92 protein-coding genes, 2 tRNA genes and 3 pseudogenes are annotated in these 112026 nt (G+C 46.9%); 29 read left to right on the top strand and 68 right to left on the bottom strand.

Annotated features, from left to right (window positions below):
- Positions 1 to 1157 precede the first annotated feature (1157 nt).
- The 4 genes from HMPREF0670_RS05725 to recF form a co-directional block, all read right to left on the bottom strand.
- Positions 1158 to 1748: a hypothetical protein gene (locus HMPREF0670_RS05725; protein WP_009230212.1), complete on the bottom strand. Its 591-nt coding sequence runs from the start codon at positions 1746 to 1748 to the stop codon at positions 1158 to 1160.
- A gap of 228 nt (positions 1749 to 1976) precedes the next feature.
- Complete coding sequence (locus HMPREF0670_RS05720; RefSeq protein ID WP_009230211.1) at positions 1977 to 3350, bottom strand: patatin-like phospholipase family protein; 1374 nt, start codon at positions 3348 to 3350, stop codon at positions 1977 to 1979.
- Between the two features lie 199 nt (positions 3351 to 3549).
- Positions 3550 to 3840, bottom strand: a complete 291-nt coding sequence (locus HMPREF0670_RS05715) for a DciA family protein (protein ID WP_009230210.1) — start codon at positions 3838 to 3840, stop codon at positions 3550 to 3552.
- Positions 3833 to 4948, bottom strand: coding sequence for a DNA replication/repair protein RecF (recF, locus tag HMPREF0670_RS05710; protein ID WP_009230209.1), 1116 nt, complete (start codon positions 4946 to 4948; stop codon positions 3833 to 3835). Before recF ends, HMPREF0670_RS05715 begins: the two co-directional genes overlap by 8 nt.
- 145 nt (positions 4949 to 5093) lie before the next feature.
- Between recF and HMPREF0670_RS05705 the strand changes: the two genes are divergently transcribed.
- The 4 genes from HMPREF0670_RS05705 to HMPREF0670_RS05690 all read left to right on the top strand — a co-directional run bounded on the left by HMPREF0670_RS05705 (position 5094) and on the right by HMPREF0670_RS05690 (position 7302).
- Positions 5094 to 5798, top strand: coding sequence for a tetratricopeptide repeat protein (locus tag HMPREF0670_RS05705; RefSeq protein ID WP_009230208.1), 705 nt, complete (start codon positions 5094 to 5096; stop codon positions 5796 to 5798).
- Positions 5798 to 6274 carry a 6,7-dimethyl-8-ribityllumazine synthase gene (ribH, locus tag HMPREF0670_RS05700; RefSeq protein ID WP_009230207.1) on the top strand — a complete coding sequence of 159 codons (477 nt, stop codon included), beginning with the start codon at positions 5798 to 5800 and terminating at the stop codon, positions 6272 to 6274. Before HMPREF0670_RS05705 ends, ribH begins: the two co-directional genes overlap by 1 nt.
- A gap of 99 nt (positions 6275 to 6373) precedes the next feature.
- Positions 6374 to 6871 carry a 3'-5' exonuclease gene (locus HMPREF0670_RS05695; protein WP_009230206.1) on the top strand — a complete coding sequence of 166 codons (498 nt, stop codon included), beginning with the start codon at positions 6374 to 6376 and terminating at the stop codon, positions 6869 to 6871.
- A gap of 47 nt (positions 6872 to 6918) precedes the next feature.
- On the top strand, positions 6919 to 7302 hold the full coding sequence (locus HMPREF0670_RS05690; protein ID WP_009230205.1) for a hypothetical protein: 384 nt from the start codon (positions 6919 to 6921) through the stop codon (positions 7300 to 7302).
- A 144-nt stretch (positions 7303 to 7446) separates the two neighbouring features.
- Here HMPREF0670_RS05690 and HMPREF0670_RS05685 read toward each other — a convergent pair whose 3' ends face one another.
- From HMPREF0670_RS05685 to HMPREF0670_RS05655, 7 genes and pseudogenes are all read right to left on the bottom strand, one after another.
- Positions 7447 to 8178 carry an acid phosphatase gene (locus HMPREF0670_RS05685; protein WP_009230204.1) on the bottom strand — a complete coding sequence of 244 codons (732 nt, stop codon included), beginning with the start codon at positions 8176 to 8178 and terminating at the stop codon, positions 7447 to 7449.
- Between the two features lie 23 nt (positions 8179 to 8201).
- Positions 8202 to 8777 (bottom strand): phosphoribosylglycinamide formyltransferase, encoded by a 576-nt coding sequence (gene purN / locus HMPREF0670_RS05680; RefSeq protein WP_009230203.1) that lies wholly within the window; start codon positions 8775 to 8777, stop codon positions 8202 to 8204.
- Between the two features lie 140 nt (positions 8778 to 8917).
- Complete coding sequence (locus HMPREF0670_RS05675) at positions 8918 to 9331, bottom strand: RNA-binding S4 domain-containing protein (RefSeq protein WP_009230202.1); 414 nt, start codon at positions 9329 to 9331, stop codon at positions 8918 to 8920.
- Between the two features lie 9 nt (positions 9332 to 9340).
- On the bottom strand, positions 9341 to 9910 hold the full coding sequence (gene pth / locus HMPREF0670_RS05670; protein WP_009230201.1) for an aminoacyl-tRNA hydrolase: 570 nt from the start codon (positions 9908 to 9910) through the stop codon (positions 9341 to 9343).
- A gap of 31 nt (positions 9911 to 9941) precedes the next feature.
- A complete protein-coding gene (locus tag HMPREF0670_RS05665; protein WP_009230200.1) occupies positions 9942 to 10544 on the bottom strand; it encodes a 50S ribosomal protein L25/general stress protein Ctc in 603 nt (200 codons plus the stop codon).
- A gap of 187 nt (positions 10545 to 10731) precedes the next feature.
- On the bottom strand, positions 10732 to 11382 hold the full coding sequence (locus HMPREF0670_RS05660; RefSeq protein WP_083786791.1) for a lipocalin-like domain-containing protein: 651 nt from the start codon (positions 11380 to 11382) through the stop codon (positions 10732 to 10734).
- A 190-nt stretch (positions 11383 to 11572) separates the two neighbouring features.
- A pseudogene (locus HMPREF0670_RS05655) lies at positions 11573 to 11851 on the bottom strand (four helix bundle suffix domain-containing protein); the annotation flags it as partial.
- Positions 11852 to 13184: 1333 nt separating this feature from the next.
- On the opposite strand from HMPREF0670_RS05655, the gene HMPREF0670_RS16250 reads away from it, so the two are divergent.
- A complete protein-coding gene (locus HMPREF0670_RS16250; protein WP_157579548.1) occupies positions 13185 to 13340 on the top strand; it encodes a hypothetical protein in 156 nt (51 codons plus the stop codon).
- Positions 13341 to 13579: 239 nt separating this feature from the next.
- Here the strand turns inward: HMPREF0670_RS16250 and HMPREF0670_RS05640 are convergent, their stop codons facing one another.
- The 4 genes from HMPREF0670_RS05640 to HMPREF0670_RS05625 all read right to left on the bottom strand — a co-directional run bounded on the left by HMPREF0670_RS05640 (position 13580) and on the right by HMPREF0670_RS05625 (position 19317).
- Positions 13580 to 14785, bottom strand: a complete 1206-nt coding sequence (locus HMPREF0670_RS05640) for a clostripain-related cysteine peptidase (protein ID WP_009230197.1) — start codon at positions 14783 to 14785, stop codon at positions 13580 to 13582.
- A 192-nt stretch (positions 14786 to 14977) separates the two neighbouring features.
- Positions 14978 to 17659 carry a valine--tRNA ligase gene (locus HMPREF0670_RS05635; RefSeq protein ID WP_009230196.1) on the bottom strand — a complete coding sequence of 894 codons (2682 nt, stop codon included), beginning with the start codon at positions 17657 to 17659 and terminating at the stop codon, positions 14978 to 14980.
- Between the two features lie 97 nt (positions 17660 to 17756).
- Positions 17757 to 18350 (bottom strand): aminotransferase class IV, encoded by a 594-nt coding sequence (locus tag HMPREF0670_RS05630; protein WP_009230195.1) that lies wholly within the window; start codon positions 18348 to 18350, stop codon positions 17757 to 17759.
- Entirely contained in the window at positions 18325 to 19317 is a 993-nt protein-coding gene (locus HMPREF0670_RS05625; RefSeq protein WP_009230194.1) for an aminodeoxychorismate synthase component I, read from the bottom strand. The genes HMPREF0670_RS05630 and HMPREF0670_RS05625 overlap by 26 nt, the downstream gene beginning before the upstream one ends.
- 174 nt (positions 19318 to 19491) lie before the next feature.
- On the opposite strand from HMPREF0670_RS05625, the gene mazG reads away from it, so the two are divergent.
- The 10 genes and pseudogenes from mazG (at position 19492) to HMPREF0670_RS05580 (ending at position 29126) form a co-directional block, all read left to right on the top strand.
- Complete coding sequence (mazG, locus tag HMPREF0670_RS05620) at positions 19492 to 20289, top strand: nucleoside triphosphate pyrophosphohydrolase (RefSeq protein WP_009230193.1); 798 nt, start codon at positions 19492 to 19494, stop codon at positions 20287 to 20289.
- Between the two features lie 185 nt (positions 20290 to 20474).
- Positions 20475 to 21035: a hypothetical protein gene (locus HMPREF0670_RS05615; protein WP_009230192.1), complete on the top strand. Its 561-nt coding sequence runs from the start codon at positions 20475 to 20477 to the stop codon at positions 21033 to 21035.
- Between the two features lie 7 nt (positions 21036 to 21042).
- Positions 21043 to 21957: a ribonuclease Z gene (locus HMPREF0670_RS05610; protein WP_009230191.1), complete on the top strand. Its 915-nt coding sequence runs from the start codon at positions 21043 to 21045 to the stop codon at positions 21955 to 21957.
- Between the two features lie 340 nt (positions 21958 to 22297).
- Positions 22298 to 22606, top strand: coding sequence for a T9SS type A sorting domain-containing protein (locus HMPREF0670_RS05605; RefSeq protein WP_009230190.1), 309 nt, complete (start codon positions 22298 to 22300; stop codon positions 22604 to 22606).
- Between the two features lie 126 nt (positions 22607 to 22732).
- Positions 22733 to 24385, top strand: a complete 1653-nt coding sequence (locus HMPREF0670_RS05600; RefSeq protein ID WP_044077745.1) for a L,D-transpeptidase family protein — start codon at positions 22733 to 22735, stop codon at positions 24383 to 24385.
- 79 nt (positions 24386 to 24464) lie between these two features.
- Positions 24465 to 25010, top strand: coding sequence for an RNA polymerase sigma factor (locus HMPREF0670_RS05595; RefSeq protein WP_009230188.1), 546 nt, complete (start codon positions 24465 to 24467; stop codon positions 25008 to 25010).
- Positions 25011 to 25205: 195 nt separating this feature from the next.
- Positions 25206 to 25745 (top strand): hypothetical protein, encoded by a 540-nt coding sequence (locus HMPREF0670_RS05590; protein ID WP_044077744.1) that lies wholly within the window; start codon positions 25206 to 25208, stop codon positions 25743 to 25745.
- A gap of 166 nt (positions 25746 to 25911) precedes the next feature.
- Positions 25912 to 26065: pseudogene (locus tag HMPREF0670_RS16245) on the top strand (IS5/IS1182 family transposase); the annotation flags it as partial.
- A gap of 1061 nt (positions 26066 to 27126) precedes the next feature.
- Entirely contained in the window at positions 27127 to 28398 is a 1272-nt protein-coding gene (locus tag HMPREF0670_RS05585) for an O-acetylhomoserine aminocarboxypropyltransferase/cysteine synthase family protein (protein WP_009230186.1), read from the top strand.
- A gap of 272 nt (positions 28399 to 28670) precedes the next feature.
- The gene (locus HMPREF0670_RS05580) at positions 28671 to 29126 is read left to right on the top strand and encodes a GNAT family N-acetyltransferase (RefSeq protein ID WP_009230185.1); all 456 of its coding nucleotides are present in this window, start codon (positions 28671 to 28673) and stop codon (positions 29124 to 29126) included.
- A gap of 225 nt (positions 29127 to 29351) precedes the next feature.
- On the opposite strand, the gene HMPREF0670_RS05575 is transcribed toward HMPREF0670_RS05580, so the two are convergent.
- The 4 genes from HMPREF0670_RS05575 to HMPREF0670_RS05560 form a co-directional block, all read right to left on the bottom strand.
- Entirely contained in the window at positions 29352 to 29864 is a 513-nt protein-coding gene (locus HMPREF0670_RS05575; RefSeq protein ID WP_157579547.1) for a WG repeat-containing protein, read from the bottom strand.
- Positions 29865 to 29871: 7 nt separating this feature from the next.
- Positions 29872 to 30327 carry a type VI secretion system amidase effector protein Tae4 gene (locus HMPREF0670_RS05570; RefSeq protein ID WP_009230183.1) on the bottom strand — a complete coding sequence of 152 codons (456 nt, stop codon included), beginning with the start codon at positions 30325 to 30327 and terminating at the stop codon, positions 29872 to 29874.
- Between the two features lie 123 nt (positions 30328 to 30450).
- Positions 30451 to 30524, bottom strand: a tRNA-Asp gene (locus HMPREF0670_RS05565).
- A 25-nt stretch (positions 30525 to 30549) separates the two neighbouring features.
- Positions 30550 to 30623 (bottom strand) — tRNA-Asp (locus HMPREF0670_RS05560).
- Between the two features lie 389 nt (positions 30624 to 31012).
- On the opposite strand from HMPREF0670_RS05560, the gene HMPREF0670_RS05555 reads away from it, so the two are divergent.
- Positions 31013 to 31540 carry a hypothetical protein gene (locus HMPREF0670_RS05555; protein ID WP_009230182.1) on the top strand — a complete coding sequence of 176 codons (528 nt, stop codon included), beginning with the start codon at positions 31013 to 31015 and terminating at the stop codon, positions 31538 to 31540.
- Between the two features lie 1426 nt (positions 31541 to 32966).
- On the opposite strand, the gene HMPREF0670_RS05545 is transcribed toward HMPREF0670_RS05555, so the two are convergent.
- The 10 genes from HMPREF0670_RS05545 to dnaN form a co-directional block, all read right to left on the bottom strand.
- Positions 32967 to 33479 (bottom strand): GNAT family N-acetyltransferase, encoded by a 513-nt coding sequence (locus HMPREF0670_RS05545; protein WP_009230181.1) that lies wholly within the window; start codon positions 33477 to 33479, stop codon positions 32967 to 32969.
- On the bottom strand, positions 33476 to 34666 hold the full coding sequence (locus HMPREF0670_RS05540; RefSeq protein WP_009230180.1) for a glycosyltransferase family 2 protein: 1191 nt from the start codon (positions 34664 to 34666) through the stop codon (positions 33476 to 33478). The genes HMPREF0670_RS05545 and HMPREF0670_RS05540 overlap by 4 nt, the downstream gene beginning before the upstream one ends.
- Positions 34659 to 35093: a hypothetical protein gene (locus HMPREF0670_RS05535; RefSeq protein ID WP_009230179.1), complete on the bottom strand. Its 435-nt coding sequence runs from the start codon at positions 35091 to 35093 to the stop codon at positions 34659 to 34661. Before HMPREF0670_RS05535 ends, HMPREF0670_RS05540 begins: the two co-directional genes overlap by 8 nt.
- 331 nt (positions 35094 to 35424) lie before the next feature.
- Positions 35425 to 36039: a recombination mediator RecR gene (gene recR / locus HMPREF0670_RS05530; protein WP_009230178.1), complete on the bottom strand. Its 615-nt coding sequence runs from the start codon at positions 36037 to 36039 to the stop codon at positions 35425 to 35427.
- A gap of 157 nt (positions 36040 to 36196) precedes the next feature.
- Positions 36197 to 37849: a trypsin-like peptidase domain-containing protein gene (locus tag HMPREF0670_RS05525; RefSeq protein ID WP_009230177.1), complete on the bottom strand. Its 1653-nt coding sequence runs from the start codon at positions 37847 to 37849 to the stop codon at positions 36197 to 36199.
- A gap of 20 nt (positions 37850 to 37869) precedes the next feature.
- Positions 37870 to 39531 carry a DNA repair protein RecN gene (gene recN, locus HMPREF0670_RS05520; RefSeq protein ID WP_009230176.1) on the bottom strand — a complete coding sequence of 554 codons (1662 nt, stop codon included), beginning with the start codon at positions 39529 to 39531 and terminating at the stop codon, positions 37870 to 37872.
- Between the two features lies 1 nt (position 39532).
- Entirely contained in the window at positions 39533 to 40438 is a 906-nt protein-coding gene (locus HMPREF0670_RS05515) for a DUF4835 family protein (protein ID WP_009230175.1), read from the bottom strand.
- A 213-nt stretch (positions 40439 to 40651) separates the two neighbouring features.
- Entirely contained in the window at positions 40652 to 41875 is a 1224-nt protein-coding gene (coaBC, locus tag HMPREF0670_RS05510; RefSeq protein ID WP_009230174.1) for a bifunctional phosphopantothenoylcysteine decarboxylase/phosphopantothenate--cysteine ligase CoaBC, read from the bottom strand.
- A 33-nt stretch (positions 41876 to 41908) separates the two neighbouring features.
- A complete protein-coding gene (locus tag HMPREF0670_RS05505) occupies positions 41909 to 42763 on the bottom strand; it encodes a 3'-5' exonuclease (protein WP_009230173.1) in 855 nt (284 codons plus the stop codon).
- 99 nt (positions 42764 to 42862) lie between these two features.
- Positions 42863 to 43990 carry a DNA polymerase III subunit beta gene (gene dnaN / locus HMPREF0670_RS05500; RefSeq protein WP_009230172.1) on the bottom strand — a complete coding sequence of 376 codons (1128 nt, stop codon included), beginning with the start codon at positions 43988 to 43990 and terminating at the stop codon, positions 42863 to 42865.
- A gap of 250 nt (positions 43991 to 44240) precedes the next feature.
- Between dnaN and HMPREF0670_RS05495 the strand changes: the two genes are divergently transcribed.
- The 3 genes from HMPREF0670_RS05495 to HMPREF0670_RS05485 all read left to right on the top strand — a co-directional run bounded on the left by HMPREF0670_RS05495 (position 44241) and on the right by HMPREF0670_RS05485 (position 46991).
- A complete protein-coding gene (locus HMPREF0670_RS05495) occupies positions 44241 to 44663 on the top strand; it encodes a DUF3127 domain-containing protein (RefSeq protein WP_019186994.1) in 423 nt (140 codons plus the stop codon).
- Positions 44664 to 45064: 401 nt separating this feature from the next.
- Positions 45065 to 45907, top strand: a complete 843-nt coding sequence (gene lgt, locus HMPREF0670_RS05490) for a prolipoprotein diacylglyceryl transferase (RefSeq protein WP_009230170.1) — start codon at positions 45065 to 45067, stop codon at positions 45905 to 45907.
- A gap of 490 nt (positions 45908 to 46397) precedes the next feature.
- Positions 46398 to 46991, top strand: a complete 594-nt coding sequence (locus tag HMPREF0670_RS05485) for an RNA polymerase sigma factor (protein WP_009230169.1) — start codon at positions 46398 to 46400, stop codon at positions 46989 to 46991.
- Positions 46992 to 47247: 256 nt separating this feature from the next.
- Here HMPREF0670_RS05485 and nrdG read toward each other — a convergent pair whose 3' ends face one another.
- The 16 genes from nrdG to HMPREF0670_RS05410 all read right to left on the bottom strand — a co-directional run bounded on the left by nrdG (position 47248) and on the right by HMPREF0670_RS05410 (position 66728).
- Complete coding sequence (gene nrdG / locus HMPREF0670_RS05480; protein WP_009230168.1) at positions 47248 to 47754, bottom strand: anaerobic ribonucleoside-triphosphate reductase activating protein; 507 nt, start codon at positions 47752 to 47754, stop codon at positions 47248 to 47250.
- A 126-nt stretch (positions 47755 to 47880) separates the two neighbouring features.
- Entirely contained in the window at positions 47881 to 50094 is a 2214-nt protein-coding gene (locus HMPREF0670_RS05475; protein ID WP_009230167.1) for an anaerobic ribonucleoside triphosphate reductase, read from the bottom strand.
- A gap of 1437 nt (positions 50095 to 51531) precedes the next feature.
- On the bottom strand, positions 51532 to 51945 hold the full coding sequence (locus HMPREF0670_RS05470; protein WP_009230166.1) for a hypothetical protein: 414 nt from the start codon (positions 51943 to 51945) through the stop codon (positions 51532 to 51534).
- A gap of 6 nt (positions 51946 to 51951) precedes the next feature.
- Positions 51952 to 52314: a hypothetical protein gene (locus tag HMPREF0670_RS05465; RefSeq protein WP_044077742.1), complete on the bottom strand. Its 363-nt coding sequence runs from the start codon at positions 52312 to 52314 to the stop codon at positions 51952 to 51954.
- 471 nt (positions 52315 to 52785) lie between these two features.
- On the bottom strand, positions 52786 to 54246 hold the full coding sequence (locus HMPREF0670_RS05460; protein WP_044077741.1) for a sodium:solute symporter: 1461 nt from the start codon (positions 54244 to 54246) through the stop codon (positions 52786 to 52788).
- A 261-nt stretch (positions 54247 to 54507) separates the two neighbouring features.
- Positions 54508 to 55161, bottom strand: coding sequence for a ribulose-phosphate 3-epimerase (rpe, locus tag HMPREF0670_RS05455; RefSeq protein WP_009230163.1), 654 nt, complete (start codon positions 55159 to 55161; stop codon positions 54508 to 54510).
- Positions 55162 to 55168: 7 nt separating this feature from the next.
- Positions 55169 to 55309 (bottom strand): hypothetical protein, encoded by a 141-nt coding sequence (locus tag HMPREF0670_RS16240; protein WP_154650701.1) that lies wholly within the window; start codon positions 55307 to 55309, stop codon positions 55169 to 55171.
- A gap of 270 nt (positions 55310 to 55579) precedes the next feature.
- The gene (locus HMPREF0670_RS05450; RefSeq protein ID WP_009230161.1) at positions 55580 to 56350 is read right to left on the bottom strand and encodes a metal ABC transporter ATP-binding protein; all 771 of its coding nucleotides are present in this window, start codon (positions 56348 to 56350) and stop codon (positions 55580 to 55582) included.
- Positions 56347 to 57186, bottom strand: a complete 840-nt coding sequence (locus HMPREF0670_RS05445) for a metal ABC transporter solute-binding protein, Zn/Mn family (protein ID WP_009230160.1) — start codon at positions 57184 to 57186, stop codon at positions 56347 to 56349. The genes HMPREF0670_RS05450 and HMPREF0670_RS05445 overlap by 4 nt, the downstream gene beginning before the upstream one ends.
- The gene (locus tag HMPREF0670_RS05440) at positions 57187 to 57639 is read right to left on the bottom strand and encodes a YqaA family protein (protein WP_009230159.1); all 453 of its coding nucleotides are present in this window, start codon (positions 57637 to 57639) and stop codon (positions 57187 to 57189) included.
- Complete coding sequence (locus tag HMPREF0670_RS05435) at positions 57624 to 58556, bottom strand: hypothetical protein (RefSeq protein WP_009230158.1); 933 nt, start codon at positions 58554 to 58556, stop codon at positions 57624 to 57626. Before HMPREF0670_RS05435 ends, HMPREF0670_RS05440 begins: the two co-directional genes overlap by 16 nt.
- Positions 58557 to 58677: 121 nt before the next feature.
- Entirely contained in the window at positions 58678 to 59946 is a 1269-nt protein-coding gene (gene purD, locus HMPREF0670_RS05430) for a phosphoribosylamine--glycine ligase (RefSeq protein WP_009230157.1), read from the bottom strand.
- Between the two features lie 5 nt (positions 59947 to 59951).
- A complete protein-coding gene (locus HMPREF0670_RS05425; RefSeq protein WP_009230156.1) occupies positions 59952 to 62138 on the bottom strand; it encodes a S9 family peptidase in 2187 nt (728 codons plus the stop codon).
- On the bottom strand, positions 62128 to 63645 hold the full coding sequence (locus HMPREF0670_RS05420; RefSeq protein ID WP_044077740.1) for a class I SAM-dependent RNA methyltransferase: 1518 nt from the start codon (positions 63643 to 63645) through the stop codon (positions 62128 to 62130). The genes HMPREF0670_RS05425 and HMPREF0670_RS05420 overlap by 11 nt, the downstream gene beginning before the upstream one ends.
- 15 nt (positions 63646 to 63660) lie before the next feature.
- Entirely contained in the window at positions 63661 to 64560 is a 900-nt protein-coding gene (locus tag HMPREF0670_RS05415; protein ID WP_009230154.1) for a serine O-acetyltransferase, read from the bottom strand.
- Between the two features lie 284 nt (positions 64561 to 64844).
- A complete protein-coding gene (locus HMPREF0670_RS05410) occupies positions 64845 to 66728 on the bottom strand; it encodes a beta-galactosidase (RefSeq protein ID WP_044077886.1) in 1884 nt (627 codons plus the stop codon).
- A 386-nt stretch (positions 66729 to 67114) separates the two neighbouring features.
- Here HMPREF0670_RS05410 and HMPREF0670_RS05405 point away from each other — a divergent pair, with 386 nt between their 5' ends.
- Positions 67115 to 67846 (top strand): DUF5036 family protein, encoded by a 732-nt coding sequence (locus HMPREF0670_RS05405; protein WP_044077739.1) that lies wholly within the window; start codon positions 67115 to 67117, stop codon positions 67844 to 67846.
- Positions 67847 to 69459: 1613 nt separating this feature from the next.
- Here HMPREF0670_RS05405 and HMPREF0670_RS05400 read toward each other — a convergent pair.
- Positions 69460 to 69828 carry a winged helix-turn-helix transcriptional regulator gene (locus HMPREF0670_RS05400; protein ID WP_009230151.1) on the bottom strand — a complete coding sequence of 123 codons (369 nt, stop codon included), beginning with the start codon at positions 69826 to 69828 and terminating at the stop codon, positions 69460 to 69462.
- A gap of 243 nt (positions 69829 to 70071) precedes the next feature.
- Between HMPREF0670_RS05400 and HMPREF0670_RS05395 the strand changes: the two genes are divergently transcribed.
- Positions 70072 to 70524: a cupin domain-containing protein gene (locus HMPREF0670_RS05395; RefSeq protein ID WP_009230150.1), complete on the top strand. Its 453-nt coding sequence runs from the start codon at positions 70072 to 70074 to the stop codon at positions 70522 to 70524.
- A gap of 664 nt (positions 70525 to 71188) precedes the next feature.
- On the opposite strand, the gene HMPREF0670_RS05385 is transcribed toward HMPREF0670_RS05395, so the two are convergent.
- The 20 genes and pseudogenes from HMPREF0670_RS05385 to HMPREF0670_RS05290 all read right to left on the bottom strand — a co-directional run bounded on the left by HMPREF0670_RS05385 (position 71189) and on the right by HMPREF0670_RS05290 (position 97284).
- Positions 71189 to 72658, bottom strand: coding sequence for an NADH-quinone oxidoreductase subunit N (locus HMPREF0670_RS05385; RefSeq protein ID WP_009230149.1), 1470 nt, complete (start codon positions 72656 to 72658; stop codon positions 71189 to 71191).
- 12 nt (positions 72659 to 72670) lie between these two features.
- The gene (locus HMPREF0670_RS05380) at positions 72671 to 74176 is read right to left on the bottom strand and encodes a NuoM family protein (protein ID WP_009230148.1); all 1506 of its coding nucleotides are present in this window, start codon (positions 74174 to 74176) and stop codon (positions 72671 to 72673) included.
- Between the two features lie 33 nt (positions 74177 to 74209).
- Positions 74210 to 76168, bottom strand: a complete 1959-nt coding sequence (locus HMPREF0670_RS05375; protein ID WP_044077737.1) for an NADH-quinone oxidoreductase subunit L — start codon at positions 76166 to 76168, stop codon at positions 74210 to 74212.
- 6 nt (positions 76169 to 76174) lie between these two features.
- Positions 76175 to 76483: an NADH-quinone oxidoreductase subunit NuoK gene (nuoK, locus tag HMPREF0670_RS05370; protein WP_009162889.1), complete on the bottom strand. Its 309-nt coding sequence runs from the start codon at positions 76481 to 76483 to the stop codon at positions 76175 to 76177.
- The gene (locus HMPREF0670_RS05365; RefSeq protein WP_009230146.1) at positions 76480 to 77001 is read right to left on the bottom strand and encodes an NADH-quinone oxidoreductase subunit J; all 522 of its coding nucleotides are present in this window, start codon (positions 76999 to 77001) and stop codon (positions 76480 to 76482) included. The genes nuoK and HMPREF0670_RS05365 overlap by 4 nt, the downstream gene beginning before the upstream one ends.
- 17 nt (positions 77002 to 77018) lie before the next feature.
- Positions 77019 to 77549: a NuoI/complex I 23 kDa subunit family protein gene (locus HMPREF0670_RS05360; protein WP_009230145.1), complete on the bottom strand. Its 531-nt coding sequence runs from the start codon at positions 77547 to 77549 to the stop codon at positions 77019 to 77021.
- A 10-nt stretch (positions 77550 to 77559) separates the two neighbouring features.
- Positions 77560 to 78648, bottom strand: a complete 1089-nt coding sequence (gene nuoH / locus HMPREF0670_RS05355; protein ID WP_009230144.1) for an NADH-quinone oxidoreductase subunit NuoH — start codon at positions 78646 to 78648, stop codon at positions 77560 to 77562.
- A 2-nt stretch (positions 78649 to 78650) separates the two neighbouring features.
- Complete coding sequence (locus tag HMPREF0670_RS05350; protein ID WP_009230143.1) at positions 78651 to 80219, bottom strand: NADH-quinone oxidoreductase subunit D; 1569 nt, start codon at positions 80217 to 80219, stop codon at positions 78651 to 78653.
- Between the two features lie 9 nt (positions 80220 to 80228).
- Complete coding sequence (locus HMPREF0670_RS05345) at positions 80229 to 80852, bottom strand: NADH-quinone oxidoreductase subunit B (RefSeq protein WP_009230142.1); 624 nt, start codon at positions 80850 to 80852, stop codon at positions 80229 to 80231.
- Positions 80843 to 81193, bottom strand: coding sequence for an NADH-quinone oxidoreductase subunit A (locus tag HMPREF0670_RS05340; protein WP_009230141.1), 351 nt, complete (start codon positions 81191 to 81193; stop codon positions 80843 to 80845). The genes HMPREF0670_RS05345 and HMPREF0670_RS05340 overlap by 10 nt, the downstream gene beginning before the upstream one ends.
- A 290-nt stretch (positions 81194 to 81483) precedes the next feature.
- Positions 81484 to 82533 (bottom strand): hypothetical protein, encoded by a 1050-nt coding sequence (locus tag HMPREF0670_RS05335; RefSeq protein ID WP_009230140.1) that lies wholly within the window; start codon positions 82531 to 82533, stop codon positions 81484 to 81486.
- Positions 82520 to 82828 (bottom strand): annotated as a pseudogene (locus tag HMPREF0670_RS17520) (MauE/DoxX family redox-associated membrane protein); the annotation flags it as partial. The gene HMPREF0670_RS05335 and the pseudogene HMPREF0670_RS17520, both read right to left, overlap by 14 nt.
- A 97-nt stretch (positions 82829 to 82925) precedes the next feature.
- The gene (locus tag HMPREF0670_RS05325) at positions 82926 to 85217 is read right to left on the bottom strand and encodes an outer membrane beta-barrel family protein (protein WP_009230139.1); all 2292 of its coding nucleotides are present in this window, start codon (positions 85215 to 85217) and stop codon (positions 82926 to 82928) included.
- 10 nt (positions 85218 to 85227) lie between these two features.
- On the bottom strand, positions 85228 to 85431 hold the full coding sequence (locus HMPREF0670_RS05320) for a hypothetical protein (protein ID WP_044077734.1): 204 nt from the start codon (positions 85429 to 85431) through the stop codon (positions 85228 to 85230).
- 249 nt (positions 85432 to 85680) lie between these two features.
- On the bottom strand, positions 85681 to 88269 hold the full coding sequence (gene feoB, locus HMPREF0670_RS05315) for a ferrous iron transport protein B (RefSeq protein ID WP_044077733.1): 2589 nt from the start codon (positions 88267 to 88269) through the stop codon (positions 85681 to 85683).
- Positions 88270 to 89527: 1258 nt separating this feature from the next.
- A complete protein-coding gene (locus HMPREF0670_RS05310; RefSeq protein ID WP_009230137.1) occupies positions 89528 to 90031 on the bottom strand; it encodes a hypothetical protein in 504 nt (167 codons plus the stop codon).
- Positions 90032 to 90135: 104 nt separating this feature from the next.
- On the bottom strand, positions 90136 to 90840 hold the full coding sequence (locus HMPREF0670_RS05305; RefSeq protein ID WP_009230136.1) for an ABC transporter ATP-binding protein: 705 nt from the start codon (positions 90838 to 90840) through the stop codon (positions 90136 to 90138).
- A 336-nt stretch (positions 90841 to 91176) separates the two neighbouring features.
- The gene (gene secA, locus HMPREF0670_RS05300; RefSeq protein WP_009230135.1) at positions 91177 to 94500 is read right to left on the bottom strand and encodes a preprotein translocase subunit SecA; all 3324 of its coding nucleotides are present in this window, start codon (positions 94498 to 94500) and stop codon (positions 91177 to 91179) included.
- A 169-nt stretch (positions 94501 to 94669) separates the two neighbouring features.
- The gene (locus HMPREF0670_RS05295; RefSeq protein WP_009230134.1) at positions 94670 to 96085 is read right to left on the bottom strand and encodes an alkaline phosphatase family protein; all 1416 of its coding nucleotides are present in this window, start codon (positions 96083 to 96085) and stop codon (positions 94670 to 94672) included.
- Complete coding sequence (locus HMPREF0670_RS05290; protein WP_232213859.1) at positions 96082 to 97284, bottom strand: DUF4105 domain-containing protein; 1203 nt, start codon at positions 97282 to 97284, stop codon at positions 96082 to 96084. Before HMPREF0670_RS05290 ends, HMPREF0670_RS05295 begins: the two co-directional genes overlap by 4 nt.
- A gap of 163 nt (positions 97285 to 97447) precedes the next feature.
- Between HMPREF0670_RS05290 and HMPREF0670_RS05285 the strand changes: the two genes are divergently transcribed.
- From HMPREF0670_RS05285 to HMPREF0670_RS05250, 8 genes are all read left to right on the top strand, one after another.
- On the top strand, positions 97448 to 98743 hold the full coding sequence (locus HMPREF0670_RS05285; RefSeq protein WP_009230132.1) for a membrane protein: 1296 nt from the start codon (positions 97448 to 97450) through the stop codon (positions 98741 to 98743).
- A gap of 27 nt (positions 98744 to 98770) precedes the next feature.
- A complete protein-coding gene (lptC, locus tag HMPREF0670_RS05280) occupies positions 98771 to 99421 on the top strand; it encodes an LPS export ABC transporter periplasmic protein LptC (RefSeq protein WP_044077731.1) in 651 nt (216 codons plus the stop codon).
- Positions 99422 to 99491: 70 nt separating this feature from the next.
- Complete coding sequence (locus HMPREF0670_RS05275) at positions 99492 to 100766, top strand: hemolysin family protein (RefSeq protein ID WP_009230130.1); 1275 nt, start codon at positions 99492 to 99494, stop codon at positions 100764 to 100766.
- 177 nt (positions 100767 to 100943) lie between these two features.
- On the top strand, positions 100944 to 103085 hold the full coding sequence (locus HMPREF0670_RS05270) for a peptidylprolyl isomerase (protein ID WP_009230129.1): 2142 nt from the start codon (positions 100944 to 100946) through the stop codon (positions 103083 to 103085).
- A 174-nt stretch (positions 103086 to 103259) separates the two neighbouring features.
- Entirely contained in the window at positions 103260 to 104126 is an 867-nt protein-coding gene (locus tag HMPREF0670_RS05265; RefSeq protein ID WP_009230128.1) for a hypothetical protein, read from the top strand.
- 191 nt (positions 104127 to 104317) lie between these two features.
- Complete coding sequence (locus tag HMPREF0670_RS05260; RefSeq protein ID WP_009230127.1) at positions 104318 to 106639, top strand: outer membrane beta-barrel protein; 2322 nt, start codon at positions 104318 to 104320, stop codon at positions 106637 to 106639.
- A 420-nt stretch (positions 106640 to 107059) separates the two neighbouring features.
- On the top strand, positions 107060 to 107650 hold the full coding sequence (locus HMPREF0670_RS05255; protein ID WP_009230126.1) for a hypothetical protein: 591 nt from the start codon (positions 107060 to 107062) through the stop codon (positions 107648 to 107650).
- Positions 107651 to 107980: 330 nt separating this feature from the next.
- Positions 107981 to 108418 (top strand): DUF6078 family protein, encoded by a 438-nt coding sequence (locus HMPREF0670_RS05250; RefSeq protein ID WP_044077730.1) that lies wholly within the window; start codon positions 107981 to 107983, stop codon positions 108416 to 108418.
- A 352-nt stretch (positions 108419 to 108770) separates the two neighbouring features.
- On the opposite strand, the gene HMPREF0670_RS05245 is transcribed toward HMPREF0670_RS05250, so the two are convergent.
- Positions 108771 to 110921, bottom strand: a complete 2151-nt coding sequence (locus HMPREF0670_RS05245; protein ID WP_009230124.1) for a carboxypeptidase-like regulatory domain-containing protein — start codon at positions 110919 to 110921, stop codon at positions 108771 to 108773.
- A complete protein-coding gene (locus tag HMPREF0670_RS05240; RefSeq protein WP_009230123.1) occupies positions 110905 to 111645 on the bottom strand; it encodes a tetratricopeptide repeat protein in 741 nt (246 codons plus the stop codon). Before HMPREF0670_RS05240 ends, HMPREF0670_RS05245 begins: the two co-directional genes overlap by 17 nt.
- Between the last annotated feature and the right edge of the window lie 381 nt (positions 111646 to 112026).

The following is a 112026-nucleotide window of genomic DNA, read 5'->3' as shown; positions in this document are numbered from 1 at the left end:
ATTACAAATCAACTCACTGACTTTAAACTTGACGAAAGCCCAACAACTCCCGAAGACATCAACTCACAAACTAAAAAACTCATCATCTCAAAAACTTAAATTACTATCTTTTATTTTACAATACCGCTCTAATTTTCGCTCCGTTCTAGCGAAAATATTAGTTAAAAAGTTGGTAAAAAGCCACTGTTTCTACCCTCTCACGCCTTGGGGCTTGTCAATTTTTAAGTCTAAAACCTGAATTTTGCACCATTTAGCCTTTCTAGTTTGGTTGCTAACTCATATTTTTTCAAGCCCAAATACCTGCTTTTAGCCCCTAAAAACCTACTTTTTGATGGTTATTTTGCCTTTTCTAGCCATGCGTTTCATGGTTCTATAAGGTTTTGTTTATACAATTGCCGTGGATGTTTATGCTTTTCGTCTCGCATTTTGCAGCATTTTGCACCGCGTTTAGCACCAAAATGCGCTGCGTTTAGCACCAAAACGCACTCTATTTTGCACCAAAACGCACTGCGTTTAGCACCAAAACACACTGCGTTTTGCACCGTTTCACCCTGCATTTAGCCACAAATAGCCCCAAATGTGGTACAAATGGCGGTTCTTTTAAATAAATATTCATTTTGCCGCATGCACATGCTAACCCTATTTTGCATCAAAACAAACTTCCGCGAGAATCGATTTTTTGCGGCAAGTGGGCGATTGGTGGACGAAAAGGGCACTTATAATGTTAAATTTCTTACTAAAAATCAGACAAAACCACCATGTGGTAAACACGCGCGAGTGGGCAACGGCACGGAAAACATGTAGGTTTGCAACGACCAGCGCAAGCGGTTGCAGGGCATGCTGCTCACGGACAACGGGAACAGCAGCTGAGAAACGCAGAAGTAATCTGCCATTGGCAACCAATTTTCAACTTGTAGAGAATGCTTTTACAACACAAAGATGGTAAACAACCCTCCATGTTTATAAACATCAGAAGTCAAGACGACTTCATATAAAGTGTAACTAATTGCAATGCAGATGGGAAAGGAAAGATAAAAGAATGTCATTAATGGCTGGTTCTAAAACACCTTTGGCGACTTTTTAAAACCAGCCTTATGCACGATTTATGGTTCAGTCATCAGCCTGTCTGTGCCTTAATACACATCAAAACACACGTTTTATTTCATCCCATGCGCGATACCATCTGTGATGATGCGCCCATTACGTGCATCAATAATGGTGTAACGAGAAACTTTTTTGCGCATACTGAACCAACTTATATTCCAACGGGGAATGTTCGATTCGTCAACATATCGGTCTATGTCGGTGCGTTCGTCATAAAGATTGATGTTGTGCTTTTTAACAAAGAGCAAGACGTCTTGCCAAGAATAGCCTTTGTAAGGCTTATCCATATCTGTTTCTTTGATGAGATAACCTTTCACATCATATTCTCGCCATATACCACAATTAAAACTTTGATAATAATATTCGCCAGACTCTTGAATGTTGCCATTCATGAAATAACATCGATACTCACCAAACAGACTGCCTTTTTTCTGTTTTGTCTTAACATATCCAACTTCGGTTTTTGTCACAGTTATGATGTTTCCCGCAGAGTCCGTGTATTTGCATTCGCAGGGTGGATACATAAACTGTTCTTCGGGAAATTCCTGCTCTTCCTTTTTCCGGTATTCAAGAAACCTTTTGTTGGCGTCAGCAGTATCGAGCTTTTCAAAACAACGAATATTGCTCCTCTTCTTTTTCGCCATTCTCTTTGGGGGCGTATGTGTCGTACACGCCACCAAGAGAACGCACATTAGCATTAAACACTTTACCATTTTCATGCGCATATATACTTAGATTTATTATTTTAATTGATATTCCATCTTGCGATGGGGAGCTAGTGAGTTGGTGAGTTGATGAGTTGATGACTTGTTGCGTTGCGAGTTTATGAGTTCAATGGTGCAAAAAATCACGTTCATCCTAAGCCCATTAACTTACACATGCTCTACCAACATCGGCAAATAAAGGCGCGTTTGTAGTTCGGCAAGCCAAGCAGAATGGGCTATTAGTGCGCCTATCTGCTCCGCAGAAAGAGCCACAAGACTGGTGCCTACACGTCGAGCCAAGTCTATTTTATCGGAACTAGGTACGCTCTCTTCAAACTTTCTCCACCCCACACTGGCCTTAATGTGCTGCAAAATGGCCTTTTCTGCCTCGGTTCGTTGTGCGCCTTTTGCCTTCAAGCTTGCAACTTCTGCCTCGCTTATGCCGTGTGCCTGCCACACATCGGGATGTACATTGCCATTGCGAAGGTTGTTAACAAAGCCATGTAATGAGCGTTCGCTGCAATCCCATTCAAGTGGCACGTAAGCAAAATGTTCCTTATTGGCAAAGCCTTCGTAAAGGTTGTCGCTGCGTTGCATCTTCTTTATGCGGTTCATCATCATACTAATGGTGTTCATCGCGAGGTTAAAGAAGTGTGTGGTACCTGCTGCACTTACTTGCCCATTGCCTGCATCGCTCACCACAATGTACTCGCAACGAAAGCGACTCTTGTCTTGGCTTAGCTTGTGTGCTCCTTGATTGTCGTACACGCCACCATCAATCAGTTTGGGTGGTTCGGGCTTTTGTTCGCAATCTTCATACTTGCCGCGCACAAAAGCCGCACCAATGGTTATCGGCGTAAAGCCGTATGGCACACACGAAGAGGCCATAACGGCGCGTGAAAGTGGGAAACCATTGGCATCGAACATGGATTGCCCGTTGATGCGATAGGCATATTCGCCCATCATGCCGCGCGAAAAGGTGAACGGCAAGTGCGTAGCAAGGTTGGTAGAATTGATACAAATTAAGGGTGTTTGGGGCAAGTCGGACAGTGTTTTGCGCTCGAAAAACACTTTATCGTAAAGTTTTGAAATGAGTTTGCTTATGGGCAAGGCCGTAAACGAGTTTTTCAAGATGCCCAAAAGCGCAAGGGCTAATGCGCATACGCCTACCAATGCGGCCACGCTACCTGCCCAAATGGGATGGTGTGGCCATAAAGTACCCATCACAAGAGACGTGATATAACCCAAAACCACGGCAAAAGCAAGCACAAGAACGCCCAAAACACCTACATAAAGAAACGAAGACCAAAGCACACCACGCTGCAAACGCGCGATAAAACCTTGTTCAAATGTTTGGTAATCGTCTTTATGCAGGGCGTAATAGGCCGTAGTTATCGACCCGCCCGACACCGAAGAAATTACATCTACCTTGTTGAGGATGCCCAACTTGTGCAATGCCCGCAACGTTCCTACATGATAAGCGGCAGCGCGATAGCCACCTCCCGATAGGGCTAAGCCTATTTTCTTTTTGTCTTTATTCATCGTTAGTTTTTATTAGGAGTAATCAAGGGAGTTAAGGAGTTATGGAGTTAAGGAGTTAAGCCAAATGCCTTTTAGCGTTTAAGTTTATGAGTTTTAATTTTCTTTGCTTGGAAGTTCTTTAGTTAGTAAGTTTATGAGTCTTGGCATAAACAACTTAAAACTCAAAAACTAGTAAACTCAAAACCTCACCAACTCACACTTAAAACACTTTAATTTCAGTAATAACCAACGCCCCAACCTGTTCGTTTAGTCGGCGCATCAGTTGCGTTCGCATCATCGCGAGGTCTTGGCGAAGTGCTGGATTGGTTATCTTAACAAACAAAGTTTGGTTCTTAATGAACTTCTCTGTGGTGTAACGCGCCACCATAGGGCCTGCCACCGTTTCCCAAGCGTCAATCAGTCGTTTCTGTTGTAAAGGCGTTTCGAGTCCTTCGTCACGCAGAAGTTTCATCAATATCTCGCCCAAAGGTTTCACATCGCGCCTAAACATTGTCGCCTCCTTTCTCGGTTATTTCCCCGTTTTCTACATAAAAAAGCTTATAATCAGTAGTTCCCGACTGCAATATGCGGTCTAGGTGCTCTCGGTTAGTGTCTGTTATGAATATTTGTCCGTAGCTATCGCCCGACACCAACTCCACAATACGCTCCACGCGTTGGCTATCCAGCTTGTCGAAGATGTCGTCGAGCAACAGCAATGGCGTGGTTTTAGATGCCGTTCGCTTTAAGAAATCGAACTGCGCAAGTTTCATCGCCAAGGCGTATGTTTTGCTCTGGCCCTGACTACCCTCGCGTTTTAGTTGGTAGCCATCAATCAACATCTCCAAATCATCGCGGTGAACGCCGTGCAAAGAGTAGCCAACAGCCCTATCCTTATGCCTGTCTTTGCGTATCACATCGAGCAAGTCGCCCCGCTGGCCATGCGAGATATAGCGCAGAGAGACACGTTCCGACCCACCCGAAATGCGCTCGTGAATGCTTTGGAACACAGGAATGAACTCTTCTACAAAGGCTGCGCGCTTGGCATATACCACTTTTCCTTGTGCCGCCATCTCCTCTTCCCACAGTTCCAGCAAAGCTAAGTCGGGTTCGGCCTCCATTCTTAGCAGGGCGTTTCGCTGTTGCAGAGCCTTGTTACATCGGGTTAAAGCCTCAATGTAAGTAGTGTCGTATTGCGCGATCACCATGTCCATCAGTCGCCTACGCTCCTCGCTGCCACCATCAATAAGTGCAGCATCGGCAGGCGACACCAACACCAAGGGAATCAACCCAATGTGCTGCGAAAGCCGTTTGTAAGCCTTCTTGTTGCGTTTAAACTGCTTTTTCGACCCACGTTTCATGCCGCAATACACGTTTTCGGCATCGCCACCCTCGCTAATATAGTCGCCCTCAAGCACAAAAAAGTCCTGTTCGTGGGTAATAAGCTGCGAATCAATGGGGTTGTACGCACTTCTACAAAACGAAAGGTAGTACAACGCATCGAGAAAATTGGTCTTTCCCGACCCGTTATGCCCAATGAAACAATTGGTTTTGGGCGATAGCTGCAAGTTGACAGCGCGCAGGTTTTTATAATTGATAATTGAAATGCTATTCAAAATCATAATCGAAACAAACAGTTAACTCTCTTGCAAAGTTACGCCATTTGGGTATGAAAAACGAAAAAAGTAGCTGATATGTTTCACTATATGCGAGAAATTCAGTAATTTTGCCCCACTTCTTAGAATAATAACAACGTTTAAATATATAATGGCAAACAAAAACAAACAAGGCGTTGCCGAAACTTTCGACGCATCGCAAAGCTCTGACGCATTCTTCTCGAAGAACAAAAAAGTGATACTTGGCTCTGTTGCGGCCTTGGTTCTCATCGTGGCTGGCTTCTTCCTGTATAAGTCGCTCGTGGCTGGTCCACGCGAAGAAAAGGCTAGTACAGCCTTGGCCAAAGGGCAAGAATACTTTAATCAAGAGCAATTCGACAAGGCCCTGAACGGCGATGGAGCTGGTTATGTGGGTTTCGCACGCATTGCCGACGATTACAGCAGCACCGATGCAGGCAACTTGGCCAACCTGTACGCTGGCCTTTGCAATGCAAACCTCGATAAATGGGAAGCTGCAAAGAAATTCCTCGATGCCTATTCGCCTGCCTCGGATGCTATGGTTAGCCCTGCTGCTGTTGCGGCTTTGGGCAACGCCTATGCACACCTTAACGACTTGGACAAGGCTGTTGACAATCTGAAAAAGGCTGCAAAGCTGGCCGACGGCAAAGCTGCCGATGGTGCAAACAGCACGCTTTCGCCCCTGTTCCTTATCCAAGCAGGCGAAATTCTTGAGTCGCAAGGCAAAAAAGAAGAGGCTTTGGCCATCTACCAAGACATCAAGAAGAAGTATGTTAACTCCATACTCGTACAGAGTTCGGAGATTGACAAGTATGTGGAACGCGCATCTACGAAATAATGGCTACCGCATTACACAACCTTTCGGAATACGACCTGTCGAAAATTCCCGATGCCAGCAACATGTGTATCGGTATCGTGGTGTCTGAATGGAACCCCGAAGTGACGGGTGCTCTGCTAAACGGAGCCGTTCAAACCCTCGAAAGGCATGGCGCGTTGCCAGAGAACATACACGTAAAAACCGTTCCTGGCAGTTTCGAATTGGTTTATGGCGCACACCAAATGGTGCTTAACGGCGGCTATGATGCCGTTATCATACTGGGGTGCGTTATCAGAGGTGAGACTCCGCACTTCGATTATATCTGCCAAGGCGTTACGTATGGCATTGCAAAACTCAACGCCACGAGCGAAATTCCCGTGGTTTATGGCTTGCTAACAACCAACGACCAGCAACAAGCACTTGACAGGTGCGGCGGAAAATACGGCAACAAAGGCGACGAATGCGCCATTGTAGCCATAAAGATGGCTAAATTTTAAGGCCTCGTAAGTTAAAGCGAACCAACACAAGACAAGATAAATATATGGGCGGAACACGTGGATTGTTCCGCCCATATCGTTATAAACACAGAGAAAACAATGAAAGATTTTGCCGCCATAGACTTCGAAACGGCCAACTTCAAAAGGGAAAGCGTGTGTAGTGTGGGTCTTGTGCTGGTGGAAGAGGGTAAGATTGTGGACAGCTATTACCATCTGATACAACCCACGCCCAACTATTTTGAAGAGCGGTGCGTTACGGTTCATGGACTTACCACTGCCGACACCAATGGTCAACCCACGTTTCCCGACGTGTGGGCAGAGATTGCGCCGCTGATACGCAACAAGCCGCTTGTGGCGCACAACAAGGCTTTCGATGAGTCGTGCCTTAAAGCTGCCTTCGCCGCCTACGACATGGAATATCCCGATTATCCCTTTTACTGCACGCTATTAACTGCACGTCGCAAGCTGAAAGAGTCAGGATTGGCCGATTTTAGACTTCCTACCGTGGCCAGCCATTGTGGTTACGAACTTGACATGCACCACCATGCCTTGGCCGATGCCGAGGCTTGTGCTGCCATTGCATTGAAAATACTCTGATTGGGAGCATCGTTCCCCCATCATTTACCCCATAAAATAAAGCACGAATGAAACTGCAACAACTTTTACAACGTTATCAATTCGACGACCTCATGCCCGTTGTCGCCGACATGTTCCCTGGCACTGGCAAGTTCCGCGCCTCTCTCGAACAAGGCTATAACATCCTGATGAGCCTGCAACCCGTGGCCTCTAAGAAAAACATACGCTACCGAATAATGCCCGACCCCAACAGCGACGCATCGTTTATGGGTGCCGAAGATGCTGCTTTCGACACCACATGGGAGGTTTGTCTGGGCAAAGAGGTGGTGAAAGAAAAGGGCGTAGATCTAACCGACATCGAACTTGCGGCCAACTGTCTTGTTAATGTCTGTCTCATCGGCCGACATCCCAAAAACTTCGACGAGGCCTATCGCGCATTGAGCAAGGCGTAAATGCAGGTTGGTAAAGCCAAAGTGACTTTGTGTCAACTCCACAAACCGACATAAACAAAAGCTTTGCGGGGCATTTATGGTAGTTTATATCACTCGCCATAAACGCCCCGCAAGCGTATTTGTGCACCAAAGTGGTTTACAAAATCACTTCTTTTTCAATCGTGCAAATTCCTTTTTTGCCTTGTCCAACTGCTTGCGAAAGGCCTCATCAGCATGCAAGCGGGCCACAGCAGCACTTGCAGCAAGGCGTGCCGCATCCACATCACTCTGATAATGAAAGCCGGCAATCACCCTACTTTCGCCATATTCGTAGCCACGCACAAGTATCTCGTCTTGTCTTTCGGGGTTAATCTCAGCCAAAACCAAGGCCATAGCCCATCCGCGAGCCGTATGACCAGAGGGGAAAGAGCCAGTATGACGAAGTTCTTCCTCTTCGTGTGGCACGGCTGTACCTTCTCCAAACTGCACGTATGGACGCTTACGCATGTATTTCTTCTTCGCACTACGCACCGAAAGGCTGCCATCGTTCTCCACTCGCTCCATCAGATAGTGCAGTTCGGGCGTTGTTTGCTTGCTAATTGGCATGCCGAACGCCTCTGAAAAGCCACTAAGTACGGAGTCGATGTCTACCGACGCATCGTAAATGGCTTGCTTTCCACGCGCAGTATTGCGCATAGACTTGCCCCATTGATAGCGATTAAAGTCGTTAAGGTATGCAATGCTCGACGTATCGGGCGGCGCGGGGATGAACTTTGTGGCATCCGCAAAATCCGTTTTATTTAGAAACGAAGGCCAACGATTAGGCTTAGACGTTTCTTGAGCGTTCAAACACAGCGTGCCCAATAGGGCAACGAAGATAAAAGCAGTTCTCTTCATTATGGTTTTCCGTTAAGTGTAATCTATAAATTAGCCCTTTCCAACACCTGCGCTATAACTTCGGGGAAGTGGGCTTGCTCTAATAGGTGTACTTTCTCGGCAATATCGTCGGGCGTATCGCTGTCTGTTAAAGGCGTTGAATATTGTGCAACAATCTCGCCAGCATCGCAATCGTCGCTCACCCAATGGATGGTGATGCCCGTTTCTTTCTCTCCTGCGGCCTTAACCGCCTCGTGAACATGATGCCCATACATGCCCTTTCCTCCGAATTTAGGCAGCAAGGCGGGATGAATGTTGAGCATGCGCTGGTGAAAAGCTGAAACGAGGAAGGGCGGAATCATCAATAAGAAACCGGCCAAGACAATGAAATTCACCTCGTGCGCATTCAACAAGTCCATCACTTTGGTTTCATCGTTAAACTCGGCTTTGGTTAATACGGCCGTAGGCACATGGTGGTTCTTGGCCCTAACAAGGGCATAGGCATCGGGCTTGTTGCTCAACACCAAGGCGATATGCACGTTGGCATCGTCGGCAAAGTGCCTGATGATGTTCTCGCAATTGGTTCCGCTACCCGAAACAAAGATGGCAATGTTGGTCATAGGGTTTGTATATGCTTTATTGTTTACGTTGGTTAATGTTGTTGTCGCCACAAAAGGCTGTAAGGAAAGATGGTGGTTGAAAGTCTGAACATACCTCCAAGTGATAGGAAATGCCTGCTTACAATCTGTGTTGAATGAACTTATTCGTCGCCCTCGTCCTCATCGTCGAACCCGAACATCACGGGATCTACAAAGGCATCCAATGCGCGACGTTCCTTTTTCGTTGGTCGCCCCGTGCCGTGCGCCCTATCTATAAAGCCACTGATGCGGCTCATCTGCAACAGTTCGTACTGCTTTGGGTCGGTAACATTCTCGTAAATTTCGGGCAACAGCTTTGCTCCCACACGTTGTTCGATGGTTTTCAGCACCTTGAACGAGTAGGTTACGGGCGGCTTTTTCACGCTCACCACGTCGCCTTCCTTAATCGTTCGACTTGGTTTCAGGTTCACCCCATTAAGCGTTACGCGCCCGTTTTTGCAGGCATCGGCCGCTATCGAGCGAGTTTTAAATATCCGCGCGGCCCACAACCATTTGTCAATTCTAGCCTCGTTCATCGCCAAAACTTATGCGTTCTTTTTGTTAAACTGGTTCATTGTAACCGTTATCCCAGCCAAGGCAAAGCTCTTGATAATCTCAATGCTGCGCTCAATGGCAGGCTCTAAGGCTTTAAGTTCCTCGTCATCGTATTCGCCCAACACCCAATCTACCTGCCCTCCGCGTGGAAATTCGTTGCCGATACCCACGCGCAATCGGGCATATTGCGGTCCGATAAGCTGCTGGATATGCCCCAACCCATTGTGTCCGCCATTGCTGCCATTGCCTTTCAGTCGCAAAGTGCCAAGCGGCAGGGCCAAATCGTCTACCACAACGAGCAGGTGTTCTTGTGGAATATTCTCTTTATCGAGCCAATAACGCACGGCGTTTCCACTGAGATTCATAAACGTTGACGGCTTTAACAGAACCAACTTGCGACCTTTTACCATCGCAGAGCTGACAAAGCCGTAACGCTTATCCTCAAAAACAATATTGGACGCCTTTGCAAAAGCGTCCAATATCATAAATCCAGTATTGTGACGGGTTGCCTCGTATTCTCGTCCGGGGTTTCCCAAGCCTACAATTAAATATTTCTCCATTCAGAAAAGTGGTTATTCAAAACCCACGTTTTTACTTACCTGCGGCAGCGGCAGCAGCGGCAGCAGCGGCAGCACGCGTCATCTTAACGGTGCAAACGATAACGTCTTTCGGCGTAACCACTTCCAAACCTTCGAACGAAAGTTCGCCAGCCTTGATGCTCTTACCGATGGTCAGTGCAGTTACGTCAATGTCTAGCTTTTCAGGAATTTGCTTGTAAGGAGCCTTAACCATCAACTTACGGATAGAAAGGCTAAGACGTCCACCATCGCGAACACCCTGAGCCAAGCCCACGAGGTTAACGGGAATACCGATAGCGATGCTCTTTTCTTCGTTTATTTCGTAGAAGTCCACGTGCAGCAGGGCATCCGTTACGGGGTGGAATTGCAGTTCCTTCATGATGGCGGTGTGCTTTTGGCCATCGATGTCGAGGTTAACCACATAGATATGGGGCGTATAAACCACCTTGCGAAGGTCGGCCATAGGCACAGCGAACGAAAGCGCCTCGGGCAAACCGTCAGCGTTTTTCTTCTCGCCGTAAAGGTTACAAGGAATCAATCCTTCTTTTCTCATCTCCTTAGAAGCCTTCTTTCCCAGGTTGCTTCTGCTCTTACCTGCTACATTAATTTCTCTCATAATGTGTTACTCTAAATTAAGTTGTTAAACAATTGTGCTTAATTCGCCATCACACGAAATATCAATTTCTTGATTGATGCGCCTTAAAAAGCGGTGCAAAGTTACGTCTTTTCTTTGAATTACGCAACGCATGGGTGTTAAAAGTGCACCTTTGGGGCGTGCGATTTAGCCCTTTTCGTTTCCTTATTTACTTGCTTGCACGATTTAAACGCAGTCCGCAGAGCATGCCGTCCATACTTCCAAGCAGCGAAGTGGCGGTTTTCAGCGAGGCGTTCCCGCTAATGCTGCCAATGGCTTTGAGGTAAGTGAGCATCTTCGAGGCATCCATCACGATGAGCAAGTCGTTGCCGTCTACCTGCGTAGTGCCAACAAGTTGTTTTATTTCGCCTGCATATTTCAGCACCACTTCTTTACCCTTGATGGTGAAGGTGCCGCGCAGACGTCGGCCAGCGATGGTTTGCGTAAAGCGCCCGTTGCGTGTAAAGGTCATTTTCATCGCCCCTTTGGTAATGCCCACCTTGTTAAGTTGCGTTTCAATGGTCTTTTCTATGGCACTCGATGCCAGCTTTCCGCCAGCCTTTTTCAACAAGTTCTCGCTCATAAACACCACAGCAGGTTCGGTGTAAGCCCACTCGCCAACAAGATCATCGATGGTGGCCACTTTCTTATCAGAGAAGATGGAGGTAATGCCCGAAAGCAAATCGTCGGTTGTTCCACCATTCGATAATATGTCTGCACCGTTTTGCAGTATCTTTCCAAAGTCGAATTGGGCGTACGCTTTGTTGCCCATTAGCGACATGGCCGCAATGGCCATGCCCACAATCATTTTCTTATTCATTGTTATACCCTAATTTTCGTGGTGCAAAGTTACGCAAATTTGTGGGAAAACAAAATATGGGGATAAATTTTCTAGGGTAACTACGAGGCCTAGAATAATTAGGATGGCTAGGATAACTAGGATACCTAGGGCTACTAGGATGCCTAGAAAGTCTAGGAAACCTAGAATAACTAAAACACCAATTATCCCCTCACTCTTCCAGTTTTCGCCTCTCCAACTCAGCTTTCAGCCTTTGCACTTCGGCCTTTAACTGTTCGTTCTCCGTTTTCAGCCTTTCCAACAACTCGTCTTGAGCCTGCCTATACCCCGTGCGAGCAGCGTGCATACGTTCTTTTATGCCGCCCTGTTCCACAAACCGCTTCTCTAATACTTTCAGATAACTGCACATCATCTTATCCGTTATGTGGCAAAGCGTAAGCATCGTATTACAAAATTCCTCTGCCGACCATTTGTCAGCGTAGGGCAAACAGCACTTAGCCATGCAGACATCAGTACAAAACACCTTGTAGTGTCTCAACAAAAGGCTTGTACTGACACTACAAAGTGCTTGAAACGCGAGTACAAGAACCTTGTAGTGCGAGTACGAAGAGCCTTGTACGGACACTACAACAAGATGCTTTTACAGGCTGTTTTTGTTGCAGATGATGCGTTGTTCATCAGGTGTTGTGTTCTAGCTAACGAACTAAACAAGGTGTAATCTACGCGTGTTGCTCTTGCGGCTTGGGTTGGTTGAGAAGTGCAAGAAGGGTGGGGTGGCAGGTATATAATCATACAACACGCAACCATACTCATATGATTTAGAGAGCGATAATGCAAATGTCTACGTCTTTCTGTTGTTAGAAGGCGTAGGCATTTGTTCGTTAAGCCGTAGGGATAATCTGTCGTTTTGTTGGAATAGCCTTTTGGCTTGTTTGGATAAGTCCCTTTTTTCCGTGTTCACTCCTTGAAGTAGTCTTGACTTTTTATGTTCCTATAAATTAAGGAGAGCTTGTTCTCTCTGTGATGCCAACACAAGATAAACGCTCTTCTCACACACGAAGTACAGGACAAATCAGCCAATCAACTCATCAACTTATTAACTCATCAACTCAAAAACTCAAAAGACACCAGCACGTCAACTCAAAAAAAATCGAAAAATCTCCAACCCACTAGTTTTCCAACTCACCAACTTGAAAACTTAAATTATTATCTTTTATTTTACAATATCGCTCCAATTTTCGCTCCCTTCTAGCGAAAATATAAGCCACAAAGTAGGCAAATCGCCCCTATTTCTAGCTTTCCACTCCTTTTGTTTTGTCTGTTTTTAAGAGTAAAACCTGCATTTTGTACCATTTAGCCTTTCTAGATTGGTTGCCAGCTCGTATTTTTCTAAGCCCAATTACACGCTTTTAGCCCATAAAATCCCACTTTTTAACCACTATCTTGCCCTTTTCGGTCATGTATTTAATGTTCCTAAAAGGTCTTGTTTATACAATTGGTGTGGATATTTATGCTTTTTGCCTTGCATTTAGCACCTTTTTGCCTTGCATTTAGCACCATTTCGCCTTGTGTTTTGCACCAAAACGCACTGTATTTTGCACCAAAACGCAGTGCATTTAGCACCAAAACGCAGTGCATTTAGCAGTAAAACGCAATGTATTAAGCGGCAAAACGCCCAAAATCTGGTGCAAATGGCGGTCTTTTTAAATAAAAATTCATTTCATCGCATTCACAAGCTATCCCCGTTTTACATCAAAACAACCTTCGCGAGAATCGATTTTTTGCGACAAGATGAGCGGTTGGTGGCAAAAAGGGCACTCATAATGTTAAATTTATTGCTAAAAACTAGACAAAACAGTTATGTCGTAAACACGCGCGAGTGGGCATCGGTAGTGAAAACATGTACGCTTGCGACGGTCAGCGTGGGCGGTTGCAGGGTGTATGCCACTTACATACTGTACCATGAAACGCAGAAGTAATCTGCTATCTATAAGTGGTTTTCAACTTGTGGAGAGTGTATGGAACAACTTCCACCAGACCGCCTTCTGAAATATAACCACGTTTTGCCACAAGCAAATGGAGCCGTATTTCAGGTTTTATCGTATCTTTGTCCAGGTACTTCGTACATGAAGGGGTGTTTGTTTTGATTTTAAAGTGCAGAGAAAACAGGCTCTTCTCAATTTGTAGAAACATTAAAAGTCAAGACGACTTCCTTTTATTAATGTGTCGCTTTCCACCACCCAGTTGCCTTTTTAGTGGTTAAGGCCTTCTCGAAATCCGACTGCGTGGGGTCGCTGATGGTTATTCCGCTATACGCATTTACGCGGATTCTGTTGTAGCTAAGCTCTTCAAGGGCTGTGTAAATATATGGCGTTGTAGACTTATATGGCACCAACTGGGCCAGTGCAGTGTGCAAGTTGCGTGCCAACGCCTGTGTTTCGGGCGTAGTGCAGAGTTTGTTTACGTAGTCGCCCATATCAAAGAAGATGGTCTTTTCGTAGCCATCAAGTCGCTGAACGTCTTCCCAATCAATGAGATTGGCATTGTTTGCGGTTGCTGCGTTAATCGTTTTCATGTGCGCAACCACCTCTTCCACCTTGCTACAATCGGTAACGCCGATGTTGCCGTATGGCCACTGATAGTTAGAATAAAACTGATGGAACTCGTTAACCACAGCTTGATAGTTGGGTTTTTGCTGTATCAGGTATTTCCAAATGTTCTTATAGGGCATGCCGTAAGCCATAATCTCGCTGCAACAGCCAATAAGATAGTTGGTGGCGTGGCGCATTTCGTAGGCCACTTCTATGTTAGACATGTAGCAGTCGTCGAACATAACGAACTGCATGGGCATCTTAGCCTGCTCTATGGCCGCAGCCAATGTGGGAATGTTGGTTTGAAAATAACGGTCGGTTCCGCCGAAATAGCGTGTACGCGCCCTGCTCTTACCCTCTGAGAAAAGCCAACCCGTGCCGTGACAGCCCACAATGAGAGCGTATTGTTTGGCCTTGGCCTGTGCTTTTACTTCGTTAAATATACTGGCTAAGCCGTTGGTAGTGGTGTAGGCAGGCATGTTGTGCTGGTCGTAACGTTGCAGTGTGTCTCGCCGGCAAGTGCCATAGGGTGCGCATTTCACCTCCATCAGCACCGCGCTGTTGGCCGATGTGGCGATGAACACCATCAGCTTGTTACGCCCCAATCCCTTTTCGGCCTCGATGGCAGCCTCTATATCCTTGATGTTTTGCAGAAAATTGTCGTACAAACTACCTGTTGAGCTGTTTCTGGCAGCACTCCACGGCATGTATACAAAGATGGTTTTGTCGGGCAAGCCTTGCGGAATGGGGTAGGGCGCAGGTACGTCTTCGTGGCAACTCACGATGAAGAGCGTTGCCAGGAGTATGAGTAATGAGGTGAGTTTCTTTTGCATGAAGGGGATGTTAGGGGATTAAATGAGAGAAGTTCCTGCACCGTTCGCTGCCATTGCTTTACCCGCGCTGCCATTTTTTCGTGTGCTAGGGCGTGTTTGATGGTGCGGAGCGGTTCAGGAACTTCGTTTGTAGGTGGGCGATGGCGCGTTTGCTTTACGCCAAGCCCGCGTTTAAAGGAATGTTATATAAATTCACGCTTTAACATGATCCGGGAAAGGGAAGTTCCCAAATTTCTCTTTATCTGTCTTCAATTCCTTGATAGACGCTTTTAGTGCGGCAATTTTTTCTTCCGAATCGCTTTGTTTCTTGCGTTCCAAAGCAACGACGGCTTCGGGAGCGTTAGCCACAAAGCGTTCGTTAGACAGCTTCTTCTTGATGCCGGCAAGGAAACCTTCGAGGTGCGCCAATTGCGCCTCTAGTTTACTAATCTTTGTTTCAAAGTCAATTAGACCGCCAACATGTATAACAAATTCGTGGGTCTCAACCATGAAAGTATAAGTTCCATTTGTTTTAGGAGGCTCACTTGTAAAGCCTACATTGGCCATCTTTTCAATTAGACTTACATAGTCTTGCCAAATGTTTTCTTTGCCCATGTATCGTAGGTCGAACTTGTATTTTGGGGACAATCGCTCTTGACTACGCATTGTTCTCACTCCACTGATAATCTGTTTGACTAATTCCATCTTGGCATTCAGCTTATTGTCGGCCTCCGTGGGCGCATCTATTTTCAGGCATTGGCACATAATCGATTCGCCCTCTTTGCGCTCGGCGATGTGTTGCCACAGCTCTTCGGTGATGAAAGGCATGAAGGGATGCAGCATGTTGAGCAGCGTTTCAAAGTAGCGCAACGTGGCGTTGTAGGTGTGGCTGTCGATGGGTGAGCCGTAAGCAGGCTTTATCATTTCGAGATACCAGCTTGAGAACTCGTCCCAGAAAAGTCGATACACAGCCATAAGGGCCTCCGAAATGCGGTATTTCGAGAACAAGTCGTTTAGCTCTTCGTTGGTTTGGCGTAGCTTAGCCTCAAACCATTGGCAAGCAATTCGACTGGCCTCGGGTTGCGGTTGGTCGCTAACTTCCCAGCCCTTAACGAGCCTAAACGCATTCCATATCTTATTGTTGAAGTTGCGCCCTTGTTCGCATAGTGTCTCGTCGAAAAGAATATCGTTGCCGGCAGGAGCCGAAAGCATCATGCCCATACGAACACCATCTGCGCCGTATTGTTCAATCAGTTCGATGGGGTCGGGCGAGTTGCCGAGCGATTTCGACATCTTACGCCCCAGCTTATCGCGTACGATACCTGTGAAATACACGTTCTTGAAAGGCATTTTACCACGATATTCGTACCCCGCCATAATCATTCGGGCCACCCAGAAGAAGATAATGTCGGGTCCTGTTACGAGGTCGCTCGTGGGATAATAGTAGTTAATCTCCTCGTTATCGGGTTGGTTGATGCCGTTGAACACCGAGATGGGCCACAACCAAGACGAGAACCACGTGTCAAGACAGTCCTCATCTTGTTCCAAATCGGCCGCAGTGAGGGTGCCACATACGGCTTTGGCCTTTGCTAATGCCTCTTCGGCAGTGAGTGCCACAACACATTCGCGCTTTCCGTTTGCCGTGAAATAGTAGGCCGGAATGCGATGTCCCCACCACAACTGACGGCTGATGCACCAGTCTTTGATGTTTTCTAGCCAGTGGCGATAGGTGTTTTTGTACTTCTGCGGATAGAAAGCGATGTCGTCGTCCATAACAGGTTGCAGGGCCAAGTCGGCAAAATGCTGCATTTTAAGGAACCATTGGGTAGACAATTTTGGCTCGATGGGTACGTGTGTGCGCTCAGAATAGCCCACCTTGTTGTTGTAATCTTCGGTTTTCTCCATCAAACCAGCCGCTTCTAGGTCGCCGGCGATTTTCTTGCGCACGTCCATGCGGTCCATGCCAACGTACAAACCAGCCGCCTCGGATAGCGTACCGTTGTCGTTGAAGATGTCGATGGTGTCCAATCCGTGCTTCAATCCCAGGTTATGGTCGTTGATGTCGTGTGCGGGAGTTACCTTCAAGCATCCCGTTCCAAACTCGATGTCTACGTAATCGTCTTCAATCACGGGTATTTCGCGGCCCACCAACGGCACGATAACATGCTTGCCTTTCAGCCAAGTGTTCTTCGGGTCGTTCGGATTGATGCACATGGCGGTGTCGCCCATAATCGTTTCGGGGCGTGTAGTGGCTACCACGGCGTATTTTCCAGGTTCTTCAACCACCATATATTTAAGGTAGAACAGCTTGGAGTGCTCTTCCTTGTACACCACTTCCTCGTCTGATAGTGCCGTTTGGGCCTGCGGGTCCCAGTTAACCATGCGAACGCCGCGGTAAATCAATCCCTTTTCGTAGAGATCACAGAACACTTTGAGGACGCTTTCCGAGCGTTCGTCGTCCATGGTGAATGCCGTACGGTCCCAATCGCACGATGCGCCCAATCGTCTAAGCTGTTTAAGGATGATGCCGCCGTGTTCGTGTGTCCAGTCCCACGCGTGTTTTAGGAACTCGTCGCGGCTTAGGTCGGTTTTCTTCACGCCCTTTTCGGCCAGCTTGGCCACCACTTTTGCCTCGGTAGCGATGGATGCGTGGTCGGTTCCAGGCACCCAACAGGCGTTCTTCCCCTCCATTCGTGCGCGACGAACGAGGATGTCTTGTATCGTGTTGTTAAGCATGTGGCCCATGTGTAGCACGCCCGTTACGTTGGGCGGAGGGATAACCACGGTGTAAGGAGCCCTTCCGTCGGGCTTACTGGCAAAGAGTTTATTGTCTTGCCAATACTTATACCATGTGGCTTCCACTTCTTTGGGGTCGTACTTACTTGCTATTTCCATATTCTGTGTTATTGTTATAAAAGTCTCACTTCGTGTGTACAGACTGCAAATTTACTAAAAAACATTGGATTAACGCCACCAAGTGGTGCGCTATTCTTTATATAATATGTGTAGTGGGGAGTTCCAATTCGTGTGCGCCAATCATGGCATTAAAGAGCATGATGCGTTGGAACGAGGCGAGCGAGGCGGGTGTAATCTGCGCTTCCATTAGCTCGCCACGCTGCAAAAGCCATTGGCGCATGGTGCCATTTAGTAGCGGTTGGGTGGGCGTGAGCCACTTGTGTCCATCGAAGAAGGCCACGTTGGTAAACGAGGTGTCGGTAATCAGTCCGTTTTTAACGATAAGCACCTCATCGCAACCATCGCGGAGAGCCAGCAGATGGTCGAGTTCGTGTCGGTCGGTGCTTTTAAATGTGTAGCTGATGTCGTTGTCTTCCACCATGCGGAGCCACTGTATTTCGCGCCGCTTGTATGTTTGGAACGTGGTTTCGCATACCCCATCAGCGTCGTAAACCACTCTTGCCTTGACGCGTTCTTCACTTATTGGCGCATCATCGAGCCACTTTTGCAGACTAATGGGTGCGGCATGTGGGGCGAAATGCAAGCGCGTGGCGTTCATTCGCGCCTCGTGCAAGGGCAGGTTCATGGCTTTACCGCCTTCAATCCTAATGGTTTCTACAAATTGGTGCATACACTTTTTCAATCACTTCGTGGTATTCGTCTTTCCAATTGCTCTTGGCCGTGATGCCACCGCCAGCCTTAAAGAAAAGCTTTCCGTGGCATTGGTCGATGAATCTAATCATCACTGCACTATCCAATTCGCCGTTATCCCATCGTCCCATCACGCCCGTGTAGAAGTCGCGGTGATAGTTTTCGGCCTCGGCAATTACCTCCACAGTCTTCTTTTTGGGCGCGCCCGTTATCGAACCAGCAGGCAATTGCGAAAAAATAACGTCGCCTGGGCGTTGCATGAGGTGGGGCATGAGCCGCCCCCTTATTTCAGAACTGGTTTGCAAAAGCGGTCCGCGGTGGGTGTTCAGCCGCTCCACGTATCGGTAACGCTCTACATGTACGTCGTAGGCAACCATGCTTAGATCGTTTCTAATAAGGTCTACGATGGTGGCATGCTCGGCAGCCTCCTTCTCGTTGGCCAGCAATTGTTCGGCCGACGATGGCGAAACGTCTTCTGCTGTGCCTTTCATCGGGTACGAACTGATTTCTCCCTGCGCAATCTTGACGAACGTTTCGGGCGAGAAACACACCAGCTTGTCTTTCATCCAAAGCCGATAACGCGCCTCGGCCGCATGGTAAAGGTCGAGCAGCGAGAGGTTGGTTCGCAGTCCTATGCGGCAAGTAAGGTTGGCCAGATAGCTGTTTCCGGCCAACATGGCGTTTCTAACGATGTTGAAACTATGCTGATATTCGGCCTCGGTGGGTGGCTCAATGCCCCATTCGATGTCCTTGTTGGCGGGGTAGGCGGCCTGTGTGGCGTTGCCTTTCCCGTTGAAACAATACTTCAACTCGTTGGCATCCACCTCGTTTTCGGGTTCCACCACGGCACGTTTAGAGTCGTAATCTATGATGAAAAGGAAAGGAACGGCCTGCTCAGCCAAGTCGTTCATGCGTTGTCGAGCCTCTTCCCGATTGTAAAAATTCATTCTTCTACTTAGCGTTTTTGATGGTGTAAAAGTACGAATAAAATGTGAAATGCCGAAATGTAGCACTTTTATTCAACGTTACAGTTTATTTTTTATTATCTTTGCATCAACAGAACGGCAATTCGCCATGTTGCCTTTGGGCTATGCGGCGTATGCCAACACCAAACATATAGTATGCATACGAAAGAAGAAAAGATGGAGGCCTTTGGGCGATTGCTCGATGTGCTGGACGATTTGAGAGAGAAATGTCCGTGGGATAAGAAACAAACCTTCGAGAGCCTGCGCCCGAATACGATAGAAGAAACATACGAACTGTGTGACGCTTTGGCCAAGAACGACATGAATAATGTTTGCAAAGAGTTGGGCGACGTATTGATGCACACCGCATTCTACGCCCTGTTGGCCAGCGAGAAGGGCGAGTTCGACATAGCCGACGTGTGCAATCGCGAGGCTGATAAGCTGATTTTCAGGCATCCGCACATCTATGGCGACGTGCAAGCCGACAACGAAGAGCAGGTGTTGAAGAACTGGGAGCAGCTAAAGCTGCAAGAGAAGGATGGCAACGAGACGGTGCTTTCGGGGGTGCCTGATGCACTGCCGAGTGTCATCAAGGCCTATCGCATACAGGATAAGGCTCGAAACGTGGGTTTCGATTGGAAAGAAAAGAACGACGTTTGGGCGAAAGTGCGCGAAGAATTGGACGAGTTGGAAACCGAACTGAAACGCGAAGACAAGGAGAAGTCTACCCAAGAGCTGGGCGATTTCTTGTTTAGCGTAATCAACGCAGCAAGACTTTACCACCTCAATCCCGACAACGCGTTGGAAAAAACCAACCAGAAGTTCATCCGAAGGTTCAACTATGTGGAGCAGCATTCCATTAAGGAGGGCAAGCCGCTCACAGAGATGACGATCGAAGAGATGGACGAACTGTGGAATAAGGCTAAGAACGAAGAACGAGAGATGAGCTCGTGAGTTTCTAAGTTTTTGAGTTTCTAAGTTTCTAAGCTTTTGAGTTTTATCGCATACAATTTGCAAAACTGTGGGCTTGTTAACTTAGGTGTTCACGCGCTTACATGCTCACGAACTTATAAGCTCACCAGCTCAATAACTCATAAACTCACGAACTCAAATACTAATACATTAAATATATATAGCGTATGGACAAGAGAGTATCAACCATATTGTTTGCTGTTATGGCCGTTTTATTCATTGTGGCATGCGGCGATGGTAAGAAAAAGGGCGACGGACAGCAGTCGCTTGCAACCACAGAGGAAAGCAAGGGCGACACCACCGTTTATGGTGTGTGTGGCGTTAACACCGCCATGCACAACTTGGAATTGGTTACTGTACAGGGCGACACACTTAATTATCTCTTCGATGTCGACGACGAGTCGGCCGTTAAGGGCGGATTACTCGCAGGCGACAGGCTGGCAGTGGTGGGATATAAGAACGCCGACGGCGAATACGAGGCCAATCAAGTACTTAATCTTACCACCCTGATGGGCAAATGGCGCAGCATTGATAAGCAATTCGAACTGATGGAAGACGGCACGGTGCTGTCGGCTGTGAAGGAAGAGGCACACCCTTGGACATCGTGGAAGGTGTTTAACGGACAACTTTTGCTCAATAAAGACACCTTTACCGTGAACGCTTTGGGTGGCGACTCGCTCTATTTGGAGAACGCGCACGGCATCTTCACCTTCACGCGACAAAAGTAATACGCCCTTGGAACCATTTAAAGTGCATATCCTGGGATGTGGCAGCGCGTTGCCAACACTGAAACACAACGCCACATCGCAGGTAGTAGACATCCGTGGAAAGCTGTTTATGATAGATTGCGGCGAGGGGACGCAGGTTCAACTGCGCCGTTCGCGCATACGTTTCACTAAAATCGGGGCGGTGTTCATCTCGCATTTGCATGGCGACCACTGTTTCGGGCTCATCGGTATGATTTCTACTTTCGGCCTTCTTGGACGTACGGCGGCCCTGCATGTGTATGCTCCTGCCGAACTCGGACCGATGCTCCGCATGCAACTGGATTTCTTTTGCGGTGGCATCGAGTTCGAAGTGGTGTTCCATGCCGTAGACACTAAGGTGCAACAAGTGATTTACGAAGACAAGAGCCTTACCGTAGAGAGCATTCCTCTGGAGCATCGCATTGATTGTTGTGGCTTTCTATTCCGCGAGAAAGAATTGTTGCCGCACATCCGTCGCGACATGATAGACTTCTATCGCATACCCATTAGTCAGATAAACAACATCAAGTTGGGTGCCGATTGGGTAGACGATGAGGGCCGTACTGTGCCCAATACACGCCTGGTTACGCCTGCCGACCCAGCCCGCGCATACGCTTATTGCAGCGATACGCGCTACATGCCACAGCTACACAAGGCCGTGCAAGGCGTGAATACCCTTTATCACGAGGCCACTTACGATAGTTCGATGGCCTCGCGAGCGCGACTTTACTACCACAGCACGGCCGAAGAGGCGGCTAAGGTGGCACGCGATGCTGGCGTGGGCAAGCTTGTTTTGGGGCATTATAGTGCTCGATACGAGGCCGAAGAGGTTTTGTTAGCCGAGGCTAAGGCCATATTTCCAAACACAATCCTTGGTCAAGAGGGATTGGAAATTGATGTTTGATGGGGAAATAATGCCTTGTAGAGGCTTTTAAAGGTGAAAAGGTGAAAAGGTGAAAGGGTGAAAAGGTGAAAGGGTGAAAAGGTGAAAAGGTGAAAAGGTGAAAAAATGGCTGCGCCTGCTGATGAACGAGTTGGGCTAGTATGGCTAAGTAATCTAGTGAACTAACAACCCATTCAACCTTAAAAGTGCGTGAAATGGCCTCAAATTAATTCGTTTTGCGAACACAAAAAGTCGCTCATTGTTAAATAGCTTTAACGCAAATAATTTGCGGTTAGTTAGTTTCTTGATTTACATCAAAAAGCACTATATTTGCAGATGAAACCAGAAAACATCCCAGAATATGACAAAGACGTTACTAACAATATTATTCGCAACCGCCCTAATGATGGGCAACCCACTGACTTCGAGGGCTGCTGCTGCACTCGAAACCATTGATAACGACTATCAAAATGTCGTCATCAGTGTTTCGGAGTCTACCATTCACGTGTCGGGAGCAGCGGGGCAGATGCTCGCCGTCTACGACTTGGCCGGTATGAGGGTAGCCTATTTAAAGATAGACAGTGCAGAGAAACATTTCGATTTGGGGCTGCCAAAAGGCTGTTACATCGTTAAAGTGGGCAAGATGGTGCGTAAAATAGCCGTCAGATAATACTCCTTTCGGGTAGTTTGCCTGCCTGGCGAAGGTGGTAATGACAGCGATGCTGGCTCCAACGGGCGTTGGTGCAAGTTTCACTCCATCAGAATTCTAATTAGTTTTCCGCAAGCCTGCAACGACATGCGCAATAAGCATAAGGACAAAGAATATCAACAAGCCGCACAAATCGTAGGCGGCCTTTCAATGAAATACATTTTAGAGTTAGGTAAGTCCTCTTCTAATTTTTTAATAGGTAAGTTCTCTTCTACGGTACTTTTCGTTTGTCTCGTTCTCGTGGCTTGTCACGAGAAAGGCCATGTTGAACGGCCTTTACCCTCGCAAGAAACTCTCGGCCAATGGGCAGAACAGGCATATAAGCTCAACATCAGCGACATCAAACGGCAACTTGCCTTGCTGGTTAGAGCCGATCGTGACACGCTTGTGGCCGATTCGCGTACCCGCCGTTACTATCGCGATGGAGGAAACCTGCTTTGGATAGACCGGTTTGGGCTAGACAAACGTGCAGACAGCCTATTGGCTTACCTTAATACGGTAGAAGAAATGGGGTTTAGCAAGCGGGTGTTTGTGGTAGAACAGATAGAACGCGACTTGCAACGCATTCGAACACTCGATGTAGACTCTGGCATTCGCGATGTTAACCGTGTGATGGCACGCCTTGAATACAATCTTACCAAAGCCTTCTTGCGCTACACGGCAGGGCAGCACTTTGGTTTCACCAACCCCACGCGTATATTCAACAACTTGGACATACGCGAGCAAGACTCTGTTCGAACAACTTACCGCGGTTTGTTCGACATTCATGTTAAGCGGCCCACAAAAGACTTTTACACAACAGCCTTGCGTAAGGTATATAACGATTCGGTTGACATCTTCTTACGCCAGGCGCAGCCACAAAACGCGCTCTATGCCCTACTGATAAAGCATTTTAAGGGTAAAGACCTGTCGGAGACCGACCGAATAAGGCTGCTCTGCAACGTTGAACGCAGCCGTTGGCGACAAACCGACTATCCGCAAAACCACCGAAAGTATGTGTTGGTCAACGTTCCCTCGTACCATCTCGACGCTATAGAAGGCGATAGCGTACTCACTATGCGTATGGCCTGCGGCACATTAGACACCAAAACGCCCCTGTTAAACAGCCATATTATGCGTATGGACGTTAATCCGCAATGGATTATTCCTCGGAGCATCATTAAGAAAGAGGTTGTTGGCCATGCAGGAAACCCCGATTATTTTGAGCGACACCGCTATTTTATACTCAACCGCCCGTCGGGAAGGCGTGTCGACCCAGCCAACGTGTCGGCCGGCATGCTGCTTAACCCCGACTATTTTGTTATTCAAGAGGGCGGCGAAGGCAATTCCTTGGGTCGCGTGGTGTTCCGTTTCAACAACAATTTCTCCATTTTCATCCACGACACCTCGTCAAAATGGGCCTTCGACCGTGGCAGCCGCAGCGTGTCGCATGGTTGCATACGTGTTCAAAAACCCTTTGAGCTGGCTGTTTTCTTGCTCGGCAAGAAAGATAAAACATTGATTGATAAGATAAATTATTCTATGCAGGCCGACTTGTCTAAGCCCAAAGAAGGCGAGGAAAAACGTACGCGCGTAGACTATCGACGATTAGTTAATAGTGTGAAAGTGAACCCCAACGTTCCGCTTTTCATTACCTATTACACCCTTTATCCCGACGTTAAAGGTAAGATGCATACATACGCTGATGTATATGGTTACGACAAGGTGCTTTATCGCTACCTTCGCAGTTTCTCCATTTAGTTTCGGCGCATATTGTCTTCTCACCTTGTTTATCGGCACTTAAAACATTCTTGACAGTTATTTTAGCCCCTATGGCTTAATGATAGAATTAGACGAACAACGTTTGTTGCAGCGTTTGGCCGACCCAGCCACTCGCCATGCCGCTTTCCAAGACTTGGTAAAGGCTTATGCCCAGCCGCTTTATTGGAAGGTAAGACGCATGGTGCTTGTGCACGAAGATGCCGACGACCTGGTGCAAAACGTGTTTCTTAAGGCATGGAACGGGCTGGATAACTTTAAGCAGCAGGCTAGACTGTCCACGTGGCTGTACCGAATAGCCATTAACGAGGCTCTCGACTTTCTTCGCAAGCAGAAAAACGCCACCACATTACAATCGTCTGCCGACCTTACTTTGGCCCAACAGCTTATGGCCGACGATTACTTTGATGGCGATGCCACCCAAGCCCGCCTGCAAGAGGCCATTGCCGAGTTGCCCGAAGTGCAGCGAACGGTGTTTAACCTGCGCTATTTCGACGAAATGAAATACGAGGAAATTAGCGTTATTCTCTCAACTAGCGTTGGCGCATTGAAGGCTAGTTATCATTTAGCCGTAAAGAAATTAAGGAAGATAATGGATGCGGAATGAGGGGTTGAAACCATGTTTTGAAGACTAGCCTGAATGGTAAGAGTAATTTCAATGTTTTCCTACCCTCAATGCTTGCAAGGAGTGTGTATGAAGTGATTATTGCGCCACAGCGGGGAATTGTCAGAAAGCACCTTAAAAAGCACCTTAAAGTAAAGGCACACATCCGAAGATAAAGGATTAAAAAAGTTTATACCAATGAGAAGTCTACTTATCTTGCTTATGGCAATCATACTTGTTTCGTGTGAATGCCATTACGAGACTTTTAGGATTGATAATGTCGTCATGCAGCCGATAGTCTTTACCGATTCGCTGGTAAATGGGAAAAAATACTTTGTTATCAACTTCATTACAAGCTGGACAGGTACTAAACCAGTGCTTTTCGGTGGTGGCATAGAACCTGGTTTGAAGGGTATAGACGAGAAAGTCAAGTCTATTGAAGTGCGCACACGGTCAGGAAAACTCATCTCGCCCTGTTTCAAGGGTTGGGAAACGGATATGTATGGCTTAATCTCCAACCAGGAGGAAAGCCATGGCTACTACTCTTCGCTTAACATTGCGTCGCTTGTCCGCTCCATAAACAAAGGCGAAAGGCAAAGTGTAGGGATGAGAATTTGCATACCTCGCCTTTTTTATTTGTCTTCTAATGATGAGCCATATACCATCACTATAAAATTTAGAGAGAGGCAAATTACATCGAAAGTGATTCAAAAGGAGATGGTTTATTGTGCCGAATAACCGCTATCTCACCTTTCTTAATTACGTTATGTATAAGGGCGAGTAGCTGAATGAAGCAAGGAACGAAATTAGTTTTACTCAAAGAAATTGTCTTGACTTTTAATATCTCTACAAATAGAGCAGTTTATTATCTTTGTGCTGTAATGACCAGATAAACACCACGCTAATGTGCGAAGTACTGGACAAAGATACGATAAAACCTGAAATTCTGCCCCATTTGTCTGTGGCAAAACGTGGTTATGCCTCAAAAAGTAACCTAGTGAGCGTTCTTTCAACACATTCTTTACAAGTTGAAAGCATCTTTCCTGTGGCGCATAATGAGGAAAAAGTAAAGCGCAGTTCTTTATGTTTCTTATGTTCTTATGTCAGAATGAACGTATTTATGTTAAGACACGAGAAAAGAACGTTTTCGTTAGGCCAAATGAACAATGTCGAGCTTACTCGAAGATTGTCCGGGCGAGAAAACGCACTTTTAGAGAAACGAGAAAAGAACGATTAACCCGTTCACTTATCCACCCGTTCACTTGTCAACAGGTTAACTCGCCAACTAGTTAGCTTGTCAATTGGTTAACTCGCCAACTTGTTAACTTGTCAACTGATTAACTCGTCAACATGTTAACCTATCCACCCGTTAACTCACCAACCGATGTAATCTTTTCAGTAAGAATTTTAACACTATGAGTGCCCTTTTTGTCCACCAATCGCCCACCTTGCTGCAAAAAAACGATTCTCGTGAAGGTTTGTTTTGATGCAAAAAGGGGTTAGTCTGTGAATGCGACAAACTGAATTTTTATTTAAAAACGCCACCATCTGCACCAGATTTTGGGCTATTTGCCGCTAAATGCAAGGTAAAATGGTGCAAAACGCAGTGCAAAATGCTGCTAAAAGCAAGACGAAAAGCATAAAAATACACAGAAATGGTATGAACAAAACCTTTCTGAACCATTGAATATATGACTGAAAAGGGCAAAATAGCTGTTAAAAAGCAGGTTTTTGGGGGTTAAAAAGGGGTATTTAAGTTGCAATTAAACAGATGAGCAATGCGAGATAACGGCACAAAAAAGAGGTTGGTGCAGGATGCTACCAACCTCGGAATGTGATTTTGACAATCTCAAAATCGAATTAAGTGTTCGCAAATTTAGGCCTTATAATCGAATAAACCAAACTTTTCGGATATTTTTTTTGTATTTTAACGTAATAAATCGTAAAGACAAACGTTTGCAAAAGAATTTTCGTGTGCCTTCGGTTCACGCCACCACTCCGTCCACACTACCAATTTTCACCCATATTATGTCCCTCCTTCCTTGCCTATCTCACTCTTTTTTAGTTACTTTGCACACTACAAGCAGCACTAGCAACAACTTTAAAATACAACAGAACGATGAAGAAACAAACTTTATGCGTGCAGGCAGGATGGCAACCTAAGAACGGCGAACCTCGCGTACTGCCCATTATTCAAAGCACGACTTTCAAGTACGACAACACAGAAGAGATGGCCATGCTTTTCGATTTGAAGAAAGAAGGCTACTTCTATACACGCTTACAAAACCCAACCAACGACGCTGTTGCGAAGAAAATAGCCGCATTAGAAGGTGGTGTGGCGGCGGTTCTCACATCAAGCGGACAAGCCGCCAACTTCTATGCCGTGTTTAACATCTGCGAGGCGGGCGACCACTTCGTTACTTCAAGCGAGATATACGGCGGAACGTTCAATCTCTTTGCAGTAACGCTTAAAAAGCTTGGCATCGACTGCACGTTTGTTCATCCCGACGCCTCGGACGATGAGATACAGGCAGCTTTCCGACCCAACACCAAGCTGCTCTTCGGCGAAACCATTTCAAATCCCAGCTGCGCAGTGCTCGATATTGAAAAGTTCGCACGCATTGCCCACCGCAATGGCGTACCCTTAATTGTGGACAACACCTTTGCCACGCCCATCAATTGCAACCCCTTTGAGTGGGGATGCGACATCGTTACCCACTCTACAACGAAATATATGGACGGACATGCCACCTCTGTTGGCGGCGTTGTGGTGGATAGCGGCAACTTCGACTGGGAAACGAACGCCGAAAAGTTCGCCGGATTGTGCACGCCCGACAGCTCATACCACGGCCTGACCTACACCAAGGCCTTCGGAAAGATGGCTTATATCACGAAAATGGTGGTTCAACTGATGCGCGACCTCGGCTCGATTCCTAGCCCACAGAACGCTTTTCTGCTCAACATCGGACTTGAAACGCTACACCTACGTATGCGACAGCATTGTCAAAACGCACAGAAAGTGGCCGAATATCTACATAACGACCCACATGTGGCATGGGTACATTACTGCGGTTTGGAAGACGACGCCAACCACGAAAAGGCGAAAAAGTACCTACCCAACGGCTCGTGTGGCGTGCTTTCGTTCGGTTTGAAGGGCGACAGGGCCACTGCCGTGAAGTGGATGGACGCGTTAAAGATGATTGCCATTGTTACACATGTGGCCGATGCGCGCACCTGTGTGTTGCATCCTGCCAGTCATACGCACCGACAATTGTCCGACGAACAACTTCGCGAGGCAGGCGTTACGCCCGATCTTATCCGCCTTTCGGTGGGCATCGAAGATGTGGAAGACATCTTGGCCGACATCAAACAGGCGTTGGAAAAGCTGTAACGCCCTTGCAACACTACGTTAAGTGTACGTTGAAAAGGAGTATGGAAAGTGTGGCTAACCCATATTGTGAACAGGGTTTGCGCACTTTTCCTATCTGCCAACAAAACGAAAAAGCAGTTATAGTTGGTAATTTGTGAGCAGGTAATCTTCTGTTTCCACCCACTTATCAGCAGACCTCTGTAATAAGAAAAGAAATTGATTAGAAACCTCTCCCTATCGATTAACAAAACATTTAGGGTGAGTGTATTTCGAAGTTTTTCAAACGCCTAGACATGAACATCAAACTTGAAAAGGGAATAAACAAAGACAATGCCTCGCTTTTATGTAAGTGGTCTAATGAACAAGGAAAAGCGTTTCAGGAGCAATGGATGGGTCCCAAAATCTCTTATCCGTTGAGTTATGGTAAAATAAAGGACCTCGAAAATGTATTTTCCATATTCAATAATGGGGAATTTGTCGGAATGATACAAGAAATACAAATTGGCAAAGACAATGTACACATAGGCAGATTTGTAATAAATCCTCAAAAAACAGGATTGGGTTTAGGCACAGAGGCACTAAAAAGGTTTGTAGATTTCATTTTTAAGGATGACAATATTGAAAGTATTTCTTTGGCTGTCTTCGACTTCAACCAAAATGCAAGGAAACTCTATGAGAAACTTGGCTTTGAAATCAACGAGATAATTGAAGTCCCAAAGCTGAAATACATTATGAGACGGCACAGATAGGTTATGTCGGTTCGGTATAAAAGCCATAAAGAACAAACCAATAAAAAGAGGAAGTGTCAAGACTGCCACATCCTCTTTTTGTACAAGCATTTTTAATGCGAGGTGTGGATAAACAAGTTTGTTCGTCTACTATCTTGCAGATAATGATAGAGCCAAGTTTGCAAAAAGCAAATACAAGATCTATACATTGAACAGTGTTATAGGCCTATTGTTCTATACTGTTGCTTATCTTTTCTTCTTCGAAATGAAATACCATTTATCGGATAGCCAAGTGGTATGGCGATCTACACCTTCACCACATGGCACCAACACGCCTGTATCAGTCACCTTTGCATGTCCCTCTTTAAAAGGATAAGCAAATTTAAAGCGTGGCGAGATGACGACATTCCCCAGCGTATCGGCAAATCCTACAAGTGCGTTATCATCTACAATTCTAAACAACCCATCGGCAGGATAATCGGGTCCGTTATCGTAATTGAAGACCTTAAAGAGAAACTCACCTTTGTTGTTAAAACATTTAATTGCGCCCACACTATCTGCTACGAAACCAATGCGCGAAATAGTATCTGTATAAGCGAAGGGGAATGTGCAATCAACAATAGTATCGCCTTGGGCGTTTATATACCCATAAAGCCCATTTCGTTCAGCAACAAAAAGTCGGTTATCTGCATCCTTGCAGTTTGCAAATAATACCACTGCAAGAAAAGAGATGACGATACACCAGCCAGAAGTTCTCATATTGCTGTTATTTAAGTTCATATAATAAAGCCATTCCGCACTCATCAAAGTACCCGTTACCTTCGACTTCTTTCCCATCAAACAAATCAATGTGCCCAGCAGCATCGTCCCATTCACAGTCGGAAAAGATAATAACACCTTTCTTCCCTCGAAAATCTTTTGCTGCATGCCCCTTTATTGGAGACCCTCCTATATGTTTCTTAACAAACTTTTTCATGCCTGCTACTCGATACAAGTACCATTTTTTATCTTTCCCCGAAGAGACACTCCCATCATACCGGCTTATAGGCATGCCTGAATAATTAAAAGCATACGACATTCTAATAGCACAAGCATTTTTAAAAATGTTGGCTTTGATGTTCGCTTCGACTTTACCACCAATCAACTTCCCCACTTTCGAGGGTGCAAGAGACTTTACTCGTGCAAAGTTAGAGCTAAGTGTTGAATAAGAAATTGCCGTCATATTAAATTACTTTTTAATCACAAAGATACTTATTATCCTCGAATACTCAAAAGAAATAGAAATAAAGCGAAAAAGAGAAGAAACAAAAAGAGGAAATGTTTTTATTGCCACTTCCTCTTTAAGCGGTGCGTACGAGATTCGAACTCGTGACCTCCTGCGTGACAGGCAGGCATTCTAACCTACTGAACTAACGCACCTTTCCATTTGCGAACATTAACTTTGCGGTGCGTACGAGATTCGAACTCGTGACCTCCTGCGTGACAGGCAGGCATTCTAACCTACTGAACTAACGCACCTTGTTAAGCTACTGTTCTTAATTGCGGTGCAAAGGTAGACATAATTATTGAAACCGCAAAATGTTTATTGCATTTTTTAAGGGCGCATTTAAAATTTAAAGCGGCAGAGGTTGCGTTGTTACCGCCATAGCAGCACACTTATCGTTTCCGTTTCTTGGTTGTTCTAAGAGAAAATATTATATTTGCAAAGGCAACGACGCAAACAACCGATGTCTGCAATTGCCTCTCAATGAGGAACCAAGAGTCCCAAACATTAACACCACCATTTCAACTTATACTACCGATATAATATGCCATTAACAATAAGCAAGCGACATTTCGTTTCACTCATACTCCTGTTCGGCGTGTTTGTCCACGCCTGGTGTTTACACGCAACTCCCATCGACTTCATGGAAAGTAAGCACAGAACATCGCCGTTTGCACTAACAGACGGCGAGGAAACAATGCTGCCCTACTTCACAGGAGAAACGCCCACATGCCTATACACCGTTTATTTTCTTGGTCGCACCGCCAAGGAACGAAGTTTTTGGGACGTATATAATAAGGTGGGGTTTTGGAAAGACAAAGACAATGAACGCCCACACCTATACGCCAAAGACATAGAACGACACATAACAACAGCAATAAAACAGTATAACATTTTCGCTATCGCCATTGATAAGGGCATGATAAAAGACATCCAAAAGGGCGATTTCACACCTAACGACGATGCACAATACACTACTTTCCTATTAAAAGATGGGAAATGGACGGTGGTGGACAGCTTTAACGTGATGCAATCTCCCACAAATACGGCGGAGTATCTTATGAAGGTGCTAGACAAAACAAGCCGAAACAACGCACAATTGTTAGGAGACAGCTTGGTGTCTTCTCCAAACTTCGCCCACAACCTGTGGCACATAATGAGGAAAAAGTAAAGCGCATTTCTTTATGTTCCATCTGTTCTTATGTCGAAATGGACGTATTTATGTTAAAACACGAAAATGAACGTTTTCGTTAAGCCAAATGAACAATGTCGAGCATGCTCGAAGATTGTCATGGCGAGAAAACGCATTTTTAGAGGAACGAGAAAAGAACGATTAGCTCGTTCACCTATCCACTCGTTAACTTGCCCATTCGTCCACTTGCCAACTTGTTAACTTGTCAACTGGTTAACTCGTCAACTTGTTAACCTATCCACGCGGTGACGCATCAACTGATGTAAACTATTCGGTATGAAATTTAACATTATGAGTGCCCTTTTTGTACACCAATCGCCCACCTTGCTGCAAAAAATCGATTCTCGCGGAGGTTGGTTTCGATGCAAAAAGGGGTTAGCCTATAAACACAACAAAATGAATTTTTATTTAAAAACGCCACCATCTGCACCAGATTTTGGGCTATTTGCCGCTAAATGCTAGGTAAAATGGTGCAAAACACAGTGCGTTTTGGTGCTAAATGCAGTGCGTTTTGCCGCAAAATGCAGTGCGTTTTGATGCTAAACGCAGGGTAAAATGGTGCTAAACGCCGTGCAAAATGCGGCTAAATACAAGACGAAAAGCATAAAAATACACCGAAATAGTATAAACTAAACCCTTCTGAACCATTAGATATATGGCCGAAAAGGGCTAAATAGCTGTTAAAAAGCAGGTTTTGGGGGGTTAAACGCGAGTAACGGGGCTTGAGAAATTACGAGCATTCAGCCAAACTAGAAAGGCTAAATGGTGCAAAATGCAGGCTTTTTCTTAAAAACGAACATTTTGAAAGGCGTGAAAGACTAGAAATAGGGACAATTTACCTACTTTATGGCCTGTATTTGCGCTAGAACAGCGCGGAATTTAGAGCGATATTGTAAAATAAAAGATAACAATTTAAGTTTTTACCTGATGTGTTTGTGAATTGGGGAGCTAATGTCTTCGGGAGTTGTTGGACTTTCGTTAGTTTATAAGCCCGTGAGTTGACTTGTCCTGCACTCCTCTCAATTTGTAGGATATTAAAAGTCAAGGCGACTTCGATGCTTGTACACACACTACAAGCGTGTTTGTAGCCACGGTACAAATAGTTTTCACTAACACATTGGCAACAAACGGCGGTGTACAACCCGCATTCCAAAAGCAAATCTTTTCGCTTATTAATTATCGGCCCTTGGGTTAAGCTAAACATGGCTAAGTGGTGCGCCTGCTCCCTTGTTAACTTGTTAACTCGTAAACTTGTCAACTGATAGACCCATTAACTTGTCAACTCGTTAACTCGCCAACTTGTCAACTTGTTAACTTGTTAACTTGTCAACTTGTCAACTCGTCAACACGTTAACTTGTTAACTTATCAACTCGTCAACACGTCAACTTGTTAACTCGTCAACTACTACAAGAACAACTGCATCAAACAAGCATCCTTATACACCCCCTCCTTCACCTGCAACCACTGTTTAAGCAGAGCCGTTTGCACAAAACCTAGTTTCTCGAACAGCCGCAAACAGCTTTCGTTCTCGCAATCGGCCACCAAGAACAGCTGGTGAAGGTGCAACGTTTGGCTAGCATACGCCACAAGTTTTGTCAAAGCAGCCGTGGCATATCCTTTGTGGCGATGAGGTTTCATGACAACAATACCCACTTCGGCACGACTATGTTGGGGCGAAAAGTTCATCAAGTCTATGATGCCCACGGTTTCGCCAGCCTCATTATCAATCATCATGCGCACCTGTTTGTCGGCATAAATGTCGTTAGTGTTGGTCTCTACGTATTCGTGCAAGGCAAAGCGCGAATACGGAACGTTTGTTGCGCTAACGGCCCAAAGCGCTTGATTGTTCTCTATTTTATAAAGCGTGTCGAGGTCTTCGGGTTCCATCGCACGCAAGTTTACTATGGGATTGTTCATTTGATAATGTCGTTAGTGGTGATAAGCAATTGCGTTTCGGGGTTGAAAAGCCCAAGGGTGACGTTTTTTTGTGGATGTTTCGACATGATTTCGAGAATGGTTTGATAGCGGTACACACTGCTATCGTAAACCATTACGGTGGGTTGCGCAAGCGTTTCTGCGGCTGTGGCGTGGCCCAAGGGCAGCGTTTGTTCGTTGGCCACGGTGCATTCCACGCTCAATCCCTTGCGTTTGGCCATCTGCTCGACAGCCAAACACGATGTCTGCGACCCGAAAAAACGATATGCAGGCTGCTGCTTTCGCCTCGGACGTAAGGCCAATGCGCGGCGCAAAACACGCGTCTGGATGCTCAACAAGGCCGTTAATGCCTTGAAATAGATGGCCGCCTTGATGGGCAACGACACCCAAAAGCGCGTGTGCCGATAGTGTTTGCGAAAGAAGATAAGCATGGCTTGATAAAACACATGCACGTAACGGAAAGACGACTTGTGGGTGCTTTCGCCTTTATAATGAAGTATTTGGCACGGCAAATACCAGTTTTCGTAACCTGCTTTGAGTATGCGGTAAGACAAGTCGATATCTTCGCCATACATGAAATAGTCTTCATCTAGCAGCCCAACCTTATCAAACGCCTCACGTCTTACCATCATACACGCACCACTTATCACCTCGATGCGGGCAGGAGCATCCCACGGAAGATACGAAAGGTAATACTTACCAAAACGTTTGCTCTGCGGAAAACGGGCGCAAAGTCCGCTCATTTTATAGAAAGACACCATTGGCGAGGGTAAACCACGGCGAGATTCCATCGCCTTTTGTCCGTCGGCACCGAGCATTTGCACGCCAATACCGCCTGCTTGTGGATGTTCGTCCATAAAGTTCAGCATCGTTTGTATGGCGTTTTCGGCCACAAACGTGTCGGGATTGAGCAGCAGCACATGCTCGCTTTGGCTCTGTTTAATGGCCACATTGTTGGCGTAGGCAAAGCCATAGTTGTGCATGCAGGCAATGATGTTTAGCCGGGGAAACCGCTCTTGCAGGTATTCCACCGACCCATCGTGCGAATGATTGTCAACCACATACACCTCGGCATCCACACCCGCCAAGGCTTTACGAAGTGAATGCAGGCATTGCTCCACATAATACTTCACGTTATAGTTAACAATAACCACCGTAAGTTTAGGCATTTTCGGAGCTGTTGTCGGTGGTTTGCAAACTAGCTTTCTCGCGTTCGTAGCGATTACGGGTTGGCGCTACGAAGAGTAAGCAGAGAAAAAGGATAATGGCCATGTAGCCAAAGGGTACACCCATGAAAGCGTAATAGGCAAAGGCGTTGAGCAACAAAGGCAAGCCCAACAGCACAAGGCGCAATATGGCACGGCAATCGTAACTCATCCGGCCTGTGTTAGAATGCCCAGGACGAACCAAACGAAACGCCACAGGGATGGCACAAAGCGAAAGCAGTTCGAGAATTGCAGTGCAAAGGAAGTCGGCCGAGCGATTGTCGGCCCACCATCCGCCTATCAACATGTCGGTTTCGAACAGCAAAGCTGCCAACAACGACAACCCGGTGCTGGTGTAAAAAATGATATTGAGCGTTTGTTGGGGTTTCATATTGTTTGAGTTTTTGAGCTCGTGAGTCTTTGAACTTATGGGTTTTATGGGCCTTTGAGTTTATGGGGTTATGAGCTTACTAGGATGTGAGTTGGGGAAGTATTGAGTTTGTAAGAGCGGAAGTTAATGTTTTTATCGCCTTCATCGCAAACTAAACGCTACGAGCTTTCAACAAGGGAGGTGCGTTCGGAGGAAGAGGAACTCATAAACTTATGAACTTAAAGACTCATAAACTTACAAACTTATGAACTTAAATAATCATAAGCTCACGAGCATACAAACTTACAAACTCACGAACTCAGAAACTTACAAACTCAGAAACTTAAAGCTTTTATGTTTCTCCTATTGATGTTCTGTTGATGATAGAGCGGCCAAGCGTCACCTCATCAGTATATTCTATCTCGTCGCCCACTGAGATGCCACGGGCAATAACGCTCGTCTTCACCTTGTAAGGGGCAATCTTTCGCGAGATATAATAGTTGGTGGTGTCACCCTCCATCGTGCTGCTCAGTGCCAATATCACTTCGTTCACCCCGCCTTTTGCCACACGTTCAACCAAGGAATTAATCTCAATGTCGTTCGGTCCCACGCCATCCATAGGCGAAATAACACCTCCCAGCACATGATATAGGCCGTTGTATTGCTGCGTATTCTCAATGGCCATCACGTCTTGGATGTTTTCCACCACACAAATGGTGGCTGCATCGCGGCGCGGATTGGCGCAGATGGCACACGTTTCGGTGTCGCTGATGTTGTGGCAAAGCTGACAATACTTAATGTCTTTACGCACTTTGAGGATGGATGAGGAAAAATTCTCCACGTCCTCAACGCGTGTTTTCAGCAGATGCAGCACCAACCGAAGGGCTGTTTTGCGGCCAATACCTGGTAGCCTACTAAATTCGGCCACCGCTTTTTCTAAGAGGGCTGAGGGATATTGTTGTTCCATTATGCGATGAATGACTGCAACTGATGCAGCCCAAGGGTTGTTCGTTGGGTGCGAAAGGGCGTAAGGCAAGGCGTTCTTCGTGCGGATGCACATTGGCAAGAAAACCCATTAGGCTACTGCCTGTTGGGATTTTACCCGCCCCAAGCCACGTTCGTTTCTACTTATACTTCTTTATCAGGTCGTCGGCCCGTGTGTCGCCCAGCTCCTTTGCCTTGTTCAATGCAGCCAGACCTTCGTTTTTTTTGTTGTCGTTTACCAAGGCCAAGCCCTTAATGAGGTAAAGGTCGGGATAATTGGGAGCAATGCGCAAGCCCAAGTCGGCCGTAACAACGGCGTCTTCTTTTTGGTTAACGCGCAACTGCAATTGGGCTAACTCGGCATAGTAGGTGGGCTCTGCGCGATTAAGCACAATGGCGTGGGCAAAGTCGTTGAGCGCCTGTTGGAACTGGCGCAACTGCACTTCGCACAGTGCACGCGTATAATAGAAGTCGTGCGAGGCACGCCCCAACATCAAGCTATCATAGCGATTATAGTCGGCCATTGCCTTCTTGTATTGCTGTGCGCCATGCAAAGCCGTGCCGCGAGCCAACACGTAAGGTGCAGAAAGGTTGGCATCTTGCGCTGTTACGGCACTGTCGAGCAAGGTTAAAATCTCCGCGAAGGGTGCTTTTAGCTGTTGTTTGCACTGCGCTGCCTCGTAAAACAGTTCGCCATTGCGAAGGTTGGTCTTCGTCAAAGCCATAAACTGCTCGTAAGCCTTGGCGTATTCGCCCTTGAAATAGACGATTTGTGCCTCCAAATGTTTGTACAAAGGCAATGGATTAAGGGCGTAGGCCTTGTTCGTTTCGGCCAATGCAAGGTCTAAGTTCCATTGCGGATAAGGCATGTTGGCCTGCTTAATCTCCTTCTGATAGATAAGTTTGGCCAGGTTATAATGTGCCTCGTCTTTCTTGTCGGCCATGCTTAAAGCCGTCTGCATGGTGGAGTTGGCCTTACCAAAGTCGTTTTGGGCGAGGTAAAACTCGGCCTTCGAGACATAGCCTTCAACCGACTTAGGGAACTTATGAATAAAGTCTTCTACATAGCGTAGATAGCGCGAAGGCGACGTCTGCCCTGCCTCGAGCATCAGCATAAGTAAGGCTTGGTCTTGCTTATCGGGCAAGGCCATACGTATGGTGGTTTGCTTTAAGATAGGTTCGTTTACCGACAAGCCCGTGGTTTTAAAGGTTTCGGCAAAGCGAACATCAACGGAATTGTAGTCGCCGCTGAGCTTTGAGTGCTGCAACAAGCCCATAACCTCGCCTTTTTCGTTGGTTACAGGACAGCCTACGTGTATATTTTCGGGTTGTCCGTCATACTGATAGAAGTAACAATCGGTCATAAACGGCTCGGCCTTCTTCACTTTCAATGCGCTTGTTTGCGCTCTTCCTGTGGAATACTGCACAAGCCAAGCACGCGCCCCCACAGCCATTTGGGTTTTAGCGGCTGGTGCGGGCGTGGTAATGGCGTTAACCTTAAACTTACAAAGGTCGTAAACCTCGCTTGCACCATATATTACATCTACGGTGTGCTTATTGCCATTGGCATCTATCACAATGGCACTGTCGGCCCCAACAAAGGGTGCCCATGTGCTCACGGCCTCGCCATTAGTCCCCACAAACACACCCCTACCTGAGGCAAGGAGACTTCCGTCTTTCTTAAATGTGGTGAGACTGAACACCGATTTCAAAACTTTCTGCACATTAGCCGACTGTGCTTGTGCACCGAGGGCAAAGCATGTGAAAAGCAAGGATAAGAAAACTGATTTCATATATTACTGTTTCTGTATTTTTATTGTATGCCAAGCAGTGTCTTGGCGTTGTCTATGGCCGCGGACGATACGTCGCTACCGCTCAACATCTTGGCTATTTCGCCAACGCGTTCGCTTGGGTTGAGCAGGCTCATGTGGCTCACCGTGCCTTGGTCGGTCTCTTCTTTCGACACCATATAATGGGTTGTACCCAGCGCGGCAATCTGCGGTAAGTGGGTAATGGCAATCACCTGCCTATCTGTCTTGCCCATGTCGGCCATGATATTGGCCATCTTTTCGGCCACTCTTCCACTAACGCCTGTGTCTATTTCGTCGAAGATAATGGTGGGCAACTTAACCGCATTGCTTATCATCGCCTTCAACGAGAGCATCACACGGGCCACTTCTCCACCCGATGCCACCTGACTTACGGGCTGTAAAGCCGTGTTGGTGTTGGCACTAAACAAGAAAGAAACCTTGTCGCAGCCGTTGGGCGACAGATCTTTGGCACTCAACGCTATTTTGAACTGCACCTTGGGGATGCCCAATTCCATCAGCATAGACTGCAATTGCTGCTCAATCTGCTGCGCCTTTTCTTGACGAATGGCGGTCAGTTTCGCAGCTTTCTCGGTGCAAATGGCCAACATCTGCTCCTTCTTCTTGCGCATTTCTTCCAAGTCGGCGTCGCCGTTGTCGATGTGTTGCAGCTGTTGCTTTATGTCGTTATGCATGGCGATAAGTTCGGCCACGCTATCTAGTCGGTATTTCTTTTCAAGCGAATAGATGATGTTCAGCCGTTGTATTATCTCGTCAAGGCGTTGCGGGTCGAAGTCTACGTCCTCTACCTGCGAACCCAAATCTTGGGCAATGTCTTTCAACTCGATATAACAGTTATCTAATCGTTCGGCCAATTCTCTTACATTGGGATATATGTCTTCAATGTCGTGCAGTTTGCCAACATAGGTATGCAAGTTTCCAAGTATGCTATCGCTTTCGCCATTAATACCTTCGACAGCTTGATAAAGTGCCGCCTTAATGTCTTCAGCATGCGACATTATTTCCGACTCTTGCTCCAAACTTTCCTGCTGACCGTCTTCTAGCTTGGCCTCTTCCAACTCGGCGTGTTGAAAACGCAGGTAGTCTTCGCGCTCTTTGTTGCCACTGATAAGTTCTTCCAGCTGTCGTAGTTCTTTCTCGGCCGCCTTATACTTATCGTAAGCCTCGGCGTACTCGGCCAGTTGGGCGGAGTTTTGGGCGATGAGGTCGATAACGTTGAGCTGAAAATCTTCCTTATTGAGCAACAGATTTTGGTGCTGACTGTGAATGTCGATGAGGCGTTCGCCCAACTCTTTGACCAACGCTAGTGGCGCAGGAGCATCGTTAATGAAGGCGCGACTCTTACCCGAAACGTTTATCTCGCGGCGAATGATGCAGTCGTTGGCGTCATAGTCTAGGTCGTTCTGCTCAAAAAAAGACTCTAACCCATAGTGGGCGATGTTGAAATGCGCCTCAACGGTGCACTTCTCGGCTCCGTGCTTAATGCTTTTCACGTCGGCTCGCTGCCCCATAACCAGTCCAAGTGCACCAAGTATGATGCTCTTTCCTGCTCCCGTTTCGCCCGTTATCACCGAAAATCCCGAACGAAAGTCCATGTCCAGCTCGTCGATAAGTGCGAAATTCTTAATATATAGTTGTGTTAGCATGTCATTCTTTTATTTTTTCCCAAGCGTTGTTTTGGCTTGCATTGATTTTAAACAGCAGGTCGTACACGGCTTGTTTCTCTTTTTGTGTGCCTTTTCCTTGGTAAACCTGCACCAGTTCGTCTCGCTTATAGTCGGTCCATATCTGCGGCAACATGCTCAATGGCTTGTTTTCCTTGCTACGTTTCAGCCCCTCTTCCAGTGCTGTGGTGATGTTTACCCTGCCTCGTTCGGCGTTGTTCACCATCTCGTCTAGCCCCTTTCGGTAATAATCGTACTGCAATTGGCGGAAGGGTTGCATGGCTCCATCGAGATAATCGTTGATGATGGCGAAACGATTTCGGTCGTTGTCGAACGACTTCCAACCAGCAAACGGAAGGGTTTGAGCATTATTCACAAGGGTCATGCAACGTTGAAGTACGTCTTCGCCGCCCATAGGCGCAAAGCTATCAAGGTCTAACCCGATGATGAGATAGGCATAATAGGCCAACAGAGCGGTAAGTTGGTTGGAAAGGTTGTCTTCGTTTAACTCCAATTGGTCGAACTGCGAGTAGTCGAAATTGAAGTCGTTGTCGGTATTGTTGTAAAGAACCGAAGAATAAGAGGCATTGAACACGGGGCGGTTGGCCTGTATCAAAGCCTTACACGAGAAACGATTGGCCTCGCGGTCGTATTGCTGTATGGTGATGTTGAAGTTGCAGACAATACGTTCGTTATCCCTAAACTGCAAGTGGGTCCATTGTCGGTTGTTCACAAATTGTTCGATGGCTTGTTGCAAGTTGTCGAACACAGCCGTCTCGGTGGTTTGCACCTGACTGGCGTTCACGGTGACTTTCGCTCGCAACTCTTGTGCGAACGCGCCACGGCAAACCATCAGTAAGCCCAACAAAAACGCAATTTTTATCTTCATTTGCAGATACACCTTATTATATATAGGAGGAGTTAAGGAGTTAAGGAGTTATGGAGTTAAGCCAAATGTATAGGTGGCGTTAGGGTAATAGGACAGGTCAGACTTGTCAGACCAGTCTGACCAGTCTGACTGGTCCGAAAGCTAGTGACAGAATGGCAAAGACACTAGGCATACCTCTCCCCTTAGAGAGGGGTTGGGGGTGAGGCTTTACTCTCAACATTTCATCCTTTCGCACAAATACTCAACAATATCTTTGGCCACTTCTGACTTCGATTTAAAGCCGAACTGCCTTTTCTCGGTAGCCGAAATGATGCTTACCATATTGTTGTCTGTTCCAAAACAAGTGCCCTCGTTGCGCAAAGAGTTCAGCACAATGAAGTCTAAGTTCTTGCTTTCGAGTTTCTTTTGCGCATTCGTTTCCTCGTTATTGGTTTCCAAGGCAAAGCCAACCAGCACCTGATTTCCTTTTTTCACCCTACCCAATGCCGCGGCTATGTCGTGCGTAGCGGCAAGTTTTAAGGTAAGTCCATCGCCTTCGCGCTTTATCTTTTGTGCAGCAACGGCAGCAGGTTTAAAGTCGGCCACGGCAGCACACAATATTGCGGCATCGGCATGGGCAAACTCGGCTACACAAGCGGCGTGCATCTCGTCGGCACTTTCCACGTCGATGCGCCTAATGGTAGCAGAAGATTGCAAGCTTACAGGCCCAGCAACAAGTACCACATCGGCACCTCTTCGGCTACATTCTTCGGCTAAGGCAAAACCCATCTTTCCCGAAGAGTAGTTGCCGATAAAGCGAACGGGGTCTATCTTCTCGTAAGTTGGACCGGCCGTAATCAGCACTTTCTTGCCAGCCAGCTGCCTTTGGACTACACAAGTACGGCCGTTATCCTCGCCTTCAAAATACTTTTCAAGCGTGGCCACGATGCTTTCGGGCTCTTCCATACGTCCTTTTCCTTCCAACCCACTGGCCAAAAAGCCAGCTTGCGGCTCGATAATGATGTTGCCCACCTGCCTAAGCCGGTCTATATTGGCCTGCGTTGAGGGGTGAGCATACATGTCCAAATCCATCGCAGGCGCAACAAACACAGGCGCTTTCATCGAGAGATAGGTTGTGATAAGCATGTTATCAGCAATGCCGTGAGCCATCTTGCCCAACGAACAGGCCGTGCATGGCGCAATAAGCATGGCATCGGCCCAGATACCTAGGTCGACATGCGAGTGCCATGTGCCGTCGGTCGCTGCGAAAAACTCGCTCACTACGGGTTTCCCACTCAGTGCAGAGAGCGTAACGGGCGTGATAAACTGCTTGCCAGCCTCGGTTATCACCACCTGCACTTCGGCTCCTTGCCTCACCAACAGGCGCAGAATAAGGCAGGCTTTATAGGCGGCTATGCTACCCGTTATGCCTAATACGATTTTCTTTCCTTTCAACATGTGTCGCAGAGACTTAAAAAAGGCAAGCCGACATCAACGTCCGCCAAAGCCCTTTAACCTAATACGCGTAAGAACTTGCTTGGTGTTGTTGGTGAAATCGGCCTGTAACATCCAGTTATAATAGCCGGGATCGCGCTGCAACACCTCGTCAACGGCACTACCCTTGTACTTACCGAAGTTAAAGTATTCTTTCTTTATCACCTGTCCCTTGCTGTCCAGCACCTCGTTTCCCTTGCCATCGAGCACAGGTCGCCACACTATTCGGCCGGCGAAGTCAACGTTATCGTTGTTCTTTGAAAACTCGGCAAGGTAGTCCATGTCGTTAGGCAAAACACGTTCGGGCTCTTCTTGGTTGGCCTCCGAGTACCTTTCTAGTTCGCCCAACAGCACACGATAAGTGGCTTCTGCGTCTTGGTCGGCGCGATGAGCCTCAAAATCGTCTTCCATCTTTCTACCACAATAAAACTTGTAGGCAGCAGCAAGGTTGCGTTTCTCCATCTTGTGGAAGATGGTCTGCGCGTCGATGAGCCGTGCAGAAGAGAAATCGAAGTCTATTTCGGCACGCAAAAACTCCTCGGCAAGCATGGGAATGTCGAAATGGTTGGAGTTAAAGCCTGCGAAGTCGCAGCCTTTGAACACCTCGTTAAGGCGAGGTGCAAGCTCTTCGAATGTGGGAGCATCCTCCACCAAGTCGGTTGTGATGCCCGTTAACTCGCTCACCTCGTCGGGAATAGGCCTTTGGGGATAAACCAAGAGGTTCTCTCGCTCTTCCTTTCCGTCGGGATAAATCTTGATATACGATATTTGTATGATGCGGTCGTTGACCAAGTCCAGCCCTGTTGTTTCCAAGTCGAAGACAACAAGCGGACGGGTTAGGTTCAGTTTCATTTACACTGTTACGGAGTTAGTTTGTCAATGGCGGCGCGGCAGGGCAGCAAAAGCAAGTTGCACGCCCCCTGCCCACCACATGGTTACGCGCTATTGGCATCAGTTGTCGTTGAGCATCATAGGCATGATGAGCATCAGCACCTCTTCGTTCTCTGGCTGAACAGCAGGCAATACCAATGCGGCCTTGCTGGGATCGGCAAGTTGTACCACCACGTCGTCGCTGTCTAGGTTGTTAAGCACGTCGCCCAACACACTGCCTTTAAAGCCTATGTTCATGGGAATGCCCACGTAATCGCACACCATACTTTCTTTGGCACTGGTGGCGAAGTCGATGTCTTCAGACGAAAGTTCAATCAATCCCTGTTCTATGTGCAGGCGAATGAGCTGGCTGCTCTCGCTGGCGAAAGGCAAAACGCGGCGTAACACGCTCACCAACCCCTTGCGGTCGAGGGTTATTTGGTTGGGATTGTCTTTCGGTATAACCGATTCGTAGTTGGGATAGTTGCCCTCTACCAGTCTACACGACAGCATTCCGTTGGGGAAATGCACTTCTGCATTGCGGTCGTCGAACTTAATTTCCACCATAGTGGCATCTTTCGTGAGGATGTTTCGCAGCAGCGATGCAGGTTTTTTGGCCAACACAAAAGAGCGTTTCACGTCTGAACGGATGGCGTTGTTCTTGTTTTTCACCAGCTTATGCCCGTCGGTTGCAACGATGGCCAGCCCATCTTCCTTCAAATCGAAGTAAATTCCGTTCATGATGGGGCGCAATTCGTCTTGCCCCGTGGCGAAAATCGAACGCACAATGCTATTGAGCAGCACAGCCGACTCCATCTGTATGCTTGCCGCATCGGCAGCCAACTCCTTGTTGCGAGGATATTCTTCGGCCGTCTGAGCCGTGAAGTTGTACACGCCGTTCTGGTAAGTTATCTGCACAGCCATAGTCTCCAAGTTGATGTCGAAGTGCAAAGGCTGGTCGGGCAGTTCGCGAGTTGCGTCTAGAATGGTACGACTAGGCACGGTAAAGCGGCCGTTGCTGTCGCTTTCGTCTAGTTTCAACGCGGCCTTCATCGTTGTTTCGCTGTCGCTAGTGGTAAGTGTCAGCACGCCGTCAACCACCTCAAAAAGAAAGTTATTGAGAATAGGTATGGACGGTTTCGCGCTTAGCGTCTTGGCCAAGTTTTGCAATTTGCTACTTAATGCCGAACTTGAGATTGAAAATTTCATCAGTATTTATCGTTATTTTAATTATGGCACGGTTACACTCCACCGCACAAGACAATGTTAAATTGCCCTGCACAACATGAAGTTTATAAGTACAAAAATACTAAAATCGCGCTTATTAGCAAAAAAAAAGATTGAAAAGTTTAGTTTTCAGAACTAAATTACTATCTTCGCACTACAAAAACGGGCCATCGGTCCCCGTTTCGTGTGAAAGCAACTCATATTACACATTAAACATATAAGGACATATACAATGGACATACAAGGTAAAGTCATTGCTGTACTCCCCGAAAAAACGGGAGTTTCTGCCAAAGGAGAATGGAAGGTGCAAGAATACGTCATTGAAACACACGAGGCTTATCCCCACAAGATGGTTTTCTCGGTGTTTGGTGCCGATAGAATTGCGCGTTTCAACGTGCAAGTGGGACAAGAGGTGATGGTGTCTTTCGACATCGACGCTCACGAATATCAAGGACGCTGGTTTAACAGCATCCGTGCCTACGACGTTCGTTTGGTAGACCCTGCACAATTCGGTGTGCCTGCCGCCGCGCCACAAGCTACGCAAGCTGCACCAGCAGGTTTCCCGCCACAACAGGCTGCAAGTGCTGCGCCTGCTGGTTTCCCACCAGCGCAAGACGCACCCGCAGAAGACAGTTCAGACGACCTGCCGTTCTAACGAACGCGCTACATGAAATAGCAAAACACGCCCTCATGCAGTTGTAAACGACGTGGGGGCGTTCGTACTTTTAGAGGTTATGAGTTTTTAAGTTTGTGAGGTTATAAGTTTATGAGGTTTTAAGCTTGTGAGGTTTTGAGCTTGCGAGTTCATAATCTGTTTGAGTTTGTAGACAATGAACAAACCAACAAACCCTCAAAACAATAAGTGCAAAGATTTAGTTTTTACGTTTCTAAGCTTATAAGTTTTTGAACTTGTACGCAACCAACAAACTAATAATCCCTCGAAACAATGAACGCAAGAAGAGTATAAAGACCAAGAAACGGCAATCTTAAAATACCAAAAGCTCATAATTTCTAAGCTAACGTCCATAGAACCCCACAACCTCAAAATTCAAAGACATGAACTACATCCACTGGAATCCGCCTACGGATATTATCAACCTAGGCTTTTTTGCCATACGATGGTATGGTATGCTTTGGGGTATCGGCCTTATCGGTGCCACTTATATCGTGGCGCGACTCTTCAAAGAATACAAAATAGCCGACTGCAAGTTTGCATCACTCTTTGTTTACGTTTTCTTCGGGGTGCTATTGGGGGCACGTTTGGGACATTGCCTGTTTTACGAACCTGCCTATTTCTTCGGAAGTTTCAAGCATTTCGTTGAGATGCTCCTCCCCATTCGGTTTCTTTCCGAGGGCGGATGGCGGTACACGGGCTACGCAGGACTAGCCTCTCATGGAGGTGTTATAGGACTTCTCATCGCATTATACCTGTATTGCCGGCAAATGAAGATGGAATACCTGTTTGTGTTAGACTGCATAGGCTTTGCCGCCCCATTCACAGCAATGGCCATTAGGCTTGGAAACCTAATGAATTCGGAGATTATCGGCAAAACAACAGACGTGCCTTGGGCTTTTGTTTTCACTCGTGTAGACCCACTTCCACGCCATCCTGCACAACTATACGAGGCCATTTTCTATGCCATTGTTTTTTGTTTAGGCGTGTTGCTCTACAAAAAACGCAAAGAAAAAACAACCATCGGCTCTGGCTTTTTCTTTGGCTACTGCCTAACACTTGTATTTACTTTCCGTTTCTTTGTTGAGTTTATCAAAGAGGTACAGGTAGATTTCGAGCATCATTTAGTGCTCGACATGGGCCAAATCCTATCCTTACCACTCGTTGCAATAGGCTTATATTTTATGTGGAAATCAAAGAACAAGCTTGCAAACAAACACAAGTAAGCCACTGCTTTCTCCAAAAAGCATAGCAAACATATCCTACTTATATCCTTAAAACATCCGTTGGCAACCCTTTGAAAAGCCTATTGCAAGGGGTTTAGTGCTATCGTGTTAGATTTCTCATGGTTATCCTCTCGTTGTGACTCACGAAAGCCCAACAAGACCCGAAACCCATACAGAGGTTACAATGGTAGCAGACACCTTTAAACCGGCAGCTCGTGTCGTATCTAAAATAGCCAAGCTTTCAAAATTATTACAGCAAGACTTTCCTGTGCTGTTGCTCAAATGCTTGCGTGCCAACGGTTGTTCTGTTTTTCAGTAAAGCGCTGTTTGGTTCACCTTTCTTCGCTTGAATAGGGCGATTTACGTTAAAACATTTGGTAAAGACCGCAAAAATACATAACTTTGCAAAGGATTTTTAACGCTAGAAATACAATAACTAAAAAGTAGAGCCTATCGACAGAAGTGTACTCCATATCAAAACCATTAGAAAATGATTAAGATTAGCGAAATGACCGACGAAGAATTGGCCATGTCTTACGTCAATGGGAACAACAAAGCTTTCGACTTGTTGCTTGAACGCAACCAATCGAGGCTGTTTTCTTATATCTTGTTCATTGTACACGACAGGAGTATGGCGGAGGATTTGTTCCAAGAAACGTTCGTTAAAATCATCTCCAAACTTCACGAAGGCAAGTACAGTTCTAGCGGAAAGTTCGTTTCCTGGATGCTGCGCATTGCGCATAATGCGGTGATGGACTGGTACAGGCGCCAGAAGAACGAGAAAACGATGGAGGTTTACAATGAAAACGACCTCTATGGCGATTCGACTAGCGTTCTCGACGCGAATATTGAGAACCACTTTGTTAAGGAACAGGTGCTGCGCGATGTGCAACGCATGATGAATCTCTTGCCAATTACCCAGCGAGAGGTTGTGTTTATGCGTTTCTACCAAAACTTGTCGTTCAAAGAGATAGCCGAACTCACCAATGTGAGCATCAATACGGCCTTGGGCCGCATGCGCTATGCGGTGATGAACATGCGCCGAATGGCCGCCGCCAATGGTGTTGCACTGCAATTAGATTAAAAAACAAGCTGTGGCAAACGCATCTGTGGCTGCCTTTTGCAGCAGGCACGTGTGCCAACGCCCATGACATAAAAGCGCTAGGCGGCAAACAACATGTGCCCCAACATCGTTCGAGGGGCCTTGAAAGCCCCTTGTTGATAGGGGTGCTTTTCTCAATGCGATGGCGTTTTCCCCAACATAATAAAGGTTCCGTTTCGAATTGTTCGAAACGGAACCTTTATCATTTAGCGTTTAGCACAACGTTTTTCCCCTTCTGTTACCCTTGCCAAAGAGCCACTTTGCCCCGTGCCAGAGATGTTTGCACGTCAATAAGCCGCTGGTTGGAGCTGCCACGAAAGCGCAATCCCACATCGCGGAGTGAGCGAACAAATGGCCCGTCTACAAGAACATCAAGCTGTTCGAGCAAAGCACGCCTGCCTTTGTCTTTAAGTAAGGCCTCGAAAGTAAAGCCCGTGTAGCACCAAATGTCTTTCTTCGTCTGTCGTTTTATCTCTTTGGCCAATGCCGTAAACGCCTCTGCTTGCAGCATTGGGTCGCCGCCGCTGAACGTAACATTGGCAAACGGGTCGGCCTTAATCACCTGCATGATGCGCCCGATGTTCATTTCTTCGCCGCCATCCCTGTTCCACGATTGTGGGTTATGGCAGCCTTCGCACGCGTGAGTGCACCCTGCACAATATATGCAGGTTCTAAATCCGGGGCCGTCTACGGTGGTGTCTTCAATAATAGACAGCACGCGCAATGTATATTTGTTGTTAGCCATCATCGTGTTGTGCTTATGTGTACCCTATTTCGAAAGCGATGCGCCCTATCAAGCGCCACTTCGATGTTTGTTTGCAAAGCATGTTCTGCCTTGCAAACTGCTGCCACGCTCGTTTTATTGCGTGCCTCATTCCGTTTCGTGTAACACCCTGTCTTTCAACTCGGCCAACTTACCGCTGTTCCACCTGTCTGTTGTTCCAACAAGATAACCCGTAATGCGTTGCAACCTGTCTAAGTGCTTGCTGCCGCATTGCGGGCAAACCTCCAAGTTGGCCTCAGCATTTTCAAATCCGCAGTCCAAACAACGGTTGCGGTTATGGTTTACGCTGCCATAGCCCATGTTGTAGTGATCCATCATGTCTACCACGTTCATGATAGCTTGCGGATTGTGTGTGGCATCGCCATCCATCTCTACATAGAAGATGTGTCCAGCCCTCGTCATCTCGTGATAAGGAGCCTCCACCTCGGCCTTATGGCGTGCGCTACACTTGTAATATACAGGCACGTGGTTCGAGTTGGTGTAATAGTCGCGGTCGGTAATGCCTTCCAATACGCCAAACTTCTTGCGGTCTACCTTGGTAAACTTGCCCGATAAACCTTCGGCAGGCGTTGCCAGCAAGCTGAAATTGTGGTGATACTTCTCCGAAAACTCGTTGCAACGACACCGCATGTAGTCTACAATGCGCAACCCCAGCTGCTGTGCCTCGTCACTTTCGCCGTGATGCACGCCAAGTAAGGCTTTAAGACATTCTGCCAAACCGATAAAGCCGATGCTTAAAGTGCCTTGGTTGATAACCTTTTCTATGGTGTCGTTGGGCGAAAGATTTTCTGCGCCTGTCCAAAGGCTACGCATCAGCAAGGGGAATTGCTTGGCCATAGCCGTCTTTTGGAAGTCGTAGCGTTCGTTAAGCTGCCTTGCGGCCACGTCGAGCATGTTGTCTAGCTTGGCAAAGAAACTGTTTATGCGCGCATCCTTGTCGGCAATGTCCATACACTCGATGGCCAATCGCACAATGTTGATGGTAGAGAACGACAGGTTGCCTCTTCCCACCGAGGTCTTCATGCCGTACTTGTTCTCAAAAACGCGTGTTCGGCAGCCCATCGTAGCCACTTCGTGCATGTAACGCTTAGGGTCGTCGGCCTTCCATGACTCGCTTTGGTTGAAGGTGGCGTCTAAGTTGAGGAAGTTAGGGAAGAAGCGTCGTGCCGTAACCTTGCATGCCAGACAATAAAGATCGTAGTTGGGGTCGGAAGGCAGATAGTTTACGCCGCGTTTTTTCTTCCATATCTGTATGGGGAAGATGGCTGTTTCGCCGTTTCCAACGCCGTCGTAGGTGCTGTTCAGCAATTCGCGGATAACGCAACGGCCCTCTGCCGAAGTGTCGGTACCATAGTTAATCGACGAGAATACCACTTGGTTTCCACCGCGCGAGTGGATGGTATTCATGTTGTGAATGAAGGCCTCCATAGCTTGGTGCACGCGGGCCACGGTCTTATTGACGGCATGTTGCACGATGCGCGCTTCGCCTTCAAGCCCGTCGAGCGGCTTTTTCAGATAGTCGTTAATCTCCTTATTATATATATGCGCATAGTTTTCGCCCGTAAGCTCCTCCAAGGCCTTGACCTCTTCTACGAAACTGGCACGAACGTAGGGGGCGAGATAAAAGTCGAAAGCGGGGATAGCCTGTCCGCCGTGCATCTCGTTTTGCGCTGTTTCCAGCGAGATGCAAGCCAACACACTGGCCGTTTCGATACGCTTGGCAGCACGCGACGAGCCGTGTCCGGCCGAGAAACCACGTTCCAAAATGTGGTCCAGCGGGTGCTGACAGCAGGTAAGCGACTTGGTTGGGTAATAGTCCTTGTCGTGTATGTGCAATCTGTTTTGACTTACGGCCTCCCTGCTTTCTTCGCTCAGCAGATAGTCGTCAACGAATGGCTTAGTGGTTTCGCTCGAAAACTTCATCATCATTCCGGCTGGCGTATCAGCGTTCATGTTGGCGTTTTCGCGCGTAATGTCGTTATTTTTCACGTTGATAATCTCCAAAAACACGTCGCGCGTTTTGGCCTTTCTGGCCACGCTGCGTTGGTTTCGATAGGAAATGTAAGCCCTAGCCACATCTTTGCGGCTACTCTTCATCAGTTCCATCTCCACTTGGTTTTGGATGTCTTCCACCGTCATTTGCGGTTTTCCCACAAATCCGATGCGGTCTGCAATCTGCTGAACCAATCTTTCGTCTTCGCCTTTGTCGGTGTGGAGCATCGCTTTGCGTACGGCGGCCATTATCTTTTGCTCGTTAAAGCCCACAATGCGTCCGTCTCTCTTTACAACTGTCTGTATCATTCTCGTGAGGGTGTATTATTAGGTTCGTTATTTTGTTGTTGAATTATTGCTGCAAAGATACTTTAAATATCAATAGGTTGTTCGTTTTGGATAACTTTTAACGCGTTAATATTTGTCAAACGATTGACTATCAGCGTTTTATATTTTTGTTTTGGAAACTTGTTGTGTTTTGTTGTGGTTTTAGTTTCTTGTTTTGAATAACTTTATCTTCTTTTCTTCGTAAATATTAGTCCGTTTTATTGGATTGTGTAAGCCCATTGATAGATAGCTGTTTACAGCGTTGTTGGTATGGCAACTTGTCAACTGATGATGGTGAAATATGGCTGCGACTATTACTTTGTTTGCCCGACTGCTTGTTACTTCATCACCTTGTCAACTGCCCATCTACCCCATGTCACCTTGTCAACCCATCAGTTTTTGTCTGCTTTTTAGTAAGAATTTTAACATTATGACTGCCTTTTTATCCGCCAACCGCCAACCCGACCGCAAAAAATCAATTCTCGCGAAGGATGCTTTTGATGCAAATGGGGGTAGTTTGTGAATGCGGTAAAATGAATTTTTATTTAAAAGAACAGCCATTTGCACCATATTTTGGGCGATTTGCTGCTAAATGCAGTGCAATATGCTGCTAAATGCACTGCGTTTTGGTGCTAAACGCAAGGCATTTTGGTGCAAAACGCAGTGCGTTTTGGTGCAAAACGCAGGGTAAAATGCCGCTAAATGCGCGACAAAAAGTATAGAAATTCCACTGCAATTGTATAAATATAACCCTCTTGAGCCATCAACCACAGGCCTTAAAAGGACAAAATGGGCATTAAAAAGTGGTTTTTTAGTGGCTAAAAGCAGGTTATCGGGCATTAAAGATTACGGGCCTTCAACCAAACTAGAAAGGCTAAATGGTGCAAAATGCAGGTGTTGTTCGCAAAAATGGACTAAAAATAAATTGTGCAAGGCTGAAAAACGTGGTTAATTGCATGCTTTTTCACCCTTTTTCTCCCTAGAAGTAGGTGGTGAACGAAGTGTGTTTTGTAAAGTATGGCGAAAGCTTTTAAGTTTTTAAGTTGTTGAGTTTATGAGTTGGTTCGTTTGCGAGTTCATGAGTTATTAAGTTCGTCAGTTTCTAAGTTGTTGAGTTTATGAGTTGCTTAGTTTGCGAGTTCATGAGTTATTAAGTTCATCTGTTTCTAAGTTGTTGAGTTAATGAGCTGCCTCGTTTGCGAGCTTGTTATAGTAGAAGGTGGTTGGTTTTGGAAGGACATGTTGGTTGGGAGTTTAAGCCTTTGTTTGCTTGAATTAAACCTGACGATAGTGACTGGACTTATGCAACCTAACGCTAATCGAGTCTAAACACAAACGCAAGCCGCGCTCTTTCTCGGAGCATGGCTTGCGTTTCTGGTTGATGTTCACCATCAGTTATGGCTTTGGGGCCGTTAGGTACTATTTCTTGCCTTTAAACAATTGCCTGTGAAACTTGTCTTCGGCTTTAAGAATTTGAAAGACCGTAGTGGCAGGCAACAAGGTCATAAACTTGTTGTGGTAGTCTTTCAGCAACTCTTTCATTTCCAATTCCAGCTTGTCTTGCTGTTTAATGGCCTCGGCAGCCGCCTTGTTGTCGGTGGGGTTAACGTGCTTATAGTGTTTAATTTGTTTGAATATGTTGCGCTGTTTTTTACGCAACTCGCGATAAACAGGGAAGAAAGCCGCGCTTTCGGCTTGCGAGAGCGACACTTCGGCGGTGATGAATTTTTCTAGTTCGGCTTGAAACTGCTCAGGGTCGAACTTGTGTGGCGGATGCGCCACCATGCTTATGGCTGCAAATGCAAACAGTAATGTAAGTAGAGATTTTTTCATTTCAGCTTATATTTCGGAATAATGTACGTATATGTCTTCGTTATCCATCATCGTATAGTCGGCCACAGCATCTTTATCGGCACTGTTTATGATGGTGGCGATGGTGGGATGTGGGGGTACAGGCGTGGTGCCAGACGGCGATTGGGGGGCTGAACCCAAATATACGGCAACTCCAAATATGGCTGCACAAAGGCTTGCCGCCGCAATGTAAATGGGGCGTAGCAGCCGAGGGGTGCGCCGCTTGGGGGCAGCTTGCTCGTTTTGGCCGTCTATTTTTTGCATTACAGCAGGTGGTAGGCTGTCGAAATAACCTTCTGGAACGCTGAAAGGCTGTTGATTGGCATCGGCCGAATGTTCGGTTTGTTCCATGATGGGAGTTGTTTTAAGCATTTATGTCGTGTCCTGAAAACCGCACCAAGCTACAAGTTCGTTGTGTGCAGCCGCTGTTTAATGGCTTTTACGGGCGCTTTTCGCTTGCCTCTTTAAAGGTAAGCGCAACGTGATCTGCTAAAACTCGATAAGCCATCAAAGGTAATTAATAGAAACGCCGACATTGATAAAACGAAAAGACAAGCCAACAAGCTAGAAGACTAGTCTGCATCGGTTGATGCAAACTCCGGCAGGGAATGGCCTTGTAAGGGTAGGATATGCGGAAACTATTCGCAGCGACCTGCCTAAACAAATGGTGCGACGCGACGCGCCACGAGCCTCTTCGCAAGCCGGCTTGTCTGTGGGGCAGTGCGTTGGCCTCGTTCCCACACGATTGTGGAAAGCGGGGGCGCGCTTGCCTATTTTCGTCCTCTGTCGTTTAATGCTTTGACGCCTATTGGCGTTAAAGGTTTAAAGGGGTGTTGAAAATATGCTGTTTTTTTGTCGGTTTGGCACCTCGTTGTTGCCTGTGAGCCATAAACCGATGAAAGTTAGTGCGCCGTTGAGCATCAAAAGTTCGTAGCCAAAGCGGTAGGTGGAGAACTGCTGCGTGAGGGTTTCGACGACGAAACAGAGTAGAGGAGCGGCCAAACATACGGGCAACACCCACTTGCCGCCAACGTTGCGCCGAGTGAATAGCGCGTAGGCGAACAGTCCGAGCAATGGGCCGTAGGTGTACGAGCAGAGAATGTATATGGCATCGAGCATCGAGGTGGAGTTTACAGCGCGGAAAAAGAGGATGAAGAGTGCAAATACGGCCGCCATGCCTAGGTGGGCGCGCTTGCGCAGACGCTCGTCGTTGGGTTTGCCGCAGATGTCAATGCAAAACGAGGTGGTTAGGGCGGTGAGTGCAGAGTCGGCACTGCTGAAAGATGCGGCCACAATGCCGATGGTGAATAACACAACCACCAGTGTGCCCAACGAACCGCTGGCAGCGAAGAGGGGTAACAGCTCGTCGCCCATGTCGGGTAGCGGCACACCTCGCTGAACGGCCAACATGGAGAGCAATACGCCAAGGGCAAGGAACAGCAAATTGGCCGGTACGAAGGCGAAACCATAGGTGCACATGTCTTTTTGGGCCTCGCGGAGGGTTTTGCATGTTAGGTTTTTCTGCATCATGTCTTGGTCGAGTCCGGTCATCACCACTACGATGAAGGCACCACTGATAAACTGTTTCCAGAAGTTTTGTTTTGAAACCCAATCGTCTAGCACGAACATCCTACTTCTTTCGTCGGCAGCAACGGCCTGTATGGCCTCTGTTGGCGACATGCCTAGTGCGCCAATAACTTGCCAAATAATGAGGATGAGGGCAGTAAACATGCAAAAGGTTTGGAAGGTGTCTGTCCAAACAAGGGTGTTGATGCCGCCTTTGCGCGTGTAAAGCCATATCAAGGCCACCATCGTAAGCACGGTTAAGGCAAAGGGAATGCCTAAGGCATCGAGCACAAAGCGTTGCAATAGCATGCAAACTACATAGAAACGCACGGCCGCACCAGAAATTTTAGACAGGATGAAAAAGCCCGCGCCCGTGCGATAGGCCGACAAACCGAGCCTTTTGTCTAAGTAGGTGTAGATGGTGGTGAGGTTTAACTTGTAGTAAACGGGGAGGAGTAGGAAGGCTACGGCAAAATATCCCACGATGAAACCTAAGCAAGTTTGCATGTAGGTCATGCCAATGACATTGACCATGCCTGGAACGGAAACGAAAGTAACGCCCGAAATGGATGCGCCAACCATGCCAAAGGCCACCATATACCAAGGCGAACGTTTGTTGGCACGAAAAAAAGTGGCGTTGTCGGCACGCCGAGAGGTAAGCCTGCTAAATATAAGGAGCAAGCCAAAATATGCGAGTATGGTTAAGATGATGAGCATAACGCGTGCAAAGTTACGATAATTGCATGGAAAAGCCTTATGCGCAGAGCCATTTGTTTGTTGCAGAAAGGTGTTTGCTGACTATGCCGATGCCGTGGAGTGGGGCTTAAAATGCAAAGAGGGATGCACCGCTTGGGCATCCCTCTGATATTGTGTTGTGCCTGTATGGGGCATAATGGGCACATGCCTACCACATTATGGGCTTGCCATGTGCGCACTGATAACGCCGCTTGGTGATGGAAAAGTTGCCCCGAAACAGGCTTACAGGCTTTTCAGCTGGTGAATGGTTTCTTTGGGGTTGGCCGACTTAAACACGTAGTTGCCTGCCACAAGCACGTCTGCACCGGCCTCAATAAGCAAGGGAGCCGTTTGCGCTTGCACGCCGCCATCTACCTCGATAAGGGCTTTGCTGCCTGTGCTGTCGATAAGTTGGCGTAGGCGTTTTACCTTGTTAAGGGTGTTTTCGATGAACTTCTGACCGCCGAAACCAGGGTTTACGCTCATCAGTAAAACCAGGTCGACGTCGTTGATGATGTCTTCTAGCACGTTTACGGGTGTAGACGGGTTGAGTGCCACGCCTGCTTTCATGCCCGTTTCGTGTATTTTGGCAACAGTTCGGTGCAGGTGCACGCATGCCTCTTGGTGCACGCACATGAGCATTGCGCCAGCCTTTGCCGTCTGTTCGATGTAGTTTTCGGGGTGCACAATCATGAAATGCACGTCCATAGGCTTTTTACAAGCCTTGCCAACGGCATCTAGAACAGGGAAACCGAACGATATGTTGGGTACAAATGTGCCGTCCATCACGTCCATGTGCAACCAGTCGGCTTCGCTTTCGTTAATCATTTGCACCTCGGCGTTAAGGTTTAAGAAGTCGGCCGAGAGCAAGGAGGGGGCTATCAGTGGCTTTTTCATCATGCGTTTAGTTTAGGCAAATGGTGTAACGTTGGCCATTTACCTGTATGGATTTATAACAATGGGCTATCTGCCTGATCATGTTAAGGGTTTTTTCTGAGGGTTTAAGCTCTTCGGGTGTAAAATACTTCATAGGCGATATTACCATATTATTAATAGTTTATATAGAAGTAACGCCTTGTGTTGCATTTTATTGTATGGGGTGTGGATAAATATTTAGTGGGGAGTTGACGAGTTGACAAGTTCGGGAGTTGACAAGCTTGGGAGTTAACAAGTTGGGGGGAGACAAGAAGATAAGCTAACAAGCTTATGCGTTGGCACGGCAGTTATCTATCTCTGAATTGAACTGTGGCTTGTCGAAAAACGTTCGCCTCTTCCTTTGTTTTGGCAACATACCTTGATTTGTTTCTGCCGCCTGCTAGTCTTCGTGTGCTTTCAGCACGCGGTGGGGCATGCGGCCATGCCCTAGCAGCTCGATGGGGCAACCGAAATGTTCGCTCAACTCGTCGCTCGAAATCTCTGGTGTGTCGTGATAGTGCAGCGTTCGGTTGACACAAGCAACGGCTTTCACGTTTTGGAGGATGGTTCCAACGTCGTGGCTTACGATGATGATGGCGCAGTCGTGGTTGATGACGTCGAGCATTTGGTACATTTGCTCCTGAAAACGCTTGTCTATATAGGTGTTCGGTTCGTCTAACACCACCACTTCGGGGCGCGAAACGATGGCGCGTGCCAGCAACACACGTTGCAATTGTCCGCCGCTGAGCGACCCAATGGGGCGTTTGGCGAAGTCTTCCATACCCAACTTTTCGAGCGTTTGTGCCACCTGTTGTTTGTGATTGGCATCGAAAGGGGCGAAAAGTTTCTTTTGTCTACTAAGTCCCGACAGCACCACTTCTTCAACGGCGATGGGGAATTGGCGGTCGATGTCGTTGTATTGAGGCAAGTAACCGATGGTGAGTTCGGGCACTTGAACCCCATTTCGGAAGTAAGAAACCTTGCCGGAGAAGGGTTTCATCATGCCGAGAATAACGCGCATGAGGGTGGTTTTGCCGCCACCGTTAGGCCCGATGACGCCAAGGAAGTCGTGATCGAACACTTCCAGCGACACATCTTGCAGGGCTACTTTCTCTTCATAGCCTGCAAACACGTGTTCAATTTTGATGATGGGTTGTTTCGGTGCGGTCATTTCAGCGATTTGGCTACCTTTATCATTTCTTTTTCCCAGTTGTAAGCCAGTGGGTTAAACTCAATTACTTCGGCTCCCACTGCGTTTGCGATGGTTTCCGAGTTGCGGTTGGCAAATTCTTTTTGCATGAAAAGCACACGCACCTGACTGGCTTTCGCGCTGTTGATAATGTCTTTTATCTGCGCGGCAGAGGGTTCGCGCCCCTCGTCTTCAATGTAAATTTGGTGCAAGTCGAACTCGCTGGCGTAGTAAGTGAGTATGGGGTGGTAGATAAGGAAGGTGGTGCTCTTCTCTCTGGTGAGGTTCTCTCGAATTTGATTGCTGGTCTCTTCAATCTTTGCGAGCAGCGTTTCGAGGTTCGCCTTGTAGTAAAGGCTGTCTTCCTTGTCTATTTGCAGCAACGCCTTATAGATGTTTTGGGCGATGATGGCCGCGTTTTTGCAGCTCATCCACGTGTGTGGGTCGGGTACGCCGTCGGTACTTTCGATGGGTTCGATGCCTTCGGACGAGTCGATGATGATGGTATGCGGGGCGTTTGCTTTCAGTCTTTTCATCCAAGTCTGCTCAAATCCGATGCTACCCACCTTTACATAGAGGTCGCTATGCGATAGTTCTACCATCTGTTGCGCGGTAGGCTCGTAGGTTTCTGGGTTTCCGCCGATGGGTACCATCGTCTTAACGTCGAACCTATTGCCTGCAATAGCCTCGACAAAATATCTCAACGGCTCGATGGTTACCATCACAGTGCGCTTGCTTCCGCCTTTAACCATGGTGCAAGAGGCGAGCAACAGAACTGCGAAAGCGAAGAAAAGGGAAATTTTCTTGTACATAAGCATTTAAAGTAAGAAGCTTGCGCCAAACACAAGTAAGGCAAAGCGAATGAATTTTCCTATTGTCATGCTAGTCACGGTGATGGCTACGTTTGCGCGCATAAGGCCTAACACCACGGTTATGGCACTGCCAAGGATGGGCAGAAAGGCGAAAAAGCCCATCCATGCACCCCTTCCTGCCATGAAGTTTTCGGCTCGTTGGAGTTTCTCTTTCTTCACGTGCAGGTACTTTTCAATCCAGTCTGTACGCCCCATTCGGCCCACGCCATAGTTTATCATGCCGCCAATGACGTTGCCTGCGGTGCCATATAATATGAGCGGCCACGCATCTAAGCCAGCAGCTTGCAGGCCAACCATAACGGCCTCGCTACTGAATGGGATAACACTGCCAGCCAAGACGGCAGAAAGAAACATGCCCCAATATCCGTAATTGATGAGTAGGGCTATAAGGGAATCCATAAGTTGCAGACGGTGAGTAAGATTGAGGCAAGCCATAACACGCAAAATACGATGTTGGTGGCTGCCGTTCGGGTGAGTGTAATAAAGTGTCCGATGAGTGCTGCCGTGTTAATGATGAGTATGGGCAGCAGGTTGTCGGCGTGTTGGGGTTGCAACACGATGCAGGCAATGGTGAAGAGGTCTACCACTATCACCATTTCGTAAATCATGCGGTTGCGTATCTTGTCGTTTCTGCTACTTCGCAAGTAGTGCACAATGCCTATCAGCGACACAAGCGCAACGAAAAGGAAGGTGGCGATGCGGTTGTGGTCTATCTCTTGATACTGGAATAGAGGGGCGAAGAGGGCCAAGTCGGTGAAGTGTTGCACGAAAACTTCGGGCTGACCGGTGTAAACCAAGTAAGCACCAACGAACCAATAGGGGGCGATTAGTCCCAGAACGGATGCCCAGAAGTTGCGCCAACTCATGGACAACACGTTGGTGGCGTGCAAAATCCATAGCAATGGCACGAAGAAGAGAATTTGAACGAACACGGTTGAGGCCACGCCAATGAACAAATAGGCGTAGAAGGTTACGCCCGATGCCGTTCGTTCTTGGTAGGCATTGAACACAATGAGATAGAAAGCTGCGAAACAGGCTTGCACCAAGGCGGCCGACGGCGAGGCAAAAAGATAGTTGGCCGCGCACGCCAGCACAAGGAAGGCGCACGAAATCATGCGGCTATAAACCCTTAACAGGGCATTGACGTTGTTGAACTCTACCATGAGGTAGGTGGAAACGGCCAAGCATGCGAACTCGAACCAGAGGTTTTTGCCCACTAGTCCGCTTGCCAAGAACACCAACACGGCGTAAACGGCCGTGAAGGAGAGTGTCATCCTGCTTTCCGCAATCTTGTTTTGTAATCTCTTTACTACCATATCTATATGTTACTGGCGGTTGTTGGCCGCCGGTTGCCTATCGTTCGTTGCGCCACATGGCGGTGTTCGAACCCCTGATAGGGCTTTTGCTGTACGTTTCTCGCTAGGGGCGAGGTGGTTGTTACAGGTCTTGACCGATGTCTTTTCTGAAATATTTGTCGGTGAAACGGATGGCATTTGCCGACTCGAAGCTTTTTTGTAGTGCCTCGGCCTTGTCTTTTCCATACGAGCTAACCGCCAAAACGCGCCCGCCGTTGGTAACAAGCAGGCCGTCTTTAATGGCTGTTCCGCTGTGGAACACGATGCTTTCTGCCACGTTTTCGATGCCCTCGATGGGATAACCCTTGGCATATTCTTGGGGATAACCACCGCTAACGAGCATCACACAGACGGCAGCACGCTCGTCGAAAGCTACATTTCGGCTAGCGATGTTGCCCTGCGCCACGCCCTCGAAGAGGTCAACGATGTCGGTTTTGAGCCTAAGCATCACGCTTTCCGTTTCGGGGTCGCCCATTCGGCAGTTGTATTCGATAACCATTGGGTTGCCTTCCACGTTGATAAGTCCGAAGAAAATGAAACCCTTATAGTCTATTCCCTCTTCGGCCAATCCGTTTATCGTGGGGCGAATGATGCGCTCTTCCACTTTCTTCATCCACTCTGGGGTGGCGAAAGGCACAGGACTAACGCTGCCCATGCCGCCCGTGTTGAGGCCTGTGTCGTGTTCGCCAATGCGCTTATAGTCCTTAGCCTCGGGCAAGATTTGATAGTCTTTGCCGTCGGTAAGCACGAAAACAGAGCATTCTATGCCGCTGAGAAACTCTTCGACAACTACGGATGCCGAGGCGTTTCCAAACATACCGTCGAGCATGTGGCGCAATTCGGACTTCGCCTCTTGCAGTGTTGGCAAGATAAGTACGCCCTTACCGGCGCACAATCCGTCGGCTTTCAGCACGTAGGGGGCTTTTAGTTCTTCGAGAAAAGCCAATCCTTCGTCGATGTTTTGTGCGGTAATGGTTTTGTAACGCGCTGTGGGTATGGCGTGTCTGGCCATGAAAGCCTTGGCGAAGTCTTTGCTGCCTTCGAGTGTTGCGCCTTGTCGCGATGGGCCGATGACGGGAATATGAGTCGTGCGAGCATCGTTCTTGAAGTCGTCGTAGATGCCGTTCACCAGTGGGTCTTCTGGTCCTACCACCACCATCTGCACGTCGTTGTCGAGCGCGAAACGCTTTAAGGCATCGAAATCGTTGGCGTTGATGTCCACGTTTTGGCCCACTGTGGCTGTTCCTGCATTGCCGGGGGCGATGAAAAGCTTGCTAACTTTGCTGCTTTGTGCTATCTTCCAGGCAAGCGCGTGTTCTCTTCCGCCACTTCCCAACAGTAAAATGTTCATCCGTTTTATTTTAGATAATCGTCAAAATATTGTGAAATACGTTCGTGCAAGTGGGTGCTTTGGTGTCCGCGCATGTTGTGTGGCTCGCCCGGATACACAAAGAAGTCGGGCTGTGTGCCCACTTTGATGCACTCTTGCAAGAAGTTCAGGCAGTGTTGCGGCACCACAACGGGGTCGTTCATGCCTGTTATTATTTGCAGTTTTCCTTTTAAGTTCTTAGCCTTTGGCAGCAAACTGCTCTCGGCATAGCCCTTGGGATTGTTCTGTGGCGTACCCATATAGCGTTCGCCATACATCACTTCGTACCACTTCCAATCGATAACAGGACCGCCAGCAACGCCTACTTTGAACACTTCGGGGTGGGTGGTGATGAGGTTGGTGGTCATAAATCCGCCGAAACTCCATCCATGTACGCCCATGCGGTCCTTGTCTACGTAGGGTAAGGAGGTGAGATATTCCACACCTTTCATTTGGTCTTTCACCTCTTCTACGCCAAGATGATGGAACGTGGCCTGCTCGAATGCGAGACCTCGTGCACTACTTCCGCGGTTGTCGAGAATGAAAAGCAGGTAGCCTTTCTGTGCCATATAGGTTTCCCAACCACGCGACCAAAAGTGCCAACGTGCCTCAACGTTGCGTACTCCTGGCCCTCCGTACACGTAAATGATGGTGGGGTATTTCTTGTTCGGGTCGAAATTGGTGGGTTTCACCATGCGATAATACAAGTCGGTGGTGCCGTCGGCTGCTTTGATTGTGCCACACGAGTATTCGGGAACGGTGTAACCCTTCCAAGGATTGTCGGCAGTGAAGTAGCGAGTTGCCTTTGCCGAGGCCACGTTCACGATGTCGATGTTGCGTGGAACGGTGGGTTCGGTGTAGCTGTCGAGTATCCATTGCCCCGAAGGACTTAGTGCTATCTTGTGCGAACCGCCTTCGCCAGTGGTGTTGGCATGGCATCCCTTGCCGTTATCCAGCAGTCGGCGTGCGCCCGTTTGTAGGTTAACGGCGTAGAGATTGTTCTGAATAGGACTGGCCTCGGTAGAAAGTATGATGGCCTCTTTGGTCTTCGCGTTAAATCCCATCAGGTCAACCACAATCCATTTGCCCGTTGTAAGTTGCTTAATTTGCTTTCCGCTAGTGTCGAACAGGTACAAATGGTTGTATCCGTCTTTCTCGCTTTGCAGTATAAAGCGGCTGTTGTCCCAGGGCAGAAACGTGATGGCGTGCATGGGATGCACGTACTTGTCGCTCGATTCGGTGTAGAGCGTGGCCGTTTTGTTTCCCGTTGTAGCGTCGTAAGCATCTAGCGAGTAGTGGTTTTGTGCTCTATTCAGTTCGATAAGGTATATCAGCTTGCCGTCGGGCGACCAAGCGATATTGGTAAAATACCTGTCTGTGGGGTCGCCTGTGTTGAGATACACAGTCTTATCCGTCTTCAAGTCGTATATTCCCACGGTTACGAGGTGCGACTTCTCGCCAGCCATAGGATAACGAATGGGTGTTTCGGTGGCAATACGTGTGTCGATGTCTACCAAAGGATAGTCGGCCACCATCGATTGGTCCATTCTGTAAAACGCCAGCTTTTGTCCGTCGTTGCTCCAAAACGTTCCTTTATATATGCCGAACTCGTCGCGGTGCACGCTTTGTCCGTAAACGATGTCGCGACTACCGTCTTTCGTCAGTTGTTTATGTGTTCCTTGGGCGTTACATACGTAGAGATTGTCGCCTTTAACAAAGGCAACGGCGCGCGATTGGGCGTTCCAATCGGCAGAACTCTCATCTTTCGTATCTTGTTTCCATACCAGCTGTTTGGTTTTCCAGTTCACCAGCATGCGCGTTTTGCTTGCGTTGAGCAGCACGAGCGGCTGATTGGGGTAGGGGAAAGTGGCGTGATAGAACGAACGCACCTTGATGTTGCCAGCCGATTCAACCCATTGGTTCACGTCGTCTAGGCTGAACAGGCGGGTTTCTTTGCCCGTGTTCTTGTCTATCAGTGCGCAAAACTCCGCATCGGTACGCACCAGTTGGTCGCCCCACCATGCGGTGTAGCGGTTTTGGGGCACCATGTTATGGAAGTTGTTACCACCATAATTAAGGTCTTCCAGTGTGAATAGTTTCTGTGCCGACATACTTTGCGGTGCGAAAATCATTGTTGAGAGCATCGCTCCCACGATAAGTTGTTTAATCGTCATGGTCTATAAAGTTAGCAGAATTACGTCCAAAGTTCTTTCCTCCGCGCTTGTCTGTGCGCTCAAAGCTCTTTCCCTTGCGGTTAAAGTCTTTGCCTTTGCCTGCGAAGGGCTTGCCGCCGCGCTCGAACGAACGGCCACCACGCTTGTCATCGCGGTCGGCATACGATGTCGTTCGTCTGCGTTTGCGTTCTTCGTTGCGCTCCTCGGTGTGCGCGAAGTGGTTTTTAAAGGTGTACGAACGTATGTCGTCGGTGTCTTGCGAACCGTCGTCGTCCAGCCTTTTCTTAAATTCGCGGTTCTTCTTAAACCTGTTTTTCTCGGCCATTTGGCGCTTTTCTTCGTCGGTTTTCACCACGCCACCCTCTTGGCGGAAGTCTTTTAACGACCCGTCGAATATGGCATACTTGCGAAATTCGCACTCCAACGACCCGTTGTATACGGGAATTTTGATGGATGGTTTCAGTCCAATCTGGTCGAAACACTCCTCGCGATAGCTCAACACCCACGCATCGTTGCCCATGAATTGGTGTTTAAGCCTCTCTCCAATCATCTTATATGTCCCAAGAAGGTTGGGTGTAGAGATGCGTTCGCCGTAAGGCGGATTGGTAACGAGTATGCTTTTGTTCTCTGGTTTCTTGAAATCCTTGAAGTCGGCTTGCTCAATGGTGATGTCTTTGGTAAGTCCCGATGCGCGAACGTTTAGTCGTGCCGTGTTCACAGCCTTCATATCTACGTCGTAACCATAGATGTGGTGGTTAAATTCGCGTTCGTTGCTGTCGTCGTTATAGATGTTGTCGAACAGCTCTTGGTCGAAGTCGGGCCACTTTTCGAAAGCGTAGCTCTTGCGGAAAACGCCTGGCGAGATGTTGCGAGCGATAAGTGCGGCCTCTACCACGAGCGTTCCCGACCCGCACATGGGGTCGATAAAGTCGGTTTCGCCTTGCCAGCCCGTCATCAATATCATACCGGCGGCCAACACTTCGTTAAGCGGAGCCTCCACCGACTCTTGCCTGTAACCGCGGCGATGCAGACTTTCGCCACTCGAATCGAGCGATAGCGTACAGTCGTACTCGGCAATGTGGATGTTCAAACGTATGTCTGGGTTGCTCACCGATATGTTGGGGCGTTTGCCCGTGCGTTGGCGAAACTGGTCCACGATGGCGTCTTTCACCTTATAGGTAACGAAACGCGAGTTGCGGAACTCTTCCGAGTACACCACAGAGTCGACCGAGAAAGTCTTTCCTTCCTCGATATGCTTGCTCCAATCAATCTTTTGTATCTCCTCGTACACGTCGTCGGCCGACCTTGCCTTGAATTTGGCAATGGGTTTTAAAATCCTTATGGCCGTGTGCAGTTGGAAATTGGCGCGATACATCATTTCTTTGTCGCCCGTAAACGACACCATACGCCTGCCAATTTGTACGTTGTTTGCCCCCATTTGGGTAAGCTCCTTGGCCAAAACGGGTTCCAGGCCCATGAAAGTTTTGGCTATGAGTTCGAATTCCATTGTATATAGTTGTTGTTATTTCGTTTTCTTAAATATGTGCGTGTTAGGTTCCACGTCTTCTGTTACCCACACATTGGCGCCCACCACGCTGCCTTTGCCGATGGTTACACGGCCTAGGATGGTGGCATTAGAGTAAACCACCACATCGTCTTCCAATATCGGGTGTCGGGCTATGCCCTTGATGGGGTTGCCGTCTTCGTCTTTTGGAAAACTTCGTGCGCCTAGCGTAACGCCTTGATACAGCTTAACGTTGTTGCCGATGATGCAGGTAGCCCCGATAACAACGCCCGTACCGTGGTCGATGGCAAAGTGTTGGCCAATCTGTGCAGCGGGGTGTATGTCTATTCCCGTTTCCGAATGCGCCATTTCGGTTAGCATTCGCGGTATCAGTGGCACGCCCATAAGCAGCAATTCGTGCGCAATGCGATAGTTAACCAATGCCTTGATGGATGGATAGCACGATATAATCTCGCCGAAACTGCCTGCTGCTGGGTCGCCGTTGTATATCGCAGCCACGTCGGCAGCCAGCATTTGGCGCACGGCAGGCAGCCTTTTAATCAGGTTCATGGCCATATCTTCGGCTGTGCAGCGCATGTCGGTGGCGGTGTCGCTTGCATCGCAGCCGTCGCAGCTGGCAAAGCAGAGGCCTGCCTGTATCTGGTCGGTAAGAAGTTGGTTGAGTTTTTCTACATTAACACCAACATGAAACTTGATGGTGCGCGAGTTAACGGTAGACTTGCCGTAATATCCAGGGAAGATAATGGCACGCAGCAAGTCCACAATCTTTTTGAGAACCTCTCCCGAAGGGATAGGGTTTCCATCCTTGTGTTGGTGAAAAATGCCTTTCAATGCCTTGGCATCAGAAAGCTCTTCCGCGATATGGGTAAGTGTGCGCGTTAAGTCGGCAGTGGTCATCAATGTTGTTATGTCAATGTAGATGTATGTGTGGCGTTTACGCTAGTGCCTGCAAGACATGCTTGTGTGGCCTTTGCGAACACAGCCTATTTAGTGCAAAAGTAGCAATAATTTATCATTTGTCAACAGATTAAGGCCGAAATTTATATTAAAATGTGCAACTACTTGACCGCTGATAAGGAAATGCGTGAGTACGAACCCGTCGAACTCACGCATTTTCGTTATTATAGTGGTAAAAGATACGTACGATGCGCCCTGTTAAAATAGCTTTTGGGGCGTGCCGTTTACTTCACCAACTTTTGTAATATGGGTGTGGTTTGTCCGGCAACGCTTGTCTGAGGCGTGTCGTTTTGCTGTTCGAACACCACAATCTTGTTTTCTCCCTTCTTTAAGAAACAACCGGGAAGGTAGAGCGTTTGTTGCGGTCCGCGTTTCCAATAGCGGCCAAGATTAATGCCGTTAACAAATACGATGCCCTTACCCCATGTCTCCATGTTGAGGAACGTATCGCCCGTGGTGTCTAGGTTGAACGTTCCCGAATAGAGTGTAGGCAGCCCCTTGTTGTTGGCCGTAGGCAAGGCGTTAACGTCGGGAACCTCGTTCATGGGCAGTTTGTACATCTGCCAGTTGCCCGTTATCTCGTTTCCGTCGATAACCACAGGGCCATTAATACCCTTGATGCTTTGGGTGATACGTGCACCGTAGTTTATTCGGCCCATGTTTTCAACCAAGATGTCGAGCACGCCGTTGAATGGAACGTTTATCTCGATGCTGTCTACATCGCTAACGCGGTCTAGTTCGCCCACCTTCTGGCCGTTTACGTAAACCAAAGCGTAGTCGGCCAAGCCGGCAACTTTCAGCATTCCGCCGATGGGTTGGTTAAAGTGTCTTCTATATAGCACGTAGCCATGCCCTTGGTTCAGGTCTTCAAAGGTAAGTGGCTTATCGCTTTCAACGGCTTTACCCTTGGTAAGCAGGTTCAACACGTCGGCACTCTTGTTCAGCTTGATGTTGGGAATGGCTATAACGGGAATGCGTTGGGGCACGGCAGGCACGTTATACTTAACGTTCTTTATCATCAATGCGCGCAGGGCATCATATTTAGGCGTGTTCCAACCAGCCTCGCTGATGGGTGCATCGTAGTCGTACGAGGTGAGGTCGGGCTGCAAGTTGGTGGCGGTGGTGTAGTTGGCACCCGACGTAAAGCCGAAGTTTGTTCCGCCATGCACCATATAATAGTTAAAGCTGATGCCATTTTCAAGATACTTGGCGGTTTGTTTCACTATCGACTCGGTGCTTACTTGTGGAAAAGGCTCTGCCCAATGCGACAGCCATCCGGGGTAGAACTCGGCTACCATGTACGGACCTTTGCCGCCATTATATTCGTTTACCACCTTTTTAAGTTTCTCGATGTCGCTCTCTCCGTTGGCTGTTGGCAGTGCGCCCTCTATCGTACCGCCCTTGAAAAGCCAACTTCCGTCTGACGTGAACAAGGGAACATCGAAACCCGCATCGAGCAATTGCTGCTTAATCTTGGCACTATAAGCACGATGGGTTTCCAAGGGTATGTCTTTGCGTTGTGCTACATACGAACCGAACTCGTTTTCGGCCTGCACCATAATGATTGGTCCGCCCTTGGTTATCTGTAAGTCGCGCATCTGCGAGGCCAATTGGTTGATGTAAACACGGCACGAATCGAGGAATGGCTGATTGTCGGCGCGTATCACCAAGCCCTTAGCCTTAGACAACCACCAAGGGTAGCCGCCAAACTCCCATTCTGCACAGCAATAGGGACCAGGCCTTAGAATAACCAGCATGCCTTCTTCGGCTGCCGTCTTAACAAACTGTCGCAGGTTGCGGTTTCCCGTTTTCCAATCCCACTTGCCAGGTTCTGTTTCGTGATAGTTCCAAAACACGTATGTGGCAACAGCGTTCAGGCCCATTGCCTTCATCATTTTCATTCGGTGACGCCAATAAGGGGCAGGCACGCGGGCATAGTGCATCTCGCCCGAATGCAATTGCATGGGCTTACCGTTGTAAACGAATTGGCCATCGGCGATGGCGAAAGTGTTACGCGTAGTTTTTGTTTGCTTGTTTTGTTTGGCCTCGGCATTTGTTGCAGCAAGCAACATCAAGGCTGCCACGGCCAAGAATTTAAGATGTTTCATCTGTCTATTCCAGTTAGAAAAAATATCGGGTTTGGGTTTTAGTTCATTGTCTTCTTGCGGCATCGCGTGGCTCGTTATACGGGCATTGGCGATAATTGGTACAAAAATAACAAAAGATTGGTAGATGAGAACCAACAACATGCTGATTTAGATAATTTTAACGAGTGGCAAGGTGTTGCGTAACTAAACAAATGATGGGCATGATGTGTTGTTTACTCGATGTAGTTATTTGAGAATTAATTATATATAACTCTGTCGTGCCTGTAAGAAATATAATGGAACATTTGTGGAATCTCAAAAAGGAAAAGTATTTCTTTGTTGAAAATCAATTTCTTCGTATCTTTGCAAATATCCAACAATAACTTTATCAACTAAAAACTTATATTATGGATAAATTGCTTAAACTTATGCCGTTAATGCTACTTCTATTTTTAGCAGGATGTAGTAGCAAGAATGACGATGAAGAGTCGGAAGTGTTTAGCACAACCCTCAACATGATGAATGAGGATAATGGTAAAACGTTGTTTGAGAGTACTGGATATTATATTGACAACGCGGGTAATTTTACGTCGGAGTATGGCTATTGGTGTATTGTTGATGCTGGCAATACTTCCTTGTCAAATACGAAGTGGCAAGCCGACTTGGAAAACAGAGTTCGGACGGCTGCGGTACAATATAATCACAGTTACCATTTTTTCAGGAATGCCGATTTAATAGAATTTCCTTCTGGAACATTTGCCGTCCCATTGGAAACAGACTTTTATAAACTAAGAGTGGAAGAGCCTATCAAGGAAAATGGCGTGACCAAAGGAGCTGTTGTTAAGTTTGTGAAGTCTAAAGTATCTTCTAGAACTCTTCCTGCAAAAGGAAGTGTTATTGGAAGTATGGTGAATACTGCTGGTAGCAAAATAGAAATCCCCGTGCCAAAAGGTGCGGAATATTGTGAAGGAGAAAAAATAAAATCTATCGGTAACATTTTCGATATTCAAATAAACGATGGTAAGCTTATAATTAAACCAAATTATTGGAGCGATGGTTCTTCTAGGAGGGAGGAATTTGACTTATATATCAGACAAGGGAGTATATGCACAAAAGTGCTTTTCTATGTTGTCAGTTAATTATAGTTGATGTAGAAAATACTCCGTATCTTTAACTGGTATGAATACTGTCTTGGTGTTCGTACCAGTTTTTTTTGTTAAACCCCAATTGGGCATTAGACTGCTTGTCAATTAATTTTAAGTTGTATGCATCGCTTCCTGTTCGTCTTTCGTTTGCTTGTCGGCATCTTGCCTGTTTTATTCTCTTGACGTAGCTCGCTAAGACTTCAAGAATAAAACAGACCTTATGCTTAACAATCAAACAAAATCAGCATAGGCTCTAATGTTGGATTTGGGTTAAATTTCCCGAAGGTAACACTCTTCTAGAATAAATTAGATAATCTTACTGTAAACTAGGAATGTTTAAGGTATATTAGTTTTCTTGATTTTTTCAATTTAACTTAAAAGTAAATCTCGCCCTCGCCATACATAGCTTAAATTACGAAGTTGTCCTCACTTTTAATGTTTGGCCTGCAGCCGCTCGCACTGGCGGTAGTAAGTGTACGTGCTTTCCATATTGTTGTCCATGCGCTTGTACGTGGCATAATCGTTTTTCTTGTCTAATTTTTAGTAGAGAATTTAACATTCTGAGTGCCCATTTTGTCCACCGATTGTTCACCTTTCCGCAAAAAATCGATTCTCGCGAAGGTTGGATTTGATGCAAAAAGGGGGTAACCCGTGAATACGACAAAATGAATTTTTATTTAAAATGACCGCCATTTGTACCAGCTTTTGGGCTATTTGCTGCTAAAAGCACTGTAATTTGGTGCTAAACGCAGTGCGTTTTGATGCTAAATGCAGTGCAAAATGCTGCTAAATGCGAGGCGAAAAGAATAAAAATACATCGTAATGGTATAAATAATATCTTTTAGAGTTATTGAAAACATGGCCGAAAAGGACAAAATAGCCATTAAAAAGTGGCATTTTAGGGGTTAAAAGCGGGTAATTGGGCATGAAAAATTACGAGTTGGCAGCTAAACTAGAAAGGCTAAATGGTGCAAAATGCAGGTTTTGGTCTTAAAAATAGACAAAACGAGATGCGTGAAAAGCTAGAAATAGTGGCTTTTTACCTGATTTATGACCGATATTTTCGCTAGAATGGAGTGAAAATTAGAGCAACTTTGTAAAATAAAAGATAGAAATTTAAGTTTTTGAGTTAGTGAGTTGGTGAGTTGGTGAGTTGGTGAGTTGGTGAGTTGATGAGTTGATGAGTTGATGAGTTGATGAGTTGATGAGTTGATGCGTTGATGAGTTGATGAGGTGGTGAGGTGGTGAGTTGGTGAGTTGGTGAGTTGGTGAATTGGTGAATTGGTGAGTTGATGTGTTAGGGAGTTGTTGGGTTTTCACGAGTTTATACGCCAGTGAGTTGGTTTGCTCCGCACTTCGTATATGGGAGGAGAGCTTATCTTGTATTGGCATCACAGAGATAACAAACTCCTCTCAATTTATTGGAATATTATAAGTCAAGACGTTTTCAATGAGTGTACAAGTTGATAAGTTGATGGGCTTATCCATTTTTTCACCTTTTCACCTTTTCACCTTTTCACCTTTTCACCTTTTCACCTTTTCCCTTTTTCACCTTTTCCCTTTTTCATCTTTTCACCTTTTCACTCTTTCACCTTTAAACGCTTTCCTTACTTTAAGAGGTAATGTTGGCGCGACTCAATAATTTCGCCCATGTGTTCGGTTGCCCACGCAAGTAGGTTGCTAATGTGTGGAAGTAGGCTCTTTCCTTTTTCTGATAGCGAGTACTCTACGCGTGGCGGAACTTCGGGAAAAGCAACGCGGGTAATAAGTGCATCGCCTTCGAGCATCTTTAAAGTAGCCGTGAGCATTTTCTGTGATATGTCGGGGATGTTGCGTTGCAACTCTTTGAAACGCAGGTTGCCATTTGTTTCTAAGGTGAAAAGCACTAACATCGACCACTTATCTCCCACTCTAGATAGTATATTTCGGACGGGACAATTAGGGAAAAGCGCGTCACGTACTTCTGTTCTGTTCATGTTAATAGGGTTTTTTAGTTGCATTACTGCACAAAAGTAACTATTATCATTTGCAATGCTTGTTCTTATATTGTTAAACAGTGCTAAAACTTAAAGGCGTAACTCGATATATTTCAGCATTACTTACTTATAGGTAACTGGCTCACCTTGTTGTGCCTACTTGTGAATGCCATTGATTGTCAATACCTTTGCATCGTCAGAACAATAACGATTAAACACAAAATTAATTATACAATAAAGATTATGAAGACTGTAAAGACAACAACAGAAGGTAAGAATTTCACAGCAGTGAACATCGGTAAGTTAAGCGAAGTGAAGGATTATGTACTGCCTTTGGGCGACATTGAAATACCTGGAAAGGTGTTTGTGGGCCAGGCATTGCAGGCAACAGGTAGCGAAGTGTCGTTCCAAACGCTGGTTCCTGGCCAGGATAGTGGTTTCCTTCATACGCATAAAACCCACGAAGAACTGTACTTTATCCTTAAAGGCGAGGGCGAGTATCAGGTTGATGGCGAGGTGTTCCCCGTGTCGGAAGGTAGCATTGTACGAGTTGCTCCAGCGGGTAAGCGCGCCTTAAAGAACACCGGAGAGGGCGAGATGCTGATGCTTTGCATACAATACAAGGCCGATAGCTTTGGCGAGAACGATTCTCCTGCTGGGGATGGTGTGATACTTGGCGATAAGCTAACATGGTAATCGACCCGCAATTTCCTACATGTCCAATCCGCAATGTCCTTTCAAGGCTTTGCGGATTAGATGCTTTATGGGTGATACTTGTTCTTGCCGAGCGCGTGTCGGGTTCAATGGAGCAACTTTGTTGGGGTATAGTAGGGATGAAGCATCAACAGGTTGCATCTGCCGTTCGTATTTTGATGGAAGACCATCTTGTTGAGAAGTCAAGCGGTGTATATCGCTTATCGCCATTAGGGCAATCGGTATTGCCTTATGTTAAAGAACTTGTGGGTTGGTGCGAGATGCAAAGTAAGTGTTGACGAAGTGCAGTGCCATTGCGCATTAGGTGTTATGGATGGGCATATATTATCTAGTAATGCCCACGTTTAAGGCATGTTCTAAAAATTCCCCGCAAAGGTTCAATCGTTGTTCCTTGTATTGCTCTTCACTGTCTTTTTGCTTTTATCTGGCATCTTTTGCTTTCTCTTTCAGTCGTATAGTGCACCATGCTCCTTCAAGAAGTAAGCAAAACCTGCTCAGCTAAAAGCTAAAAATACAGCAAAGGCAATTTTTAGAACCTGCCTTAAGACGAAAAAGCCCCGAAAGCATAACGCTTTCGGGGCTTTATTACTTGTGTGCCCTTGGGGGATAGGTGTCTTATCCTCGTGGGCAAGATGGTTCGTGAGGGTTACAGGGCGGCGAAAATCCAGTCGTACACGTAGCTGCAAACACCGAAGAGTGCAACGCCTAGGGTGCAGATGGCTAAGGCCAAGCGCGTGTTGCAGTCGCTTTTGAAGGCTGGCAAGGGGTTTTCGCTCTTGTTGATGTACATCGCCTTAACGATGAGCAAGTAGTAGTAAAGGCTGATAACGGTGTTAATCAACGCGATGAACACGATGGCGTAAGCCCAAGTGCTACCTTGTTCTAAGGCGGCCATAAACACGAAGAACTTGCTAAACATACCTGCAAAGGGCGGAATGCCACCAAGCGAGAAGAGGGCCAACGTCATAAGGAAGGCCAACTTGGGGTTGGTGGAGTAGAGTCCGTTGTAGGCATCCATATCGGTTACGCCGTTGTTGCGCTCTTCGATGGCACTGATGATGGTGAAAACACTCATGTTGGCCACCACATACACCAATATATAATAGGTGAGAGCGGTTACGCCCATACCCGAATCGCCCATCACGGCGAGCATGATATATCCTGCTTGCGAAATCGAGCTGAACGCCATGAAACGTTTAAGTTCGGTTTGGCGTATGGCGAAGAGGTTGGCAATGGTGATACTCAACACAATGACAATGCCGAGAAGATATTGCCATTGTTCTAACAGTACACCGAAAACGTGCATCAGGATAGAGCAAAGCGCAAAGGCTGCGGCACCCTTAGACACCACGGAGAGATAGCCCGTGATGGTTGTTGGTGCACCTTGATAGGTGTCGGCTGTCCAGAAGTGGAAGGGCACAAGCGAAATTTTAAAGCCCAATCCGCTGAAGAAGAACACCATTCCCATAACCGTCATGGGCGTGGCCGATAGGTGTTGAGACACTTCGTTGAAGTAAAGCGAACCTGCATCGGCATAGATGAAGGTGAGGCCATAGAGCATCACGCCGCTAGAAAAGGTTGCGGTGAGGATGAACTTGGCGCCTGCCTCGGCCGAATTGTGGCGATACTTGTCGAACGCCACCAAGCAAGCCATAGGCACGGATGCCATTTCGAGCCCTAAGAAGAAGAGCAAGAAGTGGTCGGCGCTTACCATCATGTTCATTCCAAGTAGTGTTGAAATGATGAGCATATAAAATTCGCCTTCCTTAAAAGTGCTGTCGGGACGCGAAAGCCACGTGCGTGCCTGTATGAAAACGATGAGTGTTCCGAAGGCAAGGATGGTTTTCAACACGCCAATCATGGGCGTGGTGGCATACATTCCGCCAAAGGCCGTGGCTGGTTCGGTGGGACAACAGTTCAGAAGAATATGTATCAGCATGAATGCGCACACCAAAGGATTGAACCAAGGACGTGGCGAAGGTGCCGTCTTATCGTTGGTTATCACGATGGGGGCTTTATGAGCTGTGGCGAAATCTATGATAAAGACAATCACCAACATGGCCATCAAGGTAACCTCGGGCATCATGTGGAAAAACTGACTATAATCTAAATTCATTGTACGAAACGTTTAAAGTGATGCTATTGCGGTTACGTTGTTGATGTGGTCGATAATCGGACCTAGCGTGTCGCTGATGATGTTGCTTGCCCAAAGCGGTGCAAGGCCAAGGCCTGCAACGCAGAAGATGAGGCAGCCAACGGCGAAACGCTCGTCCCAAGTGGCATCGGTGAGTTGCTCGTAATGGGGGTCGGCAACTTTGCCAAAAAGTATCTTACCCACAACACGCAGGATGTAGACCGCCGTGATAACGATTGCGGTACAGGCAATGATGGTGGCCGTACGGTGGAATACGTCGTTGTTTTGGAACGAACCCACGAAGATGGTCATTTCGGCAACGAAACCAGAGAAACCTGGCAAGCCCAAGTTGGCCAAACCGGCAATGACATAACCCACGCTGAGGAAAGGCATTATCTTCATCAATCCGCCCAGCTGACGGATGTCGCGTGTGTGTGTACGGCCGTAAATCATACCGATAAGGGCAAAGAAAAGGGCCGTCATCAGTCCGTGAGAGAGCATCTGCAAGATGGCTCCCGTGCACGAAGTTTGCGTCATCATGAGCAGGGCGAAGAGCACCAAGCCACAGTGCGACACCGAAGAGTAGGCGTTAATGTACTTCAAGTCGGTTTGTACGCAGGCCGAGAAGGCACCATATACCACCGAAATGGTGGTGAGGATGATGAAAATCCATGATAGCTGATGGGCAGCTTCGGGCAAAAGCACGATGGCAATGCGGAAACATCCATAGCCTCCAAGTTTCATCAATACGCCTGCATGGAGCATAGACACGGCTGTTGGAGCCGATGCGTGACCGTCGGGCGACCATGTGTGGAAGGGGAAGAGTGCGCCAAGCACGCCAAATCCGATGAATACGAAGGGGAAAAGCACCTTTTGTACGCTCTCTGGAATGTTGTGCAGGGCTTGCAATTCGAGGATGTTCATCGTGGTTGCACCACTGAAGAAGTAGATGCCGATGATGCCGATGATGAGCAAAGCCGAACCACCCATAAGCATGAGGGTTAGTTTCATGGCCGAATACTCCTTCTTGCCGCTACCCCAAACGCCGATAAGCAGGTACATGGGGATAAGTGCCACCTCGTAGAACATGAACATGGTGAAGAGGTCTACCGAGATGAAGAAACCGTAAACACCAATGCTAAGCAGGGTGAACCAAAGGAAATACTCTTTTGTTAGTGGCTTTAACTGCCACGATGCAAATGTGCCTGTGAACACGATGATGCTAGAAAGGAGGAGCATCACCACCGAAATGCCGTCGACACCAACGGCGTAGGCTATGTTGAGCGGCTTGAACCAATCCACGGTGTATTGAAACAACATGGCATCGGTGTTGCCTGCATCGCGCATTTGAAGGAAAGCGATGGTGAGCCAAACCGAAAGTACCAACAAGCACGATGAGCCGACAACCATCACACCGCGCACTTGATTGAGGTTGCGCGAGAGCCAAAGGCCCAGCAACATCAGCACGGGGATAACTACGAATAATGTTAATATACTCATTTTGTTTTTCTTTTATTTGGTTGTTACCTCATATTACAACATATATAGCAAAACCAAGGTAAGGGCAACGGCTCCGGAGAGGAACCAAATGGCGTAATGACGCACGTCGCCGCTTTGCCAGGGACGTATGCTTTCGCCTGCTTCGTTAGAGCTCCAAGCCAAGAAGTTGAACGTGCCGTCGATTACATGGCGGTCGAACCACGCGATGGGCTTGGATATGAGGCGGAAGATGATGCGATGGGTAACGTATTGCCAAATCTCGTCCATATAGAAACGCTTGTAGGCTGCACGGTGAAGTGCGGGGAACGTCTTGGCCAACTTGTCGGCGAAAGGCGTTTCGGCCTTCTTGTACATCAGCATTGCTGCTGCAATTCCAATAAGGGCCAATGCCACACTGGTGCCTGCGACACCCCAGTTGATGTGGGTATGGAATCCTATGCCGTTGGCAGAAACGAGTTCGCCAAAGGGCAAGAAACCGCAGGTTACCGTGATGACGGACAGGAATATCAAGGGGAAAGTCATCGTGAGCGGAGCCTCGTGGGGCTTGTGCGCTCCTTCGTTGATGTGCGTTTCGTAGTAGCTCTTGCCCCAGAATATCACATAGTAGAGTCGGAACATGTAGAAAGCCGTCATCATGGCGATGCCGCTCATCACTGCGCCCATAACAGGACTGAAATTGTAACAAGCTACTAATATCTCATCTTTCGAGAAGAAGCCTGAGAAAGGCGGTATGCCAGCGATGGCGAGACAGGAAATGAGGAATGTCCAGTGCGTAATGGGCATGTACTTGCGTAGTCCGCCCATGTATTCTTTCTCGTTTGAGTGTACGGCATGTATGATACAGCCTGCACCTAAGAAGAGACAAGCCTTGAACATGGCGTGAGTGAAGAGGTGGAACATGCCTGCCATGTAGCCAAGGCCTTGCACATCGGCGTATTCTTCGGTCATAGCCACGGAGCCTGTTGCAGGGTCGGGCATACAAACGCCAAGTGCCACGAGCATGAAACCAATCTGCGAGATGGTAGAGAAGGCCAAAACGCGCTTGATGTCGCTCTGTACGCAAGCCACAGCTGCGGCATAGAAGGCCGTGAAGGCTGCGATGTAGGCTATCCAATGCAACTGTTCGGGGGCGAACTCTACGAAGATGGGGAAGAGGCTGGCCACAAGGAACACGCCTGCTACAACCATCGTTGCGGCATGGATAAGCGCCGATACGGGCGTAGGACCTTCCATTGCATCGGGCAACCAAATGTGCAAGGGGAACATGGCGCTCTTACCAGCACCGCCGATGAACATGAAGAACAGGGCTACGGGCATCATTACGGCTGAACCTGCCACCTGATCGTGGAGCGAAGGCATGGCGTTGAGGTCGTAGTTGAACGTTCCTACGTAGAAACTGTAAATCAAGATGCCGATAAGGAAGAACAAGTCGGCAAAGCGAGTTACGATAAATGCCTTCTTCGATGCGGCAACGGCAGCCCCTTGAGGGTAGTAGAAGCCGATGAGAAGATAGGACGACACACCCACAAGTTCCCAAAATAGGTACATCTGGAAGATGTTCGTGGCCACAACAAGGCCCAACATCGACATGGTGAAGAGCGAAAGGAAGGCGTAATAGCGCTGGAAACCCTTTTCGCCGTGCATGTAACCGAACGAGTAGATGTGCACCATGAGGCTCACGGTGGTGATAACCACCAGCATCATCACCGAAATGGGGGTGAGACGGAAGCCAAGGTTGAACGTCAGCAATTCGGAAAACTTCAACCACGAGAAGTTAAACGCCGTAACGTGGGGGTAAAGTCCGTCGGCTCCACGGCCTTGTCCGATGAAGTATTCGTACGCCGTATAGATGGAAAGGCAAAAGATTGTGCCCAGAACCACCGTTCCGATGGAACCTGCCACCTTGTGCGGCATCTTCATGCCTAATAGCCCTAGCACGAGGAATGATAGCGCAGGCAGAAGAAGTATCAAAAATACAAAATTGTATTCCATTGTCGTTTATAGTTTCATGTTTTCAATACTGTTCACCTGATCACTGTGGAACCTGCGGTAAACGTTAAGGATGATAGCGATGGCCACTGCCGTTTCGGCGGCGTTGATGCCGATGGAGAACAAGGAAAAGAAGAAACCTTCGAGTTCGCCAGGGTAAAGTATGCGGTTGAATACGGCAAAGTTGATGTCAACCGAGTTGAGCACCAGCTCGATGGAGATGAGCATCGCGATGAGGTTACGCCGCGTTACAAAGCCGAAAAAGCCAATGAAGAAGAGCAAAGTGCTCAGTCCCAATAACAATTCTACGGGTATCATTTCTTATCCTCCTTTCTTGCAATCATTATTCCGCCGATGATACATGCCAAGAGAAATACGGAAATGAACTCGAAAGGCAGCACGTACTGGTACTTGCCTGCACCGACAATCTTCTCTCCGATAACCGACATGGGCACTTCGGCATCGACCATGCTGGCCGACATGTCTATAAATTGGTTCTTAAGCAACACCAATGCCACGGTAACCAGTCCGATAAGGGCTACCAATGCGCCAGCAACGACGGTCTTTCCGCGTTGTCTTTCTTGCAAGCCTTGCAAGGTTCGCTTGGACACCAGCTGGATGGCGAAGATGTAAAGCATCGTCAATCCGCCGGCGTAGATGGCAATTTGTGCCGTGCCTAAGAAGGTATAGTCTAACAGGAAGTAAACACCTGCCACGCCAAAGAGCACGAACAGCAGGAAAGTAGCCGCCCGCATAATTCTCTTTGTGAATACGCATACGATGGCCGAGCCGATAATTACCACGGCCAAGATGCAAAACATGATGATATTTGCCATAAAGATGTCTACTCCTATTATTTTGTTTTAGTGTTGAAAGTTCCGATTTCGCTTTCCGCACCGCCGTCAATGATGTTGGGCAAGGAGCTTTGGTAGTGTTCCTTGTCTAGCTCAATGACAAGCTTGTCGCGGTTGAATACGGAGTTCTCGAAGTCGTTGGTGAACTCGATGGCGTCGAAGTTGCAGGCGTTTGTGCACAGTTCGCAGAACATGCAGTCGCCCAAATCGTAGTCGTACTTCACCAATTGGCGTTTCTTCTTGCCCTCCTCGTTGGTCACCATTTCCGAAACGATGCGTATGGTACCGTTAGGACAGGCCTTTTCGCACATCAGGCAGGCCACACATTTCACCACATCGTTCTCGTCGCGTTTCATAACGAGCCTGCCACGCGAACGCTTTGCCACGTGCAAAGTGGTCTTTCTGTTTTCGGGGTATTGTTCAGTTACCTTCGGCGTAAAGTACTCGCGCAGCGTGACACGTAGGCCCGTGGCGAGCGACTTGATGCCATCTCGTATACCGCCAAAATATGATTTCTTGTTATCTTCCATGTCTTTTTCGTTATTTAATGTACCAACCAAAGGCCACGACAATTGTCATGAACACGAGGTTGAGCAAGGACAGGGGCATCAGGTATTTCCATTCCAACTTCAATATCTGGTCGATGCGAAGGCGGGGGAACGTCCAACGTATCCACATGAGCACCCAAACCAGGGCGAATGCCTTGCCCAAGAACCAAACGATGCCTGGAATATAGTCCATCACCTTATCAAAACCGTCAACACCGATGTGTATAGGCATCCATCCTCCAAGGAAAACCATCGAGGCAACACCTGCTACAATGAAGAGGTTTAGATACTCGGCCAAGTAGAAGAAACCGAAACCCATACCCGAATACTCGGTGTGATAACCTGCGGTAAGTTCGCTTTCGGCCTCGGCCAAGTCGAACGGACCACGGTTTGCTTCGGCATTTCCTGTGATGAGGAACACCACGAAGGCGATAATGGCGGGGATATGGCCCTGGAAGATAAGCCACCCAAAGGGGCCGCTCTGTGCTTCCACGATGCCGCTAACCTGCATTGTGCCCGTAAGAACCACGGCTGCGATGAGGCAAAGGCCCAACGACATCTCGTAAGAAATCATCTGTACCGCACCACGCATGGCCGAAATAACGCTATATTTGTTGTTGGAACTCCATCCGGCGATGAATATACCAATAACGCCGATACTCGAAATGGCCGTCATCAGGAAGATGCCGACGTTGAAATCCAAGATTGTTGCGCCTTTGTTCCACGGCATGAACGAGAAAGCACCCACCGAACCAATCAGCACCAGTATGGGAGCGATGGAGTAGAGCAGCTTGTCGGCCTTGTCGACAGCGAAGATTTCTTTGATAAGCATCTTCAAAACGTCGGCGATAACTTGGAAAATACCCCACGGTCCAACACGCATCGGGCCGAGACGGCATTGGAAAGCCGCACACACCTTGCGTTCCATGAAGATAAGCAGGATTGCCAATATGGCATACGCAGCCAATATGAATACACCCACGAGCACACATTCGATGAGTATGGCCCAAAAGCTGCTCAGTCCGCAAGTATCTCGCAGCAGACTGTCAAACCACGTCGTAACGATTGAAAAGTCAAACATAATTATCTGTCAATATCGGGTATAACATAATCTAACGATGCGCCGACGGCGATAAGGTCGGCTATCTTCTCGCCACGTAGCATGGTGTCTAAGGCCGAAACCAAAGGCAGACCCATAGGACGGAACTTCAAACGATAGGGGCTCTTGTCGCCTTTGCTGTCGAGGAACACGCCAATCTCGCCGCGCGAACCTTCGCACGAGAAGTACCATTGGCCTTCGGGCACTTTGATGATGGGCTTTTGCTTGATGTAGAAGTCGCCTTCGGGGATGTTGTCGATAAGCGTTTCCAAGATGTGAACGCTCTGTTCCATCTCCTTCATGCGCACCATATAGCGGTCGTAGCTGTCTCCGTTGTTGTAGGTAATCTCTTTAAAGTCTACCTTATCGTACACGCCGTAGCTGTGGTGTTTGCGAACATCGTTCTGCCAGCCTGCTGCACGACCCGTTCCGCCCGTACATCCGTAGCTGATTGCATCCTCACGAGATAGCATACCCACGCCTTTGAAACGGTTTTCCATGATAACATTGCCAGTGAATACATCTTGATATTCTTTGAACATCGGTTTCATGTAGGCGCAAAGTTTCTTTACGTTCTGCACAAAGTTGGGGTCGATGTCGGCTTGACAACCGCCAATGCGGTAATAGTTCATGATGAGTCGGCCACCGGTGGTCTCTTCCATCACGTTGATAACCTGCTCGCGGTCGCGCATGCCATATATAAATGCTGTCAATGCGCCAACGTCTTGCGCACAGCAGCTGTAAAACAGCAGGTGCGAGTCGAGGCGTTGCAGCTCGTCCATGATGGTACGGATATATTTAATGCGGTCGGTAAGCTCCACGCCCATCGCCTCTTCAATCACGCCCACCAGTGCATGGCGGTTCATGGTTGCGCTGAGATAGTCCAAACGGTCGGCAAATGCCAGTGTCTGGGGATAGACATAGCTTTCCGAAATCTTCTCCACGCCGCGGTGAATGTAGCCCAAGTGTGGGTAAATCTTCCTAATCACCTCGCCGTCTAGTATCGTTTGCAGGCGCAACACGCCGTGTGTGGCTGGGTGTTGCGGTCCGATGTTCACCACATAGTCGTCGTCTCCGAACAGTTTATGGCGTGTTTCCACCAAATTCCCGTCTTTATCTAGGCTATATTGCAAGGTATAGTCGGGTTCGGGGTCGTCGTACATGTGAGCCTTGTTCTTCTCGGGGTCCATGTCGTAGTCTTTTCTTAGGGGGTAGCCCGTGAAATCGCTACGCAGATAGAGCCTTCGCATGTCGGGATGTCCGATGAACTTGATGCCGAAGAAGTCGTAAACCTCGCGTTCCAGCAGGTCGGCGGCTTTCCAAAGGCTAGTCACCGAGGGCAAGTAAGGGTTCTCGCGGTCGGCAGCAACGACTTTAACCGAGATGCGTTCGTAGGTTTGAGTGTTCTCCAGAATATAGATACACCCGAAACCTTCCTCTCCAAAGTCTTCACCAACGATGGTGACGAGGAAGTCGAAATGTTTTTCATTTCTTAATTTTGCCATCTCGTTGGCAAAATCGTTCGCGTTTAATTCAATGTTATTTAGTTTCATAATAGCGTCTCATTCCTTGTCTTTATCGAAATCCTTTGGAACATCCATGATAACCAGGGGTTTCTTTTCCTTGCGGTTTGCTCCGCCAAAGAATTTCTCAACCTTCACTTTACGTTGCAGCTGCATCATTCCGTAGAGAATGGCCTCTGGTCTTGGAGGACATCCGGGAATGAAAACGTCTACGGGAACAATCTCTTCGATGCCTCGCACCACGTGGTAGCTCGACTTGAAAGGTCCGCCGCTGATGGCGCATCCGCCAACGGCGATAACGTATTTCGGGTCGGCCATTTCGTCGTATAGGCGTTTCATAACGGGCGCCATCTTGTTGGTGATGGTTCCTGCGCACATGATGAGGTCGGCCTGACGAGGCGAGTTGCGCGTTACTTCAAAGCCAAAGCGTGCGAAGTCGTAGCGGGCACATCCCACCGACATGAATTCGATACCGCAACAGCTTGTTGCGAAGGTGAGCGACCACAGCGAATTGCTGCGCCCCCAGTTGATGGCTTGGTCTAGCGAACCAACAACAACGTTCACGCCACCTTCGTGTAGTTCGTTCATGATTTGTTCGAGCGTGTCGTTGTCTTTAAATTCCGCGTAGGGAATACTCTTGATATGGGGTTGTTTCACTTCCATTCCAATGCTCCTTTCCGCCAAGCGTAGGCCAGGCCAAATACAAGTACCACCAAAAAGAAACCAATGCTCGCCAGAGCCAAAGCTCCAAACTGCTTGACAACCACTGCCCACGGATAGAGGAATACGGTCTCTACGTCGAACATGAGGAAAAGGATGGCAAAGAGATAATAACCGATGTGCACGGGAATCCACGAGGAACCGCGCGTCGGGATACCACTCTCGAATGGCTCACCTTTCACCGCATTGTACGACCGAGGCCCTATTGCCTTGGCTATGGCAAATGCCGCCACAACCAGAAGGACAGCCGTTATCAGAACGGTAATAAATAAAATAAAAGACATATAACGTTATTATATAATTGTTTGTATTCAGCTAAATATGCTGCAAAGGTAATAATAAATATGAAAATGGTTACATGTTTTCTCTAAAAAATGTAATCTCCATGTTGCAAAATATGGGTATAAGGGTCATCATTATTGAGTAGGGGCGGGTTCTTATCCCTGTCGACAAACTAGTAACAGACTCTTTTTTGCGTTTGTGGATGTGTAAGGCTTAAACCAAGCGTTTATGTTTCTTTATGTTCTTTCAATGTTAAATGTATAAGAACCATAAAAAGGTTACAGACCTAGTTTTAAGATACTTTGAGCACAGTTGCGCTGTCTTTTGAAACGATAAGAACGTGGTGGTTTAGGAAGAGTAATTTATCTATGGCTTTATTGTTCATGTTGTTTTTATTTAGAACGGAGAAACTCCCTTGATATTTGCCTTTGCATAAGTCGTATTTGTCTATTATATAATGAGCATGAGTGGAAATACGATAGGAAAGTACAAATAATGAATTACCTTTTGCAAATGCACCTACGTTAGAATTAAAAGTTTTACCCCTTTCAAAGATGTAGAAATCACCATACCTGATGATTGAAGGAGCCGGTACGTTATCTAGCGTTTTGACAATTCTAGTTAGTTTTCCTGTTTTGTCAAACACGTATATGTATGGAATATGCGTAAATGTGTATGTTATTGCCTCATTTGTATTAAGGAAATGGCCATCGTAAGCTAATACTTGTTCTTGATAAGTTTTGTATTTGTTATTTTCTGGCAAGTAACCTCCCTTTCCTAGCTGAGTGAATTGTTTTGTTTTCACATTTAGTATTCCAAAGCTCGTTCCATTATTATTGGTTATGGAATCATTTTTTATTACGAGTAATGTACTGTCATTAATTGGCGTTGCATTGATAAGTAGCTGGGATAACTTCACCTTATTAAATCTAAGTTGTTCAGTTGTGTCTGAAAGAAATAGAGAAGAGCGTGAAATATAATATATTTGATTGCCGAGTTGCCCGAAAATCTGTGTGTCAAATTTGGCAGATTTGTAGATTCTAGCTATTATTCCATTCCTTTTGAGTTGTTTTATTATCGTGTTTTTATCTGTTTTATATTGTACTAGGATGTTTTCTGGGTCACAACAGACTCCATTCGGTTTTGAAAAATCAATTCCTTTGCATGGGTTTGTACATTGTTTGAATGGATTTTTTATGTAGAACCTTTGAAAGGAGTAATTGTATTCTGCAGACTTACCTCTTATGGATAATAGTAAAAAGGACAATATACAGCATAGCAACAACAGGATTGTAGCTATGCTGTATATATGCTTTTCTTTTGTGTTCTTAAATTGTTTCATTTTTCTTTAGTAGATAGGTCAGTATGATAATAATACCTATGTTTATAGCCAGGTGCGTAGTAAAGGATAATCCGTTGAGAATTCCGCCACATCCGCAAATTTCATATCTATTTAATAGGTGAAGGATAACAATATAAATGGAAAAAGTAGCCATCATACTTAACGATAGCCAAAGGCCCACTCTTTCTTTCACAAGTAAGCCTACAATAGAGACGCATTCAAAAGCCAAAGCTCCATATGCAACGTACTTAATGTGCATGGGGTGGAATAACCCCGTTTTTGCAATATTGAGTTCGAACGAATTAGGTTAAGCAGCTTGTTGGCAAGTGTGTATGCGAAAAACAGAACGATTCCACACACAAGTACCCGATATGTAATGTTGCATTTCATGTTTATTGTTCTTTCGTTTTTGTGTCATCGTTGTTGATGTTTGTGCCAACTCGCCGTGTTCTGAAACTCTTACCAAAAGTAATGTTGGCGGAGAGTGATATTGATGAGGTGGATAGCTTGGACGTAATGGTTCGAAACCCTGTCTTGAAATGGTAGATTGTGGTGGTGCGTTGGTTCCACCCAAACACATCTTGGTAGTTGAGTGACAGCTCCAATAGGTCTTTAAGAAAGCTTCTTTTGACAAGAATAGAAAGCGAGGGGCGATGTGTAGTGCTGCTGTTTAGGTCGAAAGACTTATTTATATAGTTTCCGTTTAGGTTGAAATACCATCCCTTAGGCGCAGAAAAGCTTAGGTTTAAGGCACTGTTGACAGTCCATCCGCTTTGTTGTATGTTTCTCATGAGCGTTTTCTCTGCAAAGCGGTTATAGAGTTTATATTGCTCATGGTTTACGCTCATGTTGAAGTTAATGTTGAGTTTGTGGCTCAACATGGGCAGATAGATGCCTGCTCCCATCCTGTAAATGTTGGCTCGTGCTGCATTTTCGTATGTGGAGCAGTCAAGATTATCACTGAATACCAATTCTATCAAATTTGTTGTGTGTGCGTATGTGGCGAAAGCATTGAGGTAGCTATTACGCAATTGTTTCCTAATTTGTAGTGAAAAGTTGTTGGTGTATTGTGGAGCGAGGTTGATGTTTCCTTGAAACTGTTCATGTTCGCTCACATAAAATGTTTCTGGATTGAGGTAATCCACGCTTGGCCTATTGATTTTGCGACTGTAAGAGGCAGAGATACTGCCTATTTTGCTGTTGGCATTTAGAGCCAGTGTGGGTAGAAGTGTGTGGTAATTGCTGTGTTTTGTTTCCATTCTGTTAGCGGTCCATTCATTCCTAACGGCCACGTATGCGTCAAACGGACCACCTAAGCTAAAACTTTCCGTAAGGAACAGGTTGTGTATGTTGGTATAGAATTTTCGTGTATAGGCACTCAGCAAGTGTTGCCTGTAAATGTTTTTGTAACCCATTTGCAGGTCGTTTCCTTTTCCGATAAAGTGCAAGTTGTTAGCTTGGTATGAAAGTTCCCCTGTAAGCTCGTTCATGCCTGTTTCGTATATTAAGGAGACAGGCTGGTCGTTCTCGTTGGTTGACTTGTATTTGCGAAAGCGGGCTTTCAAGTTTAGTAGTTTGTTCTTGCTTATTTCGTAGCAAGACACAATGTTTATGTTGTGGCTGCCGTATCCTTCGGTGATTTTTTGTTTACCCGAGAATCCTGCTTTACTCTCTGTCTGGGCGTTTATCTTGCTGTTGAAACCAAAGAAGGTATAGGCTATTGATGCTTTAAATTTCGGAGTGGCAAAAATGCTTAGTTTTGCATTTGCTGTGCATTGCCCCACTTTTGCGCTTTTGTCTGAATGATAGTTCTGTTCTCCGTTCCATGCTATAGTCTGCCACGAGTGTTGATTGGAGAGGTGTCCCGATAGGAATGCGGTGAACTCTATGCTTTGTGTACGTAGTGTTATTTGAGGGAACGTGCCGTATCGTTCTTCCGAAAAATTAGCTGCGCTTAGGCTCATCTGCCCCTTTACTAACGACGGCAAGTGTTTTTTCTTGATGACATTTATCACTCCACCATCCGATGCTTCGTCTGTTCCGTGCCTTAGTACCTCAACTCTCTCTATATCTTTCAGGTCTAGAGTCATCAGTTCTTTTATGTCTACCTCCCTATCGTCTATGCGTAGGCTTGTAGGCTTGTTGTTCCCAGGAAGTGAAAAGGAATCTCCGCTTTTCATCACACCTGGTAAACGGCTCAATGCCATATCGGCCTTGGCATTCACAGGAAATCCTCTTCGATCAATGTCGAATGTTGTTTTGTTGGCACTAGTGCTGGCAATACGTTTGTATCCTGTTACTTTCACCTCTTGCAGCTCCAAGTGATTGAGGCGTATCTCGTGGATTTTGGTTTGCGAAAGAGTTAGTGTCGTATCCTTGGACTGGTACATAAAGGCGTGAATGCTCACCTTACACGTGTCTGTGTCTGGTACAGGAACAATTTGTGCAACAAAGATGCCATCCTCGTTCGTTTTGCCAATTGTCTTATTGTTGGCATAGTCTATGCTTACATTAATGTCGTTGAGTGACAATCCATTGTCTATTGTTATGTGAATTTTTAGATTTTGGGGTTGCTGTGCATGTACAAAAGATGAAGAAACTAACAGTAATACGGAGATAAGGCTTAATAATTTACGGCAGACAGATGTGCCTGCCGTAAAAAATGATAGTGAAACGGTAATCATTCTGCTACGTTTAAATTTCCACCCACTTTCCAACAAGTTTGGTCCCGTTCTTTGTTATTCCACAAGTGCCTTTCTCACCGAGACATCCACTGAATCCTGGCCCATAATCGACAGGCGGATTTGAAGGGTCGTCTACTTTTGCAGTTGTTGTACTAAACAAACTTGCTAGCACAATACCTGTGCAAATTATAGTTAATTTAAAAATTGTTTTCATGTTATTTTGTTTTTAGTTATTTGCTGATGCCAGAAAAAGGCGCAGCAATTTTGATTAATTCTTAAGGCAAATTTACAAATAAAATGCTTTATTGTCTTCTTTTTGGTGGTTAAAAAAAGTTTAATGCCTATGTGCCTGTATGCATATTACTAAAAACCGAGGTGCTATTGGCCACCTTCCAGCGCTTACCGAAAGCGTTTCTTGATGGCTCCTATATAAATAAGGAGTGGGGGAGAAGGGAGCGAGTGCCTAATTTCCCATTATCAAACTGCCCACTTGATATACTGCGGCACTAACAACCCACGCCAGTCCTGTGGTGTAAAAGGCGGCGAACAATGCCCAACGCCACGAGCCGCTTTCGTTGCGAATGGCGGCAACCGTGGCTATACAGGGGAAGTAAAGCAACACGAAAATGAGGTAGGCATAGGCCGAGAGGGGCGAAATGCCGTCGTTCAGCATTTGCCTACGCAAGCGTGTGTATTTCTCGGTGTCGTCGCCAGAGCCGTTGTCGTCGCTAAAACTGTCGTCGTCGGCATACAGCACGCCCATCGTTGAGGCCACAATCTCTTTTGCGCCAACGCCTGCAAGCAAACTGACGTCTAGTTTCCAATCGAAACCTTGCAGACGGAATGCCGGCTCAATGGCCTTACCCATCCTTCCGATGATGCTTTGTTCTTGTTGCTGTTGCTTGTCTAGCTCGTCGTTATGGGGGAAATATCCCAATGCCCAAACAATGATGCTGGCCACGAGGATGATGCCACCCATCTTTTGCAAATATTGTTTGCCTTTCTCCCAGGTATGTCGGGCGATGGCTTTTTTGGTGGGGAAACGATACGGCGGCAACTCCATCACGAAGGGCGTATCTTCGCCTTTCACCAAGAAACGACTGAAAATCTTGCTCATTATCACGGCCATGAGTATGCCCACCACATACATCGAAATCATAATTGCCGAGCGATACTTCAAGGCGAAGAACGTTCCCGTTATCATGATGTAGATGGGCAGGCGCGCCGAACAGCTCATCATGGGCAAGATAAGCATCGTTATCAGTCGGCTTCGCCTACTTTCGATGGTGCGTGTAGCCATTACCGCAGGCACGTTGCAGCCAAAACCCATGATAAGGGGTATGAACGACTTGCCGTGCAGCCCCATCTTGTGCATCAACTTGTCCATGATAAAGGCCGCACGAGCCATGTAGCCGCTGTCTTCCATGAACGAGATGAAGAAGTAGAGGATGAGAATTTGCGGCAGAAACACGATAACCGCGCCCACGCCGGCAATAATTCCTTCGGCCAAGAGGTCCTTTACTGGGCCGTCTTTCATGTTTTCTTTAACCCATTCTCCCAACCAATTTACGCCTTGGTCTATCCAGTCCATAGGGTATTGGCCCACAGAGAACGTTACTTGGAACATCACATAAAGCAGGAGGAAGAAGATGGGAAATCCCCAAAACTTATGTGTGATGATGGCATCTAGCTTGTGGGTAAGCTTGTAGGTGTCGGTGGCTTTGCCCTCCTTGTAGCCAGCTTTGGCCAAAACGCCATGAATAAAGGCGTATTTGGCATCCATGATGGCCGTTTCGCAGTCCTCGTTAAGTTGCGTTTTTATGCTTTGTGCCTCCTTGTCGCGCGTGGCCAATATGGCCTTGGCGTTGCTTAACGAGGCCACTTCGCGTTCTGTTTCGGCATCGTTCTCCAACAGTTTGATGGCCAAGTATCGCGTATGGAACTTGTGCATTACCTCCGGGTTCTGTTCAATTTGCAGTTTCAGTCGGCTGATACATAGTTCAAGCCTTGGGCCATGGTTGATGTGTATGTGTCTCGAAACCTTGTTGTGTGGTCGGGCATCGGTTGTGGCAAAGTCTTCTTGGTGCTCAGTGGGCACGTCATTCTTATATTCCTCGTGCCACTTTTGCAGTTGGGCGGCCACTTCGGGGTTGATGTTGCCGTCCTTGTCGATAAAGTCCATTCCCTCATACATGTTGATGATGATGTGGAAAAGCAGCTGCACGCCGCGCCCAGTCTTAAATACGGTGGGTATCATGGGCACACCCAATTGCTTGCCCAGCATTTCAAGGTCTATGGTGTCGCCGCGTTTCTCAAACTCGTCGTACATGTTTAGGGCGCACACCATACGCAAGTTCATGTCTACGAGTTGGGTGGTGAGGTAAAGGTTACGTTCCAAATTACTGGCATCTAGCACGTTGATAACCACGTCGGGCGTTTTTTCCACAATCTGTTTGCGCACATATAGCTCCTCCGGACTATATGCCGAGAGCGAGTATGTGCCTGGCAGGTCTACCAAATGAAACTCATAGCCCTCGAAACGTGCGATGCCTTCCTTGGCATCGACGGTTACGCCCGAATAATTTCCCACCTTTTCGTGCGCTCCCGATGCGAAGTTGAAGAGCGATGTCTTTCCGCAGTTGGGGTTTCCCACCAGTGCCACGTTTATCACGCGCCGCTTGTGGCGTGCCGCTTGTTGCATCTTTTCTTCGCTAACGGGCATGTCGGTTGCCGTTGGCTGCGGTTGGTCATCCTTTTCGGCGTTCGTGCCCAATGTGTTTTCGGTGTCTTTCGTTTCGTCGTTGGGTGTGTCGGTAAGCTTGGCTTCTTCTTCCGAAACCACTTCAATCATTTGCGCCTCGTCGCGGCGGAGCGAAATTTCGTAACCAAGTATCTTGTATTTCACGGGGTCTTGAAGGGGCGCATTGAGCAACACCTCCACGGTTTTACCCTTGATAAAACCCATCTCCACGATGCGTTTTCTAAAACCACCGTGGCCCAAAACTTTCACCACAACGGCTTTTTCTCCCGTTCTTAGTTCCGATAATCTCATTTCCTATTTGTCTGTGTTACGTGTTTATGCTTACACAAAGTTATAACATTTCCGTTTGAGGGGTGGCAAATGGGGCGTTATTCATTTTTAAAATACCTATAAATGGGTAGTGCTGGGCGTACGTTTGCCACTTGGCTTACCTATTATTGATGATTTTTCTGCCTTCTGTTTTGCTTATTCTTTGTACTAGCTAGTGCAAGTGGTGCAGTTGTGGCACGGCATATCACGGCATTTACCCCCTAGCGGACTAATGCGCGATTTGGGTTAAAGAAGGATGGATGTACCCATTTTAAGCGCCCATTTTACCCGCTTTTCACAATGGTAAGTATAACTATGATTTGTTAAATGGGTAATAATGTTTTACAAAACGCACTCTTTGTGGCACCACCTTCTAGACGAAAATGAGATGAAAACATATATAAAATGCGCCGATATAATCAATTTTGCGCTCCGCTCCAACGCGTTTTCTCTGCCATTTTTTGCAATCTCATATAACATTGCATCTCTCTTTGTTGAAAATAATCGCCCATTTTGCACCCTCAATAACACGAAAATGTATGAATATCTCTCGATAATATGTGGTAAATATGCAGCAAAACCTACTGCAATATGCACCAAAACGGACTGCGTTTAGCATCAAAACGCGCTGCATTTTGCATCAAAACGCACTGCGTTTAGCACCAAAACGCAATTCAATATGCTACAAATTACCATATTTTGGTGTTGATTTGTGGTCTATATCCGAGATAAAATGGTTTAGAATGTATATTTGACGGCAGATAGCGACAAAGAAATGAGAAATAGCTTGATGGGTTTTTGGTTGACGCTTAAACCGTATAAATATTCTACTTGCCGACCATTAATGTGGGCGTTTAGCCTAATATTGCTCTAATTGGCAATAAATCAGGTTGTTACAAGCTTGAAGAATACGAGCGAAAATTCGCCCAATGTCCGGAATTTTTGCGGAGAGGGCACTCATAATGTTAAAAATCAGTACAATATTTTTACAATGTTTGAAGGGCAGCTAGTGGCAAGTAAACTCGTATTAGTGGTTCTTCAGCTAGTGTCAACGGCTTATAAACACGATGTGTTAGTGGCTATTACTACCAGTTTAACCAACTTATACACCTTTGTAGTTGGCATCACTAGGCCAGCAAAAGTTTGTTAAGAGACACTTTAAAGAATGGCTTGCCTTTGGTTAAGACTTATATAGTGAAGTGGGGAATGTGGGTGCGAGCAGTGTCACAGCGTGTTGCGACTATCTCCAAAGCATTTGAACAATCTCTGCTTCGGTATATTCAAAGTATTCACCTTTATCGTTTATATTCCTTTCAAACAGTTTAGGATCGTACGTATTAAAGTTCCTTTCCAAGAACAACTTATAATACTCGTCTAGATGATATTTAAAAAGCTCTTTCAACGAACCATCTTCGGAGGGAGTGTAGATGTCGGTTTTAAGCCTTTTTACAACCTCATAAAGTTCGTCCATAGTGATATTGTGTACACATTGAGGTTCGGGCAGCACAATTTTGAAGGCCAAAACCTCGGCACCTTCTTCTTCCCACCATTCCCAAAGATTAAATTGCGGCATGTCTTTCCCCGTAAGCTGATGAAGATAGTCGGCCAATTTGTTATATTCCACCAAGTCTTCGTCCCCGTTTTCATCGCAATACGCTGTATAACTCATTATTGCTTTAAGGGCTATTGGGTAGCGTTTCTCAACCGTTTCGAAGTCGGGTTCTATCTCTTTTCTTAGTTGCATGTCCGCAATTGTGTTTATGTGCGTCCTTTCTTATAGTGGGGCGTTTATCGCATATCTAGGTGCTTAAAGCCGCGCCATGCTTGGGAAAAACATCCTTGTAGAGGCTATTGGGCAGCGAAATAGTTTTCCAATTCGCGTATGGCAGCCGTATCAACAGTCTTGAAGTCGTTGATGATGAGGCCTTTTTCCAGTAAAACGATGCGTGTGGAAATGTCGATGGTGTGTTGTAGGTTGTGGCTCGACACGATAACCGTTGTGCCTTCGCGTTGTCCAAACTTAGAAAGTATGGCCTTTAAGGCATTTTGGCTGGTAGGGTCGAGAAAGTTGAAGGGTTCGTCAAGAATAAGAAATTGCGGGTGTGCAAGCAGGGCGGCAATGATGCCCACCTTTTGTTTGTTGCCTGCCGAGAGGTCGCGTATAAGTTTCTTTTGGCCAAGTATTTCGCCAGCCATAAAGTTTTCAAACTGCTGCAACGTTTGTGTTAGGCTTTCATTGTCTATGTCCGAAATGCTTGCAACGAAGTCGAAATACTCTTCGGGCGTTAGGTAGTCGATGAGAAAGCCCTCGTCGAGGTACACACCCGTGTGTTGTTTCCACGACTCGCTTTGCGTGGGGTCCACACCATTGAGGCTCACTTCGCCCGTGTTGGCTTTAACCAAGTCGGTAAGAAGTCTGAAAAAGGTGGTTTTTCCAGACCCGTTGTTTCCCACTAGTCCTACAATCTCGTTGTCGGACATAGAAAAAACGGGGATAGAAACTGCCGTTTTATCCCCGTATTTTTTTGTAAGGTTGTTGATGTTTACTTGCATCTTGTGCTTGTTTATGGCAGGTTTTGCAAGGCCATAGGCTCAACTTAACCCGCTTTGTTGGTGTGTATTTTCCTCCCCACAAAAGCGTTTTGCAGGGAGGAAAATGTTGTTGAAATGTTGTATAGGCATGTTCTATAAATTCCCCGCAAGGGTTCAATTGGCGTTCGTTGTATTGCTCTTCACTGTCTTTTTGCTTTTGTCTGGCATCTTTCGCTTACGCTTTCAGAAAGCATAGTTCACTATGCTCCATCAAGAAGTAAGCAAAACCTGCTCAGCTAAAAGCTAAAAATACAGCAAAGGTAATTTTTAGAACCTGCCTATAACCCTGTTAGTGGCTTACACGATGCCCCTTCCGTGGCAGTCTTTAAACTTCTTTCCGCTACCGCAAGGACATGGGTCGTTCCTTCTAGGCATGTGTTCCTTCATCACGGGCGTACGGTTTTGCGGTGCAGCACTTTCGCGCGTGTCTTGCTGTCTGGCTGCCCTTTGAGCCGTTTCGTCGAGGTTTTCTTTGCTCTCTGTGTACTGCTGTTGCTGGCGTACTTCGGGTGCGGCCTCTTGAACTTGCTGCTCAACGTGCAGTTGTGCACGCATCAGCAAGCTTGTTATGCGGTCGTTCATCTCGTTCACCATGCTGTCGAACAGTTTCACACTTTCGAGTTTAAATACCAAAAGCGGGTCTTTTTGCTCGTACGATGCGTTTTGCACGCTGTGGCGCAGTTCGTCTAGCTGTCGCAGGTTCTCTTTCCAACAGTCGTCGATGATGTGCAACATCACATTCTTTTCGAACTGCTTAATCACCGATTTGGCCTCCGTTTCGTAGGCCTCTTTCAGGTCGCACACAATGTTTACAATTCGTTTGCCATCCGTAATGGGCACCACAATGCGCTCGTAGCGGTCGCCTTGGGTTTCGTACACCTCCTTGATGGTGGGGTAGGTCATCTCTTGCAGGCGGTCGGTTTTGCGCTTGAAGGTTCCCATAGCCATTTGGAAGGTTCTTTCTTCCAATACGTCGTGTGGGGTATTGATGAATTCCTCTTCGGTGAAGGGGCATTCCATCGCGAATATCTTAATGAACGCCTCTTTGCAACCTTCGTAATCGTTGGTTTGTATGATGTTGATAACGCGGTCCCAAATAATGTTGGTGATGTCCATGCCGATGCGTTCGCCCATCACGGCGTGGCGTCGTTTCTCGTAAATCACGGTACGTTGCTTGTTCATCACGTCGTCGTATTCCAGCAGGTGCTTACGAATACCGAAGTTGTTTTCCTCTACCTTCTTCTGTGCACGCTCAATGCTCTTCGAAATCATTGGGCTTTCGATGCGTTCGCCCTCTTTAAATCCAAGGCGGTCCATGATGCGTGCGATGCGTTCTGATGCGAAAAGGCGCATCAGCTTGTCTTCGAGCGAAACGTAGAAAACAGAAGAACCCGGGTCGCCTTGACGGCCGGCACGTCCGCGCAGCTGTCTGTCAACACGACGGCTTTCATGTCTTTCGGTGCCGATGATGGCCAAACCGCCTGCTGCTTTCACTTCGGGCGACAGCTTAATGTCGGTACCACGACCCGCCATGTTGGTGGCAATGGTGACTGCACCCAAGCCATTGGTAGACTGTCCGGCCTTTGCCACGATTGATGCCTCCTTTTGGTGTTGCTTGGCATTAAGCACTTCGTGCTCTATCTTGCGCATGTTGAGCATCTTGCTGAGCAACTCGGATATTTCAACCGACGTTGTACCAACGAGTACAGGTCGGCCTTGCTTGCGCAGGTCTTCAATCTCGTCGATAACGGCAGCGTACTTTTCTCTGGCCGTTTTGTACACGCGGTCGTCCATGTCGTTACGTGCGATGGGGCGGTTGGTGGGAATTTCCACCACGTCAAGTTTGTAGATGTCCCAAAACTCGCCCGCCTCGGTAGAGGCAGTACCCGTCATACCCGCTAGCTTGTGGTACATGCGGAAGTAGTTTTGCAGGGTTATGGTTGCGAAGGTTTGCGTGGCGGCCTCCACTTTGACGTGTTCTTTGGCCTCAACAGCTTGATGTAGTCCGTCGCTCCAACGTCTTCCTTCCATAATACGGCCTGTTTGCTCGTCAACAATCTTCACTTCGCCGTCGATAACCACATATTCGTCGTCTTTATTGAACATGGTGTAGGCTTTGAGTAGCTGTTGGAGGGTGTGCACACGCTCGCTTTGAATGGCGTAGTGGTTGAGAAGTTCGTCTTTGCGGTCAACCTTTTGCTCGTCGCTCATGGTCTTGTCAGCTTCAAGTGCCGAGAGTTGGGTGGCGATGTCGGGCAAAACGAAGAGCTCGGCGTCGTTAACTTGCTTGGCCAACCATTCCGTACCCTTGTCGGTAAGGTCGCACGAGTTTTGTTTTTCGTCTACAACGAAGTACAAAGGCGCAATGGCCTCGGGCATTTTGCGGTTGTTGTTCTCCATATAGACCTCTTCGGTCTTCAGCATTCCGGCTTTGATGCCCTCTTCGGAGAGGTATTTGATGAGTGGTTTGTTCTTTGGTAGCGACTTGAACGAGCGGTAGAGCGAGAGGAAACCCTCGTCTAGTTTCTTTTGGTCGTTCTGTTCTTGTCCTTCTGTTATCAGCTGTTTGGCCTCGGCAAGGTATTGCGTGGCCAGCTTGCGCTGTACGTCTACAAGGCGTTCTACCAAAGGTTGGTATTCTTCGAACATCTGGTCGTCGCCCTTGGGGATGGGGCCAGAGATGATGAGCGGCGTACGGGCATCGTCGATAAGCACCGAGTCAACCTCGTCGACAATGGCGTAGTTGTGTGCCCTTTGCACCAAGTCTTCGGGCGAGTTCGACATGTTGTCGCGCAGATAGTCGAAACCGAACTCGTTGTTTGTACCAAATGTAATGTCGGCCATGTATGCCTTGCGCCTTTCGGGCGAGTTGGGGCGATGCTTGTCGATGCAATCTACCGACAGGCCGTTGAACTCGTAGAGCGGACCCATCCACTCGGAGTCGCGCTTGGCAAGGTAATCGTTCACCGTAACCACGTGTACGCCGTTGCCGGTAAGCGCGTTTAGGAATACGGGGAGCGTGGCCACGAGGGTTTTTCCTTCACCCGTTGCCATCTCGGCAATCTTTCCTTGGTGCAAGGCAATACCGCCGAAGATTTGCACGTCGTAGTGAATCATGTCCCACTTGGTGTCGTTTCCGCCAGCAATCCAGTGGTTAGAATATATGGCATTGTCGCCTTCGATGCGCACGAAGTCTTTGGTGGCGGCCAAATCGCGGTCGAAATCGGTAGCCGTAACCACAATTTCTTCGTTCTCGGTAAAACGTCTGGCGGTGTCGTGCATAATGCCGAACGCCACGGGCATCACCTCGTTGAGGGTCACTTCGTACACTTCGAGGGCCTCTTTCTCCAACTTGTCAATCTGATTGAACAGCGATTCGCGCTCGTCGATGGGCGTTTCTTCTATCTGTGCTTTCAGTTCGGCAATCTTTTCTTTTTGTTCTTTTGCCGCGTTTTGCACATACGCCTGTATCTCTTTGGTTTTGGCGCGCAGCTGGTCGTTGCTAAGGGCCTTTATTTCGTCGTAAGTGGCCTTAACTTTTTCAACAAGTGGCTGGATAAGTTTCATGTCGCGCGTCGACTTATTGCCGAAGAGCGATTGTAGGATTTTATTTAAATTCATTTTCGTTGTATTATCTGTGTTGTGTGATGAAAGTTTGCATCATTGGCGTAGGCCTATCGTGGGCTGTGCCACATGTTGTTTTTGGCATTGCGCCTAAATGTCTGCAAAATTACAAATAAATTGGTTTATTTGGCTAGAAATTAGCCAACAATCCGCCTTTATCGTAGAATTATTTAAGTGGGAGCGGCGGTACAACACAGGCATTGGGAGCCCTGATGCGGATAAAGCGGGCAATGGTGGGCGCAATGCGGTTGGTGGTTACAGGCGTGGAAATGGTATTGGGTTTCACGCCTGCCCCGTAAATGATGATTGGGAAGGGCAGGCTTGCTGTTGCAGGCAATTGCTCTTCCTTGGTTTCTTCGTTGTAAATCTTCCATCCCGGAGCCACTTTCACGATGATGTCTCCACTTACGGCGTGGTTGAAAGCGTTGCGCACTTTCGACGAAACGCCGTTGTCGAGCAGTAGTTGGTCGGCTGTATATACTTCTTTCACGCCCGAAATCTGCACGAGAAACTCGCGTGCGTGGCGCAAAACCTCGCTGATGTTGATGCGCTTTTGCTCTAAGATGGTTTTGTTGATGTATATTTCGTTGTTCAAAACGCCGTCTACCAGTCGGTTAATGCCGTATATGGCGTTGAGATACATGTTCAGAAGGTTGGCCGTTCGGTTAATGTAGAACGTGCCAGTGGGTACGTTATACTTGGCGTAGTTTTGTATGTTGCTCTCCGAACGCCCCGTGGCGGTAAGCACAAAGAGCACGTTTTCTTTGCCCACCTTTTGCTCGATGTTCTGAATTAAGTCAGACAGGTTCTTGTCTAGCTCCCTATAAGTGTTCTCTCTGGCGAGCAAAGGGTTGCTTTCGGCAGTGGCGTTGCTGGCCGAAAGGGTGACGAAGAGCAAGTCGGCCTGTGCGTCGCGCCCCATAACATGGTCGCTAATGCAGTCTAATGCAAATTGGCAAGTGGCTTGATTGGGGTTTTTCTTCGCCACATCTAGCCCCGGCATGCGCAAGTAAGTGTCGAGCCACGTTTGCGCGGAGCGAGGATAGAAGGCCGACGTTTTCCAATTTTTTGTGGCCTCGTCAATCCAAAACACCCCGTCGGCAGCGTGTCCGCCCTGCAATACGGCCGCATCTTGGTTGGCAGCCACCGAGAACACCAATGCGTTACCGTTGCTGGCCATCTTCATTTCGTCGCCGATGGTAGACGACTTCACGTTGTTTGGCGAAACGAAAAACTTCTTGTCGAAGGTGCATCCCACGGGTCGGAGCGTTTCGCGACTAACCCATCGCTCGGCCGTTATGCCGTTATCCACAGGCGATGCGCCCGTGGCAATGGCTGTTGTGGCCGATGCCAAGTTGATAGGAGCGAAGTCGTATTGGGCGTTTTCGTACACCACACCTTCTCGGAGCAGCTTTTTGAAACCGCCATTTCCGTAAAGTGCGGCGAACTGTTCCATATCGTCGCTGTTCAGTTGGTCTACGGTAATGCCCACAACAAGGCGCGGAACGGCCACGTTAGGCTGCGCCTTGCATTCGATGTTGGCTAGCGTGGCCAACGCAAAGAGGGTTATGTACTTGTTCATGCCCTTTTATGTCGATATATTAAATATATGTATCTGATGAGCAAAGATAGTGCCAAAAACCTCACCCCTTCGGCATAGTGTTGGAAAAAGCCGCCAATGAGGAAGAGCGAAATAAGTATGCACCATATCTTTATGCCGCGCAAGAACTGCGTTTCCTTGCCTTTTTTAACGGCCCTATATATATATAATAAGGTGTAAGGGCAGAAAAAGAGTATTTGGAGGTTGAGGCTGACGGTGGGATGTTGCGAGAAAATCATCACAAACAATAGGATGCCGATTAGTCCGCAGATAAGAAACCAAAAGCCGTCAAACCATCTGAAACGCGTGTTAAGCTTGCTTTCGATGGCTGTTGTGCCGAGAATTATCGCTGCAAGAATGAGCATGAGGGCCGTGGGCGATAGGGGAAACGACGACGAAGAGGTTTGGACGCCTGGCTGAACAACCCATCCCGACGAGGCAACAAGTTTGCGTTTGGTGGGCGAACTGTTGTTTAGCGTGGCGCTTTGGAAGTCGTTCATGAGGTTTGCAGGCAAGAATTGGCGTTGCGCCCTGTCGATGGGCAGGTCGGCCTTAATGCCTAACAGCATGTCGTTTCCAAACCTTATCCAAGGCGTTTGGCTGGCGCATTGGTGCACAATCTGGCGATACGAGGTGGCATCCTCCGCTTTTTCGTTGCCATATTCTACGCTAGCTTGCAGGTGGTTGGTAATCATGTCGCGTGCACGAGTGGTGCAATTGTCATAGAAATAGTTGTACCTGTACACGCGATTTTGCGGTTCGTAGTTGGTGTCGATGGCCTTGGCGATGGTCAGTTTCTCTTCGGGCGTGAGGTTAAGCACCTGCTCGTACACGCCACTTCCGTACGAGGCGTATTGTGCACAGAAAGTGTCGAACGACTCGATACCCATTTCGTAGTCGGTAAGTCCGAACACGAAACGCAGCACGAAGTAGGGTTTGTGAAACGAGAACATGCCATAGTTCACGGCTATGTCTGTTCTGCGTGCCACATCCTGATACCTAATGGCCGTGTGTCCGTAAATGCTATATACTTCTTCGTGGGGCTGACAGGTGAGCAAGGATATGCGCACGGCATCCATATCCTTTAATTCAAGAGTGCCTTGAGCCTGTGCCGAGAGTTGGAAAGCACATAACAAAACTGCGGCAAGAAGGTGCCGCAAAAGCAACATAATTGGTTTCACGATGCAAAAATAACCTTATTTTTGAACATTTGATGCGATTATATCGTTTTTTTTCGATAATTTTGCCCCTAATTTGGCGTACCATAACAAGTCTGTATGTTTTTCGCCACATTTCAAAACGGATAAATGGAGCCCCAGCTCCGCAATAAACATATAACTCATAATGAAGAAAGTAATAGGCATTGTCTTAGCATCTACTGTCAGTATGGCGGCTTTTGCGCAGAGTGGAACTAATTCTCCTTATAGTCAGTTCGGTTTAGGTGTGCTCTCCGAGCAGTCCAGCGGATTTAACCGAGGCATGAATGGACTGGGATTAGGTTTCCATGAAGGCAATCAGGTGAACTACCTTAACCCCGCATCTTATGCTCGACTGGATACGCTTACATTCCTTTTCGATGCCGGCATCTCGTTGCAACTCACCAATTTCTCGGAGAAAGGTGTGAAACGTAACGCTAAAAACGCCAATATAGAATATGTGGTTGCAGGCTTTAAGGCCGCCCGTAGGCTGGGATTGAGCTTTGGTTTGATACCTTTCACAAACGTGGGGTATCAGTATTTGGCCGCTCAGGCATTGACAGATCAGCCAGATGCTACCATATTAACCAACACCTACACGGGTACGGGCGGCGTTCGCCAGGCTTATTTGGGTATTGGTTGGGAACCCATTAAGGGCTTGGCCTTGGGGGCTAACATGTCTTACATGTGGGGAGACTACGATCGCAGACTCATCAACAGTTACAGCGACGGCTCCGTCAACAACCTCGTGCATCAGTACACGATGGACATACGGAGCTATAAGGTAGACTTCGGCGCGCAGTACACGGCCAAAGTGTCGTCTAAAGACAACATCACCTTGGGCCTGACGTTTAGTCCTTCGCATAAGATTGGCGGCAAACCCCAATTGCAAGAGATACTTACCAACTCGCAAACGAACGTGTCGGACACCACCTCTTATGGCGGAAACTTCGACCTAAACTTGCCGAACTTCTTCGGTGTGGGGCTTATGTGGGACCACAACGGCAAATGGAAGGTGGGCGCAGACTACACTTTGCAACAGTGGTCGACTGTGAAATTCCCCAGCTACGAAACCAATGGGGGCGTTTCTAGCTTTGCCTTGCGCGACAATATGCTTACCGACAGGCACAAGTTAACCCTTGGCGGCGACTTCTGTCCTGCGCCATTTAGTCGCAATTTCTTCAATCGCATACACTATCGCGCAGGCGTTTCGTACGCCACTCCTTATATAAAGGTGTACGGCAACGATGGTCCAACGGAGATGAGTGCCAGCATTGGCTTTGGCATTCCCATCATCAACCCGTACAACAACCGCTCGTTTCTCAACGTTAGCGCACAATGGGTGCGTTCAACAGCAAAGAACTATATTCAGGAGAATGTGTTCCGCATCAACGTGGGGCTAACTTTCAACGAACTATGGTTCAAGAAATGGAAGTTGGAATAACCCCTTTATCGTAAAAATAAACTGCGCATGTACACCTTGTTAAGAACTTCGGGCTTAGCGTTTATGCTGTGTTGCATCGTGGCATTGACCGCTTGCGAACAGGCGGTGGAGCATACCGCACCTGCGGTAAACCCCAAAGACTCGGTGCCAACGATGGTAACTTATGGCGTAAATACGCTTATTTCTGACTCTGGTGTGGTGAAATACCGCATCGTTACAGAGCGATACGAGGTGAACCAAGTAAAGAACCCACCACGTTGGACCTTCGATAAGGGCGTTTTTCTCGAAGAGTTTGACGAAAACTTTCATGTGCAACTCTACATTCAGTGCGATACGGCCTACTATTACGACCAACAACGCCTATGGGAACTGCGCGGAAGGGTGCGTGTAAAGACCAAAGACGGCGTGCGCTTTTATAGTGAAGAACTGTTTCGCGATGAGAACAGACACGAACTTTACTCCAATAAATTCTCGCGACTTATCACTCCCGACCGCCAGTTGCAGGGCAATTACTTCCGTAGCGACGAGCGTATGACCAAGTATTACGTGTCTAACTCGAAGGGCTCGTTTGCACGAACCGACATCGCCGGCAAGAACGACAGCCTCAGTTCGGCGCCCGACACCCTCAAAGAAACCGTTCGCCCCTCGGCCATGCCCCAGCGCAAGTTGGGTGGTTAGTAGCCATAGCCTGCGCCAACGCACGGCTCAACACATCAACCCATAACAAAAAGACAACTCTAAGTTCTATATGGACGACCCTATTAGTATAAGCCTTGTACTCGGAATAATCGTCACGATGGTGTTTTCCGCGTTCTTTTCGGGCATGGAAATAGCCTTTGTCACCAGCAACCGCATGCTTGTTGAGATGGACAAGGAACGCAACGGCCTGTCGCAAAAGGTTCAGGCCATATTCTATAAAAACCCCAACAACTTTGTAAGCACAATGCTTGTGGGCAACAACATCGCGCTTGTTGTATATGGTATACTTATCGCTAAATTCTTCGACAATACCATCTTTCGCGGCATGGATGCCAGTTTCACCGTGCCGGCCGATACCATCCTCTCAACGCTTATCGTGCTTTTTACGGGCGAATTTCTGCCAAAGACCTTCTTTAAGAGCAATCCCAACAGGCTGTTTTCTTTTTTCGCCGTGCCGGCTTACCTCTGTTACTTGCTGCTTTGGCCTTTCAGTCGGTTCTCAACGTTTCTGGCACGCGTGCTTATGCGTATCTTTGGCGTAAGGATTGAGAAGGAAAACGAGAACATTCTCTTTTCAAAGACCGACTTAGACTACCTCGTACAGAGCAGTTTAGACAGTGCCAAGAACGAAGATGACATCAACGATGAGGTGAAAATCTTTCAAAACGCCTTGGAATTTAGAGATACCAAGGTGCGCGATTGCATGGTGCCGCGAACCGAAATCAATTCGGTAGACCTCAACGACTGCACCATCGACGAGCTTACTCAGAAGTTTATCGAAAGCGGAAACTCTAAACTCATCGTCTATCAAGAAGACATCGACCACATCGTTGGCTATATACACTCCTCCGAACTGTTTCGTAATCCCGACCAATGGAAACAGCACATCCGCAAAATGCCATTCGTTCCCGAAACGATGGCGGCCCAAAAGCTGATGCAAACGTTCTTGATGCAGAAACGTAGCTTAGGAGTTGTGGTCGACGAGTTTGGCGGAACCAGCGGAATTGTTTCGCTCGAAGACATCGTTGAAGAGATATTCGGCGACATCGAAGACGAACACGACAACCAAAAGTATGTGGCCAAGCAAACAGCAGAAGGCGATTATGTGCTGTCCGCCCGCTTGGAGATTGATAAGGTGAACAATATGTTCGACTTAGCCCTGCCCGAAAGCGATGATTACATGACCATCGGCGGACTTATTTTGCACCATTATCAGAGTTTCCCGAAGATAAACGAGGAGGTGAACATTGGTCCCTACCAGTTTCGCATTCTCAAAAACACGATGAATAAAATCGAACTCGTGAAACTAAAAGTGCATCAATAAAGCACTTTTTGCACGAAACGTTAAAGAATATCATTTCTTTTTCGTATTTTTGTGCGCATTTTAAAGCTCATTAGCCCTAGCCAATTGCTTTTGCCATGCAAGCGTCTACGGCGTGATGACAGCTTGGGGCTCGCCCCAACCAAAGCTCGAATAATAAATTAAACAACTAAAATAATAATGGCAGTATTAGGAAAAATTAGAAGCCGTGGCATGATTCTCATCGGAATCATTGGTCTTGGCTTGTTGGCATTTATTGCCGAAGAGGCATTCCGTTCTTGCGAGGCCACACGCAACAACCAACGACAACAGGTTGGCGAGGTGAATGGCGAGAAAATCAGCGTTCAAGAATTCCAAAAGATGGTTGACGAGTACGCCGAGGCTATCAAAATGCAACAAGGACAGGATAACCTGAACGACGAGCAACTTAACCAAGTGAAGGACATGGTGTGGACTAGCTATGTGCAAAACAAGCTCGTTGAGAAGGAAGCCAAAGAGTTGGGGCTCACCGTTACCGACCAAGAGATGCAAAACGTCTTGAACCAAGGAACCAATCCCATGCTGATGCAGACACCCTTTGTTAATCAACAGACGGGGCGTTTCGATGCAAGCTCGCTTAAGAAGTTCTTGGCTGAATACAAGAACCAACAAACAACCAATCCCCAGATGGCCCAACAATACGAATCCATCTACAAGTTTTGGACATTTATCGAAAAACAGCTGCGCACACAGCTACTTGCACAAAAATATCAGAGCCTGCTGGCTCACTGCCTGCTCTCTAATCCCGTTGAGGCTAAGATGGCTTTCAAGGAAGAGAACGAAGAAAGCCAAATACAGTTGGCCGCTTTCCCTTATTCGAGCATCGAAGACAGCAAGGTACAAGTTTCCGAATCAGACCTCAAAGCCAAATACGAAGAGCTGAAACCGCGCTTTAAGCAATATGTTGAAACGCGCGACATCAAGTACATCGACATACAGGTAGAGGCGTCTCCTGAGGACAAGGCTGGCTTGAAAAAGCAGTTTGCCGACTACACGAAGGAACTGACCGAGGCTGCCGACCCAACTAACGTGGTACGCAAGAGCTCGTCGCTCGTAAACTATTTGGGCTTGCCCGTTGGCAAAGACGCTTATCCAAGCGACATCGCAGCACGTCTCGACTCGATGAGTGTAGGCTCGGTGTATGGTCCTGTTGAGAATAAGCAAGACAATACGCTCAACCTGGTTAAGCTTGTTGCCAAGGTTCAGCTGCCCGATTCTGTTGAATACCGCCAAATCCAAGTGGGTGGTGCAACGCCAGAGGCTGCACACAAAACCGCAGACTCTATCTACACCGCCCTCACCAACGGTGCCGACTTCGAGGCATTGGCCAAGAAATACGGACAAACTGGCGAGAAAACATGGATGACCACACGTCAATACCAAATGGCACCCTCGATGGATAAAGACACAAAAGACTATATCAACAGTCTGAACACGATGGGTGTGAACGACATTAAGAACATCACCTTGGCGCAAGGCAACATCATTTTGCAGGTGCTCAACCGCAAAGGCATGGTTACCAAGTACCAAGCAGCCGTGGTAAAGCGCACCATCGACTTCTCGAAAGAAACCTATCGCAAGGCTTACAATCAGTTCAGCTCTTTCGTTAGTGCCAATGCCACAGCCGATGCCGTGGTGAAGAATGCCGTAAAGAATGGCTATCGCCTGCAAGAGGCTAAGGACGTTACCACCTCTCAGCACAATTTGGCTGGCATACGCAGTACGCGCGAGGCATTGAAATGGCTCTTCGATGCTAAGGAAGGCAGCGTATCGCCCCTTTACGAGTGTGGCGACAACAACCACTTGCTGCTTGTAATTCTCGATCACATCAATCCTATGGGCTATCGTAGCCTTACCGACTCCCAAGTGAAAGAGATGGTGAAGGCCGAAGTGATAAAGGATAAGAAGGCCGAACAGATTTTGGCTAAGCTCAATGGCGTAACAAGCATTGCCGCAGCAAAGGCAAAAGGTGCGGTAGTAACACCCGTTAACCAGGTTACTTTTGCTTCGCCCGTGTTCCTTACCGCAACAGGCGCAAGCGAACCAGCACTTAGCGGTGCCGTTGCAGCCACTGCCAAGGGTGCTTTCGATAAGACTCCTGTTAAGGGTAACGCCGGTGTTTACATGTTCCAAGTAACAGGTCGCACCATGCGCCCCGTGAAGTTCAACGCTAAGGAAACCGAAATGCGCCTCCGTCAGCGTGCCATGCAATATGCGGGCAACTTCATGAACCAGCTGTACATCAACGGCAAGGTTGTAGACAACCGCTATTTGTTCTTCTAAATCATTGCTACAAACGGGGGCAAAAGCCGTTAAGTTGTTTTAATAACCCAAACAGCTTTTATACCCTGCGATATAATCGCGCTGTTGTGTGTCAACGCGATGCACACAGTAGCGAGTAACAATCAACCCAATGGCTCCGAACATGTTTCGGGGCCATTTTTTACTTTATAAACAATGAAAACAAAAGAAATCTATCTTTGGCGCACGCTCGCCTCTTTCTTAGTTGTACTGTTTTCCATGCCCTTGGGGCATGCACTGATGATTATCATGGAGCATACCATGAAGCCTTCTGCCATGCACGTTGCCGGTTTCCTTTTGGGGCTTGTAGGTCTTATCATGGTTATCGTTGGCGTGTTCGTCAAGGGCGACACGAGGCAAACCATTTGGGGCTTGCTGGGAGGTCTGCTCTTTTGGACAGGCTGGGTAGAGTTCCTTTTCCTTTATTATGCTCGCCGTTATGGTGTTCAGCCCGAAATAGAGAACGGCGAAGTTGTTACCAAACCCGAATATCTCATCATGCCCGCATCCTTTGGATTGTGGATGATGGTGATGGTAATGTACATTTTCAGTACGCGCAACGGTTGCGACTTTATTACTTGGATACAAAGGGTTTGTTTCCGCGACCAGCGCAAAGTCATCGTTGCACAGCCCATGACTCGCCATACCAGCATCGTAACCTTTATGGAAGTAAACATGATGCTTTGGGGGTGTTATCTGCTTTTGATGTTCTGTTACGACAAGAATTTCCTTGGCGACCACCATCCCGTTACCTTCCTTGTTGGTTTAGGCTGCCTTGTTGGTTCGCTTTTCATGTTCAAGCGCCAGTTGTATCTGGCCTCATGGGGAGCCAACATCCGCATGGCCATCGCCACGGTTATCGTCTTTTGGACGCCCGTTGAGATATTGGGACGTATCAATTTCTTTAAGGAGTTTTGGACCGAACCCCAGCATTACGTCTTCGAGTTATCTTCCATCCTCATTGTTTTCATTGCCCTGCTGCTGTATCTTTGGATGAAAGGGGCGAAGAAAAAGAAGGGATAGCGGTATGATTTCTTTCAACATTCATTGATGTCAACCACTTCAATTATCTTATTGTAACGGATTTGCCCTCTCAAATGCTATGGCAAATGCCATTTCTATTTTGAAAGAAAGAGCGTGATACATCATCGATGCACTTTTTGTATATGTTGCAACCTTATTGAATTGCTCGTCTCACGAAATAACGAATAGCTATGTTAAAGCGAATATTTATTATAGGGCTTTTTCTAAACCTTTTGCCCCTTTCTCTTGTCTCCCAAAAACTTCTGTTGTCAGGAAAGGTTGAAGATAATACAGGTTTTCCAGTAGCATTGGCAAACGTTGCAATACAGACATGTTCGGACTCATGTGTTATTGCACGAACTGTGACAGATGATAATGGCTCTTTCTCATTTGATTTAGATGCCCTGCCAGTTCCTGTAACGTTGCACGTTTCGGCGATAGGCTTTGAAGATGCCTTCGTTGATACCCAGAATGCAGACGCTGGAGTGATTGTGTTGAAACCGGCAGCATACATGTTGAATGAGGTCTTTGTAAAGGCTTCAAAACATATTGTGAATTTAAAGAACAATGGTATACGAGTGTCTGTTTCTGGCACATACCTGTCACACACAGGGACAACCCTAGAACTGTTGGGAAAAATTCCTTTTGTTTTCAAGTCGGGAACAAACATCGAAGTTATAGGCAAAGGTGTGCCTATCATCTATATTAACAATCGTCAGGTGCGCGATCTTCACGAACTTGAGCAGCTTTCTTCATCGTCGGTGAAAAATATCGAGGTAATAACCTCCCCTGGTGCTCGTTATTCCTCAACGGCAAACGCTGTTATTCGAATTACAACGCTAGCTCCTATGGGTGAAGGCTTTTCTTTTAGCGGACGAACAACGCTTGGGCTTAAACATTATGCATATCTGTTTGAACAGCTAAATTTTAACTACCGCGCGAAAGGACTCGACTTGTTTGGTGCGTTGAACTATGAAAATTACCGAGAATGTCCTAGATTTGAAAACGTCGTCACACAGTATTTACGCGCAGGTCTTGTAGAACAGCACAGCATGGGCCAGGAAATGACCAAGTATCCCGTATATGCGGGGAAACTAGGTCTCAACTATAACGATCGAGTTCACAGTTTCGGACTATTATATGACTTTAAGTTTAACCCCTCGAAAACAAATGGGCAATCCGAGACTTCACGTTATGGCGCTTACATACCTGAGGAAGTATTAGGAAATTTTTTCGTTGCAAACCGACATAATCGACAACATCTTTTAAGTGCCTACTATTCGGCAACATTGGAGAAATGGAAACTAACGGCCAATATTGATGCCTTGTGGCAGATTAACGATCGCTTTACAGAGGAAAACGAACGTTCTTCAGTTAATCCCTTGCGCAATTTTAACACCATGAATAAGGTTGGCAATCGACTTCTTGCTGGCAATTTGATGGCTACTTGTGCTGTGTGGTTTGGTGATTTACGTTTTGGTATGGAAACAAATGGTATTCATCGAACTGACCGCTATGCAGGGAATGCGGACTATATTGCGAGCAATGACAACCGCATTGACGAAACAACGACAGCCTTGTTTGTTGAAAGCGACCAAAAATTTGGCGTAGTTTCTGCGGGTGTTGGTTTGCGTTGGGAATATACAGACAGCAAATTCTATTTGTTTGGACGTTATTCACCTGAGCAGAGTCGCACTTATCACAACTTTGCTCCCTCATTATTTGTCGCTTTCCCAATGGGTACAGTTAAAGCTAATTTTGCTTATACACGCAAGACTTCACGACCAGTGTTTAGTCAACTCAGTTCTGCTGTCAAGTATATTGACCGTTATACTTATGAGACGGGCAACCCAAACCTACGCCCCATTTTCCGCGATAACTTTTCGTTTTCATCTTCATGGAAAGACCTGATGGTGCAATTGGAATATACTTCAACGAAAAACTACTTTATGTGGCAAACCTTTCCATACCCAAGCAATACGGAGGCCACGTTGCAAACCATCCAGAATATGCCACGTTTCCACGCTTATAGTGCATTCATAAACTATGCACCCTCATTCTTTGGGTGTTGGCATCCAGTGTTGATGGCAGCTGTTGTGGTGCAGGATTTTAAGCTAGTACATCATGGAACAGAACTGAAACTAAACCGTCCGCTTGGTGTATTTAGGTTTAACAACGCAGTGCAACTTCCATGTGAAGTATGGCTAAATGTTGATTTCTTACTTCATACAGATGGTGATGCCGAAAACAATCGTAACCATAACTATTGGAATTGTGACATCGGACTATACAAATCGTTTCTTAACGACACATGGAACGTCAAGTTACAGCTTGGCGATGTGTTTGGCACATGGCGACAAAAGTTTGTTATGTATGATGCTTTAACACGCTCTTCTGTTGTTAAACGATACCACACACGCGACTTAAATCTCACCATTCGCTATAACTTCAATGCAACTCGTTCTAGATATAAGGGGAATGGAGCAGGCAATGATGAGAAGGGGAGACTCTGAGTGGAGATGAGTTCATTTTGATTATTTAAAATGTATGTCCTGTCTTTGTCTACTTTTCAGTATATAACTTAACTTTATGAGTGCCTCTTTCGTCTACCAATCGCCCCCCACGACCGCAAATACCCAATTCTCACGAAAGTTGTTTTTGGTGCAATAAGTTGCTTAGTGAATAAACAGTGACAAACCTATTTAGTTCTGAATTAAAGGCAACTTGTACATAATGGTGTACTATTAGCTGCAAAAGGCCCTGTTACTCTCAGCTAATAGCTCTGTTATTAGCTGCGAAATACATTTACTATTTGCCGCGAAATGCTACGCAAAATGTAGTAAAATAAGCCGTATGAAGGTAAATCAAGCGTTTTCGTCCAATTGAAAACCTGTGCCGCATATGGGCAAAACCACCATATAATACCATTCTATATGAATACGATAAAAGTTTCAGTTTTGTTGATAGTTATTCTTTTTGTAGTTGCTGGATGCAATTACACCAGTAAACCTCGTACTTTTGATCGTGAACAAGCGACACTTTACCCTCGTGTCCCTTACGAGGCCATTAAAGACAATAAAGATTCTCTTGACTTTATTCTTTCATTAAAAGGCTTTTCTGAAGAATTGAGCAATGACAAGAAACCTTATCAATTGTCGGTTGCAGAGATGAAAATGGCCAAAAAGATATTGGAAAAATATGTGGCGAGTGGGGGAGACCATCTCGTTGTTGGCTCTAAAGATGGCACAAAATCGGGGAAAGAAGTGTGTGACGAAATGGATGATACGGCACCTTTGCCCCTGACACATTATTATAAACAGTACCTTGGCTATGTGAAAAATGGGCATCATATTGTGGAGATAAACTTGTTAGCTTGTGTTTATGTTAATTATGGAGAAAGTGTTAGTGCTTATCTTCAACGCGTTTATAGCCTTCCGCATGACGGCGGAAATCATTTTGGGAGAGTGTTGATCGACCTTACAGAGAAAAAGGTGATACGGTTCTCTTTGAATACAGTAGCTTAAGACCGCCCGTTTGGGGCTTACTTCTAGAATTTGGAGGTTGCGCTTTATGCTCGAATACAATGTTATAACGTCTTTGTCTCTTTTTTAGGAAGTTCTTTCCATGTTCTTATTAATGCCTCTCGCATACACCATGATAATGCCTTGATAAGTTAACGTTCTATAGGGCGACATCATTTTTTTCGTACCTGCGTAAACTTTCTTCCTTGTTCCATCGTCTAACGAGCATTTATATTAACCAAAAGCTGTGCTTTGGCGCATTGGTGGCTTGCCTATCGCACATCATATCGTTAGTATGTTAACCACATTATCAACTTTCTAATTTTAATCATTATGTCTTACACCACATTCGATTTTAGGTCTGTGCCTTGCGATTGGACCTTGTGTTTCATCCAAAACTGCCCTTTGAAGGCAACATGTATGCGCTATTTTGTTGGCGAACAGGTGCCAATGAATGCAACAAGTGGCTCTGCCGTCTACCCAACGGCCTTGCAGGGAAACGTTTGCAAACACTATTTTGAAAAGCGTGTGATACGCGTTGCGTGGGGATTTTCTACGCTTTTCAGCGAAGTGAAACGCAAAGACGATCTTCCGTTGCGAAATCAAATCAAAGAGTTTCTTGGTGGACACGGCACTTACTATTGCTACATGCACGGCAAAAAGATGCTTAACTCCGAACAACAAGCATGGATTCTCGACCTGTTTCGCGACTATGGCTACACCACGAACCTTGTTTTCGACCATTATGCCGATGTTTACGACTTCGGTTAAATTGTTTTTGCCCAGTACAAACATGCTTGTACTGTGACTACAAGTAAGTTGTACTGTCGCTACAAGCCGCTTGTAGTGCTAGTACAAGAGCCTTGTAGTGCCACTACAAACGGGCTTGTACTGCAATAGGTCGTTGTCTTTGCGAATGCAAAAGGCGGTTGGTGCACCTTGCATCAACCGCCTTTTTAACTTTTATCTCCTTGGTACAGTTGCTTGTTATGGTTATGTGCTTATCTTATTACCTGCAATTCACGACTTGTCAGAGTTGGCAATGGAAACTCAAATAGTGATAAAAGCATACGTATAAAGGCCAAGAAGTGTTGCGAGAGGGTTCTACTTCCCTCGTTACATCTTAGAAATTAACCACCATACCAAAGTAAAGCAGTCGTTTTTGCAAGGGTTCTATTAGTTGGTTGGTGTATTGCTCATCGTAGTAGGCATAGTTAGCGTTGGTGCGATTGAGGATGTTTGAAAGCGTGAGGTAGGCAACAACTGCCGTTTTTCCCACTTGCATATACCTGTTTAACGCGAGGTTTACGGAAAGGTAATGGGGAAGTTGCTCGCTATTGTATGTACCAAAGGCAGGATAAGGCTGTGTACCTACATCGTGTTTGCCTATTATGGGGGTGAAATATTTGCCTGGATGAAACATGCAGTTTAGTGAAATGTTGAACAGTTTCATATTGAAATAGCTGATTTCTACCTTTGCCGTATGTCCAAAATCGTTTTCAGCGTGTTGCCATTTGTTGTCGATGAAGGTAGAGGACATTAGGTAGGTGTAGCAAGCAGATGCTGTAAACTGTTTCCAACTATACTTCCCTGATAGTTCTATGCCTGTAATACGCTGTGCAATAGGGATCATCTCTTGCTGATAAGGTGAAAGAAATGGCAGTCGTTCGCGCTTGTGGTATAAAGCGGCAGACAATGTTACATTGCCTTTTGTAAACGAATAGTCGAGTGATGTCTGCCTAGAAAGAGCCTTATTGAATGTTCGGGAGTAATAGGTTGGGCGGCTAATGGCATTGTATTCGCCAAAGCTAGCGATGATGGTATTCTGTTTGTTAGGGTTGAACCTTATGCTGGCTTGATATGAAAGGGTTGAACTGAACTGCTTGCTTACCATTTGCCGCACCCCACTACCAATAGTAAACTTGCCCATTTGCCATTTTCCATATACATATCCTTCGCTTTTGTTCATCCATATGGCCGATTTTCGATGGCTATGCTCATTGCTTGGGTGCACTAGAAAATAGGTCGATGGGTATTCTCCGTCGTATTTGTACCTTAAATATTCGTTATCCAACCCCACTGCAACCGACAGGTTTTCAGTTAAGCAATGTTTCCACGCCAAGGAAACAAAAGTGGATAACTGCTGTGTATGGTCGTTAATACTTCCAAAAAGGTAATGGGAACTTGCCACATCAGTAGCCATATTAAGGGTGAACGAGTTTTTCCAGCCTGCGCTGTACGCAAGGTTCAATATGTTAAAGTTGCGTTTGTTGGTGGCGTTTTGTTCTCCGCGGTAGTTAAATGACCCTCTATTTGCTGTATAACGCTCGTTGATATAATACGAAAAGAGGTTTAGGTGCATGCCTTTTGAAAGCTGCGTGTGCAGGTTTAAACCAATGTCTGCCGAGCGGAAACTCTTCAAGTGGCTAAGTCCCTTGGCGTTAACCGGTCTGTAAAGTTCGGAAGATTGTAGGTTGGCATAGGTCTGCACGAAACTTTTCGTGCCCATTTTAAAACCATGAAATGCGCCTATGCTGGCTAGCGATGCCGATAAACGGGTGCGTCGCCCTTCGGGTAGGGCCTGCGTTGTGCGTATGTTTACGATGCCACCTGTGGCGTTGCCGTATTCCAGAGGTGGGTTGCTGGGGTACACATACTGCTCACCAACGATGTCGGCATTGAAAAGACTGAAATTTCCCATGCCGTCTAATTGTTGGTTTCTAACGGGGTTGTAGATGGGAACTCCATTTACAACCACCCTGCTATATCCGCTAGCACTACCGCGCAACTCAGGGTTTGCGCTCTCGGTAGTGGGTGTGCTGTATGCCATCATGCCCATAGCTTTCAGTGGGTCGGCAGAGGCCGAAGGGCTCATCAGCACTTCTAGTCGGGAGAGCTTTGTTACTGCAAACTCCTTACTCGAAGTGGCATCGGCCATAATTGTTACCTCTGATAGGCTTATGGCATTTGATAACAGCTTTATGGTGAGACTGTCGGGAAGGTTTTGCACCGTTAATGGTAGTACAAAGTCTTTATATCCCACATACGTTACCATGAGCGTATCTGGGAGAATGCCATCTTGTAAGGGTAATTCGAACTGGCCATCCTCGTCGGTAATGGCGTGTATATCTGTGTGGTGTTTAAGAAACACATTGGCAGCAAACGCCGCTTCGGTGTCCGCATACACCTTTCCGCGAATGGTTTGCGAACGGCATTGATGCGATGGAACAAGCCACAACGCAACAAAAAGTACAAGTTTAAAGCTGGTTTTCATACTTTTTCAAATCTGGTGCGTTAGGAAATTCCGTCTTAGCCTTTTGGTAAATGGTTTTCGCCTTTTCTTTATTACCAGTTGTTACAAGGTACTCTAGTAGCAGGTTGTAGGCTTCTTTTCTTCCCCATGTGGGTTCGTATGGGTTGTTTGTTTTGGATATGGGTTGTGCTAGTGCCTTTTCAAGCAGTGCCTCACACTTTTGTTGTCCGCCGAATTGTTTAGGCGTGTAATAGTCTAACATGCCTAACACGTACCAAGCTCTCGTGTTCTTGGGGTCTATTTGTGTGGCCTGTTGGGCATTGTTAACGCTTTTCCTTGCGATAACAGCGGCATCCATCCCCTTAACAAATTTGATGCTAACGCCTTGGATGTAGGCAAGCAACGCGTATTCTTCCGCGTTTTTCCCAGCCTGCGTTTCAAAAATGTGTTCCCCTTCGTTAAGGCATGCTTGCGCTTGTTGGTCTTGTTTCGTCGTTGTAAGATAGAGAGCTTTGTGCAAAAGGCAAAAGCTTAGCCAATAGTTGTACACGCGATTGGGTTTCTTTCCTTTCAGTTCTTTCTCCACATTGTCTAATGGTGCAATGTTGTTGCTATACATGGCATTGCTCATTGAGTCGACAATGGCTTGCTGATAGTTCTTGTTTTGCGGCTGATTGCCTTTTGTTTGCGCACGCATTGTTATGGTAAATGTAACCATGAAGAGTAGTAATAAGTTTCTTCTCATAATCTGTTGGTTTGTGTAAGCAAGTTGCTTACGGTTAGTTAATGCTTAAAGTAGAGTTAGAGGCAAAGGTAAAGTTAGCCTTAATAGTTGCAGGCGGTTTGTGGCCTCAGCTTACTTTCGATAGCTGTTCTATATTTCATGGCTAAACGTTTTGTGCCCATTTCCTGCGCATCCTCACACAATTGGTGGCGTTACGTTGTGTAAGAATGGTTGTTGTTTGTGGCAAATTTAGTAAAAATAATGATAGGTTGTCTCAAAAAATGGCACAAATTTGCGTGTTTAATGCGGCATCGTGTGTTTTGCTTGGTCGTAAATAACAGAATTGGGGATAAGCAAACGGCACGCTTGTTTGCCATTTGCTTATCCCCAATAGCCTTAAGG

The organism is Prevotella sp. oral taxon 317 str. F0108 (assembly GCF_000162415.1).
GTDB lineage: Bacteria > Bacteroidota > Bacteroidia > Bacteroidales > Bacteroidaceae > Prevotella > Prevotella conceptionensis.
The sequence above is the reverse complement of the archived record's forward strand: the minus strand, read 5'-3'. Positions and strand labels throughout refer to the sequence as shown.

Bases quoted from the DNA above. Each gene is read 5' to 3' on its own strand.
- HMPREF0670_RS05690 (WP_009230205.1), top strand. From the start codon at position 6,919: ATGAAACTGCAACAACTTTTACAACGTTATCAATTCGACGACCTCATG.
- HMPREF0670_RS05240 (WP_009230123.1), bottom strand. From the start codon at position 111,645: ATGAGAAGAAACTTATTACTACTCTTCATGGTTACATTTACCATAACA.
- nuoH (WP_009230144.1), bottom strand. From the start codon at position 78,648: ATGTTTGACTTTTCAATCGTTACGACGTGGTTTGACAGTCTGCTGCGA.
- HMPREF0670_RS05705 (WP_009230208.1), top strand. From the start codon at position 5,094: ATGGCAAACAAAAACAAACAAGGCGTTGCCGAAACTTTCGACGCATCG.
- HMPREF0670_RS05525 (WP_009230177.1), bottom strand. From the start codon at position 37,849: ATGAAATCAGTTTTCTTATCCTTGCTTTTCACATGCTTTGCCCTCGGT.
- HMPREF0670_RS05665 (WP_009230200.1), bottom strand. From the start codon at position 10,544: ATGAGAGAAATTAATGTAGCAGGTAAGAGCAGAAGCAACCTGGGAAAG.
- HMPREF0670_RS05475 (WP_009230167.1), bottom strand. From the start codon at position 50,094: ATGATACAGACAGTTGTAAAGAGAGACGGACGCATTGTGGGCTTTAAC.
- HMPREF0670_RS05360 (WP_009230145.1), bottom strand. From the start codon at position 77,549: ATGGAAGATAACAAGAAATCATATTTTGGCGGTATACGAGATGGCATC.
- HMPREF0670_RS05575 (WP_157579547.1), bottom strand. From the start codon at position 29,864: ATGAGAACTTCTGGCTGGTGTATCGTCATCTCTTTTCTTGCAGTGGTA.
- HMPREF0670_RS05345 (WP_009230142.1), bottom strand. From the start codon at position 80,852: ATGGAAGTGAAACAACCCCATATCAAGAGTATTCCCTACGCGGAATTT.
- mazG (WP_009230193.1), top strand. From the start codon at position 19,492: ATGCATACGAAAGAAGAAAAGATGGAGGCCTTTGGGCGATTGCTCGAT.
- HMPREF0670_RS05570 (WP_009230183.1), bottom strand. From the start codon at position 30,327: ATGACGGCAATTTCTTATTCAACACTTAGCTCTAACTTTGCACGAGTA.
- HMPREF0670_RS05640 (WP_009230197.1), bottom strand. From the start codon at position 14,785: ATGCAAAAGAAACTCACCTCATTACTCATACTCCTGGCAACGCTCTTC.
- coaBC (WP_009230174.1), bottom strand. From the start codon at position 41,875: ATGTTGAAAGGAAAGAAAATCGTATTAGGCATAACGGGTAGCATAGCC.
- HMPREF0670_RS05400 (WP_009230151.1), bottom strand. From the start codon at position 69,828: ATGAACAGAACAGAAGTACGTGACGCGCTTTTCCCTAATTGTCCCGTC.
- HMPREF0670_RS05685 (WP_009230204.1), bottom strand. From the start codon at position 8,178: ATGAAGAGAACTGCTTTTATCTTCGTTGCCCTATTGGGCACGCTGTGT.
- HMPREF0670_RS05435 (WP_009230158.1), bottom strand. From the start codon at position 58,556: ATGGTAGTAAAGAGATTACAAAACAAGATTGCGGAAAGCAGGATGACA.
- HMPREF0670_RS05600 (WP_044077745.1), top strand. From the start codon at position 22,733: ATGCGCAATAAGCATAAGGACAAAGAATATCAACAAGCCGCACAAATC.
- HMPREF0670_RS05715 (WP_009230210.1), bottom strand. From the start codon at position 3,840: ATGTTTAGGCGCGATGTGAAACCTTTGGGCGAGATATTGATGAAACTT.
- HMPREF0670_RS05630 (WP_009230195.1), bottom strand. From the start codon at position 18,350: ATGCACCAATTTGTAGAAACCATTAGGATTGAAGGCGGTAAAGCCATG.
- HMPREF0670_RS05415 (WP_009230154.1), bottom strand. From the start codon at position 64,560: ATGACCACTGCCGACTTAACGCGCACACTTACCCATATCGCGGAAGAG.
- HMPREF0670_RS05725 (WP_009230212.1), bottom strand. From the start codon at position 1,748: ATGGCGAAAAAGAAGAGGAGCAATATTCGTTGTTTTGAAAAGCTCGAT.
- HMPREF0670_RS05605 (WP_009230190.1), top strand. From the start codon at position 22,298: ATGACAAAGACGTTACTAACAATATTATTCGCAACCGCCCTAATGATG.
- HMPREF0670_RS05535 (WP_009230179.1), bottom strand. From the start codon at position 35,093: ATGAAACCCCAACAAACGCTCAATATCATTTTTTACACCAGCACCGGG.
- HMPREF0670_RS05260 (WP_009230127.1), top strand. From the start codon at position 104,318: ATGTTAAAGCGAATATTTATTATAGGGCTTTTTCTAAACCTTTTGCCC.
- HMPREF0670_RS05380 (WP_009230148.1), bottom strand. From the start codon at position 74,176: ATGAGTATATTAACATTATTCGTAGTTATCCCCGTGCTGATGTTGCTG.
- HMPREF0670_RS05305 (WP_009230136.1), bottom strand. From the start codon at position 90,840: ATGCAAGTAAACATCAACAACCTTACAAAAAAATACGGGGATAAAACG.
- nuoK (WP_009162889.1), bottom strand. From the start codon at position 76,483: ATGATACCCGTAGAATTGTTATTGGGACTGAGCACTTTGCTCTTCTTC.
- HMPREF0670_RS05420 (WP_044077740.1), bottom strand. From the start codon at position 63,645: ATGGAATTCGAACTCATAGCCAAAACTTTCATGGGCCTGGAACCCGTT.
- HMPREF0670_RS05495 (WP_019186994.1), top strand. From the start codon at position 44,241: ATGGACATACAAGGTAAAGTCATTGCTGTACTCCCCGAAAAAACGGGA.
- HMPREF0670_RS05450 (WP_009230161.1), bottom strand. From the start codon at position 56,350: ATGACCGCACCGAAACAACCCATCATCAAAATTGAACACGTGTTTGCA.
- HMPREF0670_RS05625 (WP_009230194.1), bottom strand. From the start codon at position 19,317: ATGAATTTTTACAATCGGGAAGAGGCTCGACAACGCATGAACGACTTG.
- HMPREF0670_RS05580 (WP_009230185.1), top strand. From the start codon at position 28,671: ATGAACATCAAACTTGAAAAGGGAATAAACAAAGACAATGCCTCGCTT.
- HMPREF0670_RS05635 (WP_009230196.1), bottom strand. From the start codon at position 17,659: ATGGAAATAGCAAGTAAGTACGACCCCAAAGAAGTGGAAGCCACATGG.
- HMPREF0670_RS05445 (WP_009230160.1), bottom strand. From the start codon at position 57,186: ATGCTTATGTACAAGAAAATTTCCCTTTTCTTCGCTTTCGCAGTTCTG.
- HMPREF0670_RS05515 (WP_009230175.1), bottom strand. From the start codon at position 40,438: ATGAAGATAAAAATTGCGTTTTTGTTGGGCTTACTGATGGTTTGCCGT.
- feoB (WP_044077733.1), bottom strand. From the start codon at position 88,269: ATGAGATTATCGGAACTAAGAACGGGAGAAAAAGCCGTTGTGGTGAAA.
- HMPREF0670_RS05250 (WP_044077730.1), top strand. From the start codon at position 107,981: ATGTCTTACACCACATTCGATTTTAGGTCTGTGCCTTGCGATTGGACC.
- HMPREF0670_RS05365 (WP_009230146.1), bottom strand. From the start codon at position 77,001: ATGGCAAATATCATCATGTTTTGCATCTTGGCCGTGGTAATTATCGGC.
- lptC (WP_044077731.1), top strand. From the start codon at position 98,771: ATGTACACCTTGTTAAGAACTTCGGGCTTAGCGTTTATGCTGTGTTGC.
- HMPREF0670_RS05485 (WP_009230169.1), top strand. From the start codon at position 46,398: ATGATTAAGATTAGCGAAATGACCGACGAAGAATTGGCCATGTCTTAC.
- HMPREF0670_RS05275 (WP_009230130.1), top strand. From the start codon at position 99,492: ATGGACGACCCTATTAGTATAAGCCTTGTACTCGGAATAATCGTCACG.
- HMPREF0670_RS05255 (WP_009230126.1), top strand. From the start codon at position 107,060: ATGAATACGATAAAAGTTTCAGTTTTGTTGATAGTTATTCTTTTTGTA.
- HMPREF0670_RS05340 (WP_009230141.1), bottom strand. From the start codon at position 81,193: ATGTCTTTTATTTTATTTATTACCGTTCTGATAACGGCTGTCCTTCTG.
- HMPREF0670_RS05405 (WP_044077739.1), top strand. From the start codon at position 67,115: ATGGATAAATTGCTTAAACTTATGCCGTTAATGCTACTTCTATTTTTA.
- dnaN (WP_009230172.1), bottom strand. From the start codon at position 43,990: ATGAAATTTTCAATCTCAAGTTCGGCATTAAGTAGCAAATTGCAAAAC.
- HMPREF0670_RS05555 (WP_009230182.1), top strand. From the start codon at position 31,013: ATGGAAAGTAAGCACAGAACATCGCCGTTTGCACTAACAGACGGCGAG.
- HMPREF0670_RS05585 (WP_009230186.1), top strand. From the start codon at position 27,127: ATGAAGAAACAAACTTTATGCGTGCAGGCAGGATGGCAACCTAAGAAC.
- HMPREF0670_RS05350 (WP_009230143.1), bottom strand. From the start codon at position 80,219: ATGAAACTAAATAACATTGAATTAAACGCGAACGATTTTGCCAACGAG.
- HMPREF0670_RS05320 (WP_044077734.1), bottom strand. From the start codon at position 85,431: ATGAAAACAATTTTTAAATTAACTATAATTTGCACAGGTATTGTGCTA.
- HMPREF0670_RS05270 (WP_009230129.1), top strand. From the start codon at position 100,944: ATGGCAGTATTAGGAAAAATTAGAAGCCGTGGCATGATTCTCATCGGA.
- recF (WP_009230209.1), bottom strand. From the start codon at position 4,948: ATGATTTTGAATAGCATTTCAATTATCAATTATAAAAACCTGCGCGCT.
- HMPREF0670_RS05675 (WP_009230202.1), bottom strand. From the start codon at position 9,331: ATGAACGAGGCTAGAATTGACAAATGGTTGTGGGCCGCGCGGATATTT.
- HMPREF0670_RS05335 (WP_009230140.1), bottom strand. From the start codon at position 82,533: ATGAAACAATTTAAGAACACAAAAGAAAAGCATATATACAGCATAGCT.
- HMPREF0670_RS05660 (WP_083786791.1), bottom strand. From the start codon at position 11,382: ATGAATAAGAAAATGATTGTGGGCATGGCCATTGCGGCCATGTCGCTA.
- HMPREF0670_RS05540 (WP_009230180.1), bottom strand. From the start codon at position 34,666: ATGCCTAAACTTACGGTGGTTATTGTTAACTATAACGTGAAGTATTAT.
- HMPREF0670_RS05505 (WP_009230173.1), bottom strand. From the start codon at position 42,763: ATGAAACTGAACCTAACCCGTCCGCTTGTTGTCTTCGACTTGGAAACA.
- ribH (WP_009230207.1), top strand. From the start codon at position 5,798: ATGGCTACCGCATTACACAACCTTTCGGAATACGACCTGTCGAAAATT.
- HMPREF0670_RS16250 (WP_157579548.1), top strand. From the start codon at position 13,185: ATGTTAAATTTATTGCTAAAAACTAGACAAAACAGTTATGTCGTAAAC.
- HMPREF0670_RS05615 (WP_009230192.1), top strand. From the start codon at position 20,475: ATGGACAAGAGAGTATCAACCATATTGTTTGCTGTTATGGCCGTTTTA.
- pth (WP_009230201.1), bottom strand. From the start codon at position 9,910: ATGGAGAAATATTTAATTGTAGGCTTGGGAAACCCCGGACGAGAATAC.
- HMPREF0670_RS05465 (WP_044077742.1), bottom strand. From the start codon at position 52,314: ATGGAACAAACCGAACATTCGGCCGATGCCAATCAACAGCCTTTCAGC.
- HMPREF0670_RS05440 (WP_009230159.1), bottom strand. From the start codon at position 57,639: ATGGATTCCCTTATAGCCCTACTCATCAATTACGGATATTGGGGCATG.
- recR (WP_009230178.1), bottom strand. From the start codon at position 36,039: ATGGAACAACAATATCCCTCAGCCCTCTTAGAAAAAGCGGTGGCCGAA.
- HMPREF0670_RS05395 (WP_009230150.1), top strand. From the start codon at position 70,072: ATGAAGACTGTAAAGACAACAACAGAAGGTAAGAATTTCACAGCAGTG.
- secA (WP_009230135.1), bottom strand. From the start codon at position 94,500: ATGAATTTAAATAAAATCCTACAATCGCTCTTCGGCAATAAGTCGACG.
- HMPREF0670_RS05375 (WP_044077737.1), bottom strand. From the start codon at position 76,168: ATGGAATACAATTTTGTATTTTTGATACTTCTTCTGCCTGCGCTATCA.
- HMPREF0670_RS05545 (WP_009230181.1), bottom strand. From the start codon at position 33,479: ATGAACAATCCCATAGTAAACTTGCGTGCGATGGAACCCGAAGACCTC.
- HMPREF0670_RS05245 (WP_009230124.1), bottom strand. From the start codon at position 110,921: ATGAAAACCAGCTTTAAACTTGTACTTTTTGTTGCGTTGTGGCTTGTT.
- HMPREF0670_RS16240 (WP_154650701.1), bottom strand. From the start codon at position 55,309: ATGGTAATATCGCCTATGAAGTATTTTACACCCGAAGAGCTTAAACCC.
- HMPREF0670_RS05410 (WP_044077886.1), bottom strand. From the start codon at position 66,728: ATGAAACATCTTAAATTCTTGGCCGTGGCAGCCTTGATGTTGCTTGCT.
- HMPREF0670_RS05460 (WP_044077741.1), bottom strand. From the start codon at position 54,246: ATGCTCATCATCTTAACCATACTCGCATATTTTGGCTTGCTCCTTATA.
- HMPREF0670_RS05695 (WP_009230206.1), top strand. From the start codon at position 6,374: ATGAAAGATTTTGCCGCCATAGACTTCGAAACGGCCAACTTCAAAAGG.
- HMPREF0670_RS05595 (WP_009230188.1), top strand. From the start codon at position 24,465: ATGATAGAATTAGACGAACAACGTTTGTTGCAGCGTTTGGCCGACCCA.
- HMPREF0670_RS05325 (WP_009230139.1), bottom strand. From the start codon at position 85,217: ATGATTACCGTTTCACTATCATTTTTTACGGCAGGCACATCTGTCTGC.
- HMPREF0670_RS05425 (WP_009230156.1), bottom strand. From the start codon at position 62,138: ATGACGATTAAACAACTTATCGTGGGAGCGATGCTCTCAACAATGATT.
- HMPREF0670_RS05265 (WP_009230128.1), top strand. From the start codon at position 103,260: ATGAAAACAAAAGAAATCTATCTTTGGCGCACGCTCGCCTCTTTCTTA.
- lgt (WP_009230170.1), top strand. From the start codon at position 45,065: ATGAACTACATCCACTGGAATCCGCCTACGGATATTATCAACCTAGGC.
- purN (WP_009230203.1), bottom strand. From the start codon at position 8,777: ATGACCAACATTGCCATCTTTGTTTCGGGTAGCGGAACCAATTGCGAG.
- HMPREF0670_RS05285 (WP_009230132.1), top strand. From the start codon at position 97,448: ATGAAGAAAGTAATAGGCATTGTCTTAGCATCTACTGTCAGTATGGCG.
- HMPREF0670_RS05590 (WP_044077744.1), top strand. From the start codon at position 25,206: ATGAGAAGTCTACTTATCTTGCTTATGGCAATCATACTTGTTTCGTGT.
- HMPREF0670_RS05470 (WP_009230166.1), bottom strand. From the start codon at position 51,945: ATGAAAAAATCTCTACTTACATTACTGTTTGCATTTGCAGCCATAAGC.
- HMPREF0670_RS05385 (WP_009230149.1), bottom strand. From the start codon at position 72,658: ATGAATTTAGATTATAGTCAGTTTTTCCACATGATGCCCGAGGTTACC.
- rpe (WP_009230163.1), bottom strand. From the start codon at position 55,161: ATGAAAAAGCCACTGATAGCCCCCTCCTTGCTCTCGGCCGACTTCTTA.
- HMPREF0670_RS05310 (WP_009230137.1), bottom strand. From the start codon at position 90,031: ATGCAACTAAGAAAAGAGATAGAACCCGACTTCGAAACGGTTGAGAAA.
- HMPREF0670_RS05295 (WP_009230134.1), bottom strand. From the start codon at position 96,085: ATGAACAAGTACATAACCCTCTTTGCGTTGGCCACGCTAGCCAACATC.
- recN (WP_009230176.1), bottom strand. From the start codon at position 39,531: ATGCTAACACAACTATATATTAAGAATTTCGCACTTATCGACGAGCTG.
- purD (WP_009230157.1), bottom strand. From the start codon at position 59,946: ATGAACATTTTACTGTTGGGAAGTGGCGGAAGAGAACACGCGCTTGCC.
- HMPREF0670_RS05720 (WP_009230211.1), bottom strand. From the start codon at position 3,350: ATGAATAAAGACAAAAAGAAAATAGGCTTAGCCCTATCGGGAGGTGGC.
- nrdG (WP_009230168.1), bottom strand. From the start codon at position 47,754: ATGGCTAACAACAAATATACATTGCGCGTGCTGTCTATTATTGAAGAC.